Here is a 114,047-nt window from a genome sequence, read left to right on the forward strand (position 1 = left end):
AGCATCCGTCGCCAGATGGGCGCGGGCCAGCGCGATGGCGCCATCGATGGCGCTTCGCGCCTGCGGGCTGTTCTGCCAACAGGTCGAGCCCAGCATGCTGGCCACCAACTGGACGATACGGGTGGTATCGGCCTCGGCCAATCCAGCCAGGGTATGGTAGCCAAGCTGTTCGAGCCGCCCGATAACGGTTGGCCCTATCCCTTTCACTCCGAGCAGCATTGCCCGCTCTGTCGGGCCAAACCTGTTGTTGCCATCCATCTGTCAGACTCCTTTCCGATAGCAGTGGTTGCACATCAGGCCCGCAAGGGGCCTGATGAAGAGAGTGGAGGCTTAACGCACGCTGCGCAGCAGGAAGTCCGGCTGACCGCAGGAGCGGCGCTCGCGCTTTTGCATCTCGGCGGAGCAGGTGACCGCATCCGTCCCCTCTTTATTGACGCAGATGTAGATCTCCCGCAGGAAGCGGCCACCATCGGCGCACGCTACCGTGATGTTGTCGGGAGCCAGCCACTCGTTGGCGCTCGCCAGATCGGCCTTAAGCTGGAAGCTGGTTTTGCGCAGCGGCTCTTCCGGGGGTTGGTAAGCCGCCGGGATCTTCACCTTCTGGCGCAGATCGCTTGCCAGCTGATGGAAGTCCTGCTGGCTCAAACCGGAGCAGGTACCGTGCTTCTCCCACTCATGGCGATAGAGGAAACGGCTGGGGTAAAGGTCGGCAAACTCGCTCTCCATATCGGGATCGAGCCGTTCGCGGGTGCAGTTGCTGGGGTAACCGCGATCGTACTGGGGCCAGAGACCGTGCAGCACAAAGCCCAGCTTGCGGGAACACTGGTCCCGATCCGCCGGTTTGACGGCACAATGCTCGGGCGACCAGGAGAGCGCCATGGCGTAATAGTCAAACTCCCCCGCCTCCCCTTTGGCCTGCACGGCCGAGGAGAGCAACAAACCACCCGCCAACAGAGCAATCATCTTCTTCATCTTTATATGTCCACCTTACGCGACTCGGGATGACAGCCATGCTCCCATATTCTGGCGGCGGGAAACAGCCATGCCGAGACGCCGCGCGACAAGGGTCAGACCAGTCAGGGGTTTCACCAGAGGGCGAGCAGGGGTAAGCTGACCGACCGGTAGGCTCCTCGTCCACCACCAGATAATCCCTCTTGGCAACCACAGGATGTAACATGATCCGCAAGAATCCCTCCGGCCATCTGCCTGTCATCGACGAATCCGCCTATATCGACAAGACCGCCATCATCTGCGGCAAGGTGATCATCAAAGAGAATGTCTTTGTCGGCCCCTATGCGGTGATCCGTGCCGACGAAGTGGATGCCAACGGCGAGATGGAACCCATCGTCATCGGCGCCAACTCCAATATTCAGGATGGCGTGGTGATCCACTCCAAATCCGGCGCCGCCGTCACTATCGGCGAGTACACCTCCATCGCCCACCGCTCCATCGTCCACGGGCCGTGCGAAGTGGGGAATCGGGTCTTTATCGGCTTCAACAGCGTGCTGTTCAACTGCCATATCGGCGATGGTGCCGTGGTGCGTCACAACTCGGTGATCGATGGCTGCGATCTGCCGCCGGAGTTCTACGTTCCCTCCACCACCCGCATCAACCAGCAGAGCGATCTGACCCATATCCCGCGGGTTTCGGTGGATGCCGCCGAGTTCTCCGAGGACGTGGCCCACACCAATATCGATCTGGTCAAAGGGTACAAGGCGCTCTCCAACGAGTTCTGATCCCTTTCTTTATTACCAGAGAACAAAACGGGCGCCGAGGCGCCCGTTTTTCATCTGACTATCTATGAAGGCTAGATGGCCCTGACGCAGGTGGCGGCATGAGCCTCGTCCGCCAGATCCCACAGCGGATCACCAGTGCTCAGGTCGAGCAGCGGCAACTCACCATCGTCATTGGCAGTCGCATCGCTGCTCCAGTAGCGGTTGTAGAGCGGCCAACCCTGCTGCTGGAGCAACTGATCCGTCGTTCCATCCTTGTTGTAGGAGGCAAACAGCACCTCCAACTCGGCCCGGGTCGGCAGACGCCAGTCATCATGACCGAGCGCCACCAGCTGCTGGCAGTAATCCCGCGCCCGCGCCTGACCCATGGTCACATACTCCAGCGGGAAGGGATTGTAGTCACCATCGCTGTCACTGCTCACACCGTCATAGGAGATGGACAGACGCTCCGCCTCGTCCCTGGTCAGCTGGCAGACAAAGGCCAGCTTGCCTGCCACCAGCTCGGGTTGACGGCAGCCCCGGGCAAAATCGGGCTGGGCATCGACCACCTGCACCGTCACGGTCAACGTGTGACGAGCCGTGGTCGCCACCAATCGTGCCGTACCGACCGCCACACCACGCACCTCGCCCTGCAGACTCACGGTGGCGAACTCCGGCTGTTCGCTGCGCCACGCCACTGGCGCATCGAGCGGACCGAGAGAGCCATCACTCAGTTGCCACTGCAGTTGCAGAGGAAGCGTCCGCCCCACTTCCAGCTGAGGCTGGGCAGGCAGCACCGCCAATCCGGTGATCACCGCCCCCACCGGAGCCGGGTCATCAGCCTCACTCACCCTCAGCTCAGCAATCGTGGCTGGGGTGCGGCGCGGCTCGGCCGAGGCACTGCGCAAAAACTCGCCGATGGCATCCAGCTCGTCGTTGCTGAGGCCAAGGGCATGCAGGTGATCGGAGGCTTTGGGGAAGAAGGGATCATATTGATCCGCACCAGTCGGGAAGCCGACCCCGCTGCTCCACTTGGTCACGCCAAAGTTGTACATGGCCACCACCCCCTGCACCGAACCACCGATACGCTGGGCCAGGATCGGGAAGATGCCGTTGTGCATATAGGGGCCGGTGTAGGCAACATCCCGCAGACTGGGGGTCTTGAAGCGACCGATGTCCACCTTGTTGCGGGTCTGCAGGAAGCGCCCGCGATCTTCCAGCTTGCCACGACCGTAATAGGTGAGCCCCACACTCTCGAACCCGTGCTGACTCAGCAGCGGACCGGAGTGGCAGTTCATGCAGCGGCCATCGGTTCGGTAGAGGTGCATCCCCCACAGCGCCTTGTCACTGAGAGCCTGACTATCCCCTTTGACGAAGCGCTCAAAATCGCTGTCGCGGCTGATGATGGTGCGCTCGAAGGTGGCGATCGCCTTGGCGATCCGCTCCAGCGTGATCCCCTGATCGCCAAAGGCGGTGGCAAAAGCTGCCTGATAGTCGGGGCTGGCCTGCAAGCGAGCCAGCAGCTCGTCATGACTCAGCGCCATTTCGATGGGGTTCTGGATCGGGTGAAGCGACTGATCCTCCAGCGTGGCGACCCGCCCGTCCCAAAACTGGGTCGAGCTGAAGGCGCTGTTGAGGATGGAGGGGGCGTTGCGATTGCCCTTCTGGCCCAGATGACCGACCGATACGCTCAGGCCGTCGCTCCACCCCTTTTGCGGATCGTGGCAACTGGCACAGCTGATGTCCCGCCCCTTGGAGAGCTGTTTGTCGAAAAAGAGCTGCTGACCCAGCACCACCTTGGCCCGGCTATAGGGGTTGTCGGCCGGGAAGGGAACCGTCGGCAGCGGCCCCAGCTCCTGCCATTCCACCCCTTCATCCACCCGGGCGGCAGGCCATTGGGCCGATGAACCGCTGTATTGGGCGCGCAGGGCCGCCATGTCCGGCTTGCTGCTGTCGCGCACCACGGAGGGGCGCACCGGATAGGGTGCCAGCGCATACCAGAGCAGACTGCCCTCTCCCTCATCCAGCCAGGTTCGGGTCGCCAGTTGATAGAGACGGGGTTGACCCGCACCATCCTGCAGCCAGATCTGGGCGGGCAGGCCAAAAGCAAAGGTATTGGGATAGCGCCATGCCGACTTGTCACTGCTCAGCAGCCGTTCGAACTCGGTGAGGGTCGGCAGGCGCCAGTCGCTGCGGCCGCAAGCGGTCAGCCCCGCAGCCAGTTGTGGCTGGCTGGCAATCTTCAACGCACTGGTGTCACTGCCATAAAGCCAGTACTGGCTGCCCTTGACCCCGCTGACCGTGCGCACATCGTGCAGGCACTGCCAGGGGCCACGCACCACCAGCAGCCCCTGCTCATCGAGGCGCAGCAGATCCGCCGTCTCCGGCTCGTCCGGCTGGCTGGGATTGGCGGGATAGAGCTGGGTACGGGCGGACTGGATCTGGGCGCTGTTGCTGCGCTGATACCAGCTGCGCGCCTGCTTGTCATCGCGCAGGGCCAACAGCATCTGCCAGCTGTCGGCATAGTCGAGCACGGCACCCGGCTGGCGTTGGGCCAACAGGAAAGCGGCGTAATCCTGAATAACAGCCTGTTGTTGCAGGCGGATCTCCTCTGCCCTGCCCCACTCGGCCTGGCTGAGGGAACCATCTCCGCTCTGATCCGCCAGCAGGAAGAGCGCCGTCTCCTCCTCGTTCAATCCCAACCGCGGCACGCTGTTGCGGCGCGCCAGCGTGATCCCGGCCGAGAGATCCGCCACCCGCACCGATACCGCGCGCAGCAGATAGCCCTCGTCGCTACCGAACAGCTCCAGCGGCTGATCCAGTTGCAGATCTGCTGGCAAGGTGATGCTGACAGGTTGGCCCGGTTCGATGGCCTGCTGCACGCGGATCCCGGTGGCGACCTGTCTCACCTCGAGCTGTGCCCCCGCCCCCAGCCGATCGGCCACATTGACCTCAATGGTCAGAGGAACCCGGGTATGAGTTTCCGGCGGCACTGTTGGTGGCGTGATGGGCGGTTCGGTCGGCTTGACGACCGGCGGGGTCACATCGGGTGAGGGGGTCACCGACGTATTGCTGTGATTGTCATTGCATGCGGTCAGAGCCAGCAGGCTGAGCAGTAAAAGGCTGGTTTTCATTCGTTATGGTTAGGTGGTCAGACAAGTGCGCGATTATCCAACCAAATACTAATCATTATCAATTGCATTCAATTAATATGCTTTTTGACAACAACTCCTTATCAGCAACGCCTTACCACCCAATGAGAGAGGGCAGCCTCCTTGGCTGCCCTCGCTTGCTTCAAACCCGCTTGTCGAAAACCCGACAATCTTCAGGAGCACTTCTTCAGGCTGATATGCCAGTTGGCACCGGATTGCACCTGATGCTTGGCGGCGAAGCTGTCCATGTTCAGCGCCACCGACACCTGCAGCAGGCTGTTGAGGTAGACCAGCGGCTGACCTTCCGGCACATCACCGAAGCTGCTGACGTAAGGCGCCTTGCCGTCATATTTGACCACATCCCCTTCGCGGATCTTGATGCAGGCGTTATCCCCCTTGTTGATACCCGCCTTGGTCAGCAGCGCATCGTCGATATTGGTCCAGACGTTGCCGTACTGCACATCGAGGATCGGGATGGTGCCCTTGAGGGTGCCATCTTTCTCGGCGACCGCAGGCTGATAGGGGATCTTCACCACTTCGGCGGGCAGTAGCGGGCCGACCTGCTCGTAGCTGATGGCACCGGAGGCGAGCCGTGCGCCGGTATAGGCGTACACATCGCGGCCGTGGAAGGTGTAGGACTTCTCAGAGCCCTTGAGGCGATTGAGTTTCTCGTCAATCTGGCGCACCGCCTCGATGCCGAAGTGCTCGGCCACCAGGGTCAGGGTGCCGTTGTCCGGGGTGACGATGTAGTGGCCGCTCTTGGTCTTGAGCACCACCGACTTACGCTCGGTGCCGACACCGGGATCCACCACGCTGACAAACACTGTGCCCTTGGGCCAATACTGCAGGGTCTGGTAGAGGCGGTAGGAGGCTTCCCAGATGTTGTAGGCCGGGATCTCGTGGGTCAGATCATAGAGCGGCAGGGTGCGATCCACCCCGAAGGCAACCCCCTTCATGGCCGACACGGCGCCATCTTTGAGGCCGAAATCGGTCTGGATCACCAGCGCTTCGTTGGCGGCGGCGATGCCGCTGGTCAGCATGAGAGCGAGCGCGATGGCGCGGGGAGCGGTGCGAATATCCATATCTGAACTCCTGAATCATCTGAGGATAACGAAACGGCAGCAGCCATTTAGACATCCAGACTGCCACCAATGAATTTTTTTGCAAGGGGTTTGCAACAAAGTAAGGGGCGACTCGCAGAAATTGTGCTCGCCAAACGTCGGCGTCGGGGGTATCAAAGGCAGAATGGGAAAACGTTTACAATACAGGAGCTCAGCACCATGACACAACCCGTACCGGAGATGATGACCCTGCTGCTGGAGATTGGTGAACAGAGCAGTCAGCTCTGGCTGAGCCAGCCCGGGCCGTTTCGCCACACGCCACCCACCCCGCTCGAACTGGAGCAGGCCATCATGGTGGTGGAAGATGAGCTGATGCGCATCGCCCCGCAGATCCCGCCCGGCTTGCAGCTGACTCTGCGCAGCCAGCCATCGCTGGCCGAAGTGCTGGGGGACAACCAGCTCGACCGGGATCTGGTGGAGCAAGCTTTTGGCCAGCTGGCCGCCATGGCGGAAGGGGATCCCCTCGCCGCCAGCTTGCTGCCCCGCGACGAGCACTTTGCCGCCGTGCTGCTGATCGTCAGGGAGTGGCTGCACCATCTGGCCAGCGAGAGCGTGCTGATCGTGGAGTAGGGATAAATAAGTGGTGAGGGCTTCAGCTTCTGGCAAGGTTTGTCGGTGGATCCTGTCGGGATTTCCTTCGCGTATACTTTGCCCATATGGCGCTCACGCCCCTATCGGTACCGCACCCAGACTCCTATGACCTTATTTTCAGGTAAATCCCCAACTCTTCACTGGCCATCGGCGTCTGCTCGCCAGTTCATCGTCAAAATGCTCGGACTGACCCTGCTCGCCCTCACCGGATTGGGCTGCGTCTTCTATTACACCTATCAGAGCCTGCGGCACGATATGGAGCTCATCACAGCCAAGCAGAAGAACGTGTTCGAGGTCTTCTACCAGCGGGCCAAAATCCTCGAGGTGGAGAACATCACCAGCTATCTTGCCTACCAGCGGTCGCTGGAGACCCCCACCGACCTAGTAAACAACAAAGCGAACACCAACTACCTCTATGGCTACGACCTGAGAAGCAAGGACCGCTTTGCCGATGTGCCCCTGCAATATCCGGCCGCCAATATCCTCAACACCTTCCGCTATGCCCTCTCCTATCCGGAGGTGATCAATATCTACACCATCTGGAACGACTACCGGCTGATCGGCATGGTGGCCGACAACAAGCTGCTGCCCGCCAGACTGGCGTCGATCAAGATGGATTTGATGACCCTGCCTGCCTGGTATCACTACTTCGGTTGCGCCAGCTTTGCACCCGGCCGCCCCTTCTGCAGCGCCGATGAGGCCTTTGTCTCCGATATCGGTATCGACCCCTTCAGCATGCGCAAAACCATAGTAATGAGCTTCCCCTTCATTCATCAGTCGGGGCGTGGCGGCTACAAATACGGGTTGCTCAGCATCGACATCGCCGTCGATGAGGCGTTTAGCGATGTGCTGCAACCCTTCGACACTGTTAACCCGACCCGCACCGATATCTCGTTTGAGGCTGCCGAGCCCTGCCGTTCCTGGCACTTCTGCCTGAGCAAACCCTTTATGCGCACCAAGGCGGGGGAAGATCTCTATCTGAAGTGGTCCTACTGCTGGCTCGATTTCATCAAACTGGCCTTTCACAGTGCAGCGTTCAAGGTCTATCTCATCGTGCTGTTGCTGAGCATGATTGTCTGGAAGCAGCTCTACCAGCGACTGCGAACACTGGCGCACACCGACCACCTGACTCGACTGCCACGCAGGGATGTGCTCAGTCAGAGCCTGCTCCATGAGCACGACTACCTGATGATCCTCGATATCGACAACTTCAAGTCCATCAACGACACCTATGGCCATGGCATCGGTGATCTGGCACTGGTCGCCTTTGCCCGCCACCTCAGAAGCAATATCCGCAAGGTGGACAGCGCCATCCGCTGGGGCGGCGAGGAGTTTATCGTGCTGTTCAAGGGGATGGAGGATGACGAGATGATGATCCACTCAGCTGGTCGCCTGCTGGATCGCCCATTGGGGATCCCCGAGCTGCCCCCCCCCATCACCTTCTCCGCCGGAGTGATCCGCATTCGCGACTACCTCACCGTCACCGAGGCGGTGCATCTCGCCGATGAACTGCTCTACCACGTCAAACAGCACGGCAAGCACAACATCGCCTGCTACGAGGGCAAAAAGATTCGGCTGATCCGTCCGTTGCCGGACGATGCAGAGGCATAGCCGCCTTCTGCCGCGCCCCCTGCTTCTGCTACCATCGCGGCCACGATCACTTATTGCATCGTGGCCGCAGGCCGCGATAACCCCGACTGGTGCCCCTATGTCCACAGCCTCCTTTGCCGAACTGGCCCTCTCCCCCCGCTTGCAGCAGACCCTGACCGAGCTCGGCTATGCCGCGCCGACTCCGGTGCAGGCCAGCGCCATCCCCGTCATTCTGGCGGGGCGCGATCTGATGGCGGGCGCCCAGACCGGCACCGGCAAGACCGCCGCCTTTGTGCTGCCGCTGCTGGAGCAACTGATGCAACACCCGGCGAGCGATGCATCCCGCCCGATCCGTGCGCTGGTGCTGGTGCCGACCCGCGAGCTGGCGGTGCAGGTCGCCGAGAGTGTGGCGCGCTACGGGCTGGGTACCGGTCTCACCAGCACGCTGGTCTACGGCGGGGTGAGTATCGCGGCGCAGGTCGCGGCGCTTCAAGCCGGGGTGGATATCCTGATCGCCACCCCGGGCCGCCTGCTCGACCATCTGCGTCAGGGGGCATTGAGCCTTGAACACCTCAGCCATCTGGTGTTTGACGAGGCGGATCGCATGCTCGACATGGGCTTTATGGACGAGATCAAGGCACTGCTCAAACAGATCCCTGTGGATCGCCAGACCCTGCTCTTCTCCGCCACCTGCGACGACAACCTGTTTGCCCTCTGCAAGGTGCTGCTGCGCGACCCCGAGCTGATTGAAGTGGCGCCGCGCAACACCACGGCGGCCGAGGTGGAGCAACGGGTTTATACGGTGGACAGCGATCGCAAGCTGGCGCTGGTCGAACACATGCTGAAAGTGAAAGGGTGGGCACCGGCGCTTATCTTCAGCCGCACCCGCCAAGGTGCTGACAAGCTGGCCCAGCAGCTTGGCAAGGCGGGCATCAATGCGCTGGCCTTCCACGGCGATCTGTCGCAAAGCGCGCGGGAGAAGGTGCTGCTGGAGTTTCGCGCCGGCACCCTGCAGGCACTGGTCGCCACCGACGTGGCGGCCCGCGGCCTCGATATCACGGATCTCAACTATGTGATTAACCTCGAGTTCCCGTTTGTGGCCGAGGATTACGTCCACCGTATCGGGCGCACCGGCCGTGCCGGCAACAAGGGGCTCGCCATTACCCTGTTCAGCCCGGAAGATGCACCGCTGCTGGAAAAAGTGGAAGCGGTGCTCGACACTCGCCTGCCCCAACAGTGGTTCCCGGGCTTTGAGCCGGACCTCACCCGCTTCGAGCCCGAGCCGCGCCGCAACAGCAAGGCGGCCCAGAAGCAGCGCGCCAGAAAGCAGGCGCTCGCTGGCAACAAGGGTGGTAAGGGCAAGCGTTAAGCCGCCCCTGAGCAGCCAACAAAAAAACGCCCGCATGGGCGTTTTTTGTTATCTAACAGGAGCCTGCTCTTGGCGAGTAACCCCCTAACGGGTCGCCAGCACCAGTGGCAGGGATCGCAAGATCTGCCGCTCCGCCATAGTCGAGAGGATAAACATCACCATATAGCCAAGCCCCTGCGCCACGATAATCGCCACCACGTTGGCGGTGAACTCGGCCACCAGATAGTAGGCGGCGACCAGCGCCACTATGCCCGCCAGCCGGATCAGCAAGCTCTGGGTAAAGTGACCGTGAGCCTTGATATAGGCGAGCTGATAGCCGTTGAGCATCATAAAGATAAAGAAGATGGAGAAGTGGAACAGCACAGGCACCGCCCCCACGTAGTCGGCGGGGAAGAACAGCAGCACCAGCGGTTTGCCCGCCAGCAGCATCAGGCCAAAGAACACCAGACTGACGATGGCGGAGAGACGGAAGATCCAGCGGCGAATAAGCCTTATCTGGCGGTGATCGCCATTGCGCAGATTGACCGCCAGCTCAGGCAGCACAAAGCGGTAGATGGGGAAGACGAACAAGGTGGTCATATAGGTGAAGATGGGGCGCACCACCACCTGAAAATCCCCCAGCTCGTCGATGCTGAAGTGGCGGATGGTAAGCAGCACAGTGATATAGATCATCAGGATGCTGGCCCCCGCCTCCAGCGAGGCGGTAAAGCTCTTCTTCACATAGCTCACCATCTCGGGGCCGAGCGCCACCTTGGCCAGCGGCTTGGTAGCGATGGCCCGGCGGCGCGAAACATACATATAACCGGCGATGGCGAGCGAGGAGAAGGTCAGCCCGTAGAAGAGCGAGGCAAGCGCATCCATCCCCAGCCCGAAGTAACAGGCCATAAACAGCAGACCGTTGGCCAGCGGCTCCAGCCAGGTGACCCGGTTGGAGAGCGCATACATCCGGTACATGGCCACCAGATTGGTGAAGTAGACCTTGAGCCCCAACCCGAAGATGACCCCCACCAGTTGCAGATACTCCACCCGGATATGGAGCCCGTGCTTGATATAGGGGATCACCGCCCCCCAGGTGAGCAGCACAATGCCGATGAGGAAGTAGCGAAAGATATTGATGATGTCCCGATCGTTTTTGGTCTGGGAGTAACTCACCACCATGGAAGAGCGAAAACCTGTCATCAGGATAAAGGAGAGGGAGATCAAATCGACCACGCTGTTGAACAGCGCCAGCTCCCCCTTGGCGACCCACTGCGCCAACCACACCTTGAAGGCGAAGCCGATAACGATGCTGACCAGCGAGGCCCACATCCCGGTGATAAAGGCCTGCTTGAGGCGCACGAGAGAGGCGTATTGCATAACGAAAATGGATAACTTTCAGGGAAAAGAGAGAGGGCCATCTTATGAAAGCCTCCCTCCCTTGAACAGCGTTAATGCCACGCACTCACAGCCACCAAAAAAACCGCAACAGCAAAACCCCCGCTTATTTCCTGAAAGCGGGCGTTTTGTGGTGTGCCGTTATGGCTGCTGATTGCAGCGATTGCACGGCTTGCTGCCAGTCTGTCGCGCAACCCTTATGACTGCGGCGCCGCCTTGATCAACTCTTCATAGTGATCAATCAGCTCAGGCCCGTGCAGCGGCGAGTCGTGCCCGCCGATCACCGTCTTGATCGGCAGCTTCATCGCTTTCAGTCGCTCGATGGTCTGCGGATACTCCTTCACATTGGCAAAGCTCAGGTTGCCCAGCTTCTCCTTGAGGATGCAGTTGCCATAGAGCACCTGCTCGTCGGGGAAGTAGACAAAGATGCCGTCCGGCGTGTGGGCCGGGCCCGCGTAGAAGGCGCGCACCTTGCCCTCTTGCAGCTTGAAATCGCCATCGTGCACCACGTTCGGCAGCACCAGCGGCAGATCCGGGTACTCCGGCAGCCCCTTGCGGGTAAAGGCGACAATCTCGGCCCAGTCGCTCTTCATCAGATCCCGGGTCTGGCGCGTCGCCACCACCTTGGCCCCGATGGACTTCCAGTAGGCGTTACCGCCCGCCCGATCGGTGTGGTAGTTGGTGTTGATCACCTCCAGCACCGGCTTGCTGCTGACCCGTTTGATCAGCTTGTGCAGCTCGCGGGCGGTATCCGGCGTCCAGGTCGCCCCCACCACCGTCACCCCCTTGGCCCCGAAATAGACCATGGAGTTCTCTTTGACGTAGTAGTTGTCCTCCACCACATAGACAGGGCCACTCACCTGCTTGAGGGAGATCCCTGCCGCCCGCACGCTGCCGCCCCAGAAACTCACCATCAGCACCACAGCCCCGGCCAATCCACACTTCATCCAACCTTTCATCATCTTGCTCCCTCGAACCAACCGCCCCCTCGCCACCCCTGTGGCAAGCCGGGCCTTTTAAGCAGTGAGCAGAAGATACGGGGGATTTGTGAGGGGAAAATGAGGTTGAGTGAAGTCTGGGTGAAGTCAGGTGGAAGTCAGAAAAATCAGGGGGGGTCGGCAGCGAGCCACGACCAATATGGCGATCGACGGTGCGGGAAGTGGAGAGAGGTAAAGGCTCAAAACGAAACGACAACACAGATAGCAGCCCCTCACCCTAGCCCTCTCCCGAGGGAGAGGGGATGGCCAATGCCAATTCCAAGCCCGGTTGCCAGACCACATCAGAGGCGCATATTTGCCCCCTTCTCCCCTTGCGGGAGAAGGGCTGGGGATGAGGGGGGGGGTAAATGGCAATACGAAAGCTCAATACTCGAGATAATTTATTGATCTATGTCGAATTTGATCGGGAAGTAACTTCCCTAAAAAATATTTCTAGCTATGATGCTCATTTGATGACAAAAAACATGTTGAAACTATTTCCCGGGAAAGCACTGTGAAAACAGAACTATCTATAAAGCTGGACTATTTAAAAGACAGGAGCAATCCTGCCGAAGTATTCGAAGCAATGGCATCATATATCAATGCCTATCAAGACCTTGGTCAGTTGCTTAGTAGTTCTATTGGACTAGATACAGATTTCAGTTTTCAATTAAATGACATAGAAAAAGGTTCAATTCTAAGCAAGCTATCTGTAATATCAGATAAAATAGATAGCCTCCTTGAGGCTGCTTTCTATAACTCAGGGAATGAGTTATTTAAAGAACTTATCGATGAAGAGTCAACTGAGAGTGAAGAGCAAGTTGAACAATTAGCAGCCAAATTAGAGTCATCTCTAGCACAAAACATTCCGCCACAAATGATAGACCCCTACATAGATAGACAAAACCTATCTTTTGTTTTAAGCAAATTCTCAAATGCCAATCAAAAAATAAGAAACGGTGAGTCTGTAACATTTAAAAATGGAGAAAGTAATCGTTCCGAGTGCCAAATTAATACAAATTGGCGCTTCTTAGGTAATCCTAGAGAAATGTTCCAAGGTGATACAAAGTCTCATGAAACCGATGATAGATTGTATGTCAAAATTTCTGTCAATGAAGGCAACTCAGTTTGGTCATTCCGTAGTACATTATTAAATCGTTCTTTCCCCGCTAGAATATTGCAAAAAGAATGGTTAGAACGATACCAAGCAGGACTAATCCCTGCCATTGGCCCCAAAGATATTATTAAAGCTAGAATTAAATATGATGTTTACACCCCAACTAAAGGACATGGCCATCCAGAAATAAGGAATGCAAAGATAATTACTATAGACAATATAGAAAGATACAGTGGACATCAATATGAAATTGACGCTTGATATTAAAGAGCGAAAAGCCACATACGCTGAATTAAAAACAGAATATCTGTATATTTTAATTCCTTTCATGCTGCTTGTTTCAGTAAAGCTATATCTATCCTCTTGGCAAGAAATAATAATATCCCCCGACTGGTCTTTAGCATCATGTCTTATCTTTGGTCAAATTACATCAAAAGTATCTAAAGCGATAGCTCGAACAAAATGCAATACCAGTGAGGAGCATTTTGGTTGGTATACGGCAAAGAGATTTCTTCTTGTATTAGTATCTGCTGCCTCTTATTTTGGTATGTTATCTAAACCCACGTTCGAATTGGGTGTATTTCAGCTATTCATTTTTTTACTTGCAAGTTATTTTCATTTCAAAGATGGTTTTACAACAAAGCTATTGCAGAAAAATTCAAAGTGATTTTTTCAAAAGCAAACCCATCCGCATTACGGATGGGTTTGCTTTTCTTATTGCCGGTAAACCCCAAGAAAATTAACTCACAACAGCACTCACGCCAACGGCGGTGTCCGTGGCGGCACCATACGCTTGCTGCCGGTGGACTCGAAGGCCGAGGCGAAGCGCAGCAGGTTGTTGTCGTCATAGGCGCGACCGGCGAAGGTCAGCCCCACCGGCATACCGATATCGGCCATCACCCCCATGGGGACGGTGACAGTCGGCACACCGAGGTGGCGAATTGCGAGGTTGCCGTTGGCAACCCAGATGCCGTTGCTCCAGGCGATATCGGCGGAGGCCGGATTCACATCCGCATCAGCCGGGGCGACGTCGGCAACGGTGGGGAACAGCACGGCGTCGAGCTTGAGCCCGTCCATCCAGTCTTCCAGATCCAGCTTGCGAGTCTTCTCCAGAGCGCGCAGGCCGTCCGGCACTGTGGGGATCTCGTCAAAGCGCTTGATGCCGCGCTTGGCCATATTGACGTACTCGTCCATGCCCGCCGCCAGATCGCCCTCGCGGTTCGGCAGGGTGCCCGGATCGTGGGGGAAGATCTTCGGCCCATCGACATCGGCCAGCTTGTTCAACTTGGGATCGCCGTTGGCGCGCAGGAAGTCGTCGAACGCCCAGCCGGAGAGCTCCCACAGCTCGTCATTGAGAAACTCCGGGCTCACAATGCCGCGATTGAACACGGTCGGCGCGCCGGGTCGGTCCCCTTCGCAGTTGGAGACCAGCGGGAAGTCCACTTCGATAACTTCGGCGCCAGCGGCTTCCAGCGCCTTGCGCGCATCTTCCCAGAGGGCGATCACGGACTCGCGGGTATGAATACGCTGACCGGTCGGGCCACCGATGCCGGGGTTGTCGCTGGTGCCGGCCAGTTCATCCTTGTTGATAAACATGCGCGGCACGCCGAGGCGCTTGCCCTTGAGGGCATCGGCCTTGGCAGCCAGATCCAGATAGGAAGCCGGACGCACCTCGGAGGCCTTGGGCAGTTGCACCCAGGGCTGCATGCGCCACAGATCGCCACGGGTGTCGGCATCGTCGGCGACCACTACGTCGAGCACTTCCAGCAGATCATTCATGGTGCGGGCATAAGGCACCACCACATCCATGGTCGGGGTCAGCGGCCAGTTGCCGCGCACCGAGATGACGCCACGGGACGGGGTGTAGGCACACAGACCGTTGTTGGAAGCCGGGCCACGGCCGCTCGACCAGGTCTCTTCCGCCAGACCAAAGGCGGAGAAGCTGGCGGCGGTGGCGGTACCGGCGCCGTTGGAGGAGCCGGAGGCAAACGGCGCGGTCAGGTAGTCGGCGTTGTAGGGGCTCTCGGCACGGCCATAGACGCCGCGCTGCATGCCGCCATTGGCCATCGGCGGCATATTGGTTTTGCCAAGGCAGATGGCACCGGCGGCACGCAGGCGCTCAACGGTAAAGGCATCGCGCTGGGCCACCAGATCCTTGAAGGCCGGGCTGCCGGAGGCGGCGGTCAACCCCTTGACCAGATAGCTGTCTTTGGCGGTGTAGGGGATGCCGTCGAGCGGGCCCAGAGTCTCGCCACGAGCGCGGCGGGCATCGGAAGCCTCGGCTTCTTTCAGCGCATCGGGATTGGCGACCACCACGGCGTTGAGTTTGGTGGCAGTCTCGGGGCCGTTGTAAGCCTCGATCCGGGCCAGATAGGCCTTGACCAGTTCGACCGCTGTGGTGCGGCCTGATTCGAGCGCGGCACGCAGCTCGGCAATGGAAACCTCGGTCACTTCGATCATTTAGGATCTCCTGTAAAAGGGTGACTGTTTGTCATGATGATCGCCGCATCAGCGCCTGCGACCATCACACCATCAAGAGATAAAACCCCACGGCGTGGGGTTTTGAATACCAGCTGGAACCGGTTTACGACCCGTCGCGAGAGGCCGTCAGCAAGGTGAAGAGCAGCGCAGGAACCGGAGTGTATGTGAATACATGAGCCGTTTGTTCCACATAAGCGAGCAGCACATGAGCCTTGATCACGGCTTCGCAGCAGGATCGTCATCCGGTTCTTATTTGCCGGAAGGGATCTGCTGGGTAATGCAGTGAATATTGCCACCGCCCAGCAGGATCTCGCGGGCCGGCACGCCGACCACGGTGTGATCCGGGAAGATCTCTTCCAGAATGCGCTGGGCTTCGCCATCGGTGGCGGCATCCAGCAGCGGATAGACAATGCGATCATTGGTGATGAGGAAGTTCACGTAGGAACCGGCCAGACGGCCTTCTGCCTCACGCGGCACACCGGTACCGCTCTCGACGCCGGCTGACTCCTCTTCGGTGCAGAACAGCGGGCCCGGCTGGGGCAGCTTCCACACCTTCAGCTTGCGACCCTTGGCATCGACCGCCGCTTCCAGCACCTTGAGGGCGGCCACGGAGCGGGCGTACTGGGGATCGTTCTGGTCGTCAGTCCAGTGCAGGGCCACTTCACCCGGACGCACGAAGCAGCACATGTTGTCGATGTGGCCGTCGGTTTCGTCCATGTAGACGCCTTCGTCCAGCCAGATAAAGCTGGTGACGCCCAGATAGTCGCGTAAGTAAGCTTCGATCTGCTCTTTGGTCAGGTGCGGGTTGCGGTTTTCGTTGAGCAGACACTCGGAGGTGGTCAGGCAGGTGCCTTCACCATCGACGTGGATGGAGCCACCTTCCAGAATGAGCGGCGCATCGTAGCGAGCCATCTCGTGTTGGGTCAGCATCTGGGCTGCCACTTCCTCATCCTGATTCCACGGGTAGTAGAGACCGCCCTTGTGACCACCCCAGGCGTTGAAGCCCCAATCCACCCCACGGCACTCGCCGGCAGCGTTGGTAACGATGGTCGGGCCGGTATCGCGGGCCCAGCAGTCATCGCTGTCCATTTCGACCAGGGTGACATGGGCGGGCATGATGGCGCGGGCCTGCTCCATAAACTGGGCCGGTACCCCCATAAAGACCGGGGTGGCACCGCCGATGGCATCCGCCACCTTGGCGAAGGTCTCTTGCGCGAAGCGACCGGCTACGCGCCAGTTGTCCGGGCGAAACGGCCAGATCATCCAGACGGCCTGCTGGTGCGCCCACTCGGCGGGCATGGTGAAGCCGTCGGCGGCCGGCGTGGAGTTAATGGTCTTGATGCTCATCGCAAGGCTCCTTGCATGGATTGAGGCCCCCGTTTACGCCAGATGCGGCGCGGGAACCCGGAAAAAAAGATTGGGTCGCAGATTAAGACGTTGCGCCCCCATCCATCAAATGAATAGGATGGATTGTCCCATAAACACGGCGAATAATCCCCCCCATGAAACTGCACCAGCTCGACCTCAATCTGCTGCTCGCTTTTGACGCCCTGATGACGCAGGGCAGCGTCACCCGCGCCGCCGAAGCGCTCTTTATCAGCCAGCCCGCCATGAGCCACTCCCTTAACCGGCTGCGCACCTTTCTTGGCGACCCGCTTTTGGTGCGCACCCCGCAGGGGATGCTGCCGACCCCGCGCGCCCAGCGGCTGCACCTCGGGGTGCAGCAGGCGCTGCGGCTGCTGGAGCAGCAGCTCACCGAGGAAGAAGAGTTCGAGCCGAGCCAGTCGAAGCGGCGCTTCGTGCTCTGCACCACAGATTACGTGGAATGTGTGCTAATCCCGCCGCTTATTCAGCGGCTCAGACGGCTGGCGCCGGGGGTCACCATCGAGATCCGCATCCTGCGCGACACCCTGCCCGAAGCCGAGCTGGCGAGCGGCGAGATCGATCTGGTGCTGGGCTTTGACGAGTACATGCAGGTGCCGGGGTATCTGGGCAAGGAGACCTGGCTCACCGAGCCGCTGGCCGGACTGGTGCGCGCCGATCTGCCGATTGCAAAATCGGCCCCCGCCGGGGCCGAGGATGATCCCTCCCAGTGGCAGGAGCGCATCACCCTGCAGCAGCTTATCGCCATGCCCCATGTGTTCCACTCGCCCCTTGGCACCTCGGAGGCGAGCCTCGACCGCTATCTGAAGAGTCAGGGCTTTAGCCGCACCATCTCGGTCAACAGCCAGAGCTATATGTCCGCCGCCGCCATCGTCAGCCAGAGCGATCACCTGCTGGTGCTGCCCAGCATGGTAGCCGAGCTGCTCGCCACCCACTGGCCGCTGAAAAGCCTGCCGCTACCCGAGGACGTGCCCGACTACCACCTCAACTGCGTCTGGCATCCCGTGCACGCCCAGCAACCTGCGCTGGTGTGGCTGAAGGATTTGATGAAGGAGCTGGTGGGGCCGAGGTAAGACCGCGGCGTCTGGCATACCCCATAGGCGCATACGCAACAACCGGCGCAGTTGTGGCTCAAGGATTTGATGAAGGAGCTTGTTGACCGACCACGATGCCCGCACAGAACCTCGATCAGTTCCCTCTCCCTCCGGGAGAGGGTTAGGGTGAGGGCTGCTCCTGCTCCCTCCCCCTCATCCCCACCCCTTCTCCCACAAGGGGAGAAGGGAGCTGTTCCAGTAAAATCGGCAACATCACGGGTAACCAACTAGCAGGGCAATGCTCATCAACTCAGCAGTTCGTCAGCTCGTCAGCTCGTCAGCTCGTCAGCTCGTCAGCTCGTCAGCTCGTCAGCTCGTCAGCTCGTCAGCTCGTCAGCTCGTCAGCTCGTCAGCTCGTCAGCTCGTCATTACCAAAAACAACGATAGCCCGGTTGTGGTCAACAAAATCCTGACAGCACCTCGATCAGTTCCCTCTCCCTATGGGAGAGGGTTAGGGTGAGGGCAGCTCCTGCACCCTCCCCCTCATCCCCAACCTTTCTCCCACAAGGGGAGAAGGGAGCCGTTACGCTACAACTAACAGCATCGCAGTCAGCCAGTCAGCCAGTCAGCCAGTCAGCCAGTCAGGCGATTCCCAATAAATTCGAAAAGTTATCGCCATTTGCTTATCACCCAATCCAGCTGCCCCAGCTCGAATCTGGTAATAAACCAGTGGTGATCAGCCCAATCCCAACAGCACCTCGATCTGTTCCCTCTCCCATTGGGAGAGGGCTAGGGTGAGGGGCGCAATATCCAACCGGTAACCAGATGGGAAGCTGGCTATATCTATAAGGCGATACAGAGTGGGAGCAATTAATGGAGAGCAACCGTGTTGCCAAGCGACTGAGACGAGATGCCACACAGGCAGAGCAGAAACTGTGGCAACAGTTGCGCAATCGCCGTCTGGCGGGGCTGAAATTTCGCCGCCAAATGCCCATCGGCCCCTATGTGGTGGACTTCATCTGCCTTGAACAGGGATTGGTCATCGAAGTGGATGGTTCGCAACATGGAACACAAGCGAACCAGATGCATGACGAGGCTCGGACAGCCTATCTCAATCAGCAGGGATTTCGGGTGATACGAGTGTGGAATAACGATGTGCTGAGTCGGATGGAGGTCGTACTGGCCCATATTTGGCTCTCATTGCGCTGAGCAGAGCCCTCCCCCTCATCCCCAACCCTTCTCCCGCAAGGGGAGAAGGGAGCAAACAACCCGGCGCGTGTGGCATCCCCGGAAACAACCATGGCTCCCGCAGGAGCCATGGTTGTTTCCGGGCGCGCGTTACGCCCGCAGGGCCCGCATCAGTTGAGCGACTACGTCGTCGAGCAAAACACGATCGGGGCGACACTGGGCGAAGGTGACCAGCCCTTGCAGGTTGATCAGCAGCAGGGCGGTGAGGGTGTGGATATTGCTATCCGGGGCCAGCTCGCCCTTGGCCTGCGCCTGTGTCAGCAACTCTGCCAGATCCTGCTCCAGCTCGCCATAGATCCCCTTGACCCGCTGGGTCAGCTCCTCATCCTGCTCGCTCAGCTCCATCATGGTGCGGGTCACCAGACAGGAGCCGCAAAGTGCCTCCCCCACAATCCGGTCGAGATAGGCAGCGAGGCCCGCCAGCGGGCTCGGGTTGTCGAGCAGGGAGCGGCGCAGGGTGCGTTTGCCCTCGACATAGTGATCCACCGCCGCCAGCAGCAGGCCGCGCTTATTGCCAAAGGCGCCGTAGATGCTGCCCGGGTGCAGGCCGGTGGCAGCCACCAGCTCCTGCATGGTGGTCTTGGCGTACCCCTTGGCGCGAAACGCTTCCATGGCATTTCGCAGTACCTCGTCCCGATCAAACTCGGCTATGCGCATGGTTCCTCCCGTGGGAAATGGTTCACCGGCAAGGGACAACAGGGCCCGCCGATAAAGAGTGGCTGGAAAGGGCGGCAAGTTTACCCCAGCCGCCCGCTCGGGCCAACCTTCTTGAACGCGCATTCAAAAAAAGCTTGCGCCCGACGCAAAAAACGTCTTGAATGCACGTTCAAGAATAACCCGTTCAGGACAACCTATCATGAATACCCTGTTTCAGCCGTATCGACTCAATGACACTCTGACCCTGGCCAACCGTTTCATGATGGCCCCGCTCACCCGCTGCATGGCAGGCCCAGGTCTGGTGCCGACCGAGCAAATGGCTGCCTATTACGGCCGCCGCGCCGACATCGGCCTGATTGTTTCAGAGGCCGTCATCATCCGCCCCGACGCGCAGGGTTACCCCAATACCCCGGGCCTCTTCACCCAGGCGCAGATCGATGGCTGGAAGAAAGTGACCAGCGCCGTGCATGCCAAAGGCGGCAAGATCTTCGCCCAGCTGTGGCACGTCGGCCGCCTCTCCCACCCCTTCTTCCATCAGGCTGAAGTGCTGGCGCCCTCTGCCGTGGCGCACGAGGGCACAGTGCCCCGCATGCGCGAGCTGACCTATCAGGTGCCGCGCGCCCTGACCGAGGCCGAAATCGCCCAGCTGGTGCGGGATTACGCCCAAGCCGCAGCCAACGCCATCGAGGCGGGCTTTGACGGGGTGGAGATCCACGGCGCCAACGGCTACCTGATCGACCAGTTCCTGCACCACTCCACCAACCTGCGCACCGACAACTACGGCGGCAGCCCGGAAAAGATGAGCCGCTTCGCGCTGGAAGTGGTCGATGCCATCAGCGCCCGCATCGGCGGTGATCGGGTTGGTATTCGCCTCTCCCCGGGTGCCTATGTCCATCTGGCGGGCAGCCCGGAAGATCGCGCCGTGTTCGACTATCTGCTGGGCAAGCTCAACGATCGCCCGCTGGCCTATATCCACCTCGGCATCTTCGATGACAACCTCACCTTCGATTATCTGGGTGGCCGCGCCTCCGACTATCTGCGCGCCCACTACAAGGGCAATCTGGTCGGGGTAGGCAACTACGACGCCGAGCGCGCCGCTGCGGCCATCGAGGCCAACCGCTTCGATCTGGTGGCCATCGGCCGCCCCCTTATCGCCAACCCGGACTATCTCGCCAAGGTGAAGAAGGGTGAAGCGCTGGTGCCCTACGCCGACACCATGCTGGCCGAGCTGGTATAACAGCCAGCTATCGCCAGACGACAGGCAATAAAAAACGAGGGGAGCTGTTGCTCCCCTCGTGCTATCTGGCTGATGCGCTGATCCGTTGGTGCGGGCTTAATTGGTGCGGATGCTTAATTGGTACGAAATAGCGCCTCGATGGAGAGCCCCTGACTCAGCAGGATCTCTCTCAGACGGCGCAGCCCCTCGACCTGGATCTGGCGCACCCGCTCGCGGGTCAGGCCAATCTCGGCCCCCACATCCTCGAGGGTGGCCGGCTCATAACCCAGCAGACCGAAACGACGGGCCAGCACTTCCCGCTGCTTGGGATTGAGCTCCTCAAGCCAGTGGACAATGCTGCTGCGCATATCATCTTCCTGTGACTCCAGCTCAGGCCCCATGCCGCGCTCGTCGGAGAGCACATCCAGCAATGCCTTGTCGCGATCGCCACCGATGGGGGTATCCACCGAGGTGATCTTCTCGTTGAGCTTGAGCATGCGATTCACATCATCTACCGAACGATCCAGCGCGAAGGCGATATCCTCGGCGGTCGGTTCATGATCGAGACGGTGAGAGAGTTCGCGGGCGGTGCGCAGGTAAACGTTTAACTCTTTGACCACATGAATGGGCAAACGGATAGTGCGGGTCTGGTTCATGATAGCCCGCTCTATGGTCTGGCGGATCCACCAGGTGGCATAGGTAGAGAAACGGAAGCCGCGCTCGGGGTCGAACTTCTCGACCGCGCGGATAAGACCGAGGTTGCCCTCTTCGATGAGATCCAGCAGCACCAGGCCACGGTTGTTGTAACGGCGGGCGATTTTCACCACCAGTCGCAGGTTGGACTCGATCATGCGCTTGCGGGCGGCTTTGTCACCTCGCAAGGCACGACGGGCGTAGTAGACTTCCTCTTCGGCAGTGAGCAGCGGGGAGAAACCTATCTCCCCCAGATAGAGTTGCGTGGCATCCATCACCTTGTTCAGCTCAGGTGCCAGCAACTCATCGGAGATAATATCTTCCGCCTCGGCAGCTACCTCCTGCAACTCTTCTACTTCATGAGATTCGGGTTCAGCGTCAAACTCTAACTCTGCATCCTGCATTGCCAGTTGTTCTTGGCTCATGGTGTGTCTCCCTGACGTTACCAGAGTAAGACGGTCTCTCTGGGGTTAACGCTTTGGCAAATAGCTCATCGGATTGATCGACTTGCCTCTGTACCGGATCTCGAAATGCAATCGCACATCCGGCGCGTCCGTGCTACCCATGTTGGCAATGACCGAGCCCCCCTTGACGCTGTCCCCTTCCTTCACCCGCAACTCGTCGTTGTGTGCGTAAGCGGAGAGATAGTCATCATCATGCTTGAGGATAATCAGCTTGCCGTACCCCCTTAAAGCACTGCCAGCGTATACCACTTTACCGCTGCTGGCGGCGTAGACGGGTTGCCCCTTCTGGCCGGCTATGTCGATCCCCTTGTTACCCTGTTCTGCAACAGAGAACCCCTCGACAATCCGGCCTTTTGCGGGCCAGTGCCAAGCAAGTCTCGACTGGGAGTTGTTTATTTTTTGTTCTTTGGACTGAGCGTATTCCTTCGGTGCTGCCGGAGCAACGGATTTCTGAGAGATGAACGGCGTGGTCTGACCAGAACCATTCGGCTCGGCCAACGGACGCGGACCGCTGCTCGGACGGCTCACGGCCAACGGTGTCACGGTTGCCGGACGAGTCGCAGCCACCATTTGGGTCGAACCGCCGCCAGCAGTCTGGACATTGAGCACCTGACCCGGTTGCAGCGCATAGGGGGCGCTCAGGTTGTTGCTCTGGGCCAGCGCCTGCGCACTCATGCCGAACTGGCGGCCGATGCTGCTCAGGGTATCGCCGCGGCGCACCTCATAGGTACCGGCACTACGGCTGCTGCTCATGCTGGCACTGGAGCCATCGAGTCGCAGTCGCTGCCCCGGATAGATGTTGTAGGGCGGGCTGATGTTGTTGAGGCTGGCCAGCGACGGCACATCGTTGCCGGAGTTGAAGGCGATGGAGTAGAGGGTATCGCCCCGCTTCACCACATAGCTGCCGCCCTGAATGGGGGCACTGACCTGGGCACCGCTTTGGCGAGCCGGAATGGTCGAGACAAACTGCCCCTCATCAACACCATCTACCGGAGCTGCATTTTTGCTGGAGGAGCAGGCAAGCAGCAGCCATGACAACACCACGACACTGCTTCCTTGCCAAATACGCGAACGCATAATGGATCCTTAACGACTAAACCAGAAATAGGCCACCACGGCCAGACCAATACAGAGCCAACCGAGCACATCTACGTAGTGCATCAGTTTGCGTTCCATCTTCTCGCCACCCCAGCGCATCAGGCCCGCAACCAGGAAAAAGCGCATGCCACGACCGATGAGGGAGGTGATGATGAAGGGCAGCAGAGCCATTTGCAACAACCCTGCCGTCACGGTAAACACCTTGTAGGGGATAGGGGTGAAGCTGGCAATGAAAATGACCCAGATCCCCCACTGCTCAAACCAGTGGCGAGCAATCTCGATCTTGCTCTGATAACCCACAGACTCCACCAGTGGCAGCACGACCGGATCCCACAGGGCATAGCCAAGGGCATAGCCAAACAGGGCACCTAGCACAGAGAAGACGGTAGCCAGCGTGGCGTAGTGCCACGCCTTGTGGGGTTTGGCGAGCGCCATCGGCGCCAGCATCACATCCACCGGGATCGGCCAGAATACCGACTCGATAAAAGCGGTGATGGAGAGATACCAGGGGGCATGCTTGTGGCGGGCCCACTGCATCACCAGTACGTACAAACGGGAAAACAACTTCACTCAACATCTCCGTCAATCAGGGGAACAAAACGTACCGGCTCCAGAATACGGCTGGTCAGCTGGGATCCGGATCGTTCGATCAGCTGCAGGGTCTGCTGGCTGTCACCCACGGGCAACACCAGTCGCCCCCCTTCGGCCAGCTGATCGGTCAGTGCCGTGGGGATCTCGCTCGCCGCGGCCGTCACCAGAATGGCATCATAAGGCCCCTTGTTGGGCCACCCCAGCCAGCCGTTGCCGTGCTTGGCCGAGACATTGTGCAGATCGAGCTGGCGCAGTCGGCGTCGGGCCTGGAACTGCAGCGACTTGATCCGCTCCACGGTATACACATGCTCCACCAGATGGGCGAGGATCGCCGTCTGGTAGCCCGAGCCAGTGCCAATCTCCAGCACATGGGCCGGATTGTTTTGCATCAGCAACTCGGTCATTCGCGCCACCATATAGGGCTGCGAAATGGTCTGGCCGTGGCCAATGGGCAGGGCGGTGTTGTCCCACGCCTTGTGCGCCATGGCCTCGTCTACAAACAGCTGGCGCGGCACTTTCGCGATGGTCGCCAGCACGCGAAAATCGCGAATATCCTGCGCAATGAGCTGATTTAACAGGCGCTGTACTATCACACCACCCTCATCCCTGCAGATCTAACCAGGCCCCCAGACCGGCGAGACTGTCATAGGCAGTCATATCGATGGTCAGGGGGGTAATCGAGACATAGCCCTGCTCGATGGCAGCAAAATCGGTACCGTCACCGGCATCCTGCTGGCTACCAGGGGGGCCGATCCAGTAGATGGGCTGGCCACGGGGATCCTCGGTGCAGATCACCGACTCCGCCCGGTGGCGATTGCCAAGGCGGGTGGTCTTGATCCCCTTGATCTGCTCGAGGGGCAAGTCCGGCACGTTGACGTTGAGGATCTGATCGGCAGGCAGGGGGTGTTTCATCAGCCCCTTCACCAGCAGGGCCGCATAGTGGGCCGCCGTGGCGAAGTGGGTCTTGCCCACCAGCGAGATGGCGATGGAGGGGTAGCCAAGATGGCGCCCCTCGGTGGCCGCGGCGACCGTGCCCGAGTAGATGACATCATCCCCCAGGTTGGCGCCGTGGTTGATGCCGGCCACTACCATGTCGGGTTCAGGACGCACCAGCTCGTTGACCGCCAGATGCACGCAGTCGGTCGGCGTGCCCTTCACCGCATAGCTCTCGCACCCATTAAAGCCGTTTTCTGCGATGCGGGTAACCCGCAGCGGTACTTCCAGCGTCAGGGAGTGACTCGCGCCGCTGCGGTTGCGATCCGGCGCCACCACAATGACCTCGCCGCAGGCGCGCAGCGCCTCGCTGAGGGCACGAATGCCCTCGGCATGCACACCATCATCATTACTGACCAGAATTCGCATCGGTCTGATTCCTGAAACCGTGATCGGCCTCTTCGGCCTGCATTAACTCGCGCACCACGCTGGTGGCAAACGCGCCCGCCGGCAGGAAGAAGGAGAGGGTCAGCGCCTCGCCGTCCAGCTGCCAGCTCATCTGCTCCGGCTTGAGCAGCAGGGGGCGGCGATCCTGATCCAGCCCGGCTTTCTCCAGCCCGCCACACCAATCGCTGTAAGGGGCCAGCACGCCCTGTTCGAACTCGGCAGCGGCGCCCTGACTGGCCAAACGGCCACGGCCCCACTGGGGCGCGGTAAGTTGCACGTCGCCGGAGGCAAGACGCGCTTCCAGCTCGGGGGTCACGCTCTCTTCGCTGAAGATGGAGTGGCTGCCCTTGAGCATCACGCAATCACCGGCCAGCAGCTGATGGGCCAGCCCCTGTTCGATACGGGCGCTGACGATGGCGTTGAACAGCATGCTGCGGGCGGCAGAGAGGTAGAGGGAGCGCTTGTTGCGATCCTTGATCCTCTTGCCGGCAAACATCGCCTTGGCCGCTTCCAGGTTGTTGCCATCGCGGCCAAAACGCTGCTCACCATAGTAATTGGGCACGCCCTTAGTGGCGATGGCCTGCAGGCGCGCTTCCAGCCCGTCGGCTTGTTCCAGACCGGTGAGACGCAGGGTGAAGTGGTTGCCCTTGAGGTAGCCGACCCGCAATTTGCGGTTGTGACGCCTGGCTTGCAGGATCTGGATGCTGTCGCTCTCGATAACCGACAAGTCCGGTTCGGCCTTGCCCGGCAGGTGAATGCCGAACCACTGCTCGGTCACCGCGTGGCGATCTTTCAGGCCCGCCCAGGTCACCGCATTGCGGTTGACCCCGGCCGCATCGGCCAGCAGACCCGCTACCCAGGCGGTGTTTTCGCCGGTTTTGCGCACCCGGACGAAGATGTGCTCACCCTCACCGCAAGGCTCAAACCCGAGATCTTCATTGACCACGAAGTCGGCTGCCTCGGCTTTGAGGATACCGCGGGCGGTGGGCGCCCCGTGCAGATAGGCAAGTTGTTCCAGCATTATTGTTTCACCAGTAGGACGACGGCTTCGGTGGCGATCCCTTCCTTGCGCCCCGTAAACCCAAGCTGTTCGGTGGTGGTCGCCTTGACATTCACCCGGTTCAAATCACATTGCAGATCGGCGGCCAGCACGGCGCACATGGCGTCGATATGGGGGGCCATTTTGGGGGCCTGGGCGATGATAGTCACATCCAGGTTGCCGATGGCATACCCCGCCTGCTGTACCCGAGCAAAGACATCCCGCAGCAGAATGCGACTGTCGATCCCCTTGAACTCGGCAGCGGTATCGGGGAAGTGGCGACCGATGTCACCAGCACCGATAGCCCCCAGCAGGGCATCGCTTACCGCGTGCAGCACCACATCGCCGTCGGAGTGGGCAACCAGCCCCTGCTCGTAGGGAACCGGCACGCCACCCAGCATGCAGGGACCAACACCACCAAATTTATGAACATCAAAACCATGACCAATGCGCATCATCAGCGGCAACCTCCCAACATGCTGAAACCAACCCCATCAATTTTGTGTACGTCCACACCATGTCCAATCCGGATCATGCTAACTCCTTGTTCGGGCCTGTTTGTTCGAGACACTCTGCTCTGAACGGTCTGTTCTGACTGAGGGGCTTATGCCTGCTGGCTTAAAAACAGCCCCGCCAGCGACAAGTCTTCCGGCCGGGTCACTTTGATATTGTCGGCGCGCCCCTCCACCATCCGCACCGTGAATCCGGCCCGCTCCATGGCGGAGGCCTCGTCGGTGATGGTGGCGCCCAGCATCAGTCCCTCTTCCAGCGCCCGCTTCAGGGCACGGGTCGGGAACATCTGCGGCGTCAGGGCATGCCAGAGCTGCTCGCGCTCGACGGTGGCGATGATATTGCCCTCCCCATCGGAGCGCTTCATGGTATCGCGCACCCGACTGCCGAGAATGGCGCCGCCGCAACCCATGGCCGTGGCAATCAGCGCATCGAGATCGCCGTGAGTCAGGCAGGGGCGGGCCGCATCGTGCACCAGCACCCACTCCCCTTGCGCCACATAGAGGCCATTGAGGACGGAAAAGGCGCGCTCGGCGCCTCCCTCTACCCGCACAATCCGCGGGTCGGCCGCCACGGGCAGGGCCTCGAACCAGCGGTCATGGGGCGCCAGCGCCACGATCACCTGGGCGATGGCCGGATGGGAGAGCAGCCGCTCCAGGGTATGTTCGAGAATGGTTTTACCCGCCAGTTGCAGGTACTGCTTGGGGCAATCGGCCCCCATCCGGCTGCCGATACCGGCGGCAGGGACGATCGCCGTCAGGCCGGATACCCGGCTGGCATCAGTCATCGTAGGGCTCATCGTCCGGCGCTGTCTCTTTGTCTTTCTCTTTGGGGATGATCCGGTAGAAGGTCTCCCCCTGCTTGATGTAACCCAGATCGTTGCGCGACAACTCCTCGATGGCCTCGAGGCCAGAGGTGAGATCATCTATCTCGCGGTAAATGAGGTCGTTACGATCCTTGAGAGTCTGGTTGTCCCGCTGTTGCTGCGAGATGGCCTCCGACAGGTTCTGATAATCGGATAGCCCGTTCTTCCCCAGCCAGAGGTCATATTGCAGTCCCCCCAGCAGGAGGATCAGGATCAGGGTGAATAGCCGCATGCACTAGGTCTCCTTCAGGCGGCCTAGTGTCCCATATTCGGTGCCAAGACAAAAGAAAGCGAGCACCCGGGAGCCACCGGCCGAACATAAAAAAGTGCCCAAGAGTGAATCAGATAGCACAAAGCCCCGCCAAACCGGTGCAAGGATGGCCAACCAGGGCGCTCCTTGTCCGGGGGCGGGGCTCTCAATCAGAAAGCGGTAAGGGGGATCAGTTCACCACGACCGGCTCTCCCGCGCTCTCGGCCGAGGTGTGGTACTCCTCCTCGGCATCACGGAAACGCTCCAGCATCGCTTTAGAGGGCGCTTCGCCCAGCAGACTGCCCACTACGATGGCCAGCAGTGCGAACAGGAAGCCCGGGATGATCTCATACAGCCCCAGCCAGCCGAACTGCTTCCAGACGATGACGGTGATGGCACCGACCAGCATGCCCGCCAGCGCACCGTTGCGGGTCATTCGCGGCCACAGCACCGATAGCAGCACCACGGGACCAAAGGCGGCACCGAAACCGGCCCAGGCGTAGCTCACCAGCCCCAGCACCCGGTTTTCCGGATTCATGGCGACGGCGATGGCAATCACCGCGATCAGCAGCACCATCAGGCGACCCACCCACACCAGCTCACGCTGGGAGGCGTTCTTGCGCAGGAACGGCTTGTAGAGATCCTCGGTAATGGCGCTGGAGCAGACCAGCAGCTGGCAGCTTAGAGTGCTCATCACCGCCGCCAGAATGGCGGAGAGCAGCACACCGGCGATCCAGGGGTTGAACAGGATCTTGGAAAGCTCGATAAAGACCCGCTCCGGGTTGCCGGTCACTCCAGCCGCCACTTCCGGGAAGCGGGCAAAATAGGCTAGCCCGAAGAAACCGATGGCCACCGCGCCTGCGAGGCAGAACACCATCCAGGTCATGCTGATACGGCGGGCATTGGCCATGGAGTGGTGGGAGTCCGCCGCCATGAAGCGGGCCAGAATGTGGGGCTGACCGAAGTAGCCAAGGCCCCAGGCCATCAGCGAGACAATGGCGATCACATCCAGATTCTTGAACATGTCGAGGTTGGTGGCGCTCTTGGCGGCCACCTCGATCATGGCGCTATCCACCCCGCCGACGGCGATGATGACGAAGACCGGGGTCAGGATCAGGGCAAAGATCATCAGGGTCGCCTGCACCGTGTCGGTCCAGCTCACCGCGAGGAAGCCGCCGAAGAAGGTGTAGGTGATAGTGGCGGCGGCACCGACCCAGAGGGCGGTGTTGTAATCCATGCCGAAGGTGCTCTCGAACAGGCGGGCACCGGCCACCACGCCGGAGGCGCAATAGATGGTGAAGAACAGCAGGATCACCAGCGCCGAGAGGATGCGCAGCACCTTGCTGTGATCTTCAAAGCGATAGGTGAAATAGTCCGGCAGGGTCAGGGCGTTGCGGTTCTTCTCGGTATGTACCCGCAGGCGACCCGCTACCCAGCGCCAGTTGAGGTAGGCGCCGATGACCAGACCGATGGCGATCCAGCTCTCGGAGATGCCGCTGACGAAGACGGCGCCGGGCAGCCCCATCAGCAGCCAGCCGCTCATGTCGGAGGCACCGGCAGAGAGAGCTGTCACCCAGCTCCCCATCCGGCGGCCGCCCAGAATGTAGTCATCAAAGTTGCGGGTGGCGCGATAGGCGACGAAGCCGATCAACACCATTCCGAGGATATACACCAGGAAGGTGATTAACATGGGTGTGCTAGCTGTCATGCAAAACTCCGTTTTGTGTCATTTTCTGCCCGCTCTGGTGACGGGCTCATCCCTAAAAAACCGGCCTAGCTTAATCAGCCGTTCGCGCCAGCTCAACCACTTTTAACAAACACAAAACACAATAAAAACCTTTGCGCATCAAATCATCTGCCACATCAAGAGGATGGTGCCAGATTTCCTGCCGTGGCCGTGGCTGCCATATCGCCGCAACGGCGGCTATTGAGCGTTATATTTTCACATTTTGTTACTATCCATTTTTTTACAAGCCAGCGCCCCGCTCCTACACTCCCCGCCCTGTCTCATCACACCAGTCAGAGGTCGGCACCATGTCATCTCATCTGTCACACCTGCGAACCCTCGCCCGCCGCCTTCATCCGGTGGAGGAGTCGGGTCATCTCATCCGACGGGCCAAGTATGTGGGGCGTCTCTGGCTCAATCCCGGCGCCCGCGCCCTCTATCGCCAGCAGCAGGAGCAACCGCTGCTGGCGCAGGCGATCAGCCGCTTCCCCGATATTCTGGAAAAGCCGATCCACCCCTATCGCCACAAGGGGCTCCGCAAGCGCCTGCGAGCCGGGCTTATCAGCGGCCACTACCAGCAGCTGGCACGTCAGCTGCCCAAGGCGCAACAACTGGCAATCTACAGCGGGCGCGGCCTGCTGCTGGCCCAGTGGCAGAGCGACAAGCTGACGGCTCCGCTGACCCTGCAACTGGATTACCAAACCCACATGGGCAAAGAGGGGGAGATGAGCCTGACCCTCAAGCTGGGTGACGCGGCGCTCTATTACATGGCCCTCAATCTGCGCCCCGCGCCGAACCCGACCCTCGAGATCTGTTCGCTGCAGGGCGGCAAGGGGCAGAGCGAGGAGATCAAGCTGGTCACCAAGGCGTGCGGCGGGCTGCGCCCCATGTCCCTGCTGGTCTATATGGCCGCCGAGCTGGCCCAAGGGTTGGCATGCAAGCGCCTGCTCGGGATCCGCACCCAAAGCCACATCTATCAGAGCAGCAAGCGCACCGCCGATCGGGTCAAGTTCGATCTCGACGGCTTGTGGCAGGAGCATCAGTGCAGCGTGCAGGATGAACTCTGGATGAGCCTGCCGCTGGAGGTGCCCCGCAAGACACTGGAGGAGATCCCCTCCCGCAAGCGGGCCAGCTACAAGGCGCGCTATCAGCTGCTCGATCAGCTCGGCAGCGAGCTGCAGGCAAATCTGCTGCGAAGCTGAGTCAACCTAGCAGAAACAAAAAGGGCGAACAGCATGCTGTTCGCCCTTTGTCATGACGGGGATTTACCGTTAGCGGTTGATCGCCATCGGCATGCCGTTGCGCTGCTCCAGCGCCTGCTTCACCAGTTGGGAGTCGCTGTCGGCGTGGGCAATGAAGCGGGTCACCGCCGGGGTCATCGGCAGCGGTGCCGGCAGCTTGGAGTTGAACTCCTCTTCGCTGCGCGACAGCGGCTGGTGCACTTCCAGATAGCGAACGCCGTTAGGTTCGAGAGAGGCCTTGATCGGCTGGTTGACGAACTGGACGCGAGTACCGACCGGTACCTGCTTGAACAGATAGGCGATGTCATCGTTGCGCAGGCGCACACAGCCGTGGCTCACCCTCAGGCCGATGCCGAAGTTGGCGTTGGTACCGTGGATGGCGTACATCTTGCCGATGTAGAGGGCAAACAGACCCATGGGGTTGTCCGGGCCGGCCGGCCAGACCGCAGGCAGGCTCTCGCCACGGGCGGCATATTCGGCATGCATCTTGGCGGTCGGGGTCCAGGTCGGGCCCGCTTTCTTGCGCTGCACGCTGGTCACCCAGTTTTCCGGGGTGTCGGTGCCGAGCTGGCCGATGCCGATGGGCAGCACTTCCACCACTTTTTTACCCTTGGGGTAGTAGTAGAGGCGCATCTCGGCCACGTTCAGCACGATCCCTTCACGGGGTGCATCCGGCAGGATCAGTTGCTGGGGGATCACCAGCTTCTCGCCGGTCTGTACCAGCAGGGGATCTGCATCGGGGTTGGCTTCGGTCATGTTGGTCAGCCCCAGCTGGAATTTGGCCGCAATGGCCTCCAGCGGCTGGCCGTTCTCTTCGGCCGGAACCACGTATTCCAGATTTTCCCCTACCAGACGGCTGTTGGCCGCAGGCAGAGCATATTCAACAGCGAAAACCGGCGCAGCGGTCAGCAGCAGGCTGTAGCAGAGTGTTGCCACACTATTGCGAAGGAGCTTCATAACTTTCCCATGATGATGACTTGAAGTGACGTCTCTGGGCTGGCAGCTGATCAAGAGGGGATCAGGGGCGCGAAGAGAAGGCCGCCATTTTTCTCCTCTGCACGGCAAATTTCAACTGACAAGTGGCGACGGGTCGATGATTAATATACGGTTTTTTCCGCGTCCTCGACCCGCCCCATTTCCCTGTTTATCCCCGTTGCCAGGCACGCATATCGTAACCTGTGGGAGATTGGTGCAACCGCAGATGAAATTGCTCAATGATGGCAAAGATATGGTCGAAAATATCGGCCTGAATCCCTTCGTAATCGGCCCATGCGGTAGTCGCGGTAAAGCAGTAAATTTCCAGCGGCAGACCGTCTGACGTGGGTGCCAGCTGGCGCACCATCAGGGTCATGTCCTTGCGAATGCCGGGGTGGGCGCGCAGGTAGGCATCCAGATAGGCGCGCAGGGTGCCGAGGTTGGTGAGGTGACGACCGTTGATGGGGCAGCTCAGGGCATCGCTCAGCTGCTGGTTGTAAGCGCTCAGCTCCTGCTCCTTGCGACTGAGATAGGGGGCCAGCAGCTGCGCCTGCTTGAGCTGCAACTGCTCCTCGGCCGTCAGAAAACGCACGCTGGTCATGTCGATATTGACGCTGCGCTTGATACGGCGGCCACCCGACTCGGTCATCCCCTGCCAGTTCTTGAAAGAGTCGGAGATCAGGGCATAGGTGGGAATGGTGGTGATGGTCTTGTCCCAGTTCGACACCTTGACCGTGGTAAGCCCGATGTCGGTCACCTCGCCATCGGCGCCGTACTTGTCCATCTGCAGCCAGTCACCGACACTCAGCATCCGGTTGGCGGAGAGCTGGATCCCCGCCACCAGCCCGAGGATGGGGTCCTTGAACACCAGCATCAGCACTGCGGTCATGGCACCCAGACCGCTGAACAGGAACAGCGGCGACTTGCCGAGCAGCAGGGCGATCATCAGGATGCCCACCAGAATGCTGCCTACCAGCTTGGCCCCCTGGAAGATGCCGCGCAGGGGCAAATCCCGGCCAAGGCGGGTGTAACGGCTCACCGACAACAGGCAGTCAAGCAGAGCGAAGAAGGCCAGCAGCAGGAACAGCAAAATCCAGAGCTGGGCCACCATCTCGATAAGCTTGAGGCTATCCGATTGGCGGGGCAGCCAGATCTCCGCCTGACCGAGCAGCACGGCCCCCTGCAACACGAAAGCGAGCCGGTTGAAGAGGCGCTGTTGCAGCTGGGGCGGCAGCCACACCTGCTTGGCCTTGCCGAGGATCCCCACCAGCCGGACCAGCAGCACCCGGTGCAGCGCCATGTGCAACAGCAACGAGGTGATGACGATAAAGCCCAGCGCGATCACCAGCGCCATCATGCTGGTCACTTCCACCCCAAGGCCCGACAACCAGTTAAAAAACGCCTCTTTCATTGCTCTCTCCCGAACCTGGCAGCCCGCTGGCTGCAAAAACAGTGGTGGTCAGGGTACCGCTCCCCTCCCCCATGTCAAATCGGTGAACGCCAGAAATGACAACGCCCGGCACTGGCCGGGCGTTGTTTCAAAGCGAGGCTGACTTAGCAGACCAGGCTCAGGGCATCGCGGGCGATGACCAGCTCTTCGTTGGTCGGGATCACCATGGCGCAACGGCTGTCGGCGGTGGTGATGCGGCCTTCGCCACCCAGTACGGCAGCGTTGTTGGCCTCTTTGTCCACCTTGAAGCCGAACAGAGCCAGGCGGTTCAGCACCATCTCACGCACCATGGCGGCGTTCTCACCGATACCACCGGTAAAGACTACGGCGTCCAGACGACCGTCCATCGCAGCGGCATAGGCGCCGACATACTTGGCCACACGGTAGGTGAAGACATCCAGCGCACGCTTGGCACCGGCGTCGGTAGCGTAGTTGGTGGTGACGTAGCGGCAGTCGCTGCTCGCTTCGGTCATCCCCAGCAGACCGGACTCTCGGGTCAGGGTGTGGTTGATCTGCTCCACGCTGTAACCGAGCTGGTCGTGCATGAAGAAGACTACGGCCGGATCGATATCGCCGGAGCGGGTACCCATCGCCAGACCTTCCAGCGGAGTCAGACCCATGGAGGTGTCAACGGATTCGCCGTTCTTGATGGCGCAGACAGAGGCACCATTACCCAGGTGGCAGTTGATGATGTTCAGTTCATTCAACGGCTTGCCCAGCTCTTTCGCGGCTTCTTCCGCGATGTAGCGGTGAGAAGTACCGTGAGCACCGTAACGACGGATGCCGTGTTCGCGGTAGAGCTTGTGCGGCAGCGCATAGAGGTAGGCCTCTTGCGGCAGGGTCTGGTGGAAGGCTGTGTCGAACACGGCCACGTTCTTGTCAGCCAGCTGCGGGAACACTTTCAGCGCGGCGCGAATACCGATCAGGTGCGCCGGGTTGTGCAGCGGGGCGAACGGAATGGCGGCTTCGATACCGGCGATCACGCCGTCATCGATACGCACGGAGCGGGAGAACTGCTCGCCACCGTGTACGATTCGGTGACCGATGGCCACCAGTTGCTCGGCAAGAGTCGGATCCTGCGGCAGGATGTGACCCACGATATGGTCTAGGGCCTCCTGGTGAGCGGCACCCGCTCCCAGCATGGCTTCGCCCTTGACCCCGTGGAGTTTCCATTTGATACGTGCATCATCCAGATTGAAGCATTCGGCCAGGCCGGACAGCATGTCCTCACCTGTTTCGGCGTCCATTACGGCAAATTTCAGGGAAGAGCTACCGCAGTTAAGGATCAATACCAACTTGCTCATTTTCTACATCTTCCTGTGCTTCGGCTTTATGCCGACAGTGTCGTGTCATCCAAAAGAGGATGGGATTCCCCTGCCGGGGGCTTATGGTCGCAGGAGGGTGCGTCCAATTTTTCAATTCTTGCTCTTGAAAGAGTCATCGCAACTTGTGGTGCGTATCACTGGTTTCAATGCTTGCGAGTCTCAACGCATCAGCTGCGCAGGGCTCGCCTCAATGGGAATGCTCAGGCGATAGCCAGCAGATCCTTGTGTACCTTGACCACCAGCTTCTTCACCTTGGCGGGCTGATTGAAGGTACAGAGCGGGCGGTGCAGCTCGCCCGGCCAGAAGATGGCGAAATCGCCCGGTTGCAGCGCCAGGTAGCTGGTCTGCTCGTCATCGACAAACCAGAGGTCGGGATGGGGATGGTCGGCGCCGTCGCTCACGTAGTCGTGGGGGCCCACACCTATCCACTCTTCACCGCGCAGCAGCAACTGGATATCGAGATACTGCTGATGGAATTCGCCACGGCGATCCGCGGCTGGCTCGGTCAGATCTTCGCTCACCAGACAGAACAGATTGAGGCCATCGATCTCGGTCTTGCCGAGCGGAGCGTCACCCCAGTGCGCCACGCTCTTCACCACCTCAGCCATAATGCGGGCCAGCGGGGCGGGCAGCGGCGTCCGCTGCAGGGTGTTCAGGCTACCGGTGATCATGGCGTCTGTTTCCTGTTAGGTATATCTGGGCGGCATCTTTGCCAGCCAATGAAAAAGGACCTGTGACAGGTCCTTCAATAATGCCGTCTGCAATCCGTGCAAACCGGTTTAGAGCTTTTGCTCATGTTCAGCTGTATGGGCACTGTTACACACTCGTCAGCACCTTGCCAAGAGACATAATCCCATTTTCATAGTGATCGTACCAGCTGAAACCATATTATTCACCACCCTTTCCCCCTCGACTTTGACCAGACGCAAAAACGGGCGCATCAGCGCCCGTTTTTTTCGCAAAACCGTTTAGCTACCGGTTTCATTCAAGCCTTTTGGGCGTTTTCCACCGGTTTGGCGTACATGGCACGCCAGATCGCCTTGTGCTCTTCCGGCACCTCTGACTGACGGGTCAGGAAGGCCGCCTGCTCGATGGTGTTGGCCTTGCCGGAGACATCGGCCGCCAGATAGTTGCTGGGGAAGAGGTGGTAGCTGCTCCAGATCGCCTTGTCGATCAGCGCGGCCAGTTCGTCCGGATCGCTGAAGCCCTCGGTAATGGGGGTGCCGAAAGAGACGTGTACCCGCCCCTTCATGCCGACGATACCGGCGACGATACTCTCGATATCCTCGAACTCGCCCTTCTCGTAGCTGCCGTTGACCGACTTCTCGTAGAGCTCGCGCGCCTTCGCCTTGTCGGTCGGGTCCAGCTCGTAGCTGATGCTGACCGGCACGATATTGAGGCTGCGCATGTAGTCGACGAAGTCGATCTTCTGCTTCTTGCCGTCGACGTAGAACATCTTGAGGATGGCCGGATCTGTCTTGTCATCGCCATTCTTGGCGCGCCCTTCCTTCTGGGCGATCCAGATGGAGTGACCTTCATGGACCGAGTTGCCAATATAGGCAGACAACTCGCCGAGCGCCTTCATCATCTCCCGCGGCCCCTTGGCGGAGCGTTTGACGATAAAGCTCTTGTTGAGCTTCATCAGCTCGGTAGCGCAGGGTTTGCGTAGCAGGTTGTCACCGATGGCGATGCGCACGGTATCGAAACCGTGGGTGTGCAGCCCCCAGTTGACGAACGCAGGATCCATGGCGATGTCTCTGTGGTTGGAGACAAACAGATAGCCCTGCTCTTTCTTCAGATGCTCGATCCCGGAGAAGGTCACCCCCTTGGTGGAGGTAGCGATCATGCGAGACATGTACCGGGTGACCCCCATCTGAACCTGATGCACAGTGGTCACTTTTGACCATTTGCGGCGCAGGAACAGGCGGATCATCGGGCGGATGGCCCAACCCAGCCAGCTCATCAGGGAACCGAAACGATACTTGGCGATGGCGCCGATAAATTCATCATCCTGGATCAGCCGTTCGATGGCTGCCGGCACTTCTTCATCGCGGTAGGGGCGAATATCCGCGAATCTATCTACTTCAGTCACAATGTCAGCCTTGCATGCTAGGAAACCGCAGCCAACCCGCGTTGGCCGGGGAAAATTCAGGGCGCAATTTTACACGCTTTTATGGCAAGGGGTATGAGACAAGCATGAATAGTGAGATCTGACCAGTTTATTAATCAGCTGCCAGTGCCAGCGCGACCGCCGCTTCGGCATGGATGGCAGTGGTGTCGTAGAGCGGCACCGCAGCCCGGGCATCCCCCACCAGCAGGGCAATCTCGGTGCAGCCGAGGATCACCGCCTCGGCACCCGCGGCCGCCAGCGCCTCGATAATCGCCAGATACTCGGCCCGCGACGATTCGCGGATCTCCCCCAGACAGAGCTCGTCATAGATGATCCTGTGTACCCGCTCCCGCCCGGCCTCATCGGGTACCAGCACCGCCAACCCGAAGCGATCCTGCAAGCGCCCCTTGTAAAAATCCTGCTCCATGGTGAAGCGTGTGCCGAGCAGGCCGACCCGGGTTATCCCATCCGTCTGCAATTTGGCTGCGGTGGCATCGGCTATATGGAGCAGCGGGATATCGATGGCCGCCTCAATCTCGGGGGCGACCTTGTGCATGGTGTTGGTGCCGATCAGCAAGAAATCGGCGCCGCCATCCTGCAACTTGCGCGCCTCCGCCGCCAGCAGACGGGCGGTAGCGGGCCAGTCACCGGCATGCTGCAACCGCTCGATAGCGGCAAAATCGACGCTGTTGAGCAGCACCCGCGCCGAATGCAAACCGCCAAGCTGTGCCCGCACCCCACGGTTGAGCGCCTGATAGTAACTGACGGTGGACTCCCAGCTCATGCCACCCAGCAGACCGATACATTTCATAACAGTTCCTTTCATCCCAAGGTAAGGCGGTGCCACGCCACCTTGCAGGCAAGGTCACGGGGCGAGATAAAAAAGGCCCCGCAGGGCCAACAAGACAGCCGGTAAAGGCCCGGGCCAACCCCGGGCTAAATCCAGATCATCCCGACACAGGCGGCCGTCGCCAGCCCCATGCCCAGATTGAAACGCCGCCAACCCCGGGCGGTGCGAATGATTTGCCGCACCTGGGCACCAAAAAGCACCCAGAACGCCCCGGTGTAGAGGCCGGTAATAAAGAAGATCACCAACACCCAGAGCGCGGAGGGCCAGTAAGCCTCCCCCGCCAGAGTGAAACCGCTGATGGCGGAGAGCGCCATCATCCACGCCTTGGGGTTGAGCAGTTGCAGCATGGCCCCCTGATGGGCGGGAATGAGTGGCCGGTTGCCCTCGGCCGGGCCGCTGGCGGTCGCCACCTTCCACGCCAGCCAGAGCAGATACGCCGAGCCGATAAGCTTGAGGCCATCGTGCAGCAGCGGCACCTTCTCGAACACCACGCCAAGCCCCAGCGCGGTGGCGAGGATCATCAGATTGATCCCCCCCACCACTCCCACCAGCAGCGGCAGCGTGCGGCGAAATCCCTGCGCCGCCCCGGCGCTGGTGAGCAGCATATTGTTGGGCCCCGGCGTGCCGCAGGTAACCAGGGCAAACCCCGCCAGGGGCAGTAACCAGTTCAGATCCATCTCAACCTCTTGTCGATACAACGCGCCCGTTATGGGGAAAGCCTTCTAATATGCAGAGCCAGCCCCGTGGCGACAAGTCAGAAATGTCTCTTTCCAGGCCACCTCCCCCATCAGCGCAGCACGGCTCAATACCAGAGCATGACTACGCAGAGTGCCGTCAGCAGGCCGAGGGATCCGTTGAGTCGCCGCCAGCCCCGATCCGAACTGATCCAGTTGCTCAGCTGATGGCCGAACAGTACCCAGACAAAGCAGACCGACAGGGCCACCAATACAAACATGACCATCACCGCCAGCTGACTCGGCCAGTAACTGGTGCCGGGCAGGCTGAACAGACTGATGGCGGAGATCCCCATCATCCACGCCTTGGGGTTGAGAAACTGAAAGCCCAGCCCCTCCAGCATGGTCAGCGGACGGGCACGTCGGGCCGGATCCCCCGGCGCCCCGGCCACCGCGATACGCCACGCCAACCACAGCAGATAGAGGCTGCCGAAGATCTGCAAACCGAGGCGTAATAAGGGCCAGCGCTCGAACAGCGGATAGAGCCCCAGCGCCAGCACCAGTTGCAACACCGGCTGCCCCAGCCCCACCCCGAGCAGATGTGGCAGGGTGCGGCGCACCCCGAAGTTGGCGCCGGAGGCCGTCAGCATCAGGTTGTTGGGCCCCGGCGTACCGCAGGTGAGTACGGCAAAACCGAACAGGGTGACATACCACTCCATCGTCATATTGTGACTCCTTATCCGCCACATTGTATCGATACAATGTGTGCTATTTGATTGTTATCAGGTTGAAATTTACGCTATATTGACAACAAATTTGGATCAATGGATTTATTGTCACCATGACAATCTGGACACCCAACCTTGCAGCCTTCGATGGCCCCCTCTACCTCAAGCTGGTCAAAGCGATCGAACAGGGGATCGCGAATGGCGAGCTGCCACCGCAGACTCGATTGCCTACCCACAGATCCCTGGCGGATCGTCTGGGTGTCACCGTCGGCACCGTCACCCGCGCCTACAGCGAGGCGGAGCGGCGCGGCCTGCTGGCCGCCCGGGTGGGCCACGGCACCTGGGTCAAGGGAGCGAACACGGATCCCGCCAATGAGTGGGTGATCCGTCAGGAGGAGGGGCACCGCATCGAGCTGTGGCAGAACCTGCCGGTGCAGCTGGATCGGGCGGCCATCATTCGCCCCATGTTGGGGGAAGTGGCGGATGGGGATCTCAACGCCCTGCTCGGCTACGACAAGGAGGCGGGACGACCGGATCAGCGCCAGCAGTTCGTCGACTGGCTGGCGGAGCAAGGGGTGGCCTGCAGTGAGGATCGCCTGCTGTTCAGCCACGGCGCCCAGCACGGCATCATGCTGGCGCTGCTGGCGACCGGCTGCGTGGGGGAGACCATCCTGTGCGAGGGGCTGAGCTACCCCGGTATGCTGGGTAACGCTCGCCAGCTGAAGAATCAGGTGGTGGGACTGGCGATGGATGAGGAGGGGCTGCTGCCCGAGGCGCTGGACGCCGCCTGCCGTACCCGCCGGGCCAAGCTGCTCTACCTCACCCCGACCCTGCAAAACCCCACCACCGCCATCATGAGTCTGGCGCGGCGAGAGGCCATCGTCGCCATCGCCCGTCGCCACGATCTGCTGATCATCGAGGATGACGTCAACGGCCTGCTGCCCCAGCAACCGGTGATCCCTCTGGTCAATCTGGCGCCGGAGCGGGTCATCTATCTGGGCAGTCTGGCCAAGATCGCATGCGGCGGCCTGCGGGTGGGCTTCGTGCTGACGCCCCCTGCCCTGCGCAGCGCCTTCGCCCAGACCATGCGGCTGTCGAGCTGGATGGTGAGCCCGCTGCTAATCGAGCTCGCCTGCAAAATGGTCAGTCAGCGCCAGATCATGCCGCTGGTCGAGCAGCAGCGGGAGATCCTCAAACGCCGTGGCGAACTGCTGCGCCACCTGCTGCCCGCCGCCCGCTGGCAGCCGGGCAGCATGCACGCCTGGCTACCGCTGCCTGAACCCTGGCGCAGCCAGCAGTTTGCCGCTGCCGCCGACGCCCTTGACGTTGGCGTGGCGAGCGGGGAACACTTCGCCGCCGGTCAGTTTGCCGCTCCGCAGGGGGTGCGCCTGAGCCTGAGCCAACCCGCCACCGACGCCCGGGTCGGCGAGGGGCTGGCCCGTCTGGCCCAACTGCTGCAGGGAACGCCCCCCAGCAATCCCCTGCTATAGTCAGGGCCAGCCGACCTGACCTTCACGCTTCATCGTCATAGCCAAGGAGATGCCGTGCCCCCCATCAGAGCCACCATGCTGCTTGCCACCCTGTTGTTGGGTGGCTGCGCCTCGTCAACGACCCACCAGCAGCTGGGGGCCGCGCTCAATGGACTGGAAGGGGAGTTGCAACGACTGGAAGAGGAGCTGGCGGCCATGAACGGCCTGCACTATCAAAAGGCGATCGATGCCCCGCTCAGTTTGCGCCGTGCGCTCGGGGCGCCGCTGCCCACCCCAGAGGGGCTGGTGCCGGTGGCCAGCAAGCTGGAAGATGGGCCACTCCTTCGCTATCAATACCGACTGCCAGCGGGGATGGCAAGCCTGCCTCAGGACAACCTCTGCCAGCGCTACGAGTTCGAGCTGCGCCATCTGGGCCGCCTCGGCAAGCTGGAATTAAGCTGGCTGGGGGAACAGGGCAAGGGGTCGCGGCTGATCCGCCAGAGCGACTGCCCCTTCGGGACGCAGATCCGCCCTCGGCAATAACAGGTTACCGCCCTGAGAGGTGGCATAACCGATTGAAATAACAGCCCATAGTGCGCCCTCCAGCACCCTGCTGGCTACTGTCAGCTTTTCACTCAGCGAGTGCTGTGCCTATGTTCCTCTTGGGTCTACCATAATCAACCTAATGGTTTGCTCACAGGAAGTACCTGCATGACGATACTGCTGCTCGAAGAGGATCCCCTGCTCCGTAGCGCCATCACCCGGGAACTGACCGAACAGGGGGTGCCCGCCGACCGGATCCACTACCACAGCTATCCAAACCACGAGCGCAGCGGCCTGCTGGCCCTGCTGCAACAACACGCCTTCGACGCCATCATCTGTCAGCAGGACAAGCAGCAGGATCTTGACGGAGCCCGGCTGCTGCACGAAGCGCACTATCTCGGCCTGCTGCAACCTGGTTGCGTCTTGCTGCTGCTCGATGCCGATCAGAGCGAGCAGGAGTTTCTCCCCTCGGATCTCTACTTCTCCCTCTATCTGGCTCTCCCCTTCATGACCCAGCAGCTCAGCGCGGTGCTCGGCCAGCTGGTGAAGTTAAGCAACCTGACCCGTACGCTGGCCGCCCCCATTCTGCTGCGGGAGTGGCAACTGGCTACCGCCCTCTGTGAAGACCTGCTGTTTCAACGGGAGAATCGCTCGCTGACCCCCTGGCTGGATCGGCTAAAGGGCTACCTGCTGCTGCAATCAGCCGAGCGGGTCACCGCCGCCCAGCACTATGCCCTCTGTGCCAACGAGTATCAGGCGAGCTGGCCAAGGGCCGGGCTCTTCTACGCCATGCTGGGGCTCGGCAAGTTGCAGAGCGCCCAGACCGACTTGCAGTGCCATCAGGCCAGCGTCTCGATAGCCACCCGGCTGGAGCTGCAACTCGCCAGCCAGCTGCACCAGCATCACTGGCTGGCGGCCTGGGAGACCATGGGAGAGCTGCTGCAGATCCGCCCCCATCAGCCGCGCTGGCATCAGCTGGCGATGTTGCTCGGGCTGGTGCTGCAAGATGAGGAGAAAGTGCTGGAGCAGGCCAACAGCCTGACCCTGCGCCACTTCAGCGAGCAGCGCGTCCGGCTCGCCATCGACAGCTTCATGCTCAATGCCAGTCTGGCGGTGCTGTGGCACGCCCCCTCCAGCAACCGGATCCGCTCCCTGCAACAGGAGTGGGTGCACCTCAAGCGCACCGTCCACCTGCAACCCCACGAATATGAGCTGCTGCAGGCGCTGATGCTGGGGCTGGATTACCGCTTCGACGAGGCGCTGATCCTGATTGCCCACCACCAGCCGGATGAGGGGAGCGACAACCACCTCACCCTGCTGCTCGGCTTTGCGGTCAGCCAGTTCTGCGGTTTGCCCCACCACGCCCAGCGCTACCTGACCCAGCTGACCCAATATCGCGTCAGGGTGGCGCCCCACCCGCTCACTCGCCAGCTGTTCCACCATCTGGTGGCCGAGCTGGGCCAGCGCCTGACGGCGAGAGAACAACGGCTGAGCGAACTGCGCCAGCTACGCCACAAGGCGATGCAGGCCAGCCAGTATCAGACCGCCCTGCAAGCGGGCTTGCAGCTGCTGGAGGAGTTCCCCGCCCTGCCGGGCGATGCCTGGCAACTGCTGGAACTGCTGCAACACTGCTGGCCAGCGGGTATGGCCGCCCCCAGGGTGGCGCTGCTGGTTGATACCCTGGAGCGGCGCCTCAAGCACAGCCCCGCGTTTCTCGATCAACATGCCCGGCAGTACCAGCGCACCCTGCAGGAGATCCGCACCCATCTTCAGCCGCACCTCTCCGGCAGCGGCCCCTCCTGTCTTGTCGCAGGGCAGCCCGAGCCATGATGATGCTGACAGCGTGCAAACCGGCATTATCGGCAAAGCCAATAGAGAGAGGGGAGCCAAGGCTCCCCTCTCTCTATATTGGTTCTCTATCAGCTAGTGGCGATAAGCGTTGGCTCAAACCAGCGCGTCACTCTCCAGCGCCGCCTTGAGAAAATCTTTCCAGCTGATAATGCCGACCAGGGCGCCATTCTCCAGCACCGGCAGGCAGGATACCCCCTTCTCCAGCATCAGCTTGACGCCGTCGCGCACGGTGAGATGGGGAGCGATGGTGACGAGCTGACGACTCATGATCTGGTGGGCCCGCTTGTTGAGGGTTTCGGTATCGCGGCTCATCTCGGCTTCGGAGTCGAGATAGGGGCTGATGGCGCGGAACAGATCCCGATCCGAGATGACCCCCACCAGCTCCTCCTCTTCCAGCACCAGCAGGTGGCGAAAGTGTGCCTGCTCGAAGATATCCCTGATGACTCGGAGTCGATCATCCATCGACACGGTGGCGACACGGGTCGTCATAATATCCCTGATATGCATGCTAACCTCCCGTAACCAAACTGGTTTCTCTGTTATGGCATGTTTTTGCAGCGCCAGCCAGTGGCCAGCCCTTCGCTACAGTGCAAATCAGCGTCATTTCACGTAAGATCCGCGCCAGTTTTTCTCCTCCATTTTGAGCAAGCAGATCCCACCCATGATAGTTGCCAGTCAAATCGAACTGATCCGCGGCGGCCGCAAGCTGCTGGACAACGCCTCCGCCACCATTCACCCCGGCCACAAAGTGGGTCTGGTGGGCAAAAACGGCTGTGGCAAGTCCACCTTTTTTGCACTGGTACGGGGCGAGCTGGCCATCGACAGCGGCACCTTCAGCCTGCCCGCTGGCTGGCAGATTGCAGACGTCGCGCAGGAGACCCCGGCGCTCGACTGCTCCGCGCTCGAGTATGTGATCGATGGCGACAAGGAGTTCCGCTCGCTGGAAGCCCAGCTGGTACAGGCCGAACAGGATGACAATGGTCTGCTGGTGGCCGAGCTGCACGGTCGCCTCGATACCATCGGCGCCTACAGCATTCGCGCCCGCGCCGCTGAACTGTTGCACGGCCTCGGTTTCAGCGATGAGCAGTTGAGCTCGCCGGTGCGCAGCTTCTCCGGTGGCTGGCGCATGCGTCTGAACCTCGCTCAGGCGCTGCTCTGCCGCTCCGATCTGCTGCTGCTCGATGAACCGACCAACCACCTGGATCTCGATGCGGTGATCTGGCTGGAGAAGTGGCTCAAGGGCTATCAGGGCACGCTGGTGCTCATCTCTCACGACCGCGATTTCCTCGATTCGGTCATCAGCCGCATCATCCATATCGAGAATGGCAAGCTCAACGAATACACCGGCGGCTACTCCGACTTCGAACTGCAGCGCGCCGAACATCTGGCCCAGCAGCAGTCCATGTACGAGAAGCAGCAGCGGGAGATGTCCCACATGCAGGCGTATGTGGACCGCTTCCGCTACAAGGCCTCCAAGGCCCGTCAGGCACAGAGCCGCCTGAAAGCCATGGAGCGGATGGAGAAGATCCTGCCCGCCCACGCCGACTCCGAGTTCAGCTTCGAGTTTCGCGAGCCCTCGGCCCTGCCGACCCCGCTCATCGCCATGGAGAACCTCTCCGCCGGTTACGGCGACAAGGTGATCCTCGAGAAGATCAAACTCAATCTGGTACCGGGTTCGCGCATCGGTCTGCTCGGTCGCAACGGCGCCGGTAAATCGACCTTTATCAAGATGCTGGCGGGCTCCAACCCGCCGCTCTCCGGCAAGCTCGAGGTGAGCGCCGGGGTGAGCATCGGCTACTTCGCCCAGCATCAGCTGGAGACCCTGCGTCTCGACGATTCCCCGCTCGATCATCTGGCCCGCCTCGCGCCGGACAAGACCGAGCAGGAGCTGCGCAACTATCTGGGCAGCTTCGGTTTTCACGGTGACAAGGCGCTCGACAAAGTAGCCCCCTTCTCCGGTGGTGAAAAAGCGCGGCTGGTGCTGGCGCTGATCACCTGGCAAAAGCCGAACCTCCTGCTGCTGGATGAACCGACCAACCACCTGGATCTGGAGATGCGCCACGCCCTCACCATGGCGCTGCAAGGCTTCGAAGGGGCCATGGTGGTGGTCTCCCACGACCGTCACCTGCTGCGTACCACCACAGATGACTTCTATCTGGTGCACGGTGGCCGGGTCGAACCGTTCGACGGCGATCTGGACGACTACCACAAGTGGCTCGGCGAGCAGGAGAAAGAGGCCAACGCCAAACCGGCCGATGGCCCCGTCTCTGCCAACTCGGCAGTGGCGCGCAAGGATCAGAAGCGGCGCGAGGCGGAGTTCCGCCAGCAAACCCGTCCGCTGCGCCAAAAGCTGGAAAAGCTCGAAGCAAGCATGGAGAAGCTGCAAGGCAAGCTTGGCGACATCGAGAGCCAGCTGGCCGACCCCGCCATCTACGAAGAGAGCGCTAAAACCAAGCTCTCCGAACTGCTCAAATCCCAGGGCCCCCTCAAGGAGCAGCTGGAAGAAGTTGAGCTGGAGTGGATGAGCCTCTCCGAAGAGCTGGAAACCATGGAGCAGGCCTTCTTTGCGTGACGAACAGCTGATGGCCAGCGAGCGGGTCGCGGTCCACGAATTGCCAACGCCGATCGGCTTCTGGCACTGGAGCGGCAAGGTCTATGGTGAGCGCAGCCAGGATTGGCTCACCGTGCAGGAGCAGGGGGGCAACGTCAATCTGGCTCTCCTGCTGCACCGGCTCGATCAACTCGGCATCGTGGTCGATCTCACCGACCTGCAACCGGCGCTGGTGCAGACCGAGGCGGTGCTGACCCCGTGGCGCGCCCTGCGTTCGAGCGCCAAGACGCGACTCGACGAGCAGCAGTATCAGTCGATGCTGGCCCACGAACTGGAGCTGGAGCGGCTGCAACAGGGCGTCTTGTTGCAGACCCTGCGCAGCCTCTCCCTGTTTCGCGGCAACAGCCGCAATTTGTTGAACTATCTATCGTTACTGGGTGCCCAGCAGGGCCCCCTCAGAGATCTAATATGCTGAGCTACCGCCACGCCTTTCACGCCGGCAACCATGCCGACGTGCTGAAACACGCCGTTCAGGCCCTGATCATCGAGTCCCTCAAGAAGAAGGAGAAACCCTTCATCGTGCTGGACACCCATGCTGGTGGCGGTCTCTACGACCTGCGCGGCGACTGGTCCCAGAAGAAGGCCGAGTATGCCGACGGCATCGGCCGCCTGTGGGACGAGCGGGCCCAGTGGTCTGCCATGGCCCCCTATCTCGGCGTCATCGAAGAGATGAACAGCGATGGCCAGCTGCACTACTACCCCGGCTCGCCGGAGCTCTCCCGCCGCCTCACCCGCGAGCAGGACAAGCTGGCGCTGATGGAGCTGCACAACAACGAGGTCGAAGACCTGCGCGCCAACATGGGCTATGACCCGCGCGTGGCCGTGCACCACCGTGACGGCTTCGAGGGGCTGATCGCCCTGCTGCCGCCGACTCCGCGCCGCGGGCTGGTGCTGATCGACCCGCCCTATGAGCTCAAGGAAGATTACTTCGCCGTGGTCGACACCCTGAAAAAGGCGCAGAAACGCTGGGCGACCGGCATCTACGCCCTCTGGTATCCGATCCTCGGGCAAGAGGCGGACAAATCCCGCGACATGCTGCGCGCCATCAAGCGGGAGAACTTTGGCAACGTGCTGGTGGCCGAGCTGGAAGTGGCCGGTCAGACTGCCGACTGGGGTATGAACGGCTCAGGCATGCTGATCATCAGCCCGCCCTGGATGCTGGACGAGCAGATTGAAGCCTTCCTCAAACCGCTGTGCGCCAAGCTGGCGCAGGGTGCCGGCGCCCAGTACAAGGTGGAGTGGCTCAACAAGGTCGAGGATTAATCCCCCGCCCCTACGGCGCTCACCGAGTTCAATAGCAAAAGCCCCATCACGGGGCTTTTGCTATTGGTGCAGCCGGTGTGTGCGGCAGCCTGAACCTGCGCGCCCTATGAGCGGGCGGGCAGATCCTGTTTCAGCGCAACCAGCAACAGGGCCAGCAGGCCAAAAGGCGGAAACAGACAGAGCAGGGAGCAGATAAGGGTGATCAGCGCCGGATGCTCGCTCTTGCGGCGCGCCAGTCGCCAAGCGATGAGGCCGACGATGACCATTAGCAACGCAATGAACTGGCCAAGCAGGGTGGCATTGATATTCATGAAAGATCCTTTTTCATGGGCAAGTGTGAAGAACCTGTACTTTATCGCCTTGGCTGCGATTGGCAACCTCTTAACCGCACCAACAACTCGCCCGTTGATAGGTTCTCTCTATTTCGGCAATAGATGAGAATAGTTTTCATTTAATCTCATTTCGGCGGATACTCTCATCATCAACAGAGGGAGCGCCATCATGAAAAAGACCATCAGCTTTGCCATCCTGCACTTCGGTGTTGCCTTTACCGTGGCCTACCTGCTGACCGGTGAGCTGCTGACCGCCAGCCTGATCGCCCTGATCGAGCCCGCCGTCAACACGGTCGCTTTCTACTTTCATGACCTTGGCTGGCACAAGCTCAAACCAAATCACAGCCTGCAGGCCAAGACCAGCAGCTTCGCGGTAGTCCACTTCTCGGTGGCCTTCGGGGTTGCCTTCCTGCTGAGCGGCGAGCTGCTCACCGGCGGCGTGATGGCGATGATCGAACCGGCCATCAACACCGTGGTGTTCTTCTTCCACGAGCGGCTGTGGCGTGCCCGCAGTCAGCAACTGGCGCTGGCCTGATCGAACGGGCAACCCGCCTCCCCCCTTTATCGCGGCCACAAAAAACCCGACATTCCGGCCAGGAGTGTCGGGTTTTTCACATCAGCAAAGATCTCTGTCTGGATGCATCATCCGATGCCCCATCAATACCGATCAGGCTTTCTTGCAAATGGGGTCAACGATAAAGGCATTCTGATCAAACTTCTGCCAGGCGCCGGTGCCGACCCCATCGACCACCAGAATGGAGACCACGCCGAAATCGACAAAGATCCCGAGCAGGGTGGTGGCATCGAACGACTTTGAGACCGGCACCGTCACCGAGTAGCAATCAGCACGATTGACCGTGATGGTGTACTCCTCTTTCTTCTTGAACGAGGTGATCACATTGCCGTGGCCCAGCAGCATATCGTTGACGTAGATCTCCGCATCGGGATCCTGACTGCGAATGGAAACCTGCTGACTTGTGCCGTTAAACATGGCCGCACAACCTGACAGCATGATGGCCAGCAAGGCCCCCGTCATCAACCTGAACATAGCTAACCTTCTTGTTATTAAGAAAAGGCGGCAAATCTAGCACGCCTCTCGAACAGGAGTGAAAGTGCAATGCTCAAAGCCTGTCTGAATGCTCAAAATAGCGACCACCCCTGACCATTTTTCAAACAAGCTGGCCTCATCCAGCAACAGTTCCCTTCCCCACTGGAGTAGCGCGGCAAAACCGGTCGCCAGCACACGCAGCTGCGCAAAATGCGCTCGCCCCCACAGCTGCATTGCCCTGTAGAGTGTGCTGTAGTAGGCCAAAACACCCTCCTAATTGCTGGAATCTATCGATGAACAAGACCTTGCTTGCCACCCTGCTGTTTGCCCCTCTGCTAGCCAGCGCTGCAACCCCTTCCTTTGACTGCACCAAAGCCTCCGGGTCGGTCGAAACCCTGATCTGCAAGGATGCCGGACTGGCCGCCCTTGATAACGAACTGGCGGCCCTCTACCCCAAGGCGATTGCCGCGCTCTCTCCCGAACAGCTCAAAACAGAGCGCGCCATGCAGCGCGGCTGGATCAAGGGGCGTAACGACTGCTGGAAGGGGCAGGATCTGCGCCAGTGTGTGGAGGATAACTACCTGCTGCGGATCACCGAACTGCAGATCAGCGGCGGCCAGCTGATGGTGCCGGCACCGGTCAACTACCAGTGTGGCAAGAGCGTCACTCTCTCTACCTACTTCTATAACGATGCCAAGCTGCCCGCCGCGGTGATCAACCTGAGCGAGGGCGACAAGCAGCAACAAGTGCTCGCCTATGAAGCCCCCAGCGCCAGCGGCGCCCGTTATGAAGGGCAAAACCTCACCTTCTTCACCAAAGGGGAAGACGCCACGCTGGAGCGCTACGGCCAGCCAACCCTCACCTGCATGGAAAATCCGACCAAGGGCTGAGGCTGACAGGGGCGGCTCGTCTTGCCGCCCCACCTTGACTAGATGGCGATATCCAGCGGTTTTCCTTCCCGCACAATCCGCAACTTGAGCGACCCCGGTTTGCCGGTGCTGAGCAGCTCACGCACCTTGTCGATCTCGAGAGGACGATAAGACACCCCGTTGATCTGTTCCAGAATGTCGCCGTTGGCCAGACCATAGGGGGCAAGATCCCGTTCGTCGCTGTAGTAGACCTGCAGATGCTTGCCATCAAAGCGCACCCCGATATTGCGCAGGGTTGGCGGCACTTTGCGCGCCAGGCTGTCGGCGTCGTAGCAGAACATCATCCGCCCGGGCATGATCGCAAAGCGATTGAAGCGGTTAACAAAATCCAGCCCCAGACCATACTGCTCATTGCTGTTTTCCGACACGCGCAGCTCACCGAGCTGGCGCTCATCAAAGTGCAGGCCGGTGAGGATATGTTCACGCCCCTCAACCATACCGCTGGCATCCACCCCTTTGCGTGGCATCGCATCTTCGCCAGAGATCGCCTTCTGGCTGGCCATAAAGTCGATAAAGGCATGGTCGGCATAGCTCTGATCGGCCCCGGTATCCAGATACATGCGCACGCTGCTCTCGCCGTGGGTCAGATACACTGCCGGGGAGCGGTTGTAGCTATCTTCATAGCCGATGCAACGCTCGAACGTGGCTGCCGACGGTGCCGTCAACGAGGCAGTGAGCTGATGCTTGTCGCGCTCAAACACCCAGTTGAAACGGCGGATGGTGTCAATCCCGAGGATGCCATCGATACGGCTGCCGAGAGACTGGGAGAAGAGATCGAAATCAACGGTTGCCCACAGATCGCTGTCATCAATGGTGACCGACCCCAGCGAGAAGGGCTGCGGCTCAACAAAGCCCAGCTGCTCGCTGCCCAGTTGGCTCGAAACGCTGCTCACAGTGGCAAAATCAGCCTGATAGCCCCTGGGCAATTCGCTTAAGGTCAGCGCCTTGAAACGGCTGGCCAGACGACGATCGATAAAGGTGATACTGGCCCCGGTATCCAGCAAAAACTGGTACTGCTCACCGGCGATGATAACGGGGATCAGGGGGGCACTTTCGTAATGCACTGTCAGCACCGGGCCGGGTGCATTGCGCTTGGTGGATGAATCCGGGGCTGTGCAGCCTTGGACGACGAACAGGGCCAACATGGCCAGCGCCACTTTGAACTGCGACTTCATAACTCTCCTTCCCGATAGCAGATGCCCCCGCGACGCCACCGCATAATGCTATCTTGTTGATTTATAGATAAATAAGCTGTTTCAGCGGGGATCGCGGACAATAACAAAGAGTTTTATGCTGGTTCAAGCCAGATATGACCATGAATATTCTATGGGAATTGATAAAGAATGGCTGTTCACGCTATATCGGCGCGTCATCAATCGTGGGTGACATTTGATTAATTTATTGATCTTGCACAGAAAATCTCAATATTGAGCTTTCTCTCCACAGCGCCATGGTTAATATTGCCATTTGGCAACACTTGCCTCGTCGGAGTCTCCCATGAGCCATGCCAACCCCATCCCGTTGGTGAAACGCAGCAGACTGGAAGCTGAAATTCAGGGGCGGTAGCTTTACTCAACAAGCTCAGCAAGAACGCTTCATAATAGAATCCTGTGACCAAAGCAGTCCCATGGAGTCAAAAACAACAGCGCTAGGAAAACTCAATCATTACTTCAGCTATTACATCACTATTATCTTCTATCCGGATAGCAATAATGTGATCTATTACTGAATATAAAAGCGAATTCCTGATGCGGTGGCACATTCCTTCTGTTAAGAATCATTAACACCATTCATTTGCTTTTTTAAAAAAATAAATCATCGCAAAAATTAAAAACCATAACAATCCAGAAGAGTTACAGATATCATGCCTAATAATTTAAATATAGAAAACAATGAGCTTGTCAATTTACGCAATCAGCTTAACATACTTAATGAAAAATTAAATGCTGCTCTTTCAATATGTGACGAGATGGTTTTGTTACGAAATGAAATATCAACATTCATTGAGTCTACGCTCATAAAAACACCCTCACTTTCAGATTATGATGGAAAAAATAAATATCATACCAATCATAGTCCCTCCCATTGTTCATTGATTTTTCACAATGAGAAAACAGAAACAGAAACAGAAACAGAAACAGAAACAGAAACAGAAACAGAAACAGAAACAGAAACAGAAACAGAAACAGAAACAGAAACAGAAACAGAAACAGAAACAGAAACAGAAACAGAAACAGAAACAGAATACATACATCCCATTCTTTTTTCTGAATTTGTTTTTCAGAAAGAGTTTATATCACTTCAAAGCTTTTTATTAAAACAATATGGTGACAAACTTACCTGTAAAGAATTCGTTAACTTAACAGATGAACAGCTGTTGAATTTACCTTATTTTGGCACAAGCAAATTAGAACTATATCACCAAATGAAAAACTATATTTCAGCTATGGATAGCTATGATAACAACACTTCTATTGGTATTGATGGTTCATCAAGTTGGCCAGACAGAGATGAACTTTCTGAATGGGCAATAAACTATGTGCTACTGAGTGAACCGCAGCAGAAGTTGATGGATAAGATCAGTAACAAATTAGACATCTCAGTAAATCAACTAAATTTGGCTAATCTCGTCCATGATGTTGATCTGTCATTAATGAAAACAACAGTCTCTGGAAATAGATTTGATGTCGTGTATAAAGAACTTCTAGGAACACTGAGAAATGAGTTTCAATTTGTTTATGGAAAATCGATTGATGAAATCAAAAAAATTATAAGTGGGCGAATGCTAGGATATATTGGGACACTAAATTTCACGTCCTTTGAACTCTCTTTAATCATCAGCAATGATCTTGATGTATTTTTAAAAAATGAAGATGAACGATTAGCATGTATAATCAAGTCTAGATTTGGTATTGATGGGTATAATAGGCAGACATTAAATAACACTGCATCAATATTATCAGAAAAATTTGGACAGGAACAATTAACTAGAGAGAGAGTTAGACAACTACAAAGCATTGCAGAACAAAGATTACGATGCTCACTAAGCATCCAACCATCCAACATATGGGTAAACGTGAGAAATAATGCAAAACCAAATATGATGATAAATTACCCAGATCTCGCAAACAGATTTTCTGATGAAAAAAACTTTATTCTCTTTATGGAAATGCTTAGTGAATCAAATAAAAATGAGTTAGATAATATCCTTTACCCTGATTGCTCTGTGCAGTTTATCAATGAAATGGCTAAAACTAGCAAAGCTCCTTTTTCCCTAAATGATGTTATTGAAAATATAAAAGAGCAGTATGGTTACACTGAACAACAAGCCATTAATGGTTTACATGAGCTACAGAAAAATGGTCGCTTATTAATAAACGGGAACGATATTTACCCTAAATCTCTAAATAAGCAAGAAGCATTCTCACAGTCCTCACTATTTTTCCCATCAGGAGCCTCCTTTAAAGATATTCATATCTTGGCAAATGAGCAGCGATACTGCAAAAGCCCATTTCCATTAGATCGTCAAGATCATGGAGTATCTCTAGCGGTTGATGAAGGCTTTGTATATTTATCGGCACATGGAACTTATCGACACACCTCATATCTTGAATATACCAAAGAAGATAAAAACAGAATATTAACATCTGTACTTAATATATTAAAAACATCATCTCTCAAAGGTGTTGATACGTTAAATTTGCGCGTTGATGTTTATGAAAAAGCTTGCCTGAAAGAGGACTATTTCTTTGTTCGTTATATTGTACGTGAATACGGATTTGAATTAAGCATATTTTTCTCTGGAAAATCAGGCGCGGATACTGTAAGTCTTGATCCAGACTTTAGTCTCAAAGGACAAAAAGAAGCAATTGTCGAAATGTTTGAAAAAAATCCAAAACCAAGGACAAGACATGATATTGTTAATGTAATACGCTCTCGTTCATTTGGACATGCAGGGTTTTATATAAGTGAACTATTGTCAGAAGGACGCTTAGTTCGCATTGACGCAGAACACTATGACTTACCACATATTGCATTTGCTGACAAACCTGTAACTTTAATTATTGATAGAGCATCAGTTATTCTTCATCAAGCAAAGCGGCCTGTTGAAGCAGGGATAATAGCAGATGAATGCAATGCTAGATTTCATTTGGAGCACCCCAAAGCATGGTATATTTCACTCCTTCGTTATTTTGCCGAAAAATATAATAAGAACTGGTACTTTTATCACAATGTAATTTCATTGAAGCCTGTAAACGGAATAAGTTTGCACTCTAGAGCAAAATTCTGGATAGCTGAAAACAATGACGATGATATCTTGATTGAAAATATATATAAAGAAATAATGGCTGACAAAAACCACATTCGACAAGCTATTCACAACACTAGAAACTCTCTAAGAGCTGGGTAATATTAGCAGCAATAAATGCTACTGCTTTTATTTGTTAAATATGCTAGCCCGTAAATTCGATTAGCGAAACGTAATCTGACGTTCGCAATACTAATATCTCGTGATAGCACCAATTGCCTTTAGAGACCGACTTTCACGCAGTCTCGTTTTTCACCTTAGCTTTGCTGGCGTAACACCTACCAAGGAGATAAATGAAGCCTGACTTAACCGGCACTCGGGTTGTACTGCGCACCATTGGCCCGCAGGATGCCGCCGATCTGTTCGAGATTTATGGCAATCCACTGACCATGGAGTTTGCCTCCGATCCCTGCTTTACCTCACCCGCCATGGTGGCGCAGATGATGGCGAGCGTGGTGCGGCTGGAACAAACCGGTGAGTCGCTGGAGTGGGCGATTGTCGAGCGGGAGGGCAACAAGGTGATCGGCACCTGTGGCCTGCACAGTTTCAGCGAGGCGGGTCGCTGCTGCAAGGTCGGTTGCCTGCTCAATGCGGCCTATTGGCACAGAGGGTTTATGTCGGAAGCGCTGGGAGTGCTGTTCGCCCACGCCACCACACTAGGGGTCACCAGCCTCACCGCAGATATCGATGCAGATAACGTCCGCTCTATCGCCCTGTTTGAAAAGCTGGGCTTCAAGGCGCATGCAGGGCGCTATCAGCGCACGCTCCCCTTTGTCTGACCCGAGACCAGAGCCACAACGCCTGCGCCTCTCAGGCCGTTGTGGCAAGGATCAGGCATAAAAAAACCGGAACCCTTGGGTTCCGGTTTTTTTCATTCCAGCCGAGGCTGGCAAACCAGCAAATTAAGCCTGGTTTTTAACTTCTTTCAGACCGCGGAAAGGAGCTTTGGCACCCAGAGCTTCTTCGATACGGATCAGCTGGTTGTACTTGGCAACACGGTCAGAACGGCTCATGGAACCGGTCTTGATCTGGCCAGCAGCGGTACCAACAGCCAGGTCGGCGATGGTCGCGTCTTCGGTCTCACCGGAGCGGTGGGAGATGACGGCAGTGTAGCCAGCGTCTTTGGCCATCTTGATGGCAGCCAGAGTTTCGGTCAGGGAACCGATCTGGTTGAACTTGATCAGGATGGAGTTGGCGATGCCGTTGTCGATACCGCGCTTCAGGATCTTGGTGTTGGTTACGAACAGGTCGTCACCAACGATCTGGATTTTCTTGCCCAGTTCAGCAGTCTGGTAGGCAAAACCTTCCCAGTCAGATTCGTCCAGGCCATCTTCGATGGAGACGATCGGGAACTTGGTGGTCAGGTCAGCCAGGAAGTCGGAGAAACCGTTGGAGGTGAAGACACGACCTTCGCCTTTCAGGTTGTACTCTTTCTTCTCTGCGTCGTAGAACTCGGAAGCAGCGCAGTCCATAGCCAGGGTGATGTCGGTGCCCAGTTTGTAACCGGCAGCGGCAACGGCTTCAGCGATAACTTCCAGCGCTTCGGCGTTGGATTTCAGGTTCGGAGCGAAACCACCTTCGTCACCAACTGCAGTGTTGTAGCCCTTGGACTTCAGCACTTTGGCCAGGTTGTGGAACACTTCTGCGCCCATGCGAACGGCTTCTTTCAGGGTCTTGGCGCCAACCGGCTGGATCATGAACTCCTGGATGTCGACGTTGTTGTCGGCGTGCTCACCACCGTTGATGATGTTCATCATCGGCAGCGGCATGGAGTAAACACCCGGGGTGCCGTTCAGCTCGGCGATGTGGGCGTACAGCGGCATGCCTTTGGCAGCAGCGGCAGCTTTGGCGTTAGCCAGGGAAACAGCCAGGATGGCGTTGGCGCCGAACTTGGATTTGTTCTCGGTACCGTCGAGGTCGATCATGATCTGGTCGACAGTGGCTTGGTCCTTGGCATCTTTACCCAGCAGAGCTTGAGCGATCGGGCCGTTTACGGCTTCGATGGCTTTCAGCACGCCTTTACCCAGGAAACGGCTCTTGTCGCCGTCACGCAGTTCCAGCGCTTCGCGGGAACCGGTGGACGCGCCAGACGGAGCGGCTGCCATACCAACAAAACCACCTTCCAGGTGAACTTCGGCCTCAACGGTCGGGTTACCACGGGAGTCGATGATTTCACGACCGATCACTTTAACGATCTTGGACATGTGTATTTCCTCAGGTTTCGTAAAAAAACAACAAAAATATGCCAAAAAAAGCGGCTGTGGCACAGTGCCCCAACCGCATTTATTTTCAATTACTTCAAATTACGCTTCTGATACTCGCCTGCCGCCTTCACAAAACCGGCGAACAGAGCGTGGCCATCACGAGGAGTAGAGGTGAACTCCGGGTGGAACTGCGCAGCCACGAACCAGGGGTGATCCGGGATCTCGATGATTTCCACCAACTTCTTGTCGGCGGAGAGACCGGTCACTTTCAGACCTGCCGCTTCAATCTGCGGCAGCAGCTTGTTGTTTACTTCGTAACGGTGACGGTGACGCTCGTAAATGGTCGGGCTGCCGTACATCTGACGCACCTTGGAATCTTCGACCAGGTGGCAGAGCTGGGAACCCAGACGCATGGTACCGCCCAGATCAGACTTCTCGGTACGGGTCTCGACGTTGCCCTCTTCATCCACCCACTCGGTGATGAGGCCGACGACCGGGTACGCGCAATCTTTCTTGAATTCGGAGGAGTGAGCCCCTTCCATGCCCGCTACGTTGCGAGCGAATTCGATCATGGCAACCTGCATGCCGAGGCAGATACCCAGGTAGGGGATCTTGTTCTCGCGGGCATATTGGGCAGCCAGAATTTTGCCTTCCACACCGCGCTCACCGAAGCCACCCGGCACCAGGATCGCGTCCAGACCTTCCAGCAGCTCGGAGCCACGGGTCTCGATATCCTGAGAGTCGATGTACTTGATGTTGACGGAGTGACGGGTCTTGAGACCACCGTGCTTGAGCGCCTCGTTGACGGACTTGTAAGCGTCCGGCAGGGAGACGTACTTGCCGACCATACCGATGGTCACTTCACCAGTCGGGTTGGCCTCTTCGTAGATAACCTGTTCCCACTCGGACAAATCAGCCTCTTTGCACTCCAGACCGAAACGCTCGGTGAAGTAGGAGTCCAGGTTCTGGGACTTGAGCAGTGCCGGGATCTTGTAGATGGAGTCGACGTCTTTCATGGAGATGACGGCGCGCTCCGGCACATTGCAGAACAGGGCGATCTTGGCGCGCTCGTTGGCCGGAATGGCACGGTCGGAGCGGCAGATCAGCACATCCGGCTGGATACCGATGGAGAGCAGCTCTTTAACGGAGTGCTGGGTCGGCTTGGTCTTCACTTCACCGGCAGCAGCCAGGTAAGGAACCAGCGTCAGGTGCATGAACATGGCGTTGTTGCGGCCCACTTCGGCAGCCAGCTGACGAATGGCTTCGAGGAACGGCAGGGACTCGATGTCACCTACGGTACCACCCACTTCGACGATGGCAACCTGATGGCCTTCGGCACCGGCAATCACCCGCTCTTTGATGGCGTTGGTGATGTGCGGGATAACCTGAATGGTGGCGCCCAGATAGTCACCACGACGCTCTTTACGCAGTACGTCGGCGTAGATACGGCCGGTGGTAAAGTTGTTGCGACGGGTCATCTTGGTGCGGATGAAACGCTCGTAGTGGCCCAAATCCAGATCGGTTTCGGCCCCGTCCTCGGTTACGAACACTTCACCATGCTGGGTCGGGCTCATGGTGCCCGGATCCACGTTGATGTACGGGTCCAGTTTCATGATGGTCACATCCAGACCACGGGCTTCCAGAATGGCTGCCAGAGAAGCTGCGGCAATGCCTTTGCCGAGGGATGAAACAACGCCACCAGTAACAAAAATATATTTGGTCGTCATGCTGAACCTGAAAGAAGTTTAGGGAATTTTAAGGGGTGCTTCGGGGATGAAGCAGGACGGGGAAACAGTATACCAAAAACCCCTCTCCCAAACAATGAGCAAAAATCTATCAGGCTCACCGCCCCCCCATCTTGCGCCAAATCAACTTTGCTCGGTTTCCTTCGCCTTATCCCAGGCGGCATCGAGCTTTTCGAGGGTGCAATCGGTCATTTTCAAGCCTTCTGCGGCGATTATCTGCTCAACCTGACGAAAACGACGCTCGAACTTGGCGTTGGCACCGCGCAGTACCTGCTCCGGATCCTTGCCCAGATGACGCACCAGATTGACGGTGGCAAACAACAGGTCGCCGAGCTCGTCGCTCACCCGCGCCTCGTCCACATCGGCCATCAATGCCTCTTCCATCACCTCGTCGATCTCTTCGTGGATCTTGTCCACCACAGGCCCCAGCGTCTTCCAGTCAAAACCAACGGTGGCGCAGCGTTTCTGAATTTTGGCGGCACGGGTCAGGGCCGGCAGCGCCTGTGGGATATCGTCCAGCACGCTCTCTTTGTCGAGGGCTGCTCGCTCCTTGGCTTTTTCCGCCTCCCAGTTCGCTTTTACTGCCTGCTCGTTGGAGAGATCTACATCGGAAAACACGTGGGGATGACGGCGAATGAGCTTTTCACTCACCGTATCGACGATATCGGCGAAGTCGAACAAGCCGCGCTCTTTACCCAGCTGGGCATAGAACACCACCTGAAACAGCAGGTCGCCCAACTCCCCTTTCAGCCCCTGCCAATCCTCGGTCTCGATGGCATCGGCCACTTCGTAGGCCTCTTCCAAGGTGTGCGGCACTATGGTCTGGAAGTTCTGTTTCAGATCCCAGGGGCAGCCGTTTTGCGGATCGCGCAGACGAGCCATGATATCGAGCAGTTGGGGCAGATCGTAACGTTGGGACATGGGATATTCGCTTTCGATTTGTTCAAAAAGGGTCGTAAATGCAGACCGGCCACTGGGGCCGGTCGGTTCGATATCAAAGCCGCTTGGCGCTGATCACGTCGTTAAGCTGACTGAGCTTGGCCAACGCCCGGTTGAAGGCGTTGATGTTGTAAATCTCCAGCTCCATGTCGATCTCGGCGGTCTGCTCGCGCACGTTGGAGCGTGAGCGCACCCCCATCACATTGATCTTCTCGTTAGCCAGTACGGTAGTGATATCGCGCAGCAGGCCGGAGCGATCGTTGGAGATGATCCGGATGGTGAGGCCGTAGCCGCCGGAGTAGTTCTCCCCCCACACCGCATCGATCAGCCGCTCCGGATTGCGCCGTGACAGCTCCTTGAGCTGCTCACAATCTTCCCGGTGGATGGATACGCCGCGCCCCATGGTGATAAAGCCCTGAATGGAGTCCCCCGGAATCGGCTGGCAGCAGCGGGCAATATGGGTCATCAGGTTGCCGACCCCTTCCACCACTATGTGATCCTTGGGCTTGTGGCGCATCGGCGCATTGGCCTTCTGCTCCAGCTTCTCCAACAGGCGGCGATCTTCCTCTTCCGCCGTCGGCTTGTTGTAGCAGGTGTCGAGATAGTTGAGCACCTGGTTGATGCGGATATCGCCGCTGCCGATACCAGCCAGCAGATCGTCGGTGCTCTCCAGATTGAATCGCCGCAGCATGTTGCCCTTGTCGATCTTGGACATGCTGAGGTTGTGGCGATCCAGCTCCTTCTCGAACAGCTCGCGACCGGCCACGATATTCTTGTCCCGATCCAGTTTTCTGAACCAGGTCGCCACCTTGGCCCGCGCCCGGCTGGAGCGCAGGAAGCCTGCGTTGGGGTTCATCCAGTCGCGGCTCGGGTTCGGCTCTTTCTGGGTGATCACCTCCACCTGATCGCCGGTCTGCAGCGCATAGGTGAACGGCACGATGCGACCATCAATCTTGGCACCAATGCAGCGGTGACCGATCATGCTGTGAACGTGATAGGCAAAATCGAGCGGGGTGGCGCCAGCCGGCAGATCGATGACATCCCCTTTCGGGGTGAAAACGTAGACTCTGTCCTCGAACACCTGACTGCGCAGATCTTCCAGCAGGGAGCCGCTCTCGGAGAGATCCTCCTGCCAGGCGAGCAGCTTGCGCAGCCACTCGATCTTGTCTTCGAAGGTGTTGGCCTTGCCGCCAGCCTGCGCCCCTTCCTTGTAGCGCCAGTGCGCCGCAACGCCGAGCTCGGCATCCTGATGCATCTGGTCGGTACGGATCTGGATCTCGACCGTCTTGCCCTCCGGCCCCACCACTACGGTGTGGATCGACTGATAGCCGTTCGGTTTGGGGTTGGCGACATAGTCGTCAAACTCGCGGGGAATGTGGTGGAACTGGGTGTGCACGATACCGAGCGCCGCATAGCAATCCTGCAGCCGCTTGGTCACTACCCGCACCGCGCGCACGTCGAACAACTCGTTGAATTCGAGGTGCTTCTTCTGCATCTTGCGCCAGATGCTGTAGATATGTTTCGGCCGACCGTACACCTCGGCGTCAACTCCCGCCTCTTTCAGGCCATTACGCAGGGATTGCACAAACTCGCGGATGTAGCGCTCGCGGTCGAGCCGCTTCTCGTCGAGCTGCTTGGCGATCTGTTTGTAGGTATCCGGGTGCAGGTAACGGAAGGCGAGATCTTCCAGCTCCCACTTGAGCTGGCCGATGCCCAGACGGTTGGCGAGCGGTGCATAGATGTTGGTGATCTCCTGGGCCATCAGCACCCGGGTCTCTTCATCTGCCGTCTTCGCTTCCCGCAGGCAGGCGATCCGCTCCGCCAGCTTGATCACCACGGCGCGCACATCCTCGACCATGGCAAGCAACATGCGACGCACGTTGTCGACCTGCTCCGGCGAGGTTTCACTGCGATGGAGGGTCTGCAGGGAGCGGATGGCCTCCATCTCCAGCACCCCTTCCACCAGCTTGGCAATCTTGGAGCCGAAGTCCTCGTCCATCCGCTCCTGGCTGATGAGGCCGGCTTCGACGAAGGGGTAGATGATAGCCGCTTTGAGAGTGCCGATATCCATGCTGAGCATCTGCAGGATGCCCACCATTTCGATGCCGCGCACCAGCAGCTTGCTGGTCAGCGCCTCGTCACCGAGCGTCAGACAATACTGGTAGACGGTTCGCAGCTGATCCTTTTCACTGTCACTCAAGGAGAGCGAGCTGACCCACTCTTCCAGGGTGAAGTTGTCTTTCAAATGAATATCGCGAACCGCAACCATGGTATCAATCCTTTAAATTATCGGGCCGAAAGCTGTCACTTTCTCCCCTCATGAGATTGCCTCAAATGGGGATATCCAGCGCACTTTTCAAGGCATATTGTCCAGAAAGACAATAGAGTGCGCCAACAGGCCCTGCCGAACGACAAGGGTCTAGATTACCCCAATCACATCAGCTCAAACAGACGCAGACATGCCAGATTACATATCCGCATCGCCGTACTGATGAGTCATTTACTCCCGTTCAAACAGCGCCATGGACTCCAGATGACCGGTGTGAGGGAACATGTCGAGCATGCCGAGGCGCACCAGACGATAACCCCCTTTCACCAGCACCTGACTGTCCCGCGCCAGGGTGACCGGGTTACAGGAGACGTAGACCACCCGCTTGGGTGAAAGTTTCACGACGTGTCCCATCACTTCCAGCGCGCCGGGACGAGCCGGATCCAGCAGCACCAGATCAAACCCTTCCCGCGCCCAGGACATGCCGACTATGTCATCGCTCAGGTCGGCCTTGTAGAAACGGGCATTGCTGATGCCGTTGCGACGGGCGTTCTCTTCGGCCCGCTGCACCATGGCCAGTTCACCTTCCACACCCACCACTTCGCGAGCCTGACGGGCCAGCGGCAGGGTGAAGTTGCCGATGCCGCAGAAGAGATCGAGCACCTTGTCATCCTTGCTCGCCCCGAGCCATGTCAGCGCCTGCTCAACCATGCTCTGGTTGATGGGGCCGTTGACCTGAATGAAATCACCGGGAGCAAATGCAAGAGACAGGCCATCCAGCGAGTAGGATGGGGAAAAATGTTGCTGCAGCGCTTCGATGCGATCATCGGCCGCCTGCAGATAGAGGTCGCTCCCCTGCGCTTTTGCAAACTCCACCAGCAGGGCGCGATCCGCCTCATTGGGGCGACCAGTATGGCGCAGCAGCATCATGATCCCCTGCTCGGCCTGGATAAGCTCCGCATGGCCCAGCTCGCGCTGGCTCTTGAGGCGATTGAGGCACTCACGCAGCGGGGCAATCAGTGCAGAGAGCGGCTCGGCCAGCACAGGGCACCCTTCGATCTCCACCAGATCGTTGCTGTTGCGACGGCGGAAACCAACCCGGGTGCAGCGACCATTCTTGTCAAATTTGATGGCCAGACGACAGACCCGGCGATAGGCGCGATCTTCACCGGTCAGTACCGGCTCCAGTGCAGGCGCCTTGATGTTGCCCAACCGCTCGAACAGGCTGACCAGTCCCGCCGCCTTGGCGGCTTGCTGATCGGCAACCGACATGTGCTGGGCACTGCAACCGCCGCACTCGCGATAGTGACTGCAAAAGGGAGCGATACGATTGGCCGCCGGGGTCACCACCTGTTGCAAGGCGGCATGACCATACTGCTTTTTCTCTTCGGTGATGCGGGCCTTGACGGTCTCGCCGGGCAGCGCCCCTTCGACGAAGATCGCCTTGCCCTGATGGCGACCGATACCGACGCAGTGGTGATCGAGGGTGTCTATCGTAAATTCAATGCGTTGGAGCTGGGTGGACTTCTTTTGGGGCTTGAAAAACTGGGCCATAAAACTTGGTGCCTATAGGTGGCTATGTCATGATTGTGGAATCTGCTGCCGGGTATTGTCCCACAAGAATAATAGTATGACCAAATACGGCCACAGAGCCCGTGTATTGCCATCAACCCTATCGCCAACCCTGTTCACTGGTGGCCTGTTCGTATGACCAAATATGGCCTGAGAGCACGCGTTCTCGCCTTCACCATCCTGCCGACCCTGATCATCGGTGGCCTGATGGCTGGTTACTTCACCTTCCACCGCTACCAGCAGCTGGAAAACAACCTCATTGATCAGGGGATCAACATCATAGAACCGCTGGCGATCGCCAGTGAATACGGGATGACCCAGCATAGTCGCGAATCCCTCAAGCGGCTGATTGGCCTGACCCATCGCAAGAACTCCCCCTTCATCAAGTCCATCGCTGTTTTCACCCAGGACAACCAGCTGTTCGTCACCTCGAACTATCACCGGGATTTCACCCGGCTCAGGCTGCCCGATGGCGAGCCCATTCCGGATCTGACCAGCGTGACGTTTCAGGGGGACGACATCATTTTGCGCACCCCGATCCAGGCTGAAACCAGTCTGGATGGCTTCCCGCTACCCAGCGATGTAGAGCCGCCGATGATCGGCTACATCTCGATGCAGATGGCGACCGACAGGGCCATGCTGCTGCAATACCGCGACACCTTCTTTGCGGTGATCATGGTGCTCATCGGGGTCGCCTTCAGTACCCTGTTTGGCTTCCGTCTGGTCAAGAGCGTGACCCAGCCCATCACCAACATGGTGCAGGCAGTGCACAAAATCAGGGAGGGGCGACTCGATACCCGGGTCAGCGGCCAGCTCACCGGCGAGCTGGATATGCTGAAAAATGGCATCAACGCCATGGCCAAGGCGCTCTCCGAATATCACGAAGAGATGCAGCAGAATATCGATCAGGCCACCTCTGACCTACGCGAAACTCTGGAGCAGATCGAGATCCAGAACGTCGAGCTCGACATGGCCAAGAAGCGGGCGCAAGAGGCGGCTCGGGTCAAGTCGGAGTTTCTGGCCAACATGTCTCACGAATTGCGTACCCCGCTCAATGGGGTCATCGGTTTTACCCGCCAGCTGCTGAAAACCAGCCTGACCCCGAGCCAGACCGACTACATGCAGACCATCGAGAAGTCGGCGCGCAACCTGCTTGGCATCATCAACGACATCCTCGACTTCTCGAAGCTGGAAGCGGGCAAGCTGCAGCTGGAGCATATTCCGTTCAGCCTGCGCGACACCCTCAACGAGACCATGCACCTGCTCGGCCCCAGCGCCCACGACAAGCAGCTTGAACTCTCCCTGCGGGTGGATGCCGATGTGCCGGACTACCTCACCGGCGACCCCATGCGTCTGCAACAGGTGCTGACCAACCTCACCGGCAACGCCATCAAGTTCACCGAACAGGGCAACGTGGATGTGCATATCGAGCAGACCGGCAGCGGCAACCACAAGGTGAGGCTCAACGTCCAGATCCGCGATACCGGCATCGGTATCTCCCAAGAGCAGCAACATCAGCTGTTCCAGGCCTTCAATCAGGCTGACTCCTCCATCTCCCGCCGTTATGGCGGCACAGGCCTGGGCCTCGTCATTACCCAGAAGCTGGTGCAGCAGATGGGCGGCCAGATCCGCTTCGAATCGGAGCTCGGCAAGGGCTCCATCTTCTCGTTCAGTCTGGATGTGGAGGTTTCCCCCCTGCCCCAGACCGATCAACTGCCGCTGGATCGGATCCGTGGCAAACGGCTCTGGCTGCTGGAGCCGGATCCCTTCGCGCAAGCCTCCCTACTCGCCCTGCTGGCGGAGTGGCACCTCGACGTGCACCCACTGACCAGCGATGATCCCTGGCCCGAGATGAGCGAGCAGGAGATGGTGATCATCGGCAGCAGCACCCTGCATACGCCGCAGCAGGTGCTCGGCCGTCTCGACAAACTGAACGGCCAGCAGCAGAACACCATAGTGCTGCTCAGCAGCCACGAGCCGGCGCTCCATGAAGCTATGCTGGCCCATGGCGCCCAGCACTGTCTCTCCAAACCGGTCAACCATCGCAAGCTGCTGCACGCCCTGCTCTCGCCGGAATCGAGCCGCCAGAAGTTGCCTGCGCAACCTGCGCCGCGCCAGTTGCAGCCCATCAAGGTGCTGGCGGTGGATGACAACGCCGCCAACCTCAAGCTGATCGCCGCCATGCTCAAGGAGATGGTGAGTCAGGTGGTGGTGTGCAAAAACGGCAAGGAGGCTGTCAAACAGGCCCAGAGCCAACCGTTCGACATCATCTTCATGGATATCCAGATGCCGATCATGGATGGCATCAGCGCCACCCAAGCGATCCGCAACCAGTCACTCAACACCACCACCCCGATCGTGGCGGTGACCGCCCACGCCATCCCCGGCGAGCGAGAGCGGCTGATCCGGCAGGGGATGGACGACTATCTGGCCAAGCCCATCGACGAGAGCATGCTGGCCCAGCTCATCACCGACTTTGCCCATCGCCGTCACCAGAATAATGGTGCCCAACAGATCGACTGGGCACTGGCGGTGCGGCAAGCGGCGGGGAAAGAGCATCTCGCCAGAGAGATGCTGACCATGCTGCTGGCCAGTTTCGAGGAGGTGGAACCTGTGCTGGATAGCGCGCTGGCGGGCGAAATTGAAGATAGCGAGGTGCTGGCCCAGCTCCATCGCCTCAACGGCGGCTGTGCCTATTCCGGGGTGCCGGGGCTGCAACGGCTGCTCTCCCAGCTGGAGCAACAGCTGCGTGACGGCGTGCCGGTGAGCGAGCTGGAACCAGAGCTGCTGGAGCTGCAAGATGCGCTGGAACTGGTGCGCCAGGAGGCGCCCCGCTATCTCGGCAAGGCTTGATGAGCTTGACCTGAACTGTATCGGCCCCCGCTTTTTCTGACGCGAGGGCCGCCAGATGGTAAAGTTGCGCCGTTTACACAGGAGTCAGCATGACCAACAACGATATTCTGCGCCGTCTGCGCTACGCCCTCACCATCAGCAACGACCAGATGGTCGAGATGTTTGCCAAGGGCAACCTGACGGTCACTCACGCCCAGTTGCACAGCTGGTTGATGAAAGAGGCGGCGGAAGGTGAAGAGCAAGAGGCAGGCTATGTTGCCTGTCCCGACTCGGCCCTGAGCCAGTTCCTCGACGGTTTCATCATCGCCCGCCGCGGCGTGCGCGAAGATGCACCGGCCCAGGTGATCCCGAACCGGATCAACAACAACATGATCCTGCGCAAGCTGCGCATCGGTCTCAACTTCAAGGAAGAGGATATGCTCGGCACCCTCAAGCTCGCCGACTTCAACCTCTCCAAGTCCGAGCTCAGTGCCCTGTTCCGCTCCAAGGATCACAAGCACTATCAGGATTGCGGGGATCAGATCCTGCGTAACTTCCTGATCGGTCTCACGGCCAAATACCGCGGCTAACCAGCCGCGCGACTGAACAGACAGGGCCTTCGACATGTGCCAGCGACTCACTCCTCCCACGTTCAGCAGACTGGCTGTGGCAGGGGGATGGCGCTGGCGCTGTCTTCTTCCCCTCTTCTTTCTGCCACTGGTTCTGCTGCTGGGCGCCTGCACACCATCCGAGTACCAGCTATCTACCCGCTATCAGAGCGCCAACCAGAACGAGCGGATCGCCTTTCTGATCCTCCACTACACCGATGAAGACGATGCCAACTCCTTGCGCCTGCTGACCGAGCCGGAGCACAAGGTGAGCGCCCACTACCTGATCCCCCGCGACAGCCACGAGACCCCGCTACCGGTCCATCAGCTGGTGCCGGACAGCGCGCGCGCCTGGCATGCAGGGCGCAGCCGCTGGCACCAATATGCCGGGCTCAATGCCAGCTCCCTTGGCATCGAGATCGTCAACCTCGGCTATCCAGCAGAAGATGAGCCACTGGCACCCCATGCCCGCCGCTGGCAACCCTATACCCCGCAGCAGATTGCTGCCGTCGGCGCCCTCAGCCGGGAGCTTGTCACCCGCTACCAGATTCCACCGACACAGGTACTGGCCCACAGCGATGTCGCCCCCGAGCGCAAGCAGGATCCCGGCCCCCACTTCCCCTGGCGCCAGCTCTATCTGACGTACGGAGTCGGCGCCTGGCCAGATGAAGGTCGGGTGGCCGAGTTGCTGGCCAGCCCCTTGCCCGACTGGGATGCAGCCATGTGGCAGCAGCAGTTGGCCCGCTATGGCTACGGCCTATCCCAAACCGGCCAGTGGGATGAGCAGAGCCGCGCCATCATGGGCGCCTTTCAACTCCACTTTCGCGCCAGCAAGGTCGATAGCAAACCGGACCGCGAGTGTCAGGCCATCCTGATGGCGCTACTCGAAAAATACTTCCCCTAATCCTCATCCATTGCCCCTGTTGCTGCGTACTGTTTGATAGCCGTTAGCTATCAAACAGTTAGGCACAAGCAATTGTCCCTGCATTTTGCAAGGCGTTACTCTGACTGCGTTCCGAAAGAGAATTTCAAACCGATTTCCAAATCTGGAGGTGAATGATGAAAAGCCCGATTGGTCTTGATACTGCTCAATCACAAGCCCTGGCAGCCGAGTTGAACAAATTGCTGGCCAGCTACCAGATCCTCTACATGAACGTGCGCGGCTTCCACTGGAATATCCGTGGCAAACAGTTCTTCGAACTGCACCTGAAATTTGAAGAGATTTACAACGACCTGCTGCTGAAAGTCGATGCGCTGGCCGAGCGGATACTGACCCTGGATGGCGTGCCCATGCACAGCTTCAGCGACTACCTGAAAGTCTCTGCCATCCCCGAGCAGAAAGGGCTGCACGATGGCCGCGCCTGTGTCGAATCCCTGCTGGATAGCTTCCGCGAACTGCTGGTCGCCCAGCGCCGTATTCTGGGCCAGGCCGCCGAAGCTGGTGATGAGGGCACGGCCTCCATCCTCTCCGACTATGTGCAACAGCAGGAAAAACTGGTCTGGATGCTGCGAGCTTATCTGGCCTGATAGTGAACCAAGCCGACTACAGCGTACGTACGCTGGCTTGAGTAAGTACCGGGCCGAGGTTCCTGACCACGGCCCAATCCGTCTGATTGTTATGTTCTATTGCAAACCTGAGTTGTCTCTCCTTTTATCCACCCGCTTGCCGCCCTGTTTGGGCGGCTTTTTTTGTTTTTGATCTGCATCAAGGGAAACTTAATTGGCAAATTGAATGCCTATTAAGTTTTTCGCGAGAGGAATAGAATCGCCACAAAACAGACAACTGAAATGTCCAATTAGGAGAGACATGATGTTTTGTGTGCAATGTGAACAGACAATTCGTACCCCGGCTGGCAACGGCTGTGCCTACGCACAAGGTATGTGCGGCAAGACGGCGGAAACCTCGGATCTGCAAGATGTGCTGATCTATACCCTGCAGGGGCTCAGCGCCTGGGTGCTGGCCGCCCGCGAGCAGGGCATCATAGATCGCGAGATCGATGCCTTCGTGCCCAAGGCCTTCTTCGCCACCCTCACCAACGTCAACTTCGACTCGAATCGCATCGTGGCCTACGTCAATCAGGCCCTCGCCTATCGCCAGCAGCTGGCCGATCGTCTGGCCGCCATGGCGGTGCAGGTCAACGACTTGCCACAGTCAGCTTACTTCGAACCCGGTGCCGAACTGCTGGAACAACTTGCCCATGCCGCACCAGTCGCCCCCAATCGGGGCAAGAGCGAGGTGAACGAAGACATCATGGGGCTGCGTCTGCTCTGTCTTTACGGCCTCAAGGGCGCCGCCGCCTATATGGAGCACGCCCGGGTGCTGGATCAGCAGAGTGACGAGGTGGCCGCCGAATTCCACCGCATCATGAGCTGGCTCAGCACAGATCCGAGCGAAATGGGTCGGCTGTTCAACTGCGCCATGGAGATCGGTCAACTCAACTTCAAAATCATGGAGATGCTGGATCTCGGTGAAACCAGCGCCTTCGGCCATCCGGAACCCACCCAGGTACGCGTCACCCCCATCCCCGGCAAGTGCATTCTGGTCTCCGGCCACGACATGATGGATCTCAAACTCATTCTGGAGCAGACCAAAGGGACCGGCATTCATGTCTACACCCACGGCGAGATGCTGCCCGCACTGGCCTATCCCTTCTTCAAGCAGTACCCCCATCTGGTGGGCAACTACGGCTCCGCCTGGCAGAACCAGCAGAAGGAGTTTGCCAACTTCCCGGGCGCCGTAGTGATGACCTCCAACTGCATCATCGACCCGAATGTAGGCAACTACTCGGATCGCATCTTCACCCGCTCCATCGTCGGTTGGCCGGGCGTAACCCATCTGGAGGGAGATGATTTCTCCGCCGTAATTGCCAAGGCCCAAGCGCTGGAAGGCTTCAAACACACAGAGCTCGAGCACTTCATCACCATTGGCTTTGCCCGCAACGCCCTGATGCAGGCCGCGCCCGCAGTGATTGAGAAGGTCAAAGCCGGGGAGATCAGCCACTTCTTCCTGGTGGGTGGCTGTGACGGCGACAAGGCCGAGCGCGCCTACTTTACCGAGTTTGCCAAAGCGGCGCCGCGCGACAGCCTGCTGCTCACCCTAGGCTGCGGCAAATACAAGTTCAACAAGCTCGACTTTGGCGACATCGGCGGCATTCCGCGTCTGCTGGACGTGGGTCAGTGCAATGATGCCTACTCCGCCATTCAGCTGGCGCTGGCGCTCTCCGAAGCGTTCGAGTGCGGGGTCAACGATCTGCCGCTGACGCTGGTGCTCTCCTGGTTCGAGCAGAAAGCCATCGTCATTCTGCTCACCCTGCTCTCCCTCGGGGTGAAAGACATTCGTACCGGCCCGACCGCCCCCGCCTTCCTCACCCCGGCTCTGCTCAAGGTGCTGGAGGAGCAGTTTGGCCTGAAAGGGACCACCACCGCCGAGGCTGACTTGGCCGAGATCCTGGCGGCCTGATCGGCACCTCATGTTGTAAGCGTTTGGCGAGCCGCCCGGCTCGCCTTTTTTCTGGACCCGGCTTTTTCACCAGACGTTTTTCGAACCGTTTCAAACCTAAGGAACCTTGTGATGACCTCTCTCACGCTCACCTGCATTGGCCGCCAACAGAACACCCACGACGTCGTGAGCTGGCAGCTGGCGCCGCTTTCCGGCAGCCTCCCTCCCGTACTGGCTGGCCAGTGCATCACCCTGCACACCGAGATCGACGGCCACCCCCACTGCCGTGCCTATACCCTCTCCTCCAGCCCGCAGGATGCCTGCTGGCAGGTCACCATCAAGGATGTGGGACAGGTCTCCCGCCATCTGCACCAGACCCTGCAAGTGGGCGACGAGATCCGGGTGGATGGCCCCTTTGGCGACTTCAACCTGACCGCCTTGCCCTGCGAACGGCCACTGCTGCTCAGTGCCGGTTCCGGCATTACCCCCATGTGGGCCATGCTGCGGGACGAGCTGGCCAAACGGCCGGATGCCGATATCCGCTTTATTCACAGCGCCCGCTCGCCGGAGGATGTGATCTTCGCAGACAAGCTGGTGCAACTGGCCGAGGCCCATACCGGTGTACGACACGCCCTGATTCTGGAACAAGCCCCTGCAGATCACCCCTGGATTGGCCGACTCACCCCCGCCATGCTGGCCGAACTGTCCCCAGATCTGCGCGAACGCCATGTCTATCTCTGCGGCCCGGCCCTCTATATGGCGGCGGTCAAAACCATGCTGACGGAGCTGGGATTGCCGCCGGAGCAACTGCACCAGGAGTCCTTCGGTCTTCCTCCCGCAGAGCCCATCAAGACCACCAGCGACCACTTCTGGCTGACCCTGAACAAGAGCGGTAAAAAGGTGAAAATCCTGCCGGGTCAGACCCTGCTGGCGGCGCTGGAAGCGGCGGGCGAAACCATGATGGCAGCTTGTCGCGCCGGGGTATGTGGCAGCTGTCGTTGCACCACCACAGGTGACATCGAGCGCCAGAGCGTGATGACCTTGAGTGCTCAGGATCTGGAGAGCGGCGTTGCTCTGGCCTGCTCCTGCACTGCGAAAGGGGATATCAGTCTCGATTATTGAGATACCCAAAGGGCTTCATTGGTATCTCAACCTTTTCCCGAGCGGGCAGGACGGGTAGACTCTGCCCCAGTTTCACCAGAACACGGGATAAAAAATGACAATACTGGTCACAGGGGGCGCCGGCTATATCGGCTCCCACACCTTGGTTGAGCTGCTCGGCGCGGGGCAACAGGTCGTGGTACTCGACAACCTCTCCAACTCCTCACCGGAGTCACTCAAGCGGGTCGAGCAGATCACCGGCAAGCCGGTCACCTTCGTCGAAGGGGATGTGCTGGACAGAGCCTGCCTGCAGCAGCTGTTCGCCAACCACCAGATCGAATCGGTCATCCACTTCGCCGGCCTCAAGGCGGTCGGGGAGTCGAGCCAGATCCCGCTCACCTACTACCAGAACAACATCAGCGGCACTCTGGTGCTGTGCGAAGAGATGGCCAAGGCCGGGGTTTTCCGGCTGGTATTCAGCTCCTCGGCCACTGTCTATGGCGATCCCGCCTCGGTACCGCTGCGGGAAGATTTCCCCACCAGCGCCACCAACCCCTATGGTCGCTCCAAGCTGATGGTGGAGGAGATCCTGCGTGATCTCGCCAAATCCGATCCCCGCTGGGCTATCGTACTGCTGCGTTACTTCAACCCGGTCGGCGCCCACGAGAGCGGCCTGATTGGTGAAGATCCCAACGGCATCCCCAACAACCTGCTGCCCTATATCAGTCAGGTCGGCGTGGGCAAGCTCAAGGAGCTGGGGGTATTTGGCAACGACTACCCGACCCCGGATGGCACCGGCGTGCGTGACTACATCCATGTGGTGGATCTGGCCATCGGCCACCTGAAAGCACTGGCGCGCATCAAGAGCGACACCGGCGTCTTCACCTACAACCTGGGCACAGGTCAGGGCTACTCGGTACTGGAGATGGTCAAGGCGTTTGAAGCGGCCAGCGGCCGACCCATTCCCTACCAGATCAAACCCCGTCGCCCGGGCGACATCGCCGAGTGCTGGGCAGAGCCGACGCTGGCCCGTGCCGAGCTGGGCTGGCAGGCAGAGCGCGGTCTGGAGCAGATGATGGTCGATACCTGGCGCTGGCAAAGCAACAACCCGAACGGCTATCAAGGCTGATCTCTCGCGGGTGGATAACAAAACGCCCCGACATTTTCATGTCGGGGCGTTTTATTTTGTGACGTTCAATCAGTAGGTCTGACTGCGCAGCAGCGGCACACGGGCCAATCGGGGGGCGATGCGGTCTATCAGCCGATCCGCCAGCGGCGTCAGCAGCAGCCAAGGCAGGCAGAGGGTCGCCAGCCCCAGAGCGCCGACGTAGACATCGGTAAACCAGTGGGCGCCCGCCAGAATGCGCGGCGCGGAAAAGATCGGCACCATCAGCAATGCGGTGACTCCCGCCCAGCGCGGCAGATAGCGCAGGGTAAAACCGGCGAAGATCATCAGGAACAGGGCGTGATCTCCGGGGAAACTATCACCGGAAGAGTCCTTGGTCGGAATACCGCTGATCTGGGTCACCCGCAGCGCATCGGCCACCATCAGGGTCGGGCTGGGTCGCTCCACCGGTAATCGGTGACCAAGCTGGTTGATCACCAGAGCACTCAGCAGCATCACTATGCCCATCGCCACCAGTTGGCGACGACCCGCCAAATCCCGGGCGAAGAAGCAGCGGGCCAGGATCAGCCCCATACAGGCCAACACCGCCAGATCGAACAGCCGGTTATTGGTGATGGCCACCAGATCGGCCCACAGAGCCGACTGCCCGAGCCAGCCGTTAACGGTGTGAAAAATCGTGAGGTCCCACTGATCCCAGGGACCATGAGCGGGCAGCGCAGCCCAACTGATGGCCACCAGACCACCGACCAGATAGCAAAGCAGGAACTTGCCCATGGGGACTCTCCTTTGGAAAAGGGCGATATCGTAAAACTGTAGCGTGCGTCACAAAACCGAAGAATTGTAAGAAAGTGCGACACAATATCAAGTCTCAAATAAAGCCCGCTAGCCCCTTCCAATCTCGCATATCCCAACAGCGCCAAGATTTCTGCCTCCGGTGCTGCATCTGTGGGCTTCTCACCATGAGTGCGGCTTGTGCCACCACCGCAACACCCCCTAGAATGCGCACTTCCCTTTACTGCGAAAGGAAGCGGTATGCATATTCACATTCTCGGGATCTGCGGCACCTTTATGGGTGGTCTGGCGGTGTTGGCAAAACAGCTTGGTTACCGGGTGACCGGTTCGGATGCCAACGTCTATCCCCCCATGAGCACCCAGCTCGAGCAACAGGGCATCGAACTGACCGAAGGCTATGACCCCTCCCAACTCGATCCGGCGCCGGATCTGGTGGTGATCGGCAACGCCATGAGCCGCGGCAACCCCTGTGTTGAATATGTGCTGGACCGCAATTTGCCCTACATCTCCGGCCCCCAGTGGCTGCTGGAGCACGTGCTGCAGGATCGCTGGGTGCTGGCCGTTGCCGGCACCCACGGCAAGACCACCACCGCCAGCATGCTGGCCTGGGTGCTGGAGTACGCCAAACTGGAGCCCGGTTTCCTGATCGGCGGCGTGCCGGGCAACTTCCCGGTCTCCGCCCGTCTCGGCTCCGCCCCCTTCTTCGTCATCGAAGCAGACGAGTATGACTGCGCCTTCTTCGACAAGCGCTCCAAGTTCGTCCACTACCATCCGCGCACCCTGGTGATGAACAATCTGGAGTTCGACCACGCGGACATCTTCCCGGATCTCGCCGCCATCCAGCGCCAATTCCACCACCTGATGCGCACCGTGCCGAGCAACGGCCGGGTGCTGTTCCCGCAAGCCGATGACAACCTCACCGCCGTACGCAAGATGGGCTGCTGGAGCGAAGTGGAGCTGGTAGGTCAGGACGACGCCAAGTGGAAGGCGGTCAAGCTGGCCGATGACGGCTCCGCCTTCGAAGTGTGGCTGGATGGCGAAAAACAGGGTGAGGTGCACTGGGAGTGCATCGGCGAGCACAACGTCAACAACGGCCTGATGGCCATTGCCGCCGCCCGTCATGCCGGCGTGATGGTGGAGCACGGCATCGCCGCCCTCTGCCAGTTCAAATCCCCCAAGCGGCGGATGGAGCTCAAGGGTGAGGTAGCGGGCATCAGCGTCTATGACGACTTCGCCCACCACCCCACCGCCATCGAGACTACCCTCGGCGGCCTGCGCGCCAAAGTGGGCGAGGCCCGCATTCTGGCGGTGCTGGAGCCACGCTCCAACACCATGAAGCTGGGGGTTCACAAGGAGGAGCTGGCTGGCTGCTTCGATGGCGCCGATGAAGTGTTCTTCTTCCAGCCGCCCAACATCGGCTGGGATCTCGGCGAGGTGACGGCCCATATGACCCGTCCGGCCAAGGTATTCAACGATCTGGAGACCCTGATCAATCGGATGGTGGCCGAGAGCCGCGATGGCGACCATATTCTGATCATGAGCAACGGCGGCTTCGGTGGCATTCATGACAAGCTGATCGCCCGCCTCAAGGATTACCACGGCGAACTATGAACAAAGCGATCACCCTGGCGCTGACCGGCGCCTCCGGCGCACCCTACGCCCTGCGCCTGCTCCAGTGTCTGGTGCAGGCGGACTATCGGGTCTACCTGCTCGCCTCCTCGGCGGCTCGTGTGGTACTCAAGACCGAGCAGCAGCAGGATTGGCCCGGCTCACCGAAAGAGCTCTCTGCCTATCTTTGTCGCCAATATGGCGCCAAGGAGGGGCAGATTGTCGCCTGCGGCAAGGAGGAGTGGTTCTCACCGGTTGCTTCGGGCTCGGCAGCGCCCAAGCAGATGGTGGTCTGCCCCTGCTCCATGGGCACCGTCTCGGCCATTGCCAACGGCACCTCGGACAACCTGCTGGAACGGGCAGCGGACGTGGTGATCAAGGAGCGCGGCCAGCTGATCCTGGTGCCCCGCGAAACCCCCTTCTCGGCGATCCATCTGGAGAACATGCTGAAACTTGCGCGGCTCGGGGTGACCATCATGCCTGCCGCGCCCGGTTTCTATCATGAGCCGAAAAGCATCGCCGATCTGGTGGACTTTATGGTCGCCCGCATCCTCGATCATTTCGGTGTCGAGCATGAGCTGACCCACCGCTGGGGCTATGGCCAGCATTGAGGTGACTGCCACATCCGGCTATAAAAAAACGGCGCAACTCAATGAGTGACGCCGTTTTTTCGTTAAGCCGTGTTAGCGAGCCTGAATTGGCGCCGTCACGTACTTGAACAGGAAATCAGTCACCTCTTGGCGCGCCGGGCGCTGAGGTTGATTGATCATCTGCATCATCACATAGCCAAAACCGGTCAAAGAGCGGGCCAGATCCTGTGCTGACAGCACGCTGGTGATCTCCCCTGCATCCATGGCGGTTTGCAGCTCGCTGGCGATCAGCTCAAGGCACTGATCGAGCAGCCGGGTATAGCGGGGCCATACCTCTTCCCGAACCGATGAGCTCCACTCCAGCCAGATACCGGCATAATCCGGTTGATCGTAGGCGGCATCGACAGAGAGGCGTACATGACGCTGGATCTTGTCGAAAATGGAGCCCTGGTCACCGTATGCCTGCGACAGCATTTGGTTCACAAAGCGTTCGATCTCGGCCAGCACCTCATCTACCAACTCCTCGCGGGTGTTGAAATAGTTGAAGACGGTAGCCACAGAGACCTTGGCCTGTTCGGCTATCTCGGCGTGACCTGCACGGCCAATGCCGCGACGGGAGAACACCTCGATGGCACATTCCATCAATTGGGAGCGACGAGCTTCCGGCGACAGCCGGGTACGACGTCTTATTTCTGCGCGTGGTTCCATAGTTTTTATCATCTAATAGTTATTGATTATGGTGTTTATAGTATTTTAACTAATCATGCCTGAGTGCCTGCTAACTCTATCAATTAAAATAAGCCGATAAAAGCACCACGTATCTCTAGCACCCTTCAACATGAGTGGTAGAATCATCGGTTTTGATATTCATGAACGGCCAAATCCCCTTTGGCCTTATGGGAGTAAGTGATGAAACACACCGTCGAGGTGATGATCTCCGAGGCTGAAGTAGCCGCCCGGATCGCCAAATTGGGTGAAGAGATCACCGCCCGCTATCAGGGTTCTGACGAAGTCGTGATGATTGCGCTGCTGCGCGGTTCCTGTATCTTCCTGGCCGACCTCTGCCGCCAGTGCCAGCTGCCCATCACCCTGGACTTCATGACCGCCTCCAGCTACGGCTCCGGCATGCACAGCACCCGTGACGTCCGCATCCTCAAAGACCTGGACGACGACATCAAGGGCAAGGATGTGGTGATCGTGGAAGACATCATCGACACCGGTTACACCCTCAACAAGGTGCGCGAGATCCTCTCCCTGCGCGAGCCGAAATCCCTCGCCATCTGCACCCTGCTGGACAAACCCTCCCGCCGCGAAGTGCAGGTGCCGGTCGACTGGATTGGCTTCGCCATCCCGGACGAATTCGTGGTCGGCTGCGGCATCGACTACGCCCAGAAGTACCGCAACCTGCCGTTTATCGGCAAAGTGGTACCTCAGGAGTAAGCCAGGTTCAGGAATATCACGGGTGAAGCGGCCTTGCGCCCTTTACTCTGTGCAGGCGGCCTTGGCCGCCTTTTCTGTATCGAGCCGGATTCAACCATCACAGAGGTTGCAATGAACGCACTGGAAATCAGCGGCCTGAAAAAGACCTATCAGGGGGGCGTCGAAGCCCTTAAAGGCATCGATCTTACCGTCAGGCAGGGGGATTTCTTCGCCCTGCTCGGCCCGAACGGCGCGGGCAAGTCCACCACCATCGGCGTCATCAGCTCGCTGGTGAACAAGAGCGCCGGCAAGGTGAAGGTGTTTGGCTACGACATCGACAGCGATCTCGAACAGGCCAAGGCTCAGCTCGGACTGGTGCCGCAGGAGTTCAACTTCAGCCAGTTCGAGAAGGTGATCCAGATTGTCACCCATCAGGCCGGTTTCTACGGCGTGCCCAAGGCGGAAGCCAAGATCCGCGCCGAGAAGTACCTGCGCCAGCTCGATCTGTGGGAGAAGCGCGACATGCCTGCCCGCACCCTCTCCGGCGGCATGAAGCGTCGCCTGATGATCGCCCGCGCCCTGATGCACGAGCCCAAGCTGCTGATCCTCGACGAACCGACCGCCGGGGTCGATATCGAGATCCGCCGCTCCATGTGGACCTTCCTCAAGGATCTCAACGAGCAGGGCGTCACCATCATCCTCACCACCCACTATCTGGAAGAGGCCGAGATGCTCTGCCGCAACATCGGCATCATCGACAAGGGTCGCCTGATCGAGAACACCAGCATGAAGAATCTGCTGGGCAAGCTGGGTCGCGAGACCTTCCTGCTCGACCTTGCGCCAGGTTCTGCCGTACCTGAGGTGCCAGAGTTCAACGGCCGCATGCCGGATGAGCGTACCCTTGAGGTGGATCTCGACAAGAGCCAGTCACTCAACAGCCTGTTCGAGCAGCTGTCGAACCAGCAGGTTCAGGTTGTGAGCATGCGCAACAAGGCAAACCGGCTGGAAGAGCTGTTCGTCAATCTGGTCGAAGAGGGGAGAAAAGCATGAATCTGGCCATCTACTACATCGCCTTCAAGAGCATTCTGGCCAAAGAGGTGAGCCGCTTTACCCGCATCTGGATCCAGACCCTGGTGCCACCGGCCATCACCATGAGCCTCTACTTCGTCATCTTCGGCAACCTGATCGGTTCACGCATCGGTGACATGGGCGGCTTCAGCTACATGGAGTTCATCGTGCCCGGCCTCATCATGATGTCGGTGATCACCAACTCCTACTCCAACGTTGCCTCCTCCTTCTTCAGCGCCAAGTTCCAGCGCAATATCGAGGAGATGCTGGTCGCGCCGGTACCCAACTACGTCATCATCGCCGGCTACGTGGGCGGTGGCGTGGCGCGCGGCCTCTGTGTCGGCCTCATCGTCACCCTGGTGTCGCTGTTCTTCGTGCCGCTGCAGATCCACCATCTGTTCAGCGTCTGCTTCACCGTGCTGCTCACCGCTATCCTCTTCTCGTTGGGTGGCCTTATCAACGCGGTGTTTGCCAAGACCTTCGACGACATCAGCATCATCCCCACCTTCGTGCTGACACCCCTCACCTATCTGGGCGGAGTGTTCTACTCCATCAGCCTGCTGCCCCCCTTCTGGCAGGGGGTCTCCCAGGTGAATCCCATCATCTACATGGTGAACGCGTTCCGTTACGGCTTCCTCGGCATCTCCGACGTTCCGCTCGTCACCGCCTACCTCATCATCATCGGCTTTATCGTGGCCCTCTACGGTATCGCCTGGTGGCTCATCTCCCGCGGCACAGGCCTGCGCCACTGATTGCCAAAACGGGCACCTCGCGGTGCCCGTTTTTTATTCCCCCTGTAGCCCCTTCAACCTGCCAGCACCCTTCTCAATAACCTGCCTGTCATTAAGGATTTACCTGACACCTTGTGATCCACCGCAATTTTCAGATTACCCCCAAAGGTATAATTCCCGCGGTTGGAAGGTCTGCACAATGGAGGCCCTCCGTCTCTTCTTTTTCTCATCAGGGCAGGATCGCCTATGTCACTTATCACCGAGTTGCCAGCCATATTCGATAGTTTTTCAGATGCCCGTCGTCAGGGCTTTCTGGCTGTAATGACACTCAAGGAGCGACAGATCCCCCTGGTTGGCACCTACTGCACCTTTATGCCGCAGGAGGTGGCGATGGCCGCCGGCGCGGTGGTGGTATCGCTCTGCTCCACCAGCGATGAGACCATCGAGGAGGCCGAGAAAGACCTGCCCCGCAACCTCTGCCCGCTGATCAAGAGCAGCTATGGTTTCGGCAAGACCGACAAGTGCCCCTACTTCTACTTCTCCGATCTGGTGGTGGGGGAAACCACCTGCGACGGCAAGAAGAAGATGTACGAGTACATGGCCGAGTTCAAACCGGTGCACGTGATGCAGTTGCCCAACCGCGCCGATGACGAAGCCTCCCGCACCCTGTGGCGCAGCGAAATCGTCCGCATTAAGGAGTTGTTGGAGCAGCAGTTCGGCAAGCCCATCAGCGAGCAGGCGCTGCGAGAGGCCATCGTGCTGAAAAACCGCGAGCGCCGCGCGCTGGCCGATTTCTACCGGCTGGGTCAGCTCAACCCGCCGGCGCTGAGCGGCACCGACATCCTCAAGGTGGTCTATGGTGCCACCTTCCGCTTCGACAAGGAGCAGCTCATCAGCGAGCTGCAGGAGATGACCCGCCGCATCAAGGCCGAGTATGCCGAGGGCAAGCGGCTCGATGCCCGCCCGCGCATCCTCATCACCGGCTGCCCCATCGGCGGCGCGGCCGACAAGGTAGTGCGCCTCATCGAGGAGCACGGTGGTTGGGTGGTGGGTTACGAGAACTGCACGGGCGCCAAAGCGACCGAGCAGTGCGTCAGCGAAGAGGGCGACCCGTTCGATGCGCTGACCGACAAGTATCTGGCCATCGGCTGCTCCTGCATCTCCCCCAACCACCAACGCATGAATCTGCTGAGCCAGATGGTGGAGGAGTATCAGGCGGACGGAGTGATCGATGTGATCCTGCAGGCTTGCCACACCTATGCGGTGGAGTCGCTCGCCATCAAGCGCCATGTGCGCGAACTCCACGGTATCCCCTACATGGCAGTCGAGACCGACTACTCCAGCGCCGACAAGGGACAACTGGCCACCCGGCTGGCCGCCTTTATCGAAATGCTGTGAGGAGGCGCAGTGTCACTATCCATCGGGATTGACTCGGGCTCCACCGCGACCAAGGGGATCCTGTTCGACCACAAGGATGGCGGGCGTATCGTCCGCCGTTTTCTGGTGCCGACCCCCTTTCGTCCGCTGGCTGCCATCGAGCAAGGCTGGGAGGAGCTCTCGGCCGATTTGCCAGAGCGCCCCCACCTGACCCTGACCGGCTATGGCCGCGATCTGGCGTCGTTCGCCGATCGCCGGGTTACCGAGATCTCCTGCCACGGGCTGGGGGCTCGTCTGCTCTGCCCGTCGGTACACACCGTCATCGACATCGGCGGGCAGGACAGCAAGGTGATCCAGCTCGATAGCGAGGGGAACCTCACCGACTTTCTGATGAACGACAAGTGCGCCGCCGGTACCGGCCGCTTTCTCGAGGTGATCACCCGCACTCTGGGAGCTCGGGTCGAGCAGCTTGACGAACTGCTGCAAGAGGCCGAGCCCCACGACATCAGCAGCATGTGTACCGTGTTTGCCGAATCGGAGGCGATCAGCCTGCGCTCGGCGGGCATTCCGGCCGAGTCAATCCTGGCCGGTATCGTCCGCTCCATGGCCCGGCGCAGTGCCAACTTTATCGGCCGCCTCGGCGCCCGACCGAGCGTACTCTTTACCGGTGGCGTCAGCCACTGCGCCACCTTCCGCCACTATCTAGCCGAAGGGTTGGGCTGCGAAGTGTCCACTCACCCGGACGCCCAGTTTGCCGGTGCGCTGGGGGCCGCCCTGTTCGGCGCGCGCGCCAGCACGGGAGGCAAATCATGAATCAGGAGTTTCTCTACCTGTTCCACTCCACCCTCGGCACGGTCAGGATGCGCAAGCGGCTGGAGCAGCACGACCAGTCGTTTCGGGTCTGCGACGTGCCGCGCCTGCTCAGCGCCGGCTGTGGCCTCGCCATTCGCCTCCACTGCCCGCCAGATGAGTGGCAGCAGTGGTGCCAGCGCGGCGAAACCGCTGCCGTCTTTCGCTGCGAAGCGGACGGCGACTATCAGAAACTGGCCCACTATCCGGCCGATAGCCCGGACATGGCGAAGCAAACTCCAGTAGTTGGCAGTCGGAGTCATGGATGATAAAGAGCTATCCCATGGCTGTTTATCTGCGCATGCTGGCCAGGCTGGCGCTGGGGGGATTTTTCGTCGCCTCGGCCGGGTTCAAGCTGGTCTCCCCCGCCCTGTTTGTCGAACAGATCGCGGCCTTCGGGCTGATCTGGCCGCCGCTGATCCCGTTCACCGCCTGGGGGCTGATCGCCCTTGAGCTCTGCGCCGGGCTCGCGGTCATCGCCAACCGGCGCTGGGGATTGTGGCTGGTGATCGGGCTGCTCGCCCTGTTTATTCCGGTGTTGGGCTATGGCGTTGCCATCGGGCTCGACATCTCTTGCGGCTGTCTTGGCAAGGCTGATCTCAGTTCGCTGCCAGAGGCCATCCTGCGGGATCTGCTGCTACTGACGCTTGCGGGCGTCCTACTGCGAACTTCCCGTCCCGTTTTTCCCGTTCTAAAGGAGTAGTGACATGATGACATTGCGATCCCGCACCCTGCTGGCCTCGCTGATCGCCGCCAGCTTTGCCCTCGGTGGCTGTGGCGATAACCAGTTCGAGCAGGAGGTGAAGCTGGAGCAGTCGGCGGTGCAACTGGCACAAGAGACACAGCAAGGAGGCTATCAGCTGCTGACCGTGGCCGAGCTGAAGACCCGGATGGACAAGGGCGAGGAGCTGGTGATCATCGACACCATGCCCTATGAGGACTCCTACAAGAAGGAGCACATCCCGGGCGCCAAGAACTTTGTCTTTGTGAAAGAGGCCAAGTTCGGCGACAACTGGAGCGAGATTGTCGAGGGGAACGGGACGCCGGAGCAGTTCCAGGCGCTCTTGGGTGAAGACAAAGCTCGCCCGGTGGTGATCTACTGCGGTTTCGTCAAGTGCGGCCGCAGCCACAACGCCGCCGCCTGGGCGGTCAATCAGGGCTATCAACAGGTCTATCGGGTGCCGGGCGGCATCTTCGCCTGGAAAGGAGCCGGTTACCCCGTCTCTGCCGAGTAATCCCTGCTCACAAGGCAACACAGCCGACATAAAGAAGCCCGCAACTGCGGGCTTCTTTCATATTGGGCAACACTTGGAGTTAACTGGCTGCCTGCGTCTGCACCGTCTCCACGTTGGCCAGCTGCTTGCCCAGCAACCGTTTGGTGATCATCGCCGCCATGATGGAGCCGTTGACGTTGAGGGTGGTACGACCCATGTCCACCAGTGGCTCGATGGCGATCATCACCCCCACCAGCGCGATGGGGAAGTTGAGGGTGGAGAGCACAATCAGCGCGGCGAAAGTGCCTCCGCCGCCAACGCCAGCCACCCCGATGGAGCCGAGCGCAATGACCGGCAGCAGAGTCAGCAGAAACAGGGGATCAAACGGGTTGATGCCGAGCATGGGGGCGATCATCGCCACCATCATGGCCGGGTAGATGCCGGCGCAGCCGTTCTGACCCAGATTGGCACCGAATGAGGCGGCGAAGTTGGCGATGCTGGCGGGCACGCCAAGACGTTGCTGGGTCTCGATGCTGAGCGGGATGGAGGCGGCGCTGCTGCGGGAGATAAAGGCGAAGGTGAGCACGCCCCACACCTCCCGCAGATAGTGCAGCGGGTTCTGGCCGATCAGCAGCAGGATCACCATGTGTACCGCAAACATCGCCAGAATGGCGACGTAGCAGACCAGAATAAAGCCGAGCAGGCTGAGGATCTCGCTCAACGGATAGTGGGCCACCACCCGGGCGATCAGCGCCATCACGCCATAGGGGGTGAGCGCAATCACCACCCGCACCATCTTCATCACCCACAGTTGCAGAGTGTCGATGGCCACGGCGGCGCGAGCCCCCGCCTGCGGATGCTCCGCCTTCATCTGCAGCAGGGCAACCCCGGCCAGCACGGTGAAGATCACCACCCCGATCACCGAGAGGCCGCGACTACCCGCCATATCAGCAGCAAAGTTGGTGGGCACCAGCGAGAGCAGCAGAGCCGGCAGGGTCTGGGCACTGTCGATGGTGCTCATGCTCTGTTGCAGGGCTGCCGCGTCGCTGCCGTGGCTCAACAGCCCGGTGGCAGTAAGGCCGCTCAGGTGGGTAATGCTCATCCCTACCACACCGGCGATCATCACCAAGGTCAGCATGGAGCCGATCAGCACGGCGCTGATCTTGCCGAGGGACTGGGCCTGCTCCAGCTTGTTGATGGCGGAGAGGATCGAGGTGAACACCAGCGGCATCATCACCACCTTGAGCAGGCTGACATAGCCACCGCCGACGATATTGACCCACTCCAGGGTCTGCTGAACGCCGGCATCATCGGCGCCCCAACCCAGTTGCAGCGCCAGCCCGAACAGGGCGCCAAGCAGCAGACCTGCAAGTACCTTGCGCGAGAGCGGCAAACCGGTGGGCAACCGGGTGAGAACAAAACAGAGCAGACAGAAAACAAGCGATGCAATCAGGACAAACATCATGAATACCTGTAGTGGCCATCAGGGCCGATTGTGGAGAGAGAAAACAGCGGGTGCGAGCAGAGTCGCGAGGGAAAACGCCAAATGGCAGGCGTGAAAAAGCAGCGGACGCCCGGGAAGGCGTCCGCTGACAATCGGGGGAATTACTTCTTTACGGTGACGACGCGGTTGTCGATAAGACGGGCCTTGCCGAGATAAGCAGCCATCAGGATCACCAGCTGCTCGCTCTGGTTGGTAGCAGCTTCGAGGTTGGCGGCATCGACGATGTCGATGGCATCGGTACGAAAACCGGCGTTGTCGAGACGCTGGCTGGCCTGCGCCACCAAGGAGGGCAGGTGGTGATCACCCGCTTCAATCTGCTCGGCGATCCAGTTCATGGTGCGCGCCAGCTCGGGTGCAATGGCCCGCTCGGCGGCTGTCAGGTAGCCGTTGCGCGAGGAGAGCGCCAGCCCGTCTTCGGCCCGCACGGTGGGCACGCCGACGATCTCGATGGGCATCGCCATGTCGGCCACCATCTTGCGAATAAGCGCCAGCTGCTGGTAATCCTTCTGGCCAAAACAGGCCACATCCGGCTGTACCAGATTGAACAGCTTGGTAACGACAGTGCTGACCCCGCGGAAGTGACCCGGGCGCAGTGCCCCCTCCAGCAGATTGGAGAGACCCGGCACCTCGACGAAGGTCTGGCTGGCCAGCCCCTGCGGATACATGATCTCCGGGGTCGGGGTGAACACCATATCGACACCGGCCGCCTCCAGCGCGGCGCAATCTTGCTCCAGAGTGCGCGGATAGTTGGCAAGATCCTCGGCCTTGTCGAACTGCATCGGGTTGACGAAGATGCTGACCACCACCTTCTCGGCGTGGGCGTGCGCCTCCTTCACCAGCGTCAGGTGCCCCTGATGCAGATTGCCCATGGTGGGCACGAATGCGATGGCACGCCCTTCACGGCGCCATTGGCTGATCTGCTCACGCAGAACGACGGGATTATTTACGACCAACATCAGCAGTTCACCTTCCGATAAATCAAAAAGAGAGACGGGTTGCATCCACAGATAGCGCTCGGGCGGGATGGGGCACGAACATGGCTATCAGCAGTTCACCTTTAGATGAATCAATAAGATACGCATTAGCTATACAGATTAACTGTGCGAGGCTGACAAGCAGAGACGGGGGCCGCAGCCCCCATCATGCAACCGCCAGGATCAGTTGAAGCAGTGCTCCGGGCCGGGGAAGCTCCCCTCGCTCACCTGCTGGACATAGAGGCGGATGGCGGCACGCACATCGCCGGTCTCGGCCAGGAAGTTCTTGGTGAACTTGGGCACATAGCCGGAGGTGACGCCAAAGGCATCGTGCATCACCAAAATCTGACCATCGGTCGCGGGGCCGGCACCAATGCCGATCACCGGGATGCGCAGCGCCCTGGTGATGCGCTCGGCCAGCGCAGTGGGCACACACTCGAGCACCAGCAGCTGGATACCGGCCGCTTGCAGTTCGAGGGCCTGGCGGTAGATCTCTTGTGCCTGAAACTCGTCACGCCCCTGCACCTTGAAGCCACCAAAGACATGAACGGATTGCGGAGTGAGGCCGAGGTGACCGCACACCGGCCCCCGTTGCGGGTGAGGTGGCGGATGGAGTCACACAGCCAGTCGCCCCCTTCCATCTTCACCATGCGGGCACCCGCCGCCATCAGGCGGGCGGCATTCTGGTAAGTCTGCTCGGGGGTGGCGTAGCTCATGAACGGCATGTCGGCGACCACCAGTGCCTTGCTGGCACCGCGCGCCACACAGCGGGTGTGATAGACCATCTCATCCATGTTGACCGCCAGAGTATCCTGACCCCCTTGCAGCACCATGCCCAGCGAATCGCCGATGAGCAGCACGTGGGCCCCCTCGTCGTCGAACAGCTTGGCAAAGGTGGCATCATAGGCGGTGATGGCGGTGAACTTTTGACCTTCCTGCTTCATCTTCAACAGGCTGGCGGTGGTGATCTTGCTCATAGAGGCTCCTGTACGTCTGCACGCGGGGCAATGATGGCCAAATCATTGTGCGGGCAGCGGGCAACCAGTCGGGCGAGCGGGGTGCCGCAGGGCAGCACCAGAGCAGGCGCAATTTCGGCAAGGGGCAGCAGCACGAACTCCCGCTCCTTCATGCCGTAGTGGGGTACGATCAGGCGCTCATGGTTGATCACCTGATCCCCATAGAGCAGCAGATCGAGATCCAGGGTTCTCGGCCCCCACCGCTCATCTTTGCGCACACGTCCCTGTTCCAGCTCGATTTTTTGTAATTGATCCAGCAGCGCAAGGGGCGCGAGCCGGGTATTGAGCCGGGCCACGGCATTAACGTAGTCCGGTTGGTCAGCAGGCCCCATGGGGCGGCTGCTGTAAAACGACGAGGCCTCCACCAGCACAGATTCCGGCAACCTTGCCAACGCGGCAACGGCGCGACGAGCCTGACCCAGCGGATCAGACAGGTTGGAACCAATGGCGATGAAGACCTCGGTCATCACGTCTGTTGTCACTCGGCCACTTTCGGTTTGCGGCGACGGGGGCGACGACGGTTGCGGCTGTTGCTGCTGCGCTTCTCACCATCGTGGCTACGAGCCTCGCCGCGTTCACCGCTGGCCGGGCGACGGGTCGCTTCACGCTGCAGTTGCGGGCGCACATCCGGATTGGAGGCAACATAGCGCTCCCACCAGCTGGCCAGCTCGCCGAGACCGCGTTCGACCCGGTTGCGCAGCAACAGGAAGTCGAACGCCGCGCGGAACTTGGGATGCTCCATGGCGCGCTCGGGGTGCTTGCCCTGACGACGGGTCAGACGCTGTTGCAGTGCCCAGATGTCGCGGACATCTGTGGTGAAACGGCGGGGAACGGCGATGATCCGCACCTGATTGTCCAGCACCTCGTTGATCGCCAGCATGAAGGCGTCATACCAGGGCAGGCCGCTCTCGTTTTCCAGCACCCGACCACGGGCCTCAACGCAGCCCCACAGCAGGGTGGCGTAGAGGAAGGCGGGAGTGACGCGCTTATCTTCACGAACGCGGGTGTCGGTATCGATCAGCGCCAGCTCGATAAACTGCTCGTAGGGCGAGTTACCGTGCGGGGTAAACAACGCCGCTACTTGCGGGAAGAGCTGTTGGAACAGGCCATACTCGCGCAGCAGTTTGTAAGTCGCCAGACCGTCGCCAGCCAAGAACAGCTTGAGGGTCTCCTCAAACAGGCGGGCTGCAGGGATGTCTTGCAGCAGTGGCGCCAGCTCCTTGATGGGGGCAGCGGTACGCGGACTGATAGTCATATCCAGCTTGGCGGCGAAGCGCACGGCGCGCAGCATCCGCACCGGATCTTCACGATAACGGGTCTCGGGATCGCCGATCAGCTCAAGCTTGCGCTCGGCCAGATCTTCCAGACCCCCTTCGAAATCGTGCAGGGTGAAATCTTTGGCGCTGTAGTAGAGGGCGTTGACGGTAAAGTCGCGGCGCTCGGCATCCTCTTCGATGGTGCCGTAGACGTTGTCGCGCAGCAGCATGCCTTCATCAGACTGAGCCGACACATGTTTGCTGGTATTGACCTGATGGTGGTGACCCCGGAAGGTGGCCACTTCGATCACGTCACGACCAAAGACAATGTGGGCCAGGCGGAAACGACGGCCAATCAGGCGGCAGTTGCTGAACAGCGCCTTGATCTGCTCCGGCGTCGCATCGGTTGCGATGTCGAAATCCTTGGGCGTCTTCCCGAGCAGCAGATCCCGGACTCCGCCGCCGACCAGGTAGGCCTCATAGCCCCCTTTGTTCAGGCGATAGAGCACCTTGAGTGCATTCTCGCTGATCTCTTTGCGCGAAATAGGGTGCTGATCACGGCTTAAGGTACGACGTTGACCGGCGACACGGGCTGGAATGGGGGATTCCACCGACTGCTCGCAGTCTTCCTTGCCGAGCACCTTGCGGCAAAAGTTTGCGATCTGGGAAAAAATGGTACACCTCTTCATGACTTCTAAATTGACGGGAGGCCAAAAAATAGCGGCCTATCATAGCTCACGCCTGCACAAATGAAAAACCGTGCTGACAATTGATCCCGTTTGAAACGGATCATCCCGGTAAAATCACAATCAACAGCGGCAATTTACGCTCAATCAAACAAAAATCACCTGGTCGACTCAGCAATCCGCTAGCGGGATCTTCTCGCTGGCTGGCACCCGTTCGAGCTGCCAGTTGGCGATGCCCCATTCGATGATCTCGTCGATCCGGCTTGCCATCAGCTCGAGCGGCGGGCACTGGCCAAGGAAGTGCAGCGCCTGCCACAGGGCCGGTCGCACCTCATCGAGCGCCAGGGCCGGCGCATGGTTCTGCTTGGAGAGCTTGTTGCCATCTGCCAGCACCGCCAGCGGCAGATGCACCCAGTCGGGCACCGGCGCCCCCAGCGTCTGATAAAGGGCAATCTGACGCACTGTCGGCTCCAGCAGATCGGCGCCGCGCACTATCTCGGTGATGCCGCTGTCCATATCATCCACCACCACCGCCAGGTTGTAGGCGTAGAGCCCATCGCGGCGACGGATGATGAAATCCTCCTCGGCGAGCGCCGCTGGTACCGCGATATGGCCCTGCAAGCGATCGTCGAAGTGGTAGACCGGATGGTGCTGGCGCAGCCGGGCGGCGCAACCTTCGGCCGCAAGCCCGAGGGTGCGGCAGTGGCCGCTGTAGAAACCGCCCGCGGCCATAATTTCGCGCCGGGTACAGCGACACCAGTAGAGATCCCCCGCCCGATAGAGCTGGTCGATGATCTCGTCATAACGGCCATGGCGCGCGCTCTGGAACATCACCTCCCCATCCCACTCGAGACCGTATGCCTCAAGGGTTTTGAGAATAAGGTCGGCAGCCCCCGCCATCTCCCGCGGCGGATCGATATCTTCGATGCGTACCAACCAGCGTCCCTGCTGCGCTCTGGCCTGCAAAAAGCTGCCAAGGGCGGCGATCAGCGAACCGAAATGAAGCGGGCCTGAGGGTGAGGGGGCAAAGCGGCCGACATAGGGGCGCACAAGGGGTGAAGACGGGGAATTCACTGGCATGACTGTTCGGGTAAGCGATTCATTGAGGCTGCATTCTGGGGCGCGACCGCCAAAAGCTCAATAAAAAAGGGAGCTCGCGAGCTCCCTTTTTCATATACCAGAGGGTCGGGATCAACCGGCCATCTGTTTTTCCTTGATCTCGGCCAGCGTCTTGCAATCGACACAGAGGTCGGCAGTCGGACGGGCTTCCAGACGACGGATACCGATCTCGATACCGCAGTGTTCGCAGTAACCGAAATCATCGTCTTCAAGCAGCTGCAAGGTCTTCTCGATCTTCTTGATCAGCTTGCGTTCACGGTCGCGGGTACGCAGTTCAAGAGCGAACTCTTCTTCTTGCGCGGCACGATCCACGGGATCCGGGAAGTTGGCAGCCTCGTCTTTCATATGGTCGACGGTACGATCAACTTCCTGCATCAGTTGGTTGCGCCAGGCACCCAGGATCTTGCGAAAATGCGCCTTTTGTTGGTCATTCATGTACTCCTCACCCGGCTTTTCCTGGTAAGGCGCGACACCCGCAATGGCCAGGGGGCCCAGAGATTTCCTGTTTTCGCCTGTTGGCATGCCCTGTCTCCTAATTCAGCACGCTACCCGTGCCATCCATAAATTGAGGGCGACATCTATAGCAGAAGGGTAACGGGTAAGCAAACAAGCCGTACCAATAATGTTACCCACTCCAATATTTATGCACTCCCCTCGGGTAACAGGTGACCAGATTCAAACGGGATAAACCCTTGAGCCACCATGCCTTGCACCCCAACATGGGGCCGATAGCATAAAATTTCAACCCCCGCCGCGATTGCCTGCTCAATTAGCAGACTATAGTGCGGATCTATATGGGTTGCAGGGCGCATCCGACTTATTCCGGAGTGCAGCACCATAAAGAGCAACACGGCCCTGTGGCCCGCCGCTTTCATCGCCATCAACTCGCGCAAATGCTTGGCTCCACGGGCGGTGACCGCATCGGGGAAATAGCCCATGCCAGCCTCCTCCCGCTCGTCGAGCAGGGTGACCGATTTTACCTCGATGTAACAATTGCCCTTCTCGTCATCTTCCAGCAACAGATCGATGCGACTGTTCTCTTCGCCATACTTCACCTCGGTGCGCAACCGGCTGTAACCCGCCAGCGGGGCGATGGCCTCCTGCTCGATCAACTCCCGGGCGATCTGGTTGGCGCGCGCCGTGTTGACGCAGATAAAGTGGCCCGCCGGGCTCTCGGCGATCTCCCAGCTGTTGGGCAGCTTGCGCTTGGGGTTATCGGAGGTGGAGTACCAGACCCGGGTGCCCGGATCGGCACAACCGGTCATGGCACCGGTATTGGCGCAGTGGATAGTGATGACCTCACCGTTATCGAGTTGCACATCGGTCAGAAAGCGCTTGTAGCGGGCCACCAGCTGGCCCGATTGAAGGGGGGGATCAAAGATCACGGGTTAGCCTCCGCACGTCTTCTTTTACCCGGGCACGCAGCGGCCAGCAGGCAAGCGGCTCGTAGCGTACCCCGTCCGGGGTCGAGATGGATTGATAGAGGCAGAACTCATCGGCCTGCAGCAGAAAATTGGGAGCAAGCTGGATGGCCGGTGCCTCAACCGCCTTGCGTGACAGGGTGACATGGGGGCGATAACCCTGCTCGCCATTGCCAAGACGCAGCTTCTCGCCGTGGCGGCGCAGCGCTTTTGCCAGCACGGTCAGCTCGTTGGGCCACTCTTTCGGGCCAATCCAGGCTGCCTTGGCCCGGCTGAACCAGCCGGTCTCATCCAGCCTGATGGAGAGCGGCGGACAGTGCTGACGCTCTACGGCGGCGATCAGGCGGCGGGTAGTCAACTCGTCCGCCTCACCCAGAAATGCCAGGGTCAGGTGGAGGTTGGCTTGCGGCACCGGCTGACCGAGCCAGGGAAGCTGATCGCGCCAGGCGATGAGCTCGGAGGCGAGCTCCTTGACGGGCAGGGCAAAAAAGAGTTTGGCCATGTGGTGATAATGCCTTTTTCACGCTCATTGGATGGGCCCATTCTATGGCAGCCATTCGGCCATGTCTTGCCACCTCCCGCCCGAGTAGCCATCTGCGCACATCCACTCACGGTGGCGCGGGTGGCTGTGGCAGAATAGGCGCCGTTTTACCGGTTGCTACAGAAGGTGCTCATCGCTTTGTCCCAGCTCCCCATCGTTTCGGTATTGCCCGAACTCTTTGCCGCCCTCGACAGCCACACTAGCGTGATCCTGCAGGCGCCCCCAGGCGCAGGCAAATCGACCCTGCTGCCGCTGGAGCTGGTGCGTCAGAACCGGCTGCCCGGCCGCATCATCATGCTGGAACCAAGGCGGCTGGCTGCGCGCAATATCGCTACTTTTCTGGCGCGCCAGCTGGGGGAGAAGGTGGGCGAACGCATCGGCCTGCGGGTACGTGGCGAGAGCCGCACCAGCTCAGCGACCCGGCTCGAGATCGTCACCGAAGGCGTACTGACCCGGATGTTGCAGCAGGATCCCGAGCTTACTGGCGTTTCGCTGGTCATCTTCGATGAGTTCCATGAACGCAGTCTGCACGCCGATACCGCGCTGGCCTTCGCCATCGAGAGCCAGCAGGGATTACGCGATGACCTCAAGCTACTGGTGATGTCCGCAACCCTGGATGGCATGGCACTCGAGACCTTGTTGCCGGATGCCCCTGTGGTTCGCTCCGAAGGGCGCGGTTTCCCCATCGACTACCACTACCGCCCCGCCAATCGCCAGCAGTGGCTGGAGCCGCAGGTCGGCGCCGTGGTACTCGAAGCGCTGGCCGCTCAAGATGGCAGCCTGCTGGTCTTTCTGCCCGGACAGGGTGAGATCGAGCGGCTGGCCCAATGGTTGGCAGACAAACTGCCGGACGACGTGACCCTCGCCCCCCTCTACGGCCGCCTCGACATGGCGGCGCAGCAAGCGGCCATCGAGCCGGCACCTGCTGGCCGCCGTAAGCTGGTGCTCACCACCAATGTGGCGGAGACCTCCCTCACCATCGAGGGGATTTCGGTGGTGATCGATAGCGGGCTGGAACGACGGGCTTCCTTTGATCTGAAAAGCGGCGTCACCCGACTGGAGACCCGCCAGATAGCCAAATCCTCCGCCACCCAGCGGGCAGGCCGCGCCGGTCGTCTCGGCCCCGGCGTCTGCTACCGGCTCTGGAGCAGCGAGGTGCAGGAGCGGCTCGCCGAGCAGAGCCCACCCGACATCCTCACTCAGGAGCTGACCGGCCTGCTGTTGGACGCCGCCCAGTGGGGGGCAAAGGTGGAGGATCTGCCACTGCTGGACATGCCTCCTGCCGCTGCGGTGGCCAGCGCCCAGCGGCTGCTGGTGGCCCTTGGCGCCATGAAGCCGGAGGGTGAGCAACAACTTACTGCCGCTGGCCGCGCCATGGCCGCCTTCGGTACCCACCCTCGCCTCGCCCGCATGCTGCTGCGCGCCCGCGAGCTGGAGTCCGAGGGTCTGACAGGGATTGTCGCCGATGCCGCATATCTGGTGGCGCTGCAGGAAGAAGATCTGCGAGGATCGGAGCGCCTCTCTGTGCTGTTCCACCGCCGTCAAAGCGCCCTCCGCCAGAACGCTGCCCGCTGGTTTGAACGGCTTGGCGTGCGCCCAGCCAATGCGCAGGGTCCGTGGCTGGGGCTACTCTGCGCCCTCGCCTGGCCGGATCGCATCGGTAAACTGCGTAGCGGCAGTCGTTATCAACTCAGTGGTGGGGTGAGCTGCGATCTGGTAGAAGGTCATCCCTGTCAGGGACAAGCCGCCCTTATCGCCATCGAGATGGGGCAGAACGATCGCGGCAGCCGCATCTTTATCGCCGAACCGGTCGAGCTGGACGAGCTGGCGCGTCTGCTGCCGGAGCTGGTGAGCGAGCGCCAGTGGTTCGACTGGGACGAGCGCGAGGAGCGGGTGCGCGCCGAACGCCAGCAGGTGATCGGCGAGCTGGTGCTGAGCCAGCGGCCGCTGACCGAACTCTCTGACGAGCAGAAAGGGCGCTGCCTGCTGCAAGGCATTCGCCGCAAGGGGCTGCATGTGCTGCCGTGGGACGAGAGCAGCGAAGGGCTGCTGGCCCGTCTGCGCTGCGCCCGCGACTGGCTGCCCGATGAGGGGTGGCCAGCCATGGATGACGAGAGCCTGCTGGCCACGCTGGAACAGTGGCTGCTGCCAGCGGTGAGCGGTATGACCCGGCTGGAGCAGCTGAAGAAGCTCAATATGAGCGACATCCTGCGCCAATCCCTGCCCTGGCCGTTGCCCAAACGGCTGGACGAGGCGCTGCCGAGCCACTTTGCAGCGCCCACCGGCAGCCGGGTGCGGATCCGCTATCAGCCAGGGCAGGCACCGGTGATCCCGGTACGCATTCAGGAGATGTTCGGGCAAGGCTCGACCCCTTGCGTGGCCGATGGCCGGGTGCCGCTGGTAGTGGAGCTGCTCTCCCCCGCCCAGCGACCGCTGCAGATCACCGCCGATCTGGCCGCCTTCTGGGCAGGCTCTTACGAGCAGGTGAAAAAAGAGATGAAGGGGCGCTATCCCCGCCACTACTGGCCGGATAATCCGCTGGAGGCGATGCCGACCAGAGTCACCAAGAAGAAGATGGGCATCTAGGTTCGACGGGTTAATCCCGCTCGAACGTTCGCGAATGCGACATAACAAGTAGAAAGGAAAGCAAAGAGGATTTATGGCAACCCAACGACGCAAGCGTGCCCCCAAGAAGGCAGCGCCCAAACGCACCATCTGGCGCAAGCTGTTCTGGCTTGGCTTCAAGCTCTCCCTGGTGGTGGCGGCCTTTATGGTGGTGTTTGGCATCTACCTCGATACCAAGGTGCGCGAGCGCTTCGATGGCGAGAAGTGGCAGCTGCCGGTGATGGTCTACAGCCGTCCGCTGGAGCTCTACCCCAGCCAGCGCCTGTCGCGGGACCAGATGCTGCGCGAGCTCAACATGCTGAGCTACAAGCAGGTGCGCCAGCCTCACACGCCGGGTGAATACACCATCAATGGCAATCGCATCGAGCTGATTCGCCGTCCGTTCGAGTTCTATGATGGCGCCGATGGAGCCCGCGGCCTGCGCCTCACCTTCAACGGCCCGCGCCTTGAGGGGATCCAGTCGCTGGAGAACCAGCGCCAGCTCGGTTACGCCCAGATGGACCCGGTGCTGCTCGATCGCCTCAATACCGAAGATCGGGAAGATCGCCTGCTGGTGCGTATCGCCGAAGTGCCCGACAGCCTGCTGGTGACCCTGCTCACCACCGAAGATCGCGACTTCTACCAGCATGGCGGCGTCTCGCCAGTGGCCATCATGCGCGCCATGTTCGCCAACCTGATCGCGGGTCGCACCGTGCAGGGGGGCAGTACCCTGACCCAGCAGCTGGCCAAAAACTTCTTCCTGACCCGTGAACGCAGCCTGTGGCGAAAGCTGCAGGAAGCCTATATGGCGGTGCTGATCGACTATCGCTATAGCAAGGACGAGATCCTGGAGTCCTACCTCAACGAAGTCTATCTGGGGCAGAACTTCTCGCAAGGGGTCTACGGTTTTGGCCTCGCTTCCTACTTCTACTTCGGTATTCCGGTCAACGAGCTGGATATCGATCAGGTCGCCCTGCTGGTCGGTCTGGTGAAAGGCCCCTCCTATTACGACCCATGGCGCTTCCCGGAGCGTGCCAAGACCCGCCGTGATCTGGTGCTGAAGCTGCTGATGGATCACGGCAGCCTGACTCAGGCCGAATATGAGCTGGCCAGCCGCCAGCCCCTCGGCATCATCGCCCGCGGCCAGATGAGTTATGGCCGCACCCCGGCCTTTATGGGGCTGCTCAAGCGAGAGATCCAGAGCCGCTTCGGCGCCGATCTGCTCAAGCAGTCTGGCCTGAAGATCTTCACCAGTCTCGACCCCATCGCCCAGCACGCGGCCGAGCGGGCGGTCGAATCGGGCCTCGCCGATATCGAGAAACTGCGCGGCAAGAAAAAGCTGGAGGCGGCCATGGTGGTCTCCGACTGGCACAAGGGCGAAGTGGTAGCACTGGTCGGTGGCCGGGATCCCCGCTACGCTGGGTTCAACCGAGCGCTGGATGCCCGCCGCCAGATCGGCTCGCTGGTGAAACCGGCAGTCTACCTCACCGGCCTCTCCAACGGCCTGACCCTGGCAACCCCGCTCAAAGATCAGCCGATCCGCATTCGCGGTCAGGATGGTCAGGTCTGGACGCCGCAGAACTACGATCGCAAGTTCCGCCAGAGCGTGCCGCTGATGGATGCGTTGGCCAGCTCCCTCAACGTGCCGACCGTCAATCTGGGTCTGCAGGTGGGGCTGGAGAAGGTAGTCGACACCCTGCACAAGCTGGGAGTCCAGCAGGAGATCCAGCCCTACCCATCGCTGGTGCTGGGGGCGGTGGCCCTCTCCCCGCTGGAGGTGAACCAGATGTATCTGCCCATCGCCAATCAGGGGCTCACCCAGCCGTTGTCGGCCATTCGCGCCGTAGTCAACGGGGATGGCAGCCTGCTCTATCAGCATGATCAGACCGCCAAGCGGGTCACCGACCAGCAGGCAAGCTGGCTGACCCTGTTCGCCATGACCAAGACGGTGAGTCAGGGCACGGCCCGCGCGCTCAGTGCCAAGTTCCCCGGCGCCACCATGGCGGCCAAGACAGGCACCACCAACGAGCTGCGCGACTCCTGGTTTGCCGGGATGGACAACAACGAACTGGTCAGTATCTGGGTCGGTCGCGACGACAACACCCCGGCGGGCTTGACCGGTGCCAGCGGTGCTCTGCAACTCTTTAGCGGCTACATGAGCCAACGCGGCGTCAACAGTCTGGGATTGAAGATGCCGGAAGGGGTCACCTGGGCCAACTTCTCCCGCGCCAGCGGCACCCGCGTCACCAGCGACTGCCCGGGCAGCCTGCAGGTGCCGGCCAAAGCCTCCACCATGGGCTCCCCGGCCGGTTGCGCTAGCAGTGCGACACCACGCAGTGCGCTGGATGACTGGTTCGGCGGTTTCTTTAACTAGATCAACGACACGGGCAGCGCAGGCTGCCCGTTCACTATGCTGCTGAGAAGGAAACACCATGACCTTTCCGCTGTTTGACGCCATCCACCATGTGGCCATTATCGCCAGCGATTACCCACGCTCGCGCCACTTCTACCACGAGGTGCTGGGGCTGCCCATCATCGCCGAGACCCTGCGCGAGGCGCGCCAGTCGTGGAAACTGGATCTGGCCCTGCCGGACGGCAGCCAGCTGGAGCTGTTCAGCTTCCCCTCGCCACCCGAGCGCCCCTCCAAGCCCGAGGCGTGCGGCCTGCGCCATCTCGCCTTTCGGGTCAGCGATCTTGACCTGGTCATCGCCCACCTGCTGGCCCATCGGGTCGAGGTAGAGCCGGTACGGGTGGACGAGCTGACCGGCAAGCGCTTTACCTTCTTCGCCGACCCCGACGGCCTGCCACTGGAGCTCTACGAAGCGCCGCGCTGAGCCTGCATCGACCAAGCAATCAGCCAAACAAAAGCCGCCCGGTTGCTACCGGGCGGCTTTTCTTATTGCTTCAGCTTATCAGGCGGTAGTCAGCATAACGACAGCCAGCGCCATCACCATCATGCCAGCCCAGCCGATGGGCTTGAGCCGCTCACCAAAGAAGAGCAAACCGCCCAGCGCCGTACCGACGATGCCGATAGCCCCCCAGGTGGCGTAGGCAACAGCCAGGTCAATCTGGCCGCCACTTACCGCTTCCGAGAGCAGGGTAAAGGCGCCGAGTACCAGCATGATCCCCAGGAAGCCCCACCCCTTGTAACGAAAACCCTTGGAGCGGTTGATGGCCATGTTGGCGCCGATATCGATCAGTGCGGCACCCAGTACAATCACAAACGGACTCATGCTGTGGCCTCCGCGTCTACTGACTTGTCTGCGGGCTCATCATGGGTCTCCCCCATGGTCACCATAACAATCCCCACTATCGCGAGAGCCAGGCCAATCAGCTCCTGAACGGTCACATCGTAACCAAGGAACATGACCGACACTATGGTGATCAAGGTGATCCCGAGCCCCTCCCAGAGCGCAAACGCAATACCAATGGAGATTGTTTTGGCGGCTTTCGCCAGCAACCAGTACGAGAAACCGATCAACAGCCACATCGGGATGTAATTCATCCAACCAGCCCCCTGCTCGGGGATCATGGCCATGCTGGAGGTACCGGCGACCTCGGTCACGATGGCGCCGGTCAAAAACAGCCGGGCCAGAAACATACGACTTAATAACATATAAGATGCCTTTGTTGCTTCGACGGGAGAGATGGTAAACGGGGAGAAGCAACTCGCGACAATCGCTCAGCGTCGATTATTCCGACGCCACAGGTTTGCCTTGCCTTGGTTTGGCACGCTAAGGTGATGGTGAAAAACTCCGCCACAGCCTGTAAAACATGAAGCTATATCAGATAGAACTCTTTGTAGAGTCAGCCAATAGCGGCTCTATTGCCAATAGCGGCTCTATTGCCAATACCGCCCGTCGCCTCGGCAAAAGCCGCAGCGCAGTCAGCACCTCCATCGCGGCGCTGGAAGTTGAGCTTGGCGTCGAACTTTTTGAACGAGGTGCCAATCAGAGTCGGCTGACCGAGATCGGTGAGCTGGTGCTGGATGATTGCACCCGCCTGCTACAGGCAGCCAACAGCCTGCAGCAGAAGTGCAAACATTACGCCTCGGGGGCCGAAGTGGCGCTGCGGGTCGCCCGCGATGACGCGATTCCCGAACCGGTGTGGCGCGAGATGCTGGCCAGCCTGCACAATCAGTTTCCCGGCACCAGTATCTCGCTGGTGCTCGCCTCCCCACCCGAACTGCCGGCGCTGGTGGAAGAGGGGTTCGTCGATGCCGCGTTTGGCCTTATTACCGAAGATCAGGAGCGCAGCGGCCTCAATATCGATGTGCTCAACCCGATCCGCACCCTGATGGTGGTGGCACCCAGCCATCCGCTGGCCGGACTGAAGCGGGTCAAACAGCAGGATCTGACCGATCACACCCAGGTCACTCTCTCGTATGTAGATGAATTTTCTGTAAAAAGCCTGCTACCTGTGGGAGGCCAGCATATCGGCCTCTCCAGCTTCGAGTTGATGCGCAATGCGGTGCTGGACGGGCTGGGCTGGGCAGTGCTCCCCTCGCCACTGATCCAGAGCCAGCTGCGACAAGGCTCCCTGCTGACTCTGAAACACAAGTTCAGCCTGCAGTGGCGGGATTACGGGGTCTATCTGGCGGAAAACGCCTATCACGGCAAGGTGTTGGCCTGGTTGAAGAAGTCGATCCAGGGGTATCTGGAACCTTTCGAGTAGCGATAAAGAGGCGGAGCCAGCTCACGATATCTACTTATCCTGATGATCCTAGCGGATGTGATCGTGCATACTGTTCACATACTCATTGAGCGCCGGAGGCGTAACCGATATGAGCAGTGCCCAAGACAAGGACGATATCTTGCTGGACGACGACATCATCGAACTCGATGATGAGGAGGTCGTGGTCCCCAAGGCACTCAACCCATGGCAAGTGCTGATCGTGGATGATGAGCCGGATATCCATCATGCCACCCGCCTGGCCCTCTCCAACATTCACTACAAATCCCGTCCGCTGGAGCTGCTCAATGCCTACAGCGGCGCCGAAGCTGGCCGCATGCTGGAGGCCAATCCCAGGATTGCGCTGATCCTGCTCGATGTGGTGATGGAGACCGAAGACGCTGGTCTGCGGCTGGTGCACCGGATCCGCAACGAAATGCACAACTCGCTGGTGCGGATCGTGCTGCGTACCGGCCAACCCGGCCAAGCACCCGAGCAGCGGGTGATCCTCGATTACGACATCAATGACTACAAGACCAAGACCGAGCTGACGGTACAAAAGCTCTACACCACCGTCATCGCATCCCTGCGTTCATACGAAACTCTCAGCGCCATCGACAAAAGCCGTCAGGGGCTCGGCAAAATTCTGGAAGGGGCGGGCGATCTCTACCATCTTCATTCGCTCAAGGAGTTTGCCTCCGGCGTGCTGAAACAGATCAGCGCCATTCTCGATGTGGGCACCGAAGGGGCTATCTGCGCCGAGCGCCGTCCCGGCGAACAGGGGCTGGAGATCCTCGCCGCTACCGGCGACTACGAGACTATGCTGGATGATGGCAAGATCACCGACTTTCCCACCCTCAATGACTCGGTCATGAAGGCACTGGCGGCGCGCTGCAACCGCTTTGAACACCCGCAGGATTCCCTCTATATCGCCGCCCAGAATGGTCGCGAGTTCGTGTTGAGCTTCACCCCGACCCAGCCTTTGGATCCTCTCGAGTGCGATCTGCTCGATGTCTTCTGTCAGCGCATCTCGGCGGCCTACGACAACCTCTATCTCTACAATCAGTTGCTGCGCGCCCAGGAAGCCACCGTGGTGGCGCTGGCGGCGCTGGCAGAGTTTCGTGATTCCGATACCGGCGAGCATGTCTTGCGGGTGCAGAAACTCTCGGATGCCATCGTGGCCGAATTGAAGCAGATGGCGGTCTATCCCGAGCAGCTGACCCCGGAGTTTGTCGAGATGATCGGCATGGCCTCCATCCTGCACGATGTAGGCAAGGTGGGCACCCCGGATCATATCCTGCACAAGCCCGGACGTTTCGACCCGGAAGAGCGGGCCATCATGGAGCAGCACGCCGGTATCGGCGCCAATATCCTGCACAAGGCGGGCGAAATGGTGGAGGGAACCAGTTACCTCTCGCTGGGGGCAGAGATCGCCCGGGGCCACCACGAGCACTTCGATGGCAAGGGCTACCCGCAGCAGCTGGCTGGTCAGCAGATCCCGCTGTCGGCGCGGATTGTGGCGGTGGTCGATGTATTCGATGCCCTGCTCAGCAAGCGCCCCTACAAGGAGCCCTGGACGCTGGCGCAGACCATGGAGTATATCCAGTCCCGCTCCGGTACCCAGTTTGACCCCCATGTAGTGACAGCCCTGTCGCGACTGGTCAACGAATCGAGACTCCCCTACTCTCTCTGACCCCCTTTGCTCGCAACTCCACATGCCCTGCTGGTGACCAAGGTCAGCGGCAGGGCATCAAAACAGCAGTTTTGTTGCATCCCGCACACATCAAAACGCCGCAAACCGGAAACATCCCCCTTCTTTGTTAGCGATAGCCGCTGAAATATGGTCATTTAACATCACATCGCTATAATATCGGCCTGCAAACCTGATACTAACAACGAAGGAATTATCATGAGCCTGAACCTGGTACCGGCCGGCAAGAGCCTGCCCGACGATATCTATGTCATCATCGAAATCCCGCAGAATGCCGACCCGATCAAATACGAAGTCGACAAGGACAGCGGTGCTATTTTCGTCGATCGCTTCATGTCTACCCCGATGTTCTATCCGTGCAACTACGGCTACGTGAACGCGACTCTCTCTCTGGATGGTGACCCCGTCGACGTACTGGTTCCGACCCCCTACCCGCTGCTGGCCGGTTCCGTCATTCGCTGCCGCCCGGTTGGCGTGCTGAAGATGACCGACGAATCTGGCGAAGATGCCAAGATCGTTGCTGTACCGCACTCCAAGCTGACCAAGCAGTACGACCACATCCAGGATGTGAACGATCTGCCGGAACTGCTGAAAGCCCAGATCCAGCACTTCTTCGAGCGCTACAAAGAGCTGGAAGCGGGCAAATGGGTCAAGGTGGAAGGTTGGGGCGACAAGGCTGCTGCCGAAGCCGAGATCAAGACCTCTGCCGAGCGTTACGCTGCCAAGTAAGCATCACTCGGCTTGTAAAAAAAAGGCGCCTTATGGCGCCTTTTTTGTCGGTGTTTGCGGCAGCTGACCGGTCGCATCTCCAGCAGGATTACCCTGAATGTATATTTCACGACCATCTTTCTGGTAGGGACGATAGTAATCACCGCCACAGCGATAGCCGCCGCCCGGCTGGCTCATCAGCTCGCAGTTGACCGGCAATACCTCCAACCACTTGATGGCCTGCTGGTAGCGCAGCCACTCCTGCCATTCGTGTTCGCGCGCCAACTGATCGCGCAGGGCAAAGGTATCCGCAACGGACATCCCCTTGTTAACGATCACCTGACCCGCCATGGCTGGCAGGCTGAGCAACCCAGACAGCACTATGATCCAAGGCTTCATAACCCCTCCAGAGTGACTTAATTTCACAATTAAATTAAAAGTCACATCAATCTGTTATCCAGATCACAAAACGAAACATCACCAAAGTGGTGCCGGCTCACCTAGTTGTTAATTATCGTCCACGGCAGGAAGCACCACCATGAAGCTGACCCCCGCGCTGTTGCTCAGCCTCACTCTCTGCACCCCCCTTGGTGCTACAAGCAACGCCAGCGAAATCAACATGAGCTGGCAGTGGCAATCCACCGATGGCCAGCGCAAGCACTTCCAGCTGACCACCGACGATCAGGTGATGGCCGCCAGTCGCCACGAGATGAGCCTGCTGAAGGCCTCTCTCACCAATCCGCTGGAGACCCTTTACGCCTACATCAGCCCGCGGCTCTACAACAGCATCAACCTGATAAATCAGAGCAGCCCCGAGACAGCTACCAAATTTCGCAATCTGGAGCAGGCCTTCACCCTGCGGGACGACAGCATGGAGTCGATGCTGTTCTGGCAAGCCTACCAGCAGTATCAGGAGGATGCCTTCTACCAGATGAGGGTGATCCCCTGCGTCCATCCGGCCAATCGCAAACTGCCTTGCGTGCGACCCGATTACTCCCAGCTCTTCTACCACTTCAAGGGGCATCTCAAGCCGCTGGCGCAGCAGTTTGCCGCCAAGGATCTCGCCACCAGCGTCAGCCTGCTGCAGGAGTGGCTGAACGCCATCCCCACCCAGCCGGAGCAGCTGGATCACTTCGCGCCGCCACTACAAGCGTTGCAGGATAACAAGGCCGACAGCGACGAGAAGGCGCTGTTGATGGCCAGCCTGCTGGCAGAGCTGGCCCCGCAATATGTGCTCAGCATCATCTATCCGGATATCAGCATCGGCAGCGTCTCCCCTGCCTGGTTGGCCATTACGGCAGACAGTGGCGTACCCGGTGATGTGGTGGTGATCAACAATCAGCGCCATGTGCTGCTGACCGGCTCGTCACTGCTGGCCCAGCAGATGACCATGGCCAAGATCCCTCTCATCAGCGAGTCGCTCTACTGACGCAGACAGCTCAGACCAGCAGCCAATTCATTGATTTTTATCGATGTCATGCCATCCTAGCCGCCCTTGCCAGCCAACCTCCTGACTGGCGGGACGCCGACGCTTCTGAATTGCGATCTTATTTAACACTTTTTAAACAGATCCGATCAGTTTAGGATGAAGCTCGCCCATTCCCTCAATCCGAAACTCGTTATAACATAACAAATGGAGTGTCATCAGGATGAAACATCTCGTACTTACTTTGGCGCTGCTGCCATCTCTGGTCTTTGCTCACAACTTCAAGGATGGCAACCCGGTGCCGCTGGTCAATGTCAGCGACAAGGGTGAGCTGGTACTGAACGGCAAGGATATCGGTTACCAGCCGTGGCAGAGCACCTCGCTCACCGGCAAGGTGTTCCTGATCCAGCATATTGCCGGTCGCTCCAGTGCCAAGGAGCTGAACGCCCCGATGATCGAGGCAATCAAGGCCGCCAAGCTGCCGCAAGACAAGTACCAGACCGTTACCGTCATCAACAGCAATGACGCCATCTGGGGCACCTCCGGCTTCGTGAAGAGCAGTGCCGAGGACAGCAAGAAAGAGTTCCCCTGGTCCGCCATGGTGCTGGATGCCAAGGGGATGGCGCGCAACGCCTGGGATCTGACGCCGGAAAGCTCGGCGATCATCCTGCTGGATAAAGAGGGCAAGGTGCTGTTTGCCAAAGATGGCCAGCTCGATGCCAACAACATTGCTACCGTGATGGGGCTCATCAAGTCCCATCTCTAAGTCAGAGAGATAAGGGCGCTGATGGCGCCCTTTCCATAAGGGTCTATGGGTCGTATCAAACTGAAAATCTGGATCTTGCTGCTAGGCTGGTTATGGCTGCAGCCTGCCCTTGCCCGGCACCAGTTTGAATCTGCCCTGCCCGGCCACGATGACCATCACTGCCTGGTCTGCGCCCTCCATTTGGATGGCAAGCAGGTCATCACCGCCACACCCTATTGTTTCCCCGGTTCGACCTCTGTTCTGCCCGCAGTTGCAACCATGCAACGCTCGGCAGATACCGCCACACTTCACAGCTATGCCATCCGTGCGCCGCCCGCCTCTGCTTTTCTCTATCCCTTTGTTTAATTTCGCTATTTGTTTTGAAAAAGGATTAAAGATGAAAGCAGTTACTCTGTTGCTGGCCGCAGCGGCCTTTGGCGCACACGCAAATCACGATGAACACGAGAGCCACAGCCACGGCGCCCACGAGCATGGCCACGGCCACCTCAATCTGGTGGTCGATGGCAACCAGCTGATGATCGAACTGCAAGCCCCTGCTGCCGATCTGGTCGGCTTCGAGCACGCGGCCAAGAGCGATGAAGAGAAGGCGCAGTATGCCAAAGCGGTCGCCCGCCTCCAGCAACCTGATGCCCTGTTCCGCTTCGACCCGGCCGCTGGCTGCAAACTGACCCAGCAAGAGCTGCAAGCCGCCAAAGAAGAGCATGATCACGACCATGACCATGACCATGACAAGGCTGCCAGCGACGAGCATGAACACCACCATGATCATGACGAAGCAGGTCACGCCGATATGGGCGCCATGTACACCTACACCTGCGCCACGCCAGCCAAACTGACCGGCCTTGAGGCGATCCTGTTCAGCGTCTATCCGAGCCTTGAGAAGCTGAGCGTGCAAGGGATTCTGCCTACCGGCCAGACCGCCGGCGAGCTGACCCCGTCCGCCAACAAGCTGAGCTGGTAACGCCATGAAAAAAGCCGTGGTTGAGATCCGCGATCTGGCCTTTGCCTGGCCAGGTGGCGACGCTGTACTCGATCTGCCCGCCCTCACTATCCGCGAGGGTGAGCGGGTCTTTATCAAGGGTCCGTCGGGCTCCGGCAAGTCGACCCTGCTCGGGTTGCTGGCCGGGATCCAGACCGCCAACCACGGCACCCTGGAGGTGCTGGGCCAACCATTGGCCCGGCTCTCTGGCCGTGCCCGTGACCACTTCCGGGCGGCCAATCTGGGTTATATCTTCCAGCAGTTCAATCTGCTGCCCTTTCTCTCGGTGCAGGACAACGTGACCGCTGCCCTCACCTTTTCGCCCGCCAAACGGGCCCGCCTGCAAGGGAGTCCGGAGCAGGAGGCGCGCCGTCTGCTGGCGGAACTGCAACTGCCGGATGAGGCGCTGCATCGACCCGTCCACGCCCTCAGCATCGGCCAGCAGCAGCGGGTTGCTGCCGCACGGGCGCTGATCGGCTCGCCGCCACTGGTGATCGCCGACGAACCTACTTCGGCCCTCGACACCGACAATCGGGCCGCCTTTATCAAGCTGTTGTTCGAGGAGTGCGACAAGCAGGGCTCGACCCTGATCTTCGTCAGTCACGACCCTTATCTCGAACCCCTGTTCCCGCGGGTCGAAAACCTGCAACAGCTCAACCGGAGGGCATCATGCTGAGTACCGTTCAACACTGCATCTCCCTGATGAATGCCATGCGTACCCACGCGGTACGACAACAAAACCGGAGGGTCACGTGCTAAAACTCGCCCTGCAAAGTCTCTGGGCCCGCCGACTCACCGCCGGGCTCACCCTGCTGGCCGTCGCCATCAGCGTCACCCTGCTGCTCGGTGTGGAACGGGTGCGCACCCAGGCCCGCGAAAGTTTCTCCAACACCGTCTCGGGGACCGATCTCATCGTTGGCGCCCGCTCCGGTCAGGTGAACCTGCTGCTCTACTCGGTGTTTCGCATCGGCAACCCCACCAACAACGTGGGGTGGGACTCCTATCAGGCCATCAAGCAGAAACCGGGCGTCGCCTGGACTATCCCGCTCTCCCTTGGGGACTCCCACAAGGGATTTCGGGTGCTCGGCACCAATGGGGACTACTTCACTCACCTGAAGTACGGTCAGCAACAGTCGCTGCAACTGCGCGAGGGGCGGCCGTTCGAGACGCCGTTTGAAGCTGTGCTCGGCGCTCAGGTGGCCGAGAAGCTCGGCTATCATCTCGACCAATCCATCGTCATCGCCCACGGCGCTGGCAACACCTCGTTCAGCCAGCACGACAACCTGCCGTTCAAGGTGGTGGGTATTCTGGCACCGACCGGTACGCCCATCGATCGCACCATCCATGTGCCGCTGGCGGGGATAGAGGCGATCCATCTGGGCTGGGATACCGGCCGCCACAGCAAGAACGTAACACCTGAGCAGGCGCTGGCGCAGGATCTCACCCCGAAAACCATCACCGCCTTTATGGTGGGGCTGAGCAACCGGATCCTGGCGTTCCAGCTGCAGCGCAGCGTCAACACCTATCCCAAGGAGCCGCTGATGGCGATCCTGCCGGGCGCCGCCCTACAGGAGCTGTGGAGCCTGATGAGCGTGGCGGAAACCGCCCTTTCGGTCATCGCCGGTTTCGTGGTGGTAGCGGGCCTGATCGGCATGCTGACTACCCTGCTGGCTGGGCTTAACGAGCGACGCCGGGAGCTCGCCATTTTGCGCTCCCTCGGTGCGGGCCCTGCCCACCTGTTCCTGCTGCTGGCGCTGGAGGCGATGGCGCTGACCACGGTCGGTATCGCCCTCGGGGTCGCAGTGCTCTATCTGGGGCAGGGGCTTGCCTCGCCCTGGCTGCTCAACCACTATGGCCTGCAACTGAGTCTGGGGCTGCCGAGCACCTACGAGTGGCAGTTGCTGGGGGTAGTGTGGCTGGCAGGCATGGTGATCGGCCTGCTCCCTGCTGCCCGCGCTTACCGCTACAGCCTGAGCGATGGCATGAGCATTCGCGTCTAGCGAGACGCCCAAAATAGAAACAGAAGGACAGATGATGAAGTGGAAAATTGTGGCGCTGCTCGCCAGCCTGCTGGTGCTGCCCGCCCTGGCCGCCGATTACAAGACCATCGACTGGGATGTACTGATCCCGGAAGGGGAAAAACTGCTGCCACCGCCCCAGGTCAATCACGAAGATCCCATGTCGGTGCCGCAACCGGTGGGCGGGGTGAACAAGAAGCTGGACAACCAGGATGTGCGCATTCCGGGCTTCGTGGTGCCATTGGAGGGGGATGCCAAGAAGATCACCGCCTTCCTGCTGGTGCCCTACTTCGGCGCCTGCATCCACGTGCCGCCGCCCCCCACCAATCAGGTGATCTATGTGAGCTACCCCAAGGGTGCGCCGGTGGATGATCTGTGGGATGCCATCTGGGTGAAGGGCAAGATGCGCACGGTCAGCTCCAGCCACGAGATGGCCACCGCCTCCTATTCGATGGAGGCGGTCGAGGTGAGCGTCTACGAGGAGTAATCCTCCCGTTGCAAAAAAAGCGGCCTCCACGGAGGCCGCTTTGTTATCTTGGCATCCCGGTTGGAGTAACATTCAGCTCCAGAACCTGTGCGAATGGAGTCAGCATGGCAGACCTCCCCCCCCCCAAGAAAGAGAGTTCGATCCTGAGCAGCCAGGAGCAGACCCTGCGTCTGGCCCGCAGTCGCGGCATCGACGGCATGCTCATCCGCAATACCGACAGCACCTTCGAACAGCGCGCCACCTTTCGCCATCTGGCGGATCAGGCCGCTCGCCAGCGCAATCTGGAAGCCATCATGGTGATGGCCTCCCGCCACTGCGAAGAGACGGCCGCCGGCGGCGAGATGGACAGCGACTGGCTGACCCGCTTCCTGCAACTGGCGGAAGATATCAGCATGGTGCCGATGCAGCAGCTGTGGGGGCGGATCTTCGCGCTGGAAGTCGCCACCCCGGGCCGCTTCTCCATTCGGGCGCTCGCCACCCTCAAAGAGATGACCCAGCGCGAGGCCCAGCTGTTCCAGCGCATCTGCTCCCTCACCTGCCACTACACCGGCAGCGACGAGCAGCGACTGCTGCTGGGGCTGCACAAGGGGGCCACCCTGCTGAGTCGCGCCAAGGCAACCCGCCTTGGCCTTGGCAAATACCGACTGCCCTACAACGCCCTGCTGCAACTGTTCGAGCTCGGGCTGCTGCATCGCGCGGAGCTGGAGTCCGGCCCGCTGCCCGCCGATGGGGTCGAGCTGGAGTTCGGCAACCAGCGCTGGCGGCTGCAGTGCAAGCAGAACAACATCACCCTGCTCTACTACCGCCTCACCCCGGTGGGCAACGAGCTTGCCCAGCTGCTGCAAGAGTCGCCGCTGGAGGAGTACCTGCAGGATCTGAAAACCGTGCTGGTGCAGGGGATCCAGATTGAAGTGATGCAGCTCGTCAGCCCCCCCCCCTCACCCGCTCCCGACCCTCTCCCCTGATCTCTGGCGGGGCAGCGGATGCCCCGTCGGTTCGTGGTTCCTTCGCATCCAGCTGCCGGCTCCAAGCTTATGGGCTTGACCAGAATAGGTTGCAAATTGCAGATGCCGCGGACGCACATCCAGTCAGATCCGTTGCATATTGCAAACAACAGCGATCTTTTCTGCCAAAACAGCACTAATAACACATCAATCATTAGCTTTTGCCAGCTGGCCCACCCCTTGCAGATGTCTTGATGTAGATCAAAATCTAACCATCACAGCTCGGGAGTAAGGCCATGAGAATCAATCAACCGGTTACCCAAAGAGAACGTCTCTATCCAGACCACCAGAGCCTCATCTCCACCACGGATCTGGAGAGCCGCATCACCTACGCCAACGATGAGTTCTGCGAGATAGCAGGCTTCTCGCTCGACGAGCTGGTGGGGGAACACCACAATCTGGTGCGCCATCCTGATATGCCGAAACAGGCGTTTGCCGATCTGTGGAACCATATTCGCGAAGGCAAGAGCTGGATGGGGCCGGTGATAAATCGCTGCAAGAGTGGCGATCACTACTGGGTCAGCGCCTTTGTCACCCCCATCAAGGATGCCAGTGGCCGGGTGGTGGAGTATCAGTCGGTGCGCACCGCACCGAGCGAGGAGATCAAACAGCGGGCCGAGAAGGTCTATGCCGACCTTCGCAACAACAAGCTGCCGCTGGCGCTCAAACTGCCCACCTTCTCCCATGCTCTGACAATCAACCTATGCCTGCTGCTGAGCCTGCTCGCCATGTTTGCGCTGGGCTACAACCAGGATATGAACTGGCAACTGGCGCTGGCCGCCCTGCCGCTGACGATAGCGGCCATCACCCTGAATGCCCTCTCCCGTCGCCTCGGCAAGCTCAACAAAATGGCCCGCAGCCGCTTTGACAACCCGCTGATGCAACTGCTCTACACCAACAAGGTGGACAACATCGCCGCCATCGAACTCTCGATGGTGATGAATCAGGCCGAGTTCAACGCCGTGCTGGCCCGTACCCAGCAGACTTGCAGCAAGATCCTGCAGGCCGCCGAAGGGGATCTGCGCAACGCCGAATCCATCACCGACAACCTGCAACAGCAGCAGGCCGAAACCAATCAGGTGGCGACTGCCGTGACCGAGATGTCGGAATCCATTCGCGAGGTGTCACAAAGCTCGACTGACTCCTCCAGCCTGCTGGATGAAACGGCCGTGCTGTTCAAGAGCGGCAACAGTAGCGTGGCCGAAACCGTGGCTGCCGTGGCGGGCATGAACAGCGAACTGACCACCTCAAAAACGGTTATCAGCGCGCTGGTCGGTCACTGCCGCGATATCGACGGCATCCTCGATGTGATCAACAACATCGCCAACCAGACCAACCTGTTGGCCCTCAATGCCGCCATCGAAGCCGCTCGGGCCGGTGAAGCGGGCCGTGGCTTCTCGGTGGTTGCCGACGAGATCCGCTCGCTCGCCATCAAGACCCAATCCTCTACCAGCGAAATTCAGAAGATGATCACCGAACTGCAAAACAGCTCCGGCGAAGCAGAGCAGGCGATGGAGAAGGGTTGCCTGCTGGCGGACAGCTGCCAGCAGAAGGCATCGGCCACCGGCGCCATCCTGCAGCAAATCAACAGCATGCTGCAGCAGGTTGCCTCCGGCAGCAGCCAGATTGCCCACGCAGTACAAGAGCAATCCCACGTCACTGCCGAGATCAACCGCAACGTGCTCAGCATCAAGACCCTGGCCGATGACTCCAGCGTCGGCAGCCAGCACGCCGTCCACGGCATCACCCAGCTGGTGACCCAGCTGAGCGACCTCAACCGTCTGGTACGCCAGTTCCAGAAAGGGGCTCCGGCAACCCAGAGCCGTTACGAGATGCCAGCCGCCCGCGTGGTGCCGGTTCGCTAAACCAGATAAAAACAAACAATCACCGCAGAAAAACCACATGGGCCCTTGGGTCCATGTGGTTTTTTAATGCCCGCCAACATAAGGGCGGCACCCTTCCAATTTCCCCCTGCGCTGATGGGCGGCGGTTCTGGTACGAATACATCGCCACCCGTTATTGATTAATTTGTTGATCTTGCTCAGGAAATGGCCCGCTTGCGCTTTTCAGCCAAGCCCCGTTCGGTAACATAGCCGCTTGGCAACCTCTCGTTGGAGTCAGCCATGAGCCAGGCCAGTACCAAATCTCAGGTAAAAGCAGCAAGCTGGAGGCTGACATTCAGGGGCAGTAACGTGGTTTTTGCAGGTTGGTGCAGAGCGTAGCGAAGCCCAACAGACGAGCATGAACATCTCAACCAGAGTGGAATAAACACGGGTTGGAGCATTCGGTAAAACAGATGTGCAGATACGTTTCGCGGTAAACGTTGGGCTTCACTGCGTTCAGCACCAACCTGCGATTTTTAGCCCAACATACGAGAGCAGCTACTGCATCCGCCCAGATTTAAGATTTGGCTGTCCTAGATTTTCATTCCGTACGAAAAAGTTAAGTATCTCATCGAGACTGGAGTTAAAAATGAGCGACGAGAAGACAATAGAAGACGCTGCATATGAGCAAAGACTTCGCCGACGGCTAAAAGTGCTTCAAGAACAATTCCAAGCGGGAAAAATAAGAATTGCCGAAGGTCTTGATGTTGAAAAAAGCCTTCTTGCCGTTCGCATAGGTCCTGATGGTGAGATAGATCTAGACACTGTAGATGGTCTTGTCAGGTCTATGGCTCTAGCTGTTACTGCAATGCATGATCGTGAAGAACTAAAAAAAGAAGCATCATTGAGTGAAATACAGCATATGTATTTCAAATTCATAGACGATAATTTTGGTCATTTTTATAAAATGATGACTCAAAGAGGGATGAAACCGCATGATGCGGGAATGGCAGCAAAAAGTAGCGAAGGCTCCATTAAAGAAATAACAGATAACCTTGATAAATTTCTTGAAGTAATAGACCAGTTTTGGGAAGGGCTCGGTGAAGTCGCACACATCCATGTAGAAGATATGCGCCACAATGTTAAAGGAATTTTTGGTGGTGATCTTTTTCCATCACATGATGAAAACATTGCATCTAAGTGTGGTTTATATACTGATACAATTGTACTTCCAGATCCATTTTTAAGATCGAAAGTTATCTTTGAGCATTCCAGTCTGGCAGATAAAGCCTATTACCTCATGAAGCATGCGATGAATATTTTGCAATACAAGGAGCTGGCATGCGCAGAAATTGATGAACCTATTGTTGTTATTTTACCAGACTTAGCTGTTTTACAAGATGGAGAACGCGAGTTTTTCCAGCGACTAGGGAGGGAAGATTCTCTAGTGCATTCAGGTAAATTATTTGGACGAGATTTCGAGTCATTCGAAGAATTAATTGAATTTTGTAGCTCATTGGATTCCATTGAGAGAACTGTTGCCGAAATATCTGATAAAAATCGAGTTTTAATTGATGCCAATTGGAGTGAAGATATAGGCACCCAAATAGAAAAAGCAATGAAAAGCGATTATATTAAGCCATTTGGAAATATTACACCTGGAGTAGCTCTGGCAAGTTTAGCTCTTGGTCGCATGTCTGTTAGTAATGAAATGCTTATTAAGGCACGACGTTTAAATGGCACGCCAATAATAGATGCCCCAACTTCTTGGCAGTACCTAGTCTGGAAAATGGAATACGATGCAGAAAGAGCTGAATCAACATTAAAATCGAAAGACCTACATGTTATAAAAGGATTAAGTGACCTTTCAACAGGTGATATGCAGTGGATTGGTAATATTCCTCCAAGAGCATTAATAGAAATAAGAAAAAATGGGGCAATGGATGAAATCAGAAATATTCTAGGAAAAGGAATAAATGATTTGATAGAAATTAACCCTGATAATTTCCACCGAAGCCGAGACCAGATATTCGATAATATCCACTCAGCATTTGGCCAACATCAAAAAAATCTTGATACCTTGAGCCATAAGAAATGGAAGTTTGCAGGAAAGGATGTTGGTTCTTGGCTAGTTGTGGGATCTCTGGAAGTGGCTGCAGCAGTTACTGGTACACCAGTCTGGGGCTTAGCCACCATAGCTGCAAATCAAATACTTGATGTTCCAAAATTAAAAGACATTCCAAAATCAATAAGAGAATTAGCGGAAGAGAATAAAAAAATCAAGAAATCCCCTGTCGGCCTTCTTTTTAAAATACGTAAAGAGAATGCTTAACAACACATAACTACAGCCCTTAGGTTCGAATAGCGCAGCGTATTCGGACAATCGCGAATAACCCCGCCGCGATATAAGCAAGGATCGGAAGATCCTCTTGCGGGGTTGCTATCGACCGCTTTGGAGTGGTTCAAGGTTCGTCGGTACCACTATAAGCTGGATTTATGGGTTTTCCGATAATGACCCAACTTTTACTTATAGTGGCAGCCACCAGTCCAGCAGCGCCTGTGATGGCCAACTTAACGGCTGACGGGCGCTTGTTATAGGTTCTTCCGATCCAACTACAGGTAGTTCCCCTGCCGCAGGGCGGTCAGCAACTCATCCACCAGCGCAGCGACCGGTTTACCGGCATTCAGCAGATGGATCTCCGGCTGCTCGGGGGCCTCGTAGGCGGAGTCGATACCGGTAAAGTTGCGAATTTCCCCCGCCCGCGCTTTTTTATAGAGCCCCTTGGGGTCGCGCTCTTCGCAGACGGCGAGCGGCGCATCGACAAACACCTCGACAAACTCCCCTTCGCCCAAGAGACTGCGCACCAGCGCCCGCTCGGCACGAAACGGTGAGATAAAGGCGGTAAGCACGATAAGACCCGCATCCACCATCAGCTTTGCCATTTCGCCGACCCGGCGGATATTCTCCTGCCGCGCGGCATCGTCGAAACCGAGATCGCCGCACAGACCGTGGCGCACATTGTCGCCATCGAGCAGATAGGTGTGCTTGCCTTGTGCCGCCAGCGCCTGCTCCAGCGCCCCCGCCAGAGTCGATTTGCCCGCCCCCGACAGCCCGGTAAACCAGATCACCAGCGGTCGCTGCCCCTTGGCCTCGGCCCGGCTGGCCTTGTTCACCGCATGCGGGTGCCACACAACGTTATTCATCCTGACTCCTTCTTTTCGGCGCAATCCTGCCCCTCACCCAAAGGGAGAGGGAACTCCCTGCCCCCCTCTTTTCCTCGGCGGGAGCAGGCCCCTCACCCTAACCCTCTCCCAGAGGGAGAGGGAATATTTGCCTCTCCCTTGGGAGAGGGAATATTTGCCTCTCCCTTGGGAGAGGCACCAGGCGCTATGACTTGTCGCTGTCGTTGCCGATGGCCAGCGCCTGCCAGTGGGGGAAGTGCTTGCGCACCAGCGCATTGAGCTCGATTTCAAACTCGCTGTAGTGACCTTTGGCGACTTTGGCGGCCAAGCCTTCCACTATCATGCCGGCGCCGACGGTGACGTTGCTCAGCCGGTCGATCAGGATAAAGCTGCCGGTATCACGGATCTCCTGATACGGGTCGAACGCCACCGGGTCGGTGAGGCTCAGCTCGCACAGGCCGATCTCGTTGAGCTTGAGCTCGCTTGCGGGCAGCTCGTCGAGCTTGTTGATATCGATGCGGTGGCGGATGGCCTCCACCTGACCGCGACTCTTCTTGGTGGCCAGCTTGACGTCGTAGACCCGGCCCGGTTGCAGGGACTCCTCTCCCATCCAGACGATATGGGCCAGCAGGTTCTGGGTCACTTGCGGACGGTTGGCGGCATCCACCAGCAGGTCGCCGCGGCTGATGTCGATCTCGTCGGCAAAGGTGACCGTGATGGCCTGACCCGGCAGGGCGTACTCCAGATCGCCGTCGAAGGTGACGATGCGGGTCACCGTGCTCTCTTTGCCGGACGGCAGCACCGCCAGTTTGTCGCCCACCCGCAGGATGCCGGAGGCCAGCGTCCCCGCGAAGCCGCGAAAATCGAGGTTGGGGCGGTTCACATACTGCACCGGCAGGCGCACCGGGTGACGCTCCAGCTCGCGCTCCACCTCGGCAGACTCCAGCAGGGCAAGCAGGGTTTCCCCCTGATACCAGGCCAGCTTGTCGCTCTGGTTGACCACGTTGTCGCCGTCCAGCGCCGAGACCGGCACGATATGGATGGTGTCGACGCTGAGCTTCTTGGCGAACTCACGGTAGTCGGCACTGATGCGCTCGAACACCTCCTGACTGAACTCCACCAGATCCATCTTGTTGACCGCCACCACGAACTGCTTGATGCCGAGCAGGCTCGCAATAAAGCTGTGGCGGCGGGTCTGATCCAGCACGCCTTTGCGGGCGTCGATCAATATGATGGCCAGATCGCAGGTGGAGGCGCCGGTCGCCATGTTGCGGGTGTACTGCTCGTGGCCCGGGGTATCCGAGATGATAAATTTGCGCTTGGCGGTGGAGAAGTAGCGGTAGGCCACGTCGATGGTGATGCCCTGCTCGCGCTCCGCCTGCAGGCCGTCTACCAGCAGGGCCAGGTCCAGCTTCTCGCCGGTGGTGCCAAGCTTCTGGCTGTCAGACTCCAGCGCTTTGAGCTGATCTTCATAAATCTGCTGGGAGTCGTGCAGCAAGCGACCGATAAGGGTACTCTTGCCGTCATCCACGCTGCCGCAGGTGAGAAAACGCAGCAGACTCTTGTGCTGCTGGGCGTGCAGGTAGGCTTCGATGCCCTGTTCGGTGATGGCGGTCTGAATATGGCTGTTCATGCTGACGACTCCTTAGAAATATCCCTGACGCTTCTTCTGCTCCATGGAGCCGGCCTGATCGTGGTCAATCAGCCGCCCTTGCCGCTCGCTCGAGGTGGTGAGCAGCATCTCTTCGATGATTTCCGGCAAGGTGGTGGCAGCGGATTCGATGGCCCCGGTCAGCGGGTAGCAACCGAGGGTGCGGAAGCGCACCAGCTCCTGCTTCACCTCATCCTCGGCGGTGAGCGGCATGCGATCGTCATCCACCATGATCTTGATGCCGTTGCGCTCCACCACCGGGCGATGGGCCGCGAAGTAGAGCGGCACTATGTCGATCTTTTCCAGATAGATGTATTGCCAGATATCCAGCTCGGTCCAGTTGGAGAGCGGGAACACCCGGATGCTCTCCCCCTTGTTGACCTGGCTGTTGTAGACCCGCCACAGCTCGGGACGCTGGTTCTTCGGATCCCAGCGGTGGGACTTGTCACGGAAGGAGTAGACCCGCTCCTTGGCGCGGGACTTCTCCTCGTCGCGGCGCGCGCCACCGAAGGCGGCATCGAAGCCGTATTTGTTGAGCGCCTGCTTGAGCCCCTCGGTCTTCATGATGTCGGTGTGCTTGCCGCTGCCGTGGACGAAGGGGTTGATGCCCATGGCGAGCCCCTCCGGGTTCTTGTGGACGATGAGATCCAGCCCGTACTTCTTGGCGGTCTCGTCGCGGAATTTGATCATCTCCTTGAACTTCCAGTCGGTGTCGACGTGGAGCAAGGGGAACGGGATCTTGCCCGGATAGAAGGCCTTGCGGGCCAGATGCAGCATGACGGAGGAGTCCTTGCCGATGGAGTACATCATCACCGGGTTTTCAAATTCGGCAGCCACCTCGCGGATGATATGGATGCTCTCGGCTTCCAGCTGCTGCAAGTGCGTCAATCTTTCACGGTCCATGTTGGTCCTCTGGTCATTACTAACGCGCATGGTCAGGGCGCGGGGTGGTTCAGTGCGCGGCCGCACCGGCAGCCACATCAAATAGCTCTTTGCCCTCAGGCCAGCTGCACCAGCTTGAGGTCGCAGCCATCGAGATCCGGGTTAGCGCGCAGCTGCTCGCCACTCTGCTCCCCAAACCAGGCGAGCCGCTCGCGCAGGGCAACCACTTCGCCGATGACGATAAGCGACGGGCTCACCGCCTGTTTGGCCAGCTCCGCCAAATCAGCCAGCGTACCGGTCAACACCCGCTGGCGGGATGTGGTGCCGCGCTCGATGATGGCGATGGGGGTGGCTTGGCTTCTGCCGTGATCCACCAGCTGCTGCTGAATATGCTCGGAGCGCATCAGCCCCATGTAGATGACCAGGGTCTGACTGGTGGCGGCGAGCTGCTGCCAGTCGGGCTCCTTGCCCTCTTTCTGGCCATTTTGCTTGCAATGCCCAGTGATAAAGACGGCGCTCTGGGCGTAATCACGGTGAGTGAGCGGAATACCGGCATAGGCGGTGGCACCGGCGGCGGCCGTGATGCCGGGCACCACCGAGAAGGGGATTCCTTCGTCGGCCAGCACTTCCAACTCCTCGCCACCCCGGCCAAACATAAAGGGATCGCCCCCTTTCAGCCGCACCACCCGGTTGCCCGCCTTGGCGTATTCCACCAGCAGGCGATTGGTCTCCTCCTGCGGCACGCTGTGGGCGCCCGCCTTCTTGCCGACCGACACCAGGGTGGCGTC

General features: G+C 59.1%; 107 protein-coding genes and 1 pseudogene (2 of these 108 only partly in view). 53 read left to right on the forward strand and 55 right to left on the reverse strand.

The genetic code is table 11. The annotated features are described in order from the left end of the window. Positions 1-258, reverse strand: the 5' portion of a protein-coding gene (locus tag ACTG1P_RS09425; RefSeq protein ID WP_440001105.1) for a helix-hairpin-helix domain-containing protein. It extends 21 nt beyond the left edge of the window; 258 of the gene's 279 nt are visible here — the first part of the coding sequence; it begins with the start codon at positions 256-258; its stop codon lies beyond the left edge, outside the window. Between the two features lie 72 nt (positions 259-330). Then, positions 331-972 carry a ribonuclease T2 family protein gene (locus ACTG1P_RS09430; protein ID WP_440001106.1) on the reverse strand — a complete coding sequence of 214 codons (642 nt, stop codon included), beginning with the start codon at positions 970-972 and terminating at the stop codon, positions 331-333. A gap of 203 nt (positions 973-1,175) precedes the next feature. Here ACTG1P_RS09430 and ACTG1P_RS09435 point away from each other — a divergent pair, with 203 nt between their 5' ends. Then, complete coding sequence (locus ACTG1P_RS09435; protein ID WP_005343397.1) at positions 1,176-1,736, forward strand: gamma carbonic anhydrase family protein; 561 nt, start codon at positions 1,176-1,178, stop codon at positions 1,734-1,736. Between the two features lie 71 nt (positions 1,737-1,807). Here the strand turns inward: ACTG1P_RS09435 and ACTG1P_RS09440 are convergent, their stop codons facing one another. Together ACTG1P_RS09440 and ACTG1P_RS09445 are read right to left on the reverse strand one after the other, a co-directional pair. Continuing rightward, positions 1,808-4,846 carry a cytochrome c peroxidase gene (locus ACTG1P_RS09440; protein ID WP_440001107.1) on the reverse strand — a complete coding sequence of 1,013 codons (3,039 nt, stop codon included), beginning with the start codon at positions 4,844-4,846 and terminating at the stop codon, positions 1,808-1,810. 191 nt (positions 4,847-5,037) lie between these two features. Continuing rightward, a complete protein-coding gene (locus ACTG1P_RS09445; protein WP_440001108.1) occupies positions 5,038-5,946 on the reverse strand; it encodes an SAM hydrolase/SAM-dependent halogenase family protein in 909 nt (302 codons plus the stop codon). A gap of 198 nt (positions 5,947-6,144) precedes the next feature. On the opposite strand from ACTG1P_RS09445, the gene ACTG1P_RS09450 reads away from it, so the two are divergent. From ACTG1P_RS09450 to ACTG1P_RS09460, 3 genes are all read left to right on the forward strand, one after another. Then, a complete protein-coding gene (locus ACTG1P_RS09450; RefSeq protein ID WP_440001109.1) occupies positions 6,145-6,555 on the forward strand; it encodes a hypothetical protein in 411 nt (136 codons plus the stop codon). A 126-nt stretch (positions 6,556-6,681) separates the two neighbouring features. Next, the gene (locus ACTG1P_RS09455) at positions 6,682-8,187 is read left to right on the forward strand and encodes a GGDEF domain-containing protein (protein WP_440001110.1); all 1,506 of its coding nucleotides are present in this window, start codon (positions 6,682-6,684) and stop codon (positions 8,185-8,187) included. Positions 8,188-8,284: 97 nt separating this feature from the next. After that, the gene (locus ACTG1P_RS09460; protein ID WP_440001111.1) at positions 8,285-9,535 is read left to right on the forward strand and encodes a DEAD/DEAH box helicase; all 1,251 of its coding nucleotides are present in this window, start codon (positions 8,285-8,287) and stop codon (positions 9,533-9,535) included. A gap of 84 nt (positions 9,536-9,619) precedes the next feature. Here the strand turns inward: ACTG1P_RS09460 and ACTG1P_RS09465 are convergent, their stop codons facing one another. Together ACTG1P_RS09465 and cphA are read right to left on the reverse strand one after the other, a co-directional pair. After that, positions 9,620-10,891 (reverse strand): hypothetical protein, encoded by a 1,272-nt coding sequence (locus ACTG1P_RS09465; RefSeq protein ID WP_440001112.1) that lies wholly within the window; start codon positions 10,889-10,891, stop codon positions 9,620-9,622. Between the two features lie 215 nt (positions 10,892-11,106). Further along, positions 11,107-11,871 carry a CphA family subclass B2 metallo-beta-lactamase gene (gene cphA, locus ACTG1P_RS09470; RefSeq protein WP_440001113.1) on the reverse strand — a complete coding sequence of 255 codons (765 nt, stop codon included), beginning with the start codon at positions 11,869-11,871 and terminating at the stop codon, positions 11,107-11,109. Between the two features lie 529 nt (positions 11,872-12,400). Here cphA and ACTG1P_RS09475 point away from each other — a divergent pair. Together ACTG1P_RS09475 and ACTG1P_RS09480 are read left to right on the forward strand one after the other, a co-directional pair. Further along, positions 12,401-13,264, forward strand: a complete 864-nt coding sequence (locus ACTG1P_RS09475) for a hypothetical protein (RefSeq protein WP_440001114.1) — start codon at positions 12,401-12,403, stop codon at positions 13,262-13,264. Then, entirely contained in the window at positions 13,248-13,670 is a 423-nt protein-coding gene (locus ACTG1P_RS09480; RefSeq protein ID WP_201915765.1) for a hypothetical protein, read from the forward strand. The genes ACTG1P_RS09475 and ACTG1P_RS09480 overlap by 17 nt, the downstream gene beginning before the upstream one ends. An 89-nt stretch (positions 13,671-13,759) precedes the next feature. Here ACTG1P_RS09480 and ACTG1P_RS09485 read toward each other — a convergent pair whose 3' ends face one another. Together ACTG1P_RS09485 and aguA are read right to left on the reverse strand one after the other, a co-directional pair. After that, a complete protein-coding gene (locus ACTG1P_RS09485) occupies positions 13,760-15,463 on the reverse strand; it encodes an amidase (protein WP_440001115.1) in 1,704 nt (567 codons plus the stop codon). A gap of 270 nt (positions 15,464-15,733) precedes the next feature. Next, a complete protein-coding gene (gene aguA / locus ACTG1P_RS09490) occupies positions 15,734-16,831 on the reverse strand; it encodes an agmatine deiminase (protein ID WP_440001116.1) in 1,098 nt (365 codons plus the stop codon). A 155-nt stretch (positions 16,832-16,986) separates the two neighbouring features. On the opposite strand from aguA, the gene ACTG1P_RS09495 reads away from it, so the two are divergent. Together ACTG1P_RS09495 and ACTG1P_RS09500 are read left to right on the forward strand one after the other, a co-directional pair. Beyond that, entirely contained in the window at positions 16,987-17,940 is a 954-nt protein-coding gene (locus ACTG1P_RS09495) for a LysR family transcriptional regulator (protein ID WP_033115874.1), read from the forward strand. Positions 17,941-18,774: 834 nt separating this feature from the next. Then, the gene (locus tag ACTG1P_RS09500) at positions 18,775-19,110 is read left to right on the forward strand and encodes an endonuclease domain-containing protein (protein ID WP_440001117.1); all 336 of its coding nucleotides are present in this window, start codon (positions 18,775-18,777) and stop codon (positions 19,108-19,110) included. Between the two features lie 129 nt (positions 19,111-19,239). Here the strand turns inward: ACTG1P_RS09500 and ACTG1P_RS09505 are convergent, their stop codons facing one another. After that, a complete protein-coding gene (locus tag ACTG1P_RS09505) occupies positions 19,240-19,806 on the reverse strand; it encodes a TetR/AcrR family transcriptional regulator (RefSeq protein WP_265773409.1) in 567 nt (188 codons plus the stop codon). Positions 19,807-20,005: 199 nt separating this feature from the next. Between ACTG1P_RS09505 and ACTG1P_RS09510 the strand changes: the two genes are divergently transcribed. Beyond that, complete coding sequence (locus ACTG1P_RS09510; protein ID WP_440001118.1) at positions 20,006-21,043, forward strand: alkene reductase; 1,038 nt, start codon at positions 20,006-20,008, stop codon at positions 21,041-21,043. A gap of 113 nt (positions 21,044-21,156) precedes the next feature. Here ACTG1P_RS09510 and rpoS read toward each other — a convergent pair whose 3' ends face one another. The 10 genes from rpoS to putP all read right to left on the reverse strand — a co-directional run bounded on the left by rpoS (position 21,157) and on the right by putP (position 29,620). After that, positions 21,157-22,140: an RNA polymerase sigma factor RpoS gene (gene rpoS / locus ACTG1P_RS09515; RefSeq protein WP_440001119.1), complete on the reverse strand. Its 984-nt coding sequence runs from the start codon at positions 22,138-22,140 to the stop codon at positions 21,157-21,159. Between the two features lie 45 nt (positions 22,141-22,185). Continuing rightward, positions 22,186-23,256, reverse strand: coding sequence for a LysM peptidoglycan-binding domain-containing protein (locus tag ACTG1P_RS09520; RefSeq protein ID WP_440001120.1), 1,071 nt, complete (start codon positions 23,254-23,256; stop codon positions 22,186-22,188). A gap of 9 nt (positions 23,257-23,265) precedes the next feature. Then, positions 23,266-23,847: a YqaA family protein gene (locus ACTG1P_RS09525; RefSeq protein ID WP_181363316.1), complete on the reverse strand. Its 582-nt coding sequence runs from the start codon at positions 23,845-23,847 to the stop codon at positions 23,266-23,268. Continuing rightward, complete coding sequence (locus tag ACTG1P_RS09530) at positions 23,844-24,461, reverse strand: protein-L-isoaspartate(D-aspartate) O-methyltransferase (RefSeq protein WP_005335507.1); 618 nt, start codon at positions 24,459-24,461, stop codon at positions 23,844-23,846. Before ACTG1P_RS09530 ends, ACTG1P_RS09525 begins: the two co-directional genes overlap by 4 nt. A 7-nt stretch (positions 24,462-24,468) precedes the next feature. Then, positions 24,469-25,230 (reverse strand): 5'/3'-nucleotidase SurE, encoded by a 762-nt coding sequence (gene surE / locus ACTG1P_RS09535; protein ID WP_040068372.1) that lies wholly within the window; start codon positions 25,228-25,230, stop codon positions 24,469-24,471. After that, the gene (truD, locus tag ACTG1P_RS09540; RefSeq protein ID WP_440001121.1) at positions 25,211-26,269 is read right to left on the reverse strand and encodes a tRNA pseudouridine(13) synthase TruD; all 1,059 of its coding nucleotides are present in this window, start codon (positions 26,267-26,269) and stop codon (positions 25,211-25,213) included. Before truD ends, surE begins: the two co-directional genes overlap by 20 nt. Continuing rightward, positions 26,269-26,745, reverse strand: a complete 477-nt coding sequence (gene ispF, locus ACTG1P_RS09545; RefSeq protein WP_040097825.1) for a 2-C-methyl-D-erythritol 2,4-cyclodiphosphate synthase — start codon at positions 26,743-26,745, stop codon at positions 26,269-26,271. Before ispF ends, truD begins: the two co-directional genes overlap by 1 nt. A gap of 146 nt (positions 26,746-26,891) precedes the next feature. Next, positions 26,892-27,584 (reverse strand): 2-C-methyl-D-erythritol 4-phosphate cytidylyltransferase, encoded by a 693-nt coding sequence (gene ispD / locus ACTG1P_RS09550; protein ID WP_440001122.1) that lies wholly within the window; start codon positions 27,582-27,584, stop codon positions 26,892-26,894. Next, the gene (gene ftsB, locus ACTG1P_RS09555) at positions 27,577-27,894 is read right to left on the reverse strand and encodes a cell division protein FtsB (RefSeq protein WP_005335520.1); all 318 of its coding nucleotides are present in this window, start codon (positions 27,892-27,894) and stop codon (positions 27,577-27,579) included. Before ftsB ends, ispD begins: the two co-directional genes overlap by 8 nt. Before the next feature lie 208 nt (positions 27,895-28,102). Continuing rightward, on the reverse strand, positions 28,103-29,620 hold the full coding sequence (putP, locus tag ACTG1P_RS09560) for a sodium/proline symporter PutP (protein ID WP_440001123.1): 1,518 nt from the start codon (positions 29,618-29,620) through the stop codon (positions 28,103-28,105). A gap of 326 nt (positions 29,621-29,946) precedes the next feature. Between putP and ACTG1P_RS09565 the strand changes: the two genes are divergently transcribed. Beyond that, positions 29,947-30,840 (forward strand): VirK/YbjX family protein, encoded by an 894-nt coding sequence (locus ACTG1P_RS09565; RefSeq protein WP_440001124.1) that lies wholly within the window; start codon positions 29,947-29,949, stop codon positions 30,838-30,840. Positions 30,841-30,909: 69 nt separating this feature from the next. On the opposite strand, the gene ACTG1P_RS09570 is transcribed toward ACTG1P_RS09565, so the two are convergent. The 8 genes from ACTG1P_RS09570 to ACTG1P_RS09605 all read right to left on the reverse strand — a co-directional run bounded on the left by ACTG1P_RS09570 (position 30,910) and on the right by ACTG1P_RS09605 (position 38,988). After that, on the reverse strand, positions 30,910-31,836 hold the full coding sequence (locus ACTG1P_RS09570; RefSeq protein ID WP_005354531.1) for a L,D-transpeptidase family protein: 927 nt from the start codon (positions 31,834-31,836) through the stop codon (positions 30,910-30,912). Between the two features lie 187 nt (positions 31,837-32,023). Beyond that, positions 32,024-33,265, reverse strand: coding sequence for a mechanosensitive ion channel family protein (locus tag ACTG1P_RS09575; RefSeq protein WP_101529604.1), 1,242 nt, complete (start codon positions 33,263-33,265; stop codon positions 32,024-32,026). 143 nt (positions 33,266-33,408) lie between these two features. Further along, the gene (locus ACTG1P_RS09580) at positions 33,409-34,608 is read right to left on the reverse strand and encodes an acetate kinase (RefSeq protein ID WP_267513325.1); all 1,200 of its coding nucleotides are present in this window, start codon (positions 34,606-34,608) and stop codon (positions 33,409-33,411) included. 221 nt (positions 34,609-34,829) lie between these two features. After that, a complete protein-coding gene (locus ACTG1P_RS09585) occupies positions 34,830-35,300 on the reverse strand; it encodes a YhcH/YjgK/YiaL family protein (RefSeq protein WP_019445320.1) in 471 nt (156 codons plus the stop codon). A 314-nt stretch (positions 35,301-35,614) separates the two neighbouring features. Further along, positions 35,615-36,721 carry a 1-acyl-sn-glycerol-3-phosphate acyltransferase gene (locus ACTG1P_RS09590; protein WP_440001125.1) on the reverse strand — a complete coding sequence of 369 codons (1,107 nt, stop codon included), beginning with the start codon at positions 36,719-36,721 and terminating at the stop codon, positions 35,615-35,617. Between the two features lie 130 nt (positions 36,722-36,851). After that, positions 36,852-37,550 (reverse strand): aspartate/glutamate racemase family protein, encoded by a 699-nt coding sequence (locus ACTG1P_RS09595; RefSeq protein WP_440001126.1) that lies wholly within the window; start codon positions 37,548-37,550, stop codon positions 36,852-36,854. 125 nt (positions 37,551-37,675) lie between these two features. After that, entirely contained in the window at positions 37,676-38,266 is a 591-nt protein-coding gene (locus ACTG1P_RS09600) for a LysE family translocator (protein WP_075112494.1), read from the reverse strand. 125 nt (positions 38,267-38,391) lie between these two features. Continuing rightward, positions 38,392-38,988 carry a LysE family translocator gene (locus ACTG1P_RS09605; protein ID WP_440001127.1) on the reverse strand — a complete coding sequence of 199 codons (597 nt, stop codon included), beginning with the start codon at positions 38,986-38,988 and terminating at the stop codon, positions 38,392-38,394. A gap of 116 nt (positions 38,989-39,104) precedes the next feature. Here ACTG1P_RS09605 and ACTG1P_RS09610 point away from each other — a divergent pair, with 116 nt between their 5' ends. The 3 genes from ACTG1P_RS09610 to ACTG1P_RS09620 all read left to right on the forward strand — a co-directional run bounded on the left by ACTG1P_RS09610 (position 39,105) and on the right by ACTG1P_RS09620 (position 42,833). Beyond that, positions 39,105-40,481, forward strand: coding sequence for a PLP-dependent aminotransferase family protein (locus ACTG1P_RS09610; RefSeq protein WP_440001128.1), 1,377 nt, complete (start codon positions 39,105-39,107; stop codon positions 40,479-40,481). A 54-nt stretch (positions 40,482-40,535) separates the two neighbouring features. Beyond that, complete coding sequence (locus ACTG1P_RS09615) at positions 40,536-41,003, forward strand: hypothetical protein (RefSeq protein WP_440001129.1); 468 nt, start codon at positions 40,536-40,538, stop codon at positions 41,001-41,003. A gap of 168 nt (positions 41,004-41,171) precedes the next feature. Then, positions 41,172-42,833 carry a hypothetical protein gene (locus tag ACTG1P_RS09620; RefSeq protein ID WP_440001130.1) on the forward strand — a complete coding sequence of 554 codons (1,662 nt, stop codon included), beginning with the start codon at positions 41,172-41,174 and terminating at the stop codon, positions 42,831-42,833. Positions 42,834-42,947: 114 nt separating this feature from the next. On the opposite strand, the gene ACTG1P_RS09625 is transcribed toward ACTG1P_RS09620, so the two are convergent. Then, entirely contained in the window at positions 42,948-43,361 is a 414-nt protein-coding gene (locus ACTG1P_RS09625; protein ID WP_040068349.1) for a CBS domain-containing protein, read from the reverse strand. Between the two features lie 154 nt (positions 43,362-43,515). Between ACTG1P_RS09625 and ACTG1P_RS09630 the strand changes: the two genes are divergently transcribed. Genes ACTG1P_RS09630 through ACTG1P_RS09640 form a run of 3 tightly spaced genes read left to right on the forward strand, consistent with a single transcriptional unit; the run spans position 43,516 to position 46,728 of the window. After that, positions 43,516-45,426: an ABC transporter ATP-binding protein gene (locus ACTG1P_RS09630; RefSeq protein ID WP_440001131.1), complete on the forward strand. Its 1,911-nt coding sequence runs from the start codon at positions 43,516-43,518 to the stop codon at positions 45,424-45,426. Continuing rightward, a complete protein-coding gene (locus ACTG1P_RS09635; protein ID WP_440001132.1) occupies positions 45,419-45,880 on the forward strand; it encodes a DUF2390 domain-containing protein in 462 nt (153 codons plus the stop codon). Before ACTG1P_RS09630 ends, ACTG1P_RS09635 begins: the two co-directional genes overlap by 8 nt. Next, positions 45,874-46,728, forward strand: coding sequence for a 23S rRNA (adenine(2030)-N(6))-methyltransferase RlmJ (locus ACTG1P_RS09640; protein ID WP_160881787.1), 855 nt, complete (start codon positions 45,874-45,876; stop codon positions 46,726-46,728). The genes ACTG1P_RS09635 and ACTG1P_RS09640 overlap by 7 nt, the downstream gene beginning before the upstream one ends. A 104-nt stretch (positions 46,729-46,832) precedes the next feature. Here ACTG1P_RS09640 and ACTG1P_RS09645 read toward each other — a convergent pair whose 3' ends face one another. Beyond that, positions 46,833-47,039, reverse strand: coding sequence for a hypothetical protein (locus tag ACTG1P_RS09645; RefSeq protein ID WP_043821654.1), 207 nt, complete (start codon positions 47,037-47,039; stop codon positions 46,833-46,835). A 190-nt stretch (positions 47,040-47,229) separates the two neighbouring features. On the opposite strand from ACTG1P_RS09645, the gene ACTG1P_RS09650 reads away from it, so the two are divergent. Further along, the gene (locus ACTG1P_RS09650) at positions 47,230-47,595 is read left to right on the forward strand and encodes a DUF2061 domain-containing protein (RefSeq protein WP_042084552.1); all 366 of its coding nucleotides are present in this window, start codon (positions 47,230-47,232) and stop codon (positions 47,593-47,595) included. Positions 47,596-47,727: 132 nt separating this feature from the next. Here ACTG1P_RS09650 and ACTG1P_RS09655 read toward each other — a convergent pair whose 3' ends face one another. After that, on the reverse strand, positions 47,728-48,108 hold the full coding sequence (locus tag ACTG1P_RS09655) for a hypothetical protein (protein ID WP_440001133.1): 381 nt from the start codon (positions 48,106-48,108) through the stop codon (positions 47,728-47,730). 36 nt (positions 48,109-48,144) lie between these two features. Next, the gene (locus ACTG1P_RS09660) at positions 48,145-48,372 is read right to left on the reverse strand and encodes a hypothetical protein (RefSeq protein WP_440001134.1); all 228 of its coding nucleotides are present in this window, start codon (positions 48,370-48,372) and stop codon (positions 48,145-48,147) included. 29 nt (positions 48,373-48,401) lie between these two features. Here ACTG1P_RS09660 and ACTG1P_RS09665 point away from each other — a divergent pair, with 29 nt between their 5' ends. Next, the gene (locus tag ACTG1P_RS09665) at positions 48,402-48,998 is read left to right on the forward strand and encodes an MliC family protein (protein ID WP_440001135.1); all 597 of its coding nucleotides are present in this window, start codon (positions 48,402-48,404) and stop codon (positions 48,996-48,998) included. A gap of 38 nt (positions 48,999-49,036) precedes the next feature. Here the strand turns inward: ACTG1P_RS09665 and ACTG1P_RS09670 are convergent, their stop codons facing one another. Further along, positions 49,037-50,212, reverse strand: coding sequence for an aspartyl protease family protein (locus ACTG1P_RS09670; RefSeq protein WP_440001136.1), 1,176 nt, complete (start codon positions 50,210-50,212; stop codon positions 49,037-49,039). 689 nt (positions 50,213-50,901) lie between these two features. Here ACTG1P_RS09670 and ACTG1P_RS09675 point away from each other — a divergent pair. Then, positions 50,902-53,448: a hypothetical protein gene (locus ACTG1P_RS09675; protein ID WP_440001137.1), complete on the forward strand. Its 2,547-nt coding sequence runs from the start codon at positions 50,902-50,904 to the stop codon at positions 53,446-53,448. Between the two features lie 191 nt (positions 53,449-53,639). Further along, positions 53,640-54,125: a GNAT family N-acetyltransferase gene (locus ACTG1P_RS09680; protein ID WP_440001138.1), complete on the forward strand. Its 486-nt coding sequence runs from the start codon at positions 53,640-53,642 to the stop codon at positions 54,123-54,125. A gap of 123 nt (positions 54,126-54,248) precedes the next feature. Here ACTG1P_RS09680 and eno read toward each other — a convergent pair whose 3' ends face one another. The 5 genes from eno to rlmD form a co-directional block, all read right to left on the reverse strand. Further along, complete coding sequence (gene eno, locus ACTG1P_RS09685) at positions 54,249-55,550, reverse strand: phosphopyruvate hydratase (RefSeq protein ID WP_005335583.1); 1,302 nt, start codon at positions 55,548-55,550, stop codon at positions 54,249-54,251. Between the two features lie 89 nt (positions 55,551-55,639). After that, entirely contained in the window at positions 55,640-57,277 is a 1,638-nt protein-coding gene (pyrG, locus tag ACTG1P_RS09690; RefSeq protein ID WP_040068332.1) for a glutamine hydrolyzing CTP synthase, read from the reverse strand. A gap of 141 nt (positions 57,278-57,418) precedes the next feature. After that, positions 57,419-58,216, reverse strand: coding sequence for a nucleoside triphosphate pyrophosphohydrolase (mazG, locus tag ACTG1P_RS09695; RefSeq protein WP_440001139.1), 798 nt, complete (start codon positions 58,214-58,216; stop codon positions 57,419-57,421). Positions 58,217-58,289: 73 nt separating this feature from the next. Further along, on the reverse strand, positions 58,290-60,503 hold the full coding sequence (gene relA, locus ACTG1P_RS09700) for a GTP diphosphokinase (RefSeq protein WP_005335588.1): 2,214 nt from the start codon (positions 60,501-60,503) through the stop codon (positions 58,290-58,292). A 231-nt stretch (positions 60,504-60,734) separates the two neighbouring features. After that, positions 60,735-62,057, reverse strand: coding sequence for a 23S rRNA (uracil(1939)-C(5))-methyltransferase RlmD (gene rlmD, locus ACTG1P_RS09705; protein WP_440001140.1), 1,323 nt, complete (start codon positions 62,055-62,057; stop codon positions 60,735-60,737). A 153-nt stretch (positions 62,058-62,210) separates the two neighbouring features. Between rlmD and barA the strand changes: the two genes are divergently transcribed. From barA to galE, 7 genes are all read left to right on the forward strand, one after another. Continuing rightward, the gene (gene barA / locus ACTG1P_RS09710; RefSeq protein WP_440001141.1) at positions 62,211-64,928 is read left to right on the forward strand and encodes a two-component sensor histidine kinase BarA; all 2,718 of its coding nucleotides are present in this window, start codon (positions 62,211-62,213) and stop codon (positions 64,926-64,928) included. Positions 64,929-65,017: 89 nt separating this feature from the next. Then, positions 65,018-65,497, forward strand: coding sequence for a DUF1456 family protein (locus ACTG1P_RS09715; RefSeq protein ID WP_005335594.1), 480 nt, complete (start codon positions 65,018-65,020; stop codon positions 65,495-65,497). Positions 65,498-65,531: 34 nt separating this feature from the next. Then, a complete protein-coding gene (locus tag ACTG1P_RS09720) occupies positions 65,532-66,419 on the forward strand; it encodes an N-acetylmuramoyl-L-alanine amidase (protein ID WP_440001142.1) in 888 nt (295 codons plus the stop codon). Positions 66,420-66,574: 155 nt separating this feature from the next. Then, positions 66,575-67,042: a Dps family protein gene (locus ACTG1P_RS09725; protein ID WP_440001143.1), complete on the forward strand. Its 468-nt coding sequence runs from the start codon at positions 66,575-66,577 to the stop codon at positions 67,040-67,042. A 283-nt stretch (positions 67,043-67,325) separates the two neighbouring features. Further along, positions 67,326-68,975: a hydroxylamine reductase gene (gene hcp, locus ACTG1P_RS09730; protein ID WP_440002292.1), complete on the forward strand. Its 1,650-nt coding sequence runs from the start codon at positions 67,326-67,328 to the stop codon at positions 68,973-68,975. Positions 68,976-69,086: 111 nt separating this feature from the next. After that, positions 69,087-70,076, forward strand: a complete 990-nt coding sequence (locus tag ACTG1P_RS09735) for an FAD-binding oxidoreductase (protein ID WP_440001144.1) — start codon at positions 69,087-69,089, stop codon at positions 70,074-70,076. 94 nt (positions 70,077-70,170) lie between these two features. Further along, a complete protein-coding gene (gene galE / locus ACTG1P_RS09740) occupies positions 70,171-71,184 on the forward strand; it encodes a UDP-glucose 4-epimerase GalE (RefSeq protein WP_005335608.1) in 1,014 nt (337 codons plus the stop codon). Between the two features lie 69 nt (positions 71,185-71,253). Here galE and ACTG1P_RS09745 read toward each other — a convergent pair whose 3' ends face one another. After that, positions 71,254-71,955 carry a phosphatase PAP2 family protein gene (locus ACTG1P_RS09745; protein ID WP_440001145.1) on the reverse strand — a complete coding sequence of 234 codons (702 nt, stop codon included), beginning with the start codon at positions 71,953-71,955 and terminating at the stop codon, positions 71,254-71,256. Positions 71,956-72,213: 258 nt separating this feature from the next. Between ACTG1P_RS09745 and mpl the strand changes: the two genes are divergently transcribed. Then, positions 72,214-73,584, forward strand: a complete 1,371-nt coding sequence (gene mpl / locus ACTG1P_RS09750; protein WP_440001146.1) for a UDP-N-acetylmuramate:L-alanyl-gamma-D-glutamyl-meso-diaminopimelate ligase — start codon at positions 72,214-72,216, stop codon at positions 73,582-73,584. Then, the gene (locus ACTG1P_RS09755) at positions 73,581-74,192 is read left to right on the forward strand and encodes a flavin prenyltransferase UbiX (protein ID WP_440001147.1); all 612 of its coding nucleotides are present in this window, start codon (positions 73,581-73,583) and stop codon (positions 74,190-74,192) included. The genes mpl and ACTG1P_RS09755 overlap by 4 nt, the downstream gene beginning before the upstream one ends. Before the next feature lie 72 nt (positions 74,193-74,264). On the opposite strand, the gene ACTG1P_RS09760 is transcribed toward ACTG1P_RS09755, so the two are convergent. After that, positions 74,265-74,879 (reverse strand): TetR/AcrR family transcriptional regulator, encoded by a 615-nt coding sequence (locus ACTG1P_RS09760; protein ID WP_005362858.1) that lies wholly within the window; start codon positions 74,877-74,879, stop codon positions 74,265-74,267. Between the two features lie 201 nt (positions 74,880-75,080). Here ACTG1P_RS09760 and hpt point away from each other — a divergent pair, with 201 nt between their 5' ends. The 8 genes from hpt to ACTG1P_RS09800 all read left to right on the forward strand — a co-directional run bounded on the left by hpt (position 75,081) and on the right by ACTG1P_RS09800 (position 80,850). Beyond that, on the forward strand, positions 75,081-75,611 hold the full coding sequence (gene hpt, locus ACTG1P_RS09765; RefSeq protein ID WP_005335618.1) for a hypoxanthine phosphoribosyltransferase: 531 nt from the start codon (positions 75,081-75,083) through the stop codon (positions 75,609-75,611). A gap of 111 nt (positions 75,612-75,722) precedes the next feature. Then, positions 75,723-76,640: an ABC transporter ATP-binding protein gene (locus ACTG1P_RS09770; protein ID WP_005354634.1), complete on the forward strand. Its 918-nt coding sequence runs from the start codon at positions 75,723-75,725 to the stop codon at positions 76,638-76,640. Further along, the gene (locus tag ACTG1P_RS09775) at positions 76,637-77,410 is read left to right on the forward strand and encodes an ABC transporter permease (RefSeq protein ID WP_440001148.1); all 774 of its coding nucleotides are present in this window, start codon (positions 76,637-76,639) and stop codon (positions 77,408-77,410) included. The genes ACTG1P_RS09770 and ACTG1P_RS09775 overlap by 4 nt, the downstream gene beginning before the upstream one ends. 225 nt (positions 77,411-77,635) lie before the next feature. Then, a complete protein-coding gene (locus tag ACTG1P_RS09780) occupies positions 77,636-78,787 on the forward strand; it encodes a double-cubane-cluster-containing anaerobic reductase (protein ID WP_440001149.1) in 1,152 nt (383 codons plus the stop codon). A gap of 9 nt (positions 78,788-78,796) precedes the next feature. After that, a complete protein-coding gene (locus ACTG1P_RS09785; RefSeq protein ID WP_440001150.1) occupies positions 78,797-79,579 on the forward strand; it encodes an acyl-CoA dehydratase activase in 783 nt (260 codons plus the stop codon). Further along, the gene (locus ACTG1P_RS09790) at positions 79,576-79,884 is read left to right on the forward strand and encodes a DUF3343 domain-containing protein (protein ID WP_440001152.1); all 309 of its coding nucleotides are present in this window, start codon (positions 79,576-79,578) and stop codon (positions 79,882-79,884) included. The genes ACTG1P_RS09785 and ACTG1P_RS09790 overlap by 4 nt, the downstream gene beginning before the upstream one ends. A 14-nt stretch (positions 79,885-79,898) precedes the next feature. Then, positions 79,899-80,318, forward strand: coding sequence for a MauE/DoxX family redox-associated membrane protein (locus tag ACTG1P_RS09795; protein ID WP_440001153.1), 420 nt, complete (start codon positions 79,899-79,901; stop codon positions 80,316-80,318). Positions 80,319-80,322: 4 nt separating this feature from the next. Beyond that, complete coding sequence (locus ACTG1P_RS09800; protein ID WP_440001154.1) at positions 80,323-80,850, forward strand: rhodanese-like domain-containing protein; 528 nt, start codon at positions 80,323-80,325, stop codon at positions 80,848-80,850. Positions 80,851-80,929: 79 nt separating this feature from the next. Here ACTG1P_RS09800 and ACTG1P_RS09805 read toward each other — a convergent pair whose 3' ends face one another. From ACTG1P_RS09805 to thpR, 9 genes and pseudogenes are all read right to left on the reverse strand, one after another. Further along, positions 80,930-82,291: a cation:dicarboxylate symporter family transporter gene (locus tag ACTG1P_RS09805; RefSeq protein WP_440001155.1), complete on the reverse strand. Its 1,362-nt coding sequence runs from the start codon at positions 82,289-82,291 to the stop codon at positions 80,930-80,932. A 143-nt stretch (positions 82,292-82,434) separates the two neighbouring features. Continuing rightward, positions 82,435-83,289 (reverse strand): pantoate--beta-alanine ligase, encoded by an 855-nt coding sequence (gene panC, locus ACTG1P_RS09810; protein WP_440001156.1) that lies wholly within the window; start codon positions 83,287-83,289, stop codon positions 82,435-82,437. A 201-nt stretch (positions 83,290-83,490) separates the two neighbouring features. Beyond that, positions 83,491-84,284: pseudogene (gene panB / locus ACTG1P_RS09815) on the reverse strand (3-methyl-2-oxobutanoate hydroxymethyltransferase). Beyond that, entirely contained in the window at positions 84,281-84,790 is a 510-nt protein-coding gene (gene folK, locus ACTG1P_RS09820) for a 2-amino-4-hydroxy-6-hydroxymethyldihydropteridine diphosphokinase (protein ID WP_005354659.1), read from the reverse strand. The pseudogene panB and the gene folK overlap by 4 nt, the downstream one beginning before the upstream one ends. 11 nt (positions 84,791-84,801) lie before the next feature. Beyond that, complete coding sequence (gene pcnB / locus ACTG1P_RS09825) at positions 84,802-86,268, reverse strand: polynucleotide adenylyltransferase PcnB (RefSeq protein WP_440001157.1); 1,467 nt, start codon at positions 86,266-86,268, stop codon at positions 84,802-84,804. A 168-nt stretch (positions 86,269-86,436) separates the two neighbouring features. Further along, entirely contained in the window at positions 86,437-87,345 is a 909-nt protein-coding gene (gene gluQRS, locus ACTG1P_RS09830; RefSeq protein ID WP_440001158.1) for a tRNA glutamyl-Q(34) synthetase GluQRS, read from the reverse strand. A 111-nt stretch (positions 87,346-87,456) separates the two neighbouring features. Then, positions 87,457-87,906 (reverse strand): RNA polymerase-binding protein DksA, encoded by a 450-nt coding sequence (dksA, locus tag ACTG1P_RS09835; RefSeq protein WP_005335644.1) that lies wholly within the window; start codon positions 87,904-87,906, stop codon positions 87,457-87,459. A gap of 119 nt (positions 87,907-88,025) precedes the next feature. Then, positions 88,026-88,769, reverse strand: coding sequence for a DNA/RNA nuclease SfsA (gene sfsA, locus ACTG1P_RS09840; protein ID WP_019444756.1), 744 nt, complete (start codon positions 88,767-88,769; stop codon positions 88,026-88,028). Further along, the gene (gene thpR, locus ACTG1P_RS09845; protein ID WP_440001159.1) at positions 88,759-89,307 is read right to left on the reverse strand and encodes an RNA 2',3'-cyclic phosphodiesterase; all 549 of its coding nucleotides are present in this window, start codon (positions 89,305-89,307) and stop codon (positions 88,759-88,761) included. Before thpR ends, sfsA begins: the two co-directional genes overlap by 11 nt. 177 nt (positions 89,308-89,484) lie before the next feature. Between thpR and hrpB the strand changes: the two genes are divergently transcribed. The 3 genes from hrpB to gloA2 all read left to right on the forward strand — a co-directional run bounded on the left by hrpB (position 89,485) and on the right by gloA2 (position 94,784). Beyond that, positions 89,485-91,932, forward strand: a complete 2,448-nt coding sequence (hrpB, locus tag ACTG1P_RS09850) for an ATP-dependent helicase HrpB (RefSeq protein ID WP_440001160.1) — start codon at positions 89,485-89,487, stop codon at positions 91,930-91,932. 73 nt (positions 91,933-92,005) lie between these two features. After that, positions 92,006-94,324 (forward strand): penicillin-binding protein 1B, encoded by a 2,319-nt coding sequence (mrcB, locus tag ACTG1P_RS09855; protein WP_042052390.1) that lies wholly within the window; start codon positions 92,006-92,008, stop codon positions 94,322-94,324. 58 nt (positions 94,325-94,382) lie between these two features. Next, positions 94,383-94,784: an SMU1112c/YaeR family gloxylase I-like metalloprotein gene (gene gloA2 / locus ACTG1P_RS09860; RefSeq protein WP_440001161.1), complete on the forward strand. Its 402-nt coding sequence runs from the start codon at positions 94,383-94,385 to the stop codon at positions 94,782-94,784. 78 nt (positions 94,785-94,862) lie between these two features. Here the strand turns inward: gloA2 and ACTG1P_RS09865 are convergent, their stop codons facing one another. Together ACTG1P_RS09865 and ACTG1P_RS09870 are read right to left on the reverse strand one after the other, a co-directional pair. Beyond that, a complete protein-coding gene (locus ACTG1P_RS09865) occupies positions 94,863-95,183 on the reverse strand; it encodes an SMR family transporter (RefSeq protein WP_005335659.1) in 321 nt (106 codons plus the stop codon). Beyond that, complete coding sequence (locus tag ACTG1P_RS09870) at positions 95,180-95,566, reverse strand: DMT family transporter (protein ID WP_021229559.1); 387 nt, start codon at positions 95,564-95,566, stop codon at positions 95,180-95,182. The genes ACTG1P_RS09865 and ACTG1P_RS09870 overlap by 4 nt, the downstream gene beginning before the upstream one ends. A 158-nt stretch (positions 95,567-95,724) precedes the next feature. Here ACTG1P_RS09870 and ACTG1P_RS09875 point away from each other — a divergent pair, with 158 nt between their 5' ends. From ACTG1P_RS09875 to ppa, 3 genes are all read left to right on the forward strand, one after another. Next, entirely contained in the window at positions 95,725-96,624 is a 900-nt protein-coding gene (locus ACTG1P_RS09875) for a LysR family transcriptional regulator (protein WP_440001162.1), read from the forward strand. 109 nt (positions 96,625-96,733) lie between these two features. Next, positions 96,734-98,314, forward strand: a complete 1,581-nt coding sequence (locus ACTG1P_RS09880) for a DUF3369 domain-containing protein (protein WP_440001163.1) — start codon at positions 96,734-96,736, stop codon at positions 98,312-98,314. Positions 98,315-98,530: 216 nt separating this feature from the next. Next, positions 98,531-99,061: an inorganic diphosphatase gene (gene ppa / locus ACTG1P_RS09885; protein ID WP_005335667.1), complete on the forward strand. Its 531-nt coding sequence runs from the start codon at positions 98,531-98,533 to the stop codon at positions 99,059-99,061. 30 nt (positions 99,062-99,091) lie between these two features. Here the strand turns inward: ppa and ACTG1P_RS09890 are convergent, their stop codons facing one another. Further along, positions 99,092-99,439 carry a hypothetical protein gene (locus ACTG1P_RS09890; RefSeq protein WP_110303535.1) on the reverse strand — a complete coding sequence of 116 codons (348 nt, stop codon included), beginning with the start codon at positions 99,437-99,439 and terminating at the stop codon, positions 99,092-99,094. A 139-nt stretch (positions 99,440-99,578) separates the two neighbouring features. Here ACTG1P_RS09890 and ACTG1P_RS09895 point away from each other — a divergent pair, with 139 nt between their 5' ends. The 10 genes from ACTG1P_RS09895 (at position 99,579) to ACTG1P_RS09940 (ending at position 109,875) form a co-directional block, all read left to right on the forward strand. Then, the gene (locus ACTG1P_RS09895) at positions 99,579-100,469 is read left to right on the forward strand and encodes a hypothetical protein (RefSeq protein ID WP_440001164.1); all 891 of its coding nucleotides are present in this window, start codon (positions 99,579-99,581) and stop codon (positions 100,467-100,469) included. A gap of 220 nt (positions 100,470-100,689) precedes the next feature. Then, complete coding sequence (locus ACTG1P_RS09900) at positions 100,690-101,232, forward strand: YtfJ family protein (protein WP_005343253.1); 543 nt, start codon at positions 100,690-100,692, stop codon at positions 101,230-101,232. 45 nt (positions 101,233-101,277) lie between these two features. Continuing rightward, positions 101,278-101,577 (forward strand): DUF2607 family protein, encoded by a 300-nt coding sequence (locus tag ACTG1P_RS09905; RefSeq protein WP_100645133.1) that lies wholly within the window; start codon positions 101,278-101,280, stop codon positions 101,575-101,577. Between the two features lie 31 nt (positions 101,578-101,608). After that, complete coding sequence (locus tag ACTG1P_RS09910; RefSeq protein WP_440001165.1) at positions 101,609-102,193, forward strand: DUF2796 domain-containing protein; 585 nt, start codon at positions 101,609-101,611, stop codon at positions 102,191-102,193. A gap of 4 nt (positions 102,194-102,197) precedes the next feature. Continuing rightward, complete coding sequence (locus ACTG1P_RS09915) at positions 102,198-102,887, forward strand: ABC transporter ATP-binding protein (protein ID WP_005362918.1); 690 nt, start codon at positions 102,198-102,200, stop codon at positions 102,885-102,887. A 76-nt stretch (positions 102,888-102,963) separates the two neighbouring features. Further along, the gene (locus ACTG1P_RS09920; RefSeq protein WP_440001166.1) at positions 102,964-104,211 is read left to right on the forward strand and encodes an ABC transporter permease; all 1,248 of its coding nucleotides are present in this window, start codon (positions 102,964-102,966) and stop codon (positions 104,209-104,211) included. A 31-nt stretch (positions 104,212-104,242) separates the two neighbouring features. Continuing rightward, complete coding sequence (locus ACTG1P_RS09925) at positions 104,243-104,716, forward strand: DUF3299 domain-containing protein (protein WP_026034852.1); 474 nt, start codon at positions 104,243-104,245, stop codon at positions 104,714-104,716. Between the two features lie 104 nt (positions 104,717-104,820). Then, positions 104,821-105,681, forward strand: a complete 861-nt coding sequence (locus ACTG1P_RS09930; protein ID WP_440001167.1) for a TIGR03899 family protein — start codon at positions 104,821-104,823, stop codon at positions 105,679-105,681. A gap of 275 nt (positions 105,682-105,956) precedes the next feature. Next, positions 105,957-107,585, forward strand: coding sequence for a methyl-accepting chemotaxis protein (locus ACTG1P_RS09935; protein ID WP_440001168.1), 1,629 nt, complete (start codon positions 105,957-105,959; stop codon positions 107,583-107,585). A gap of 607 nt (positions 107,586-108,192) precedes the next feature. Further along, positions 108,193-109,875, forward strand: coding sequence for a hypothetical protein (locus ACTG1P_RS09940; RefSeq protein WP_440001169.1), 1,683 nt, complete (start codon positions 108,193-108,195; stop codon positions 109,873-109,875). A gap of 281 nt (positions 109,876-110,156) precedes the next feature. On the opposite strand, the gene cysC is transcribed toward ACTG1P_RS09940, so the two are convergent. The 4 genes from cysC to cysG all read right to left on the reverse strand — a co-directional run. Beyond that, entirely contained in the window at positions 110,157-110,747 is a 591-nt protein-coding gene (gene cysC / locus ACTG1P_RS09945; RefSeq protein ID WP_440001170.1) for an adenylyl-sulfate kinase, read from the reverse strand. Between the two features lie 184 nt (positions 110,748-110,931). Further along, entirely contained in the window at positions 110,932-112,359 is a 1,428-nt protein-coding gene (gene cysN / locus ACTG1P_RS09950) for a sulfate adenylyltransferase subunit CysN (RefSeq protein WP_440001171.1), read from the reverse strand. Positions 112,360-112,371: 12 nt separating this feature from the next. Next, positions 112,372-113,310 carry a sulfate adenylyltransferase subunit CysD gene (gene cysD, locus ACTG1P_RS09955; protein ID WP_440002293.1) on the reverse strand — a complete coding sequence of 313 codons (939 nt, stop codon included), beginning with the start codon at positions 113,308-113,310 and terminating at the stop codon, positions 112,372-112,374. 65 nt (positions 113,311-113,375) lie between these two features. Continuing rightward, positions 113,376-114,047, reverse strand: partial view of a siroheme synthase CysG gene (gene cysG / locus ACTG1P_RS09960; protein WP_440001172.1) — the 3' portion only. The gene runs 777 nt beyond the window's last position; only the last 672 of its 1,449 coding nucleotides appear in the window; the start codon falls outside the window, past its right edge; its stop codon occupies positions 113,376-113,378.

The organism is Aeromonas sp. 11P (assembly GCF_051920165.1).
Taxonomy (GTDB): domain Bacteria; phylum Pseudomonadota; class Gammaproteobacteria; order Enterobacterales; family Aeromonadaceae; genus Aeromonas; species Aeromonas veronii.

Excerpts from the sequence above, each read along its gene's own strand:
- pcnB (WP_440001157.1), bottom strand. The coding sequence starts at position 86,268 with ATGAAGAGGTGTACCATTTTTTCCCAGATCGCAAACTTTTGCCGCAAG.
- ACTG1P_RS09650 (WP_042084552.1), top strand. The coding sequence starts at position 47,230 with ATGAAAAAGACCATCAGCTTTGCCATCCTGCACTTCGGTGTTGCCTTT.
- ACTG1P_RS09890 (WP_110303535.1), bottom strand. The coding sequence starts at position 99,439 with ATGAAGCCTTGGATCATAGTGCTGTCTGGGTTGCTCAGCCTGCCAGCC.
- ACTG1P_RS09440 (WP_440001107.1), bottom strand. The coding sequence starts at position 4,846 with ATGAAAACCAGCCTTTTACTGCTCAGCCTGCTGGCTCTGACCGCATGC.
- panC (WP_440001156.1), bottom strand. The coding sequence starts at position 83,289 with ATGTTGGTCGTAAATAATCCCGTCGTTCTGCGTGAGCAGATCAGCCAA.
- truD (WP_440001121.1), bottom strand. The coding sequence starts at position 26,269 with ATGCTGGAACAACTTGCCTATCTGCACGGGGCGCCCACCGCCCGCGGT.
- ispF (WP_040097825.1), bottom strand. The coding sequence starts at position 26,745 with ATGATGCGCATTGGTCATGGTTTTGATGTTCATAAATTTGGTGGTGTT.
- eno (WP_005335583.1), bottom strand. The coding sequence starts at position 55,550 with ATGTCCAAGATCGTTAAAGTGATCGGTCGTGAAATCATCGACTCCCGT.
- ACTG1P_RS09940 (WP_440001169.1), top strand. The coding sequence starts at position 108,193 with ATGAGCGACGAGAAGACAATAGAAGACGCTGCATATGAGCAAAGACTT.
- cysD (WP_440002293.1), bottom strand. The coding sequence starts at position 113,310 with ATGCGCGTTAGTAATGACCAGAGGACCAACATGGACCGTGAAAGATTG.
- pyrG (WP_040068332.1), bottom strand. The coding sequence starts at position 57,277 with ATGACGACCAAATATATTTTTGTTACTGGTGGCGTTGTTTCATCCCTC.
- hcp (WP_440002292.1), top strand. The coding sequence starts at position 67,326 with ATGTTTTGTGTGCAATGTGAACAGACAATTCGTACCCCGGCTGGCAAC.
- mazG (WP_440001139.1), bottom strand. The coding sequence starts at position 58,216 with ATGTCCCAACGTTACGATCTGCCCCAACTGCTCGATATCATGGCTCGT.
- gloA2 (WP_440001161.1), top strand. The coding sequence starts at position 94,383 with ATGACCTTTCCGCTGTTTGACGCCATCCACCATGTGGCCATTATCGCC.
- hpt (WP_005335618.1), top strand. The coding sequence starts at position 75,081 with ATGAAACACACCGTCGAGGTGATGATCTCCGAGGCTGAAGTAGCCGCC.
- cysN (WP_440001171.1), bottom strand. The coding sequence starts at position 112,359 with ATGAACAGCCATATTCAGACCGCCATCACCGAACAGGGCATCGAAGCC.
- ftsB (WP_005335520.1), bottom strand. The coding sequence starts at position 27,894 with ATGCGGCTATTCACCCTGATCCTGATCCTCCTGCTGGGGGGACTGCAA.
- rlmD (WP_440001140.1), bottom strand. The coding sequence starts at position 62,057 with ATGGCCCAGTTTTTCAAGCCCCAAAAGAAGTCCACCCAGCTCCAACGC.
- ACTG1P_RS09735 (WP_440001144.1), top strand. The coding sequence starts at position 69,087 with ATGACCTCTCTCACGCTCACCTGCATTGGCCGCCAACAGAACACCCAC.
- relA (WP_005335588.1), bottom strand. The coding sequence starts at position 60,503 with ATGGTTGCGGTTCGCGATATTCATTTGAAAGACAACTTCACCCTGGAA.
- folK (WP_005354659.1), bottom strand. The coding sequence starts at position 84,790 with ATGACCGAGGTCTTCATCGCCATTGGTTCCAACCTGTCTGATCCGCTG.
- gluQRS (WP_440001158.1), bottom strand. The coding sequence starts at position 87,345 with ATGCCAGTGAATTCCCCGTCTTCACCCCTTGTGCGCCCCTATGTCGGC.
- ACTG1P_RS09930 (WP_440001167.1), top strand. The coding sequence starts at position 104,821 with ATGGCAGACCTCCCCCCCCCCAAGAAAGAGAGTTCGATCCTGAGCAGC.
- ACTG1P_RS09455 (WP_440001110.1), top strand. The coding sequence starts at position 6,682 with ATGACCTTATTTTCAGGTAAATCCCCAACTCTTCACTGGCCATCGGCG.
- ppa (WP_005335667.1), top strand. The coding sequence starts at position 98,531 with ATGAGCCTGAACCTGGTACCGGCCGGCAAGAGCCTGCCCGACGATATC.
- ACTG1P_RS09640 (WP_160881787.1), top strand. The coding sequence starts at position 45,874 with ATGCTGAGCTACCGCCACGCCTTTCACGCCGGCAACCATGCCGACGTG.
- ACTG1P_RS09480 (WP_201915765.1), top strand. The coding sequence starts at position 13,248 with ATGAAATTGACGCTTGATATTAAAGAGCGAAAAGCCACATACGCTGAA.
- ACTG1P_RS09770 (WP_005354634.1), top strand. The coding sequence starts at position 75,723 with ATGAACGCACTGGAAATCAGCGGCCTGAAAAAGACCTATCAGGGGGGC.
- ACTG1P_RS09805 (WP_440001155.1), bottom strand. The coding sequence starts at position 82,291 with ATGTTTGTCCTGATTGCATCGCTTGTTTTCTGTCTGCTCTGTTTTGTT.
- ACTG1P_RS09595 (WP_440001126.1), bottom strand. The coding sequence starts at position 37,550 with ATGAAATGTATCGGTCTGCTGGGTGGCATGAGCTGGGAGTCCACCGTC.
- ACTG1P_RS09665 (WP_440001135.1), top strand. The coding sequence starts at position 48,402 with ATGAACAAGACCTTGCTTGCCACCCTGCTGTTTGCCCCTCTGCTAGCC.
- dksA (WP_005335644.1), bottom strand. The coding sequence starts at position 87,906 with ATGCCAACAGGCGAAAACAGGAAATCTCTGGGCCCCCTGGCCATTGCG.
- ACTG1P_RS09895 (WP_440001164.1), top strand. The coding sequence starts at position 99,579 with ATGAAGCTGACCCCCGCGCTGTTGCTCAGCCTCACTCTCTGCACCCCC.
- ACTG1P_RS09495 (WP_033115874.1), top strand. The coding sequence starts at position 16,987 with ATGAAACTGCACCAGCTCGACCTCAATCTGCTGCTCGCTTTTGACGCC.
- ACTG1P_RS09430 (WP_440001106.1), bottom strand. The coding sequence starts at position 972 with ATGAAGAAGATGATTGCTCTGTTGGCGGGTGGTTTGTTGCTCTCCTCG.
- ACTG1P_RS09870 (WP_021229559.1), bottom strand. The coding sequence starts at position 95,566 with ATGTTATTAAGTCGTATGTTTCTGGCCCGGCTGTTTTTGACCGGCGCC.
- ACTG1P_RS09755 (WP_440001147.1), top strand. The coding sequence starts at position 73,581 with ATGAACAAAGCGATCACCCTGGCGCTGACCGGCGCCTCCGGCGCACCC.
- ACTG1P_RS09505 (WP_265773409.1), bottom strand. The coding sequence starts at position 19,806 with ATGCGCATAGCCGAGTTTGATCGGGACGAGGTACTGCGAAATGCCATG.
- ACTG1P_RS09520 (WP_440001120.1), bottom strand. The coding sequence starts at position 23,256 with ATGCGTTCGCGTATTTGGCAAGGAAGCAGTGTCGTGGTGTTGTCATGG.
- ACTG1P_RS09460 (WP_440001111.1), top strand. The coding sequence starts at position 8,285 with ATGTCCACAGCCTCCTTTGCCGAACTGGCCCTCTCCCCCCGCTTGCAG.
- ACTG1P_RS09610 (WP_440001128.1), top strand. The coding sequence starts at position 39,105 with ATGACAATCTGGACACCCAACCTTGCAGCCTTCGATGGCCCCCTCTAC.
- ACTG1P_RS09800 (WP_440001154.1), top strand. The coding sequence starts at position 80,323 with ATGATGACATTGCGATCCCGCACCCTGCTGGCCTCGCTGATCGCCGCC.
- ACTG1P_RS09510 (WP_440001118.1), top strand. The coding sequence starts at position 20,006 with ATGAATACCCTGTTTCAGCCGTATCGACTCAATGACACTCTGACCCTG.
- ACTG1P_RS09435 (WP_005343397.1), top strand. The coding sequence starts at position 1,176 with ATGATCCGCAAGAATCCCTCCGGCCATCTGCCTGTCATCGACGAATCC.
- cphA (WP_440001113.1), bottom strand. The coding sequence starts at position 11,871 with ATGATGAAAGGTTGGATGAAGTGTGGATTGGCCGGGGCTGTGGTGCTG.
- ACTG1P_RS09915 (WP_005362918.1), top strand. The coding sequence starts at position 102,198 with ATGAAAAAAGCCGTGGTTGAGATCCGCGATCTGGCCTTTGCCTGGCCA.
- cysC (WP_440001170.1), bottom strand. The coding sequence starts at position 110,747 with ATGAATAACGTTGTGTGGCACCCGCATGCGGTGAACAAGGCCAGCCGG.
- thpR (WP_440001159.1), bottom strand. The coding sequence starts at position 89,307 with ATGGCCAAACTCTTTTTTGCCCTGCCCGTCAAGGAGCTCGCCTCCGAG.
- ACTG1P_RS09585 (WP_019445320.1), bottom strand. The coding sequence starts at position 35,300 with ATGATCACCGGTAGCCTGAACACCCTGCAGCGGACGCCGCTGCCCGCC.
- ACTG1P_RS09675 (WP_440001137.1), top strand. The coding sequence starts at position 50,902 with ATGCCTAATAATTTAAATATAGAAAACAATGAGCTTGTCAATTTACGC.
- ACTG1P_RS09500 (WP_440001117.1), top strand. The coding sequence starts at position 18,775 with ATGGAGAGCAACCGTGTTGCCAAGCGACTGAGACGAGATGCCACACAG.
- ACTG1P_RS09925 (WP_026034852.1), top strand. The coding sequence starts at position 104,243 with ATGATGAAGTGGAAAATTGTGGCGCTGCTCGCCAGCCTGCTGGTGCTG.
- ACTG1P_RS09935 (WP_440001168.1), top strand. The coding sequence starts at position 105,957 with ATGAGAATCAATCAACCGGTTACCCAAAGAGAACGTCTCTATCCAGAC.
- ACTG1P_RS09445 (WP_440001108.1), bottom strand. The coding sequence starts at position 5,946 with ATGGATATTCGCACCGCTCCCCGCGCCATCGCGCTCGCTCTCATGCTG.
- ACTG1P_RS09570 (WP_005354531.1), bottom strand. The coding sequence starts at position 31,836 with ATGAAGCTCCTTCGCAATAGTGTGGCAACACTCTGCTACAGCCTGCTG.
- ACTG1P_RS09600 (WP_075112494.1), bottom strand. The coding sequence starts at position 38,266 with ATGGATCTGAACTGGTTACTGCCCCTGGCGGGGTTTGCCCTGGTTACC.
- ACTG1P_RS09865 (WP_005335659.1), bottom strand. The coding sequence starts at position 95,183 with ATGAGTCCGTTTGTGATTGTACTGGGTGCCGCACTGATCGATATCGGC.
- ACTG1P_RS09760 (WP_005362858.1), bottom strand. The coding sequence starts at position 74,879 with ATGGAACCACGCGCAGAAATAAGACGTCGTACCCGGCTGTCGCCGGAA.
- ACTG1P_RS09620 (WP_440001130.1), top strand. The coding sequence starts at position 41,172 with ATGACGATACTGCTGCTCGAAGAGGATCCCCTGCTCCGTAGCGCCATC.
- mrcB (WP_042052390.1), top strand. The coding sequence starts at position 92,006 with ATGGCAACCCAACGACGCAAGCGTGCCCCCAAGAAGGCAGCGCCCAAA.
- ACTG1P_RS09910 (WP_440001165.1), top strand. The coding sequence starts at position 101,609 with ATGAAAGCAGTTACTCTGTTGCTGGCCGCAGCGGCCTTTGGCGCACAC.
- ACTG1P_RS09670 (WP_440001136.1), bottom strand. The coding sequence starts at position 50,212 with ATGAAGTCGCAGTTCAAAGTGGCGCTGGCCATGTTGGCCCTGTTCGTC.
- ACTG1P_RS09795 (WP_440001153.1), top strand. The coding sequence starts at position 79,899 with ATGGCTGTTTATCTGCGCATGCTGGCCAGGCTGGCGCTGGGGGGATTT.
- mpl (WP_440001146.1), top strand. The coding sequence starts at position 72,214 with ATGCATATTCACATTCTCGGGATCTGCGGCACCTTTATGGGTGGTCTG.
- ACTG1P_RS09780 (WP_440001149.1), top strand. The coding sequence starts at position 77,636 with ATGTCACTTATCACCGAGTTGCCAGCCATATTCGATAGTTTTTCAGAT.
- galE (WP_005335608.1), top strand. The coding sequence starts at position 70,171 with ATGACAATACTGGTCACAGGGGGCGCCGGCTATATCGGCTCCCACACC.
- barA (WP_440001141.1), top strand. The coding sequence starts at position 62,211 with ATGACCAAATATGGCCTGAGAGCACGCGTTCTCGCCTTCACCATCCTG.
- ACTG1P_RS09905 (WP_100645133.1), top strand. The coding sequence starts at position 101,278 with ATGGGTCGTATCAAACTGAAAATCTGGATCTTGCTGCTAGGCTGGTTA.
- aguA (WP_440001116.1), bottom strand. The coding sequence starts at position 16,831 with ATGAGCATCAAGACCATTAACTCCACGCCGGCCGCCGACGGCTTCACC.
- ACTG1P_RS09645 (WP_043821654.1), bottom strand. The coding sequence starts at position 47,039 with ATGAATATCAATGCCACCCTGCTTGGCCAGTTCATTGCGTTGCTAATG.
- ispD (WP_440001122.1), bottom strand. The coding sequence starts at position 27,584 with ATGACTGATGCCAGCCGGGTATCCGGCCTGACGGCGATCGTCCCTGCC.
- ACTG1P_RS09720 (WP_440001142.1), top strand. The coding sequence starts at position 65,532 with ATGTGCCAGCGACTCACTCCTCCCACGTTCAGCAGACTGGCTGTGGCA.
- ACTG1P_RS09655 (WP_440001133.1), bottom strand. The coding sequence starts at position 48,108 with ATGTTCAGGTTGATGACGGGGGCCTTGCTGGCCATCATGCTGTCAGGT.
- ACTG1P_RS09630 (WP_440001131.1), top strand. The coding sequence starts at position 43,516 with ATGATAGTTGCCAGTCAAATCGAACTGATCCGCGGCGGCCGCAAGCTG.
- ACTG1P_RS09485 (WP_440001115.1), bottom strand. The coding sequence starts at position 15,463 with ATGATCGAAGTGACCGAGGTTTCCATTGCCGAGCTGCGTGCCGCGCTC.
- ACTG1P_RS09575 (WP_101529604.1), bottom strand. The coding sequence starts at position 33,265 with ATGAAAGAGGCGTTTTTTAACTGGTTGTCGGGCCTTGGGGTGGAAGTG.
- ACTG1P_RS09715 (WP_005335594.1), top strand. The coding sequence starts at position 65,018 with ATGACCAACAACGATATTCTGCGCCGTCTGCGCTACGCCCTCACCATC.
- ACTG1P_RS09450 (WP_440001109.1), top strand. The coding sequence starts at position 6,145 with ATGACACAACCCGTACCGGAGATGATGACCCTGCTGCTGGAGATTGGT.
- ACTG1P_RS09605 (WP_440001127.1), bottom strand. The coding sequence starts at position 38,988 with ATGACGATGGAGTGGTATGTCACCCTGTTCGGTTTTGCCGTACTCACC.
- ACTG1P_RS09875 (WP_440001162.1), top strand. The coding sequence starts at position 95,725 with ATGAAGCTATATCAGATAGAACTCTTTGTAGAGTCAGCCAATAGCGGC.
- ACTG1P_RS09725 (WP_440001143.1), top strand. The coding sequence starts at position 66,575 with ATGAAAAGCCCGATTGGTCTTGATACTGCTCAATCACAAGCCCTGGCA.
- ACTG1P_RS09565 (WP_440001124.1), top strand. The coding sequence starts at position 29,947 with ATGTCATCTCATCTGTCACACCTGCGAACCCTCGCCCGCCGCCTTCAT.
- ACTG1P_RS09580 (WP_267513325.1), bottom strand. The coding sequence starts at position 34,608 with ATGAGCAAGTTGGTATTGATCCTTAACTGCGGTAGCTCTTCCCTGAAA.
- ACTG1P_RS09625 (WP_040068349.1), bottom strand. The coding sequence starts at position 43,361 with ATGCATATCAGGGATATTATGACGACCCGTGTCGCCACCGTGTCGATG.
- ACTG1P_RS09465 (WP_440001112.1), bottom strand. The coding sequence starts at position 10,891 with ATGCAATACGCCTCTCTCGTGCGCCTCAAGCAGGCCTTTATCACCGGG.
- putP (WP_440001123.1), bottom strand. The coding sequence starts at position 29,620 with ATGACAGCTAGCACACCCATGTTAATCACCTTCCTGGTGTATATCCTC.
- surE (WP_040068372.1), bottom strand. The coding sequence starts at position 25,230 with ATGCGAATTCTGGTCAGTAATGATGATGGTGTGCATGCCGAGGGCATT.
- rpoS (WP_440001119.1), bottom strand. The coding sequence starts at position 22,140 with ATGAGCCAAGAACAACTGGCAATGCAGGATGCAGAGTTAGAGTTTGAC.
- ACTG1P_RS09880 (WP_440001163.1), top strand. The coding sequence starts at position 96,734 with ATGAGCAGTGCCCAAGACAAGGACGATATCTTGCTGGACGACGACATC.
- ACTG1P_RS09790 (WP_440001152.1), top strand. The coding sequence starts at position 79,576 with ATGAATCAGGAGTTTCTCTACCTGTTCCACTCCACCCTCGGCACGGTC.
- ACTG1P_RS09680 (WP_440001138.1), top strand. The coding sequence starts at position 53,640 with ATGAAGCCTGACTTAACCGGCACTCGGGTTGTACTGCGCACCATTGGC.
- ACTG1P_RS09900 (WP_005343253.1), top strand. The coding sequence starts at position 100,690 with ATGAAACATCTCGTACTTACTTTGGCGCTGCTGCCATCTCTGGTCTTT.
- ACTG1P_RS09745 (WP_440001145.1), bottom strand. The coding sequence starts at position 71,955 with ATGGGCAAGTTCCTGCTTTGCTATCTGGTCGGTGGTCTGGTGGCCATC.
- ACTG1P_RS09775 (WP_440001148.1), top strand. The coding sequence starts at position 76,637 with ATGAATCTGGCCATCTACTACATCGCCTTCAAGAGCATTCTGGCCAAA.